The sequence below is a fragment of the Thalassobacillus devorans genome (assembly GCF_900176565.1).
GTDB lineage: Bacteria > Bacillota > Bacilli > Bacillales > Halobacillaceae > Thalassobacillus > Thalassobacillus devorans_A.
Genome location: NZ_FXEH01000005.1, coordinates 402,780 through 518,122 on the forward strand (window position 1 = coordinate 402,780; position 115,343 = coordinate 518,122).

Below are 115,343 nucleotides of genomic sequence, written 5' to 3' on the forward strand. Positions count from 1 at the left end.
CTTCCAATAAGGAATCAGCTTTTCTCTCCATTGCCATTCCAGAACATCAGAGTATTCGCCCGGCCATGGAGTGACAGGCCAGTTTGGTGTCTTATCTCCCTCTGCCCCTGCCGGTGTGCCGGAAAATGTATTGACAACCGGCACGTCAAGCAGCTTTGCCAGCTTGACCGTTTTCACAAAAATATCGTGGGACTCCTTTGCGAAATCCTCATCCGGTGATAACGGGTTGCCATGACAGCTGAATGCGCTGATCGTCAAACCGCGGGAGTGAACCTTTTCCAGATACTCTTGACGCTTATCTTCGCTTTCCAAAAGTTCATCGACATTACAATGAGCGTTGCCTGGATAGCCGCCGGTACCGATTTCGACCGCTTTCAGTCCGGACTCTCTTACATGATCCAGCATATCTTCAAAACTCATATCAGAAAATAGCACGGTAAATACGCCTAATTTCATGGTACTCTCCTCCATCCTATTAAGTTAGCTTAATACTTGAACCAGTTTCACTGCTTAAATAGATCGCTTCCATCAGTTCTGTCACTTTCAATGCCTCTTCCGGCTCGACTACCAATCGGGCATCGCCGTTACAGCTCTCGATGAAATTTTTCGCCTGAAGCACACCTGGATCTGTCTCTTCTTCCGGGACCTTGACCTTGCTGTCCCATACGGCTCCATACTTGGCCTGATAAAGCTCGAATGGATAAACATCTAGACCGCCATCAACGCCTGAAATGCTTAATGACGTTTTATCTTCCTTTATATTGGCTGCCCATGAGGTTTCGAACTGCATCGACATGCCATTTTCAAATGTGATATAGGCGGTTACATGGTCATCGACATCAAACTTTTCATGATCAAATGGACCCCAGTCGTTGACCTGGCCAGGAACTTTGCTGAGTCGGTCATAAGTTTTGCCGATTACTTCGACTGGCTTTGGATTATCAAGCAGCCAAAGTGATAAATCGAGTAAATGGCAGCCAAAATCAATCAGGCTTCCGCCACCTTGCAATTCCTTATTCGTAAATACGCCCCATCCTGGTACTTTGCGGCGGCGAAGTGCCTGGACACGGGTTACCAATGGATCACCGATCTCCCCATTGGTCACGACCTCTTTTGCCAGCCGGGCTTCCGGTGTGTACCGATAATGATAAGCAATCGATAGCAGCCGATCGTTTTTCTTTGCCGTTTCAAGCATGGCTGTTCCTTCCTCGGCTGTCATCGCCATCGGCTTTTCACACATCACATGGACCCCTGCTTCCAAAGCCGCAATAGAAATCTCAGCGTGGAACTTGTTCGGGGTACAAATCGTGACGGCATCGACATGGTCGAAGAGCTCATGGTAGTCTTCGACGACATTCGGAATGGCAAATTCTTCTGCCACTTGGCTGGCACGTTCTATATTCACATCGTGTACTGCTGTTATTTCAACTTGGTCTTGGAGTGATTGATAGGCAGGAATGTGCCGCTGTGTGGCAATCCCGCCTACTCCAATAATTCCCATTCTCAGTTTTTGCATCATTGATCACTTCGCTAACCTGGTGATTTGTTTCGTTTCTCCTGATTCCACGGCTGCAAGGATGATTTCCAACGAACGTTTACCTTCCTCGCCATCGATCAGTGGCTGCTTGTCTTCAACAATACAATCAACAAAATGATCAATCACACCGGTATTGGTTTGACCGCCTTCTTCATTAGACTGAATCTGGCCAAGTTCATACTTCACCACTTCTCCGTTCGTATATTGGACAACCAATGAATAGTCAGGATCATCTTCCAAATGCAATGTCGCCTTTTCGCCATAGACGACGGTCGAATTATCTTCGTTTGCGTTATAGGCCCAGCTCGCTGTCAACGTACCCACAACCCCGGACTCGCTTCGCAAAATACAGACCGCATTGTCATCGACAGTCACATTTTCTTTGGCATTATTTTCGACAAAACCGGCTACTTCAACGAACTCTTCCCCAAGCAGATAACGAAGGAGATCGGCTTTATGTACCCCTAAGTCTCCCATCGCACCGATGAAAGCTTCATCTTTTTTAAAGAACCAACTGTCCGCACCATCAACGCTCCAGCCTTCCGGGCCACCATGCCCAAAAGTCGTGCGGAAGCTGTAGATCTTTCCTGCTTCCCCTGCTTCAATCAGCTTGCGTGCACGCTCATGAGAAGAAACGAACCGCTGGTTGTGAGCGATCATTAATTTCTTGCCATTACGTTCCGCCGCTTCAATCATTTTCTCTGCTTCTTCACTTGATGTCGCCATCGGCTTTTCGCAAAGGACATGGCAGCCTGCCTCCAATGCTGCGATCGACACCGGTGCATGCAAGTAGTTCGGCAGACAGACACTGACTGCATCGATTTCTTCCTTTTCCAAAAGGTCTTCATAGTTCGTGTAGGATTGGGCGCCAAACGCCTCTGCTGTCACCATTGCCCGTTCTTCAACAATGTCACATACCGCGGTAATCTCTACATGTTCATTCGCTTCGAATTCAAGCAGGTGACGATTTTGTGCGATGCTTCCGCAACCGATAATTGCAATTTTCAATGTATCCATTTTTCTGCCTCCCATGATTCCTTATTTTTCAGAAATATTTTCTAACGGCTGTGCATTACCATAGACATGCTTTGGAGTTCCCTGGTTATAAGCCCACTTCACACCGTTTTGAATGACTTTTTGAACTTCTTCATTATGGTAAGTTGGATAGGTTTCATGACCGGGACGGAAATAGAAAATCTTTCCGCGTCCACGCCGGAATGTTGCCCCACTTCGGAAAACTTCTCCCCCTTCGAACCAGCTGACAAACAGAAGCTCGTCCGGTGCCGGGATATCAAAATGTTCTCCATACATCTCTTCTTTTTCCAACTCAATATACTGGCCTAACCCTTCTGTGATCGGGTGACTCGGATCCACGACCCATAACCGTTCTTTTTCATCAGCTTCACGCCATTTCAAATCACATGTTGTCCCCATCAGTTTTTTGAAAACTTTAGAAAAGTGAGCAGAATGAAGGACGACAAGTCCCATTCCATCCAGAACGCGCTGCTTCACTTTTTCTGCGATTTCGTCATTCACTTCATCATGAGCTTTGTGGCCCCACCATAACAAAACGTCGGTCTCGGCTAACACGTCATCGGTCAGTCCATGCTTTTCTTCGTCCAAAGTCGCTGTTTTCACCTGATGGCCTTCTCCCTCCAGGAGTCCAGCAATCACCCCATGGATGCCGTTTGGATAGATATCAGAAACTACCTTATTCTCCTTTTCATGACGAAACTCATTCCAAACTAAAATATTCATTGACCTCTCTCCTTTACTTACTAAGATGATATTTTATTTCTTACTTCCTGGTCATGCAGGAATCCCGCTCCACAATCACCGTTGGTACGATGACACTCTTTTTGAACATCTTGTCGCTTCCAAGCTGAGCCACGAGGCAATCCGCAGATTCATATCCAAGCTGATAGGGTTGAGTATCCACTGTTGTCAGTGGCGGATTGGCCAATCGGGAGATAATCGTATTATTAAAACTGATCACACTCATCTCTTCCGGAATTCGAATTCCTTGTTCCTGAAGAGCCTGCATAACAGTTAGCGCGTTAAAATCATCGGTAACTATCAATGCTGTAGGCGGTTCATCAACGCTAAGTAATTCTCCTACAGCTTTTTTAGCATCACCATTGTTCAGCTGGATATTTTTATAAAACCTATCGGGAATATCGATACCGTAGGCAGCCACAGCTTGTTGGAATCCAGTTAATCGGGCGGTAGTAACCTCAAAATGAGTATCCCCGCCAATATAACCAATCTTTTCATGACCGAGATTAATCAAAAATTCTGCTACTTCTTTACTTGCCTGCACATTATCATTGTCCACGTATATAATATCTTTGGCATCTGCAGTAGGTTTCCCGATCATGACAAATGGGAAATTACGTTCGCGCAAATATGGGACTACTTGATCGTCTTCCTTCGAATAAAGAACGATCACTCCGTCCACACGTTTTCCTTGAACCATCTTGATGACATCGCGATAAATCGCATCTTCCGAATCACCTGTTGTAATATTGATACTATAATCATGTTTATGACAGGAAGCGCTAATTCCTCGCAGCACATCGGAAAAGAATGGATTGTCGAATGAATGGCTGGATGAACCCTTCATCACGATTCCAATCGTCTGAGTTGATTGCTGTACAAGCATCCGTCCACTGAAATTCAAATGGTAGCCCATTTCCTCCATGACCTTCCGTACTTTCCGTTTCGTCTTCTCACTGATCCTCGGGCTGTCGGTAAGGACGCGTGATACCGTGGATGGCGCCACATTCGCCTGTTTCGCTACATCTTTGATTGTAACTGACACCTTCGATCCACTCCTGTCTATTATTTTACCGCGCCCTCAGACACCCCATTGATAATCTGTTTTTGAGCGAAAAAGTATCCAATGATGACTGGAATGATGGCAATCGTCAGACCAGCCAGAGCCAAATGCCACTGTTTTGTATACTGACCAAAGAAATAGAACATTTTCAAAGGTATCGTTGCATTTGCTTCGCTTAACACAAGAGACGGGAGCAAGTAGTCATTCCAAATCCAAATAACATTCAGTATCCCGACTGTCACCGAGATAGGTTTCAACAATGGGAAGATGATTTTCCAGAATAACTGGAAGCGATTTGCTCCATCAATGATTGCTGCTTCATCCAATGATCTCGATACACCGGTCATGGCACCATGGTATAAAAATATTGACAAGCTGCACCCGAATCCTAAATACATAAAAATCAACCCTGCGGCATTAAGCATATCTGCCTGCCCAAAAATTGAAATCAACGGGATCATTACTGATTGGAATGGGATCAGCATAGCCGCCACAAACACAAAGAATAAGAAGCCGCTGAACTTACTTTTATTTCTTGCCAGCGCATAGCCAGCCATTGATGAAAAAATGATAATAATTCCTACACTGAGTCCAGTGATCATCACGGAATTGAACAAAGATTTTAAGAAACTGAGATCAATGAACGCCTGGATGAAGTTATCGAATTCCCAGGTTTCAGGAAGGCCAAGTACTCCGCTGAAAATATCCCGTTTCGTTTTAAAGGCATTAACGATCATAAGGTAAAACGGTGCGATCCACAAAAGTCCCAAAAGGATACCGAGAATTTCGATTGAGAATAAGCTTTTCTTTTCCTTGTTTTTCATTACATCTCAACCTCTCGTTTCTTATTGTAGTAAACCTGTGTCAGCGCCACGACAGCAACAATCAAGAAGAAAATGACTGCTTTTGCCTGGGCATAGGACATTTGGTTATCGGAAAAGGCAGTCCGGACAATCTCCATCGCAACCATCTGTGTGGAATTATACGGTCCGCCGTTGGTCAGTGATAAGTTCTGGTCATAAATCTTAAATGATGTAGAAAGTGTCAGGAACATACTGATTGTGAAAGCTGGTGCCACAAGCGGGAAAGTGATATTTTTAAAGCGTTGAAAGCTGCTGGCCCCATCGATTTTAGCTGCTTCAATCAACTCTTTAGGAATATTCTCCAAGTAGGCGATATAAATGATCATAATGTAGCCTGCCATTTGCCATGACGTCAGGATGACCAATCCCCAAAAACCTGTTTCGGTAGTTGACAGCCAGCCTTTCATTCCTTCAACGCCAAGCAAATCGCCAACATCGCCAAACACACTGATAAAAATAAACTGCCAAATAAACCCTAAAATCAGACCACCTATAAGATTTGGCATGAAGAAGACAGTGCGAAGCAAGTTATTCGTCTTAATATTACGAGTAACAATCAATGCCAATGCCAGGCCAAAAAAGTTCAACAATAACACGGAAGCTACCGCAAACTTTATCGTAAACCAGATCGAATTCATAAACTCTTGTTCCTGGAACAGATTTATGTAATGTTCCAACCCGATAAACTGTGTCGCTCTTAAACCATTCCAATCGGTAAATGAATAGAACAGCCCATAAATGAATGGAATGACAACAACAATTCCTAATGCCAGGATTACAGGGGTAAGAAATAGCCAAAAAGCCGGACTGCGATTTTGCATGTGTATCTCCTCCAATAACTGAGCACGATAACCACTATTGCTATCGCTCGTGGTTTGTTGCTTCTGGTGCAGAACGGATGAATAAATGAAAACATCTCGACTATCAGGGAAATCGGTATCTGACCGATACCTGACAGAAGAGATATTTTCCAAAGTTGCCCAAAAACGAACAACCTTTATGACAGCATGATTATTTAATTACTGACGTGATTTTTCCCAATCATTACGGGCATTCTCTTCTACTTCTTCCCAAGTGATATCCCCGCTTAAATACTGCTGCATATTGACCGCCAGGCTTCCTTCTGTCCAGTTGGTTGGCGCGCCAAGGAAGACCCATCCTAATGTATTGCCTTCCGCTGCATATTCATAGATATCTTTGGAAATTGGATCAGCGATTTCCTGATCTTCATACCCTTCGTATGCCGGAATGAACTTGAACTCTTCTGTTACAAACTTTTTACCTTCCTCGGAAGTATACATCCAGTCCAGGAAGTCCTTACTTGCCTGGACAACTTCTTCTTCTGACTCTTTATTAACAGACCAGTACATTGGAACACCTACAGGAAGGCTGCCTTCATATCCTTCTACAGGAATTGGCATGATGCCTACATTATTCTCTGCCATTTCTGGATCCATCTCCTGAATAGTGTTATACACCCAGTTACCTTGCTGAATCATAGCGACTTCTCCAAGAGAGAACAATTCTTCAACCTGTTGAGAATAGTCCAGGCTCAATGTAGGTTGTACAGAATATTCGTTCTGAAGGTCTAAGAAACGTTTCATTTGATCTCCCATCGCAAATTCAACGCTGTCGGCATTATAAGCTTCCATAACATCGTGGTTGAATTCATCTGCTAAGAATGCGTTTGCTAAATGGTTTCCGATAACCCATGTTTCTTTAGCTGGTAAAGCGAATGGAGCCTGAATACCCAACTCATCTTTTTTACTTTCCAATAATTCGGTTGCTTCCACTAAATCCTCATGTGTCTTAATCTCAGCTGGGTCAATGCCTGCTTCTTCAAAGATTTGTTTATTATAAAGAATACCGTAGCCTTCCTGGTTGAATGGCAAACCAAGTGTTTCTCCATCTTTATCGACACTTGTCAGCGTGCCGTCAAGCGCTGCATTAGCAGCATCGGTATCAGAGAGATCTGCCAGGTAGTCTTCATATTGCTCCAAGTCGGAAGGTCCGCCAATGTTAAAAATGTCCGGTTCTTCACCGGAAGAGAACGACGTTTTCAATGAGGAGCCATAATCATTACCGCCTCCGACTGTTTTGACATTAATATTTACATCAGGGTTTTCTTCTTCATACTTGTCTGTCAGCTCTTCAAATTGGTTTTTGAATTCTACTTTAAATTGGAAAATATCAATGGTTACCTGATCTCCCGAATTTTCGTCTGAATTGGAAGTTGAACTGGAATCTTCACCAAAAGAACAACCAGTCAACGCAATAGTGGATGCCAATAAAGCAGAGGCTATTCCGTAAAACTTTTTCTTCTTCATACTAGACACTCCCTTTAGAATGGTTTGATTGTATGCGCTTCCACGCATCCACAAAAAAAGTCAACGAATCAGTAGATTAATAGAAACACTTGGTTTATCGCCAAGTCCTTATGGCGAAAGCCTAAGTGTTACTTATACTTTAATCCTTCAACAAAGTGAAACGTTCATAAAGTACTAGAAAAAACCAGTGCATACGTTTGCATTCTGGTATGTAAAAAAATGCAAACCATTAAAAAGACACTCAATAAAGCCATAATCGATGCATTGCGCAATTTTTGTGAATACGTTTGCATAAAATCATTAATCAAATAATATCACGCATAAAATAGAAAAACAATAGTAATTTTCAGATAAATTGTCGAATGTATTGTATAATATTGACTCAGTAAAGATGCCATACACCTTGGAGCCCTCCAAATTCTGGAGGATCCGGGGTAAGAGAGGAAAGCAGAAAAAACTCCAGCGAGCCTTTTTGGGACTCCTGGAGTTCTCTACCGGTTTTTACTGAAGTCGTGGATCTGCCAGCAGACGATCCATTTCTTCCATATGGTGTGTTTCATCGGCGATCATATCGTCAAGCTTTACGACTAGTTCCGTGAGACCAAGCTCTTCCGCTTGTTCTTTACGAATTTCATAGCGCTTGATCGTTTCTTCCTCTGATTTACGTGCTTCTTCCAGCATTTCTTTCACGTTTTCCAGCTGCTTCACTTCTGCAGGCTTCGTGGTCGGTGTCCCACCTAATGTTTTGATTTTTTCAGACAAGTACAGCGCATGTCCCTGCTCGTCACTAATTTCACCTTCAAAGAATGGTTTCAACACGGAGTAGTATAATCCATCCACTGTAGCAGCGTTGAATGTGTACATAATTGAAGCTGCATACTCATGTGCCAAGTCTTCATTCAAACCGTCAATCAGTTCTTTCATTTTTGCATCCATTAAACAACATCCTTTCTAAAATAGTTGTTTCGTTCATCCCATTATACCTATACCCGTATCGCCCTGTACTTAAACCTTTCTCTATCTATGTACCATTGTAGAGAAATGTAAAACATCAAGAAGTGAGAAACATCACAGTTAGCTAACACCTGTCCTAATTTATTCTTAACTAAAATACAAATCAAATACATGAAAATCTAACGGGTCACCCCAGGTCCTCCAAATATTGGATAACCCGGGGTTGTTTACATTTTTTGATTCTAATTGTTAGTTCTATTACGTATTAATTACATAATTATTAAATTATTCCCACATTAATTGAAACCTTTTTACGTGCAATAATTTTTATGGTAGTTTATAAAAGGGGAAAAAGCGACCCAGCCTCGAGTTCGGTCGTTTTTATAGAAAAACACCCCTGCGAGACTGGTCTCACCCACTATCCATTCCAACCCGCAACCACAAACAATTGAATACCATCACTTAACACAGGAGGGAACAAAACTATGAAATTGACAACCAAGATTCTCATCGGTCTTCTTCTCGGTGCTGCTGTAGGTCTATTTCTGCATTTTTCCGCACCGGAGTTGTTCACTACATTAGATACCTATATCTTCAGTCCGCTCGGTACCATCTTCCTTAACCTCATCAAGATGCTCGTCGTACCGATCGTATTCTTTTCAATTACTTTAGGGGTAGCATCACTCGGTGATCCAAAAAAGTTGGGTCGTATCGGTGGTAAAACAATCGCCTTTTTCCTTGCTACTACCACAGTAGCTATTACGATTGCAATCGCACTCGCGTATGCCTTCCAGCCAGGAAGCGGCGACTTCAATACAGCTGGTGCTGAGTATGAAAGCCAGGAAGCACCAACCGTAATCGAAACATTCACCAATATCATTCCGACTAATCCTATCCAGGCGATGACGGAAGCCAATATGCTTCAAATCATTGCATTTTCGATTTTTATCGGTTTCGCACTAGCCATGCTTGGCAAAAAGACAGAAAGTGTCATGAGAGTCATTGAACAGGGTAATGAAATTATGATGTTTTTAGTAAACGTCATCATGAAGTTTGCGCCTTATGGTGCGTTCGGTCTCCTTGCGTCTGCTATTGGAACAATGGGATTGGACGGTGCAAAGGCAATGGCTGCCTATATGCTCGTCGTTATTGCGGTATTATTTATCCATCTATTCGCTGTCTATGGTTCAGTGGTTTCTTTCTTAGGCAAAATGAATCCTGTATTCTTTTTCAAAAAATTCTTCCCGGCAGCAACAGTGGCCTTCAGTACATCGAGTTCCAGTGCCACCCTGCCGATTTCCATGAAAACCGCACAGGAAGAGTTGAAAGTCCCTAAGCCTGTCAGCAGTTTCGTACAGCCATTGGGAGCTACGATCAATATGGACGGAACAGCAATTATGCAAGGGGTTGCAACCATTTTTATTGCTCAAGTCTATGCAACCGACCTGGCATTCAGCCAGTTGGTTATGGTCGTAGTTGTTGCCGTACTTGCTAGTATCGGTACAGCGGGTGTTCCAGGGGTTGGATTGATCATGCTGGCAATGGTGCTTAATCAGGTCGCACTGCCGGTAGAAGGTATTGCGTTAATCCTCGGTATCGACCGTCTCCTTGACATGCTGCGTACAGCTGTCAACGTCTATGGCGATGCTGCCTGTGCAGTAGTCGTTGCAGAATCCGAGAAAAAACACGGAATACCTGAACAGCCTGCGGCTGAAGAAATTTCGTAGTACATTTAAAGGAACAGGCAGTGCGCCTGTTCCTTTTTTATGCTTTAATAACTCCCATATTTACTTACAGAAACTATAGGCGGGCGTTAAGTCAGTGTGTTATTAAGACAAGACCGATATAAGGTATAGCTTGCAATTAAGATAGTATGCCAGCCACAGACTTATATAGGTTTATATCCATTCATATAGAAAACCCTCTTGCTTTTTCGACAAAAGTTTAAGACACTATTATTAGTCTGAATTTTCCTTCTAATCCAAATAATGAACGTACTTCTTTATTATTTTTAGATAAGAAGGTACAGACTTTTGTAAACGATTACATATCAGAGGAGGAGTTTTATGTTAAAAGGAGTTACTTCTTTTTTCGACCGCCTGGTACAGCGCTATCTGCCAGACGCATTCTTATTTGCTATCATACTTACACTTGTCGTATTTTTGCTGGGAATCGGAATCACCGGAAGTTCCCCTGGTGAAATGGTGCAATACTGGGGCGATGGTTTCTGGGATCTTCTGGCGTTTGCGATGCAAATGTCACTGATTGTTGTCACTGGTTACATATTAGCCAATACACCAGTTGTAAAATTCATCTTAGCAAAAATAAGCAGGCTGGCCGACTCGCCTGGCAAAGCGATTGTGCTGGTCACCTTCGTCACCGCAATTGCCTGTCTGATTAATTACGGGTTCGGACTTGTTGTCGGTGCCTTGCTTGCTGTCCATGTTGCTAAGCGGGTACCGAATGTCGATTATCGCCTTCTGATGGCCAGCGCTTATGGCGGGTTTCTGCTTTGGCATGGTGGCTTGTCAGGGTCTATCCCCCTTACCATTGCCACAGATGACCATTTTTTAGTCGACAGTATCGGAAGCATCCCAGTTACAGAAACACTGTTCAGCGGATTGAATATCACGATTGTACTTGTATTACTGGTGTCATTGCCGCTATTGAACTTGTGGTTATTGAGAACGAGCGGGGATTTAAGTAAAAACAATCTGGACTTTTTAGAAACAGAGTCAGCCGAGGAAGAACTGGCCGCAACCTCCGTGAGCGATATGACTCCAGCGGAGCGACTGGAAAACAGTATGATCATTTCTTTATTGATTGGAATATTAGGATTAGCTTTCATCATTTTTCATTTTTTTCAAAACGGACTGGACTTGAATATTAATATAGTGAACTTCATTTTCTTGTTTCTCGGCATCATTTTTCATAAGACGCCAAGAAGATTTTTGAACAGTGTCACCGATGGCGTTAGAAATGCAGGCGGAATCATCATTCAGTTTCCTTTCTATGCGGGAATCATGGGAATGATGGTCGCTTCCGGCTTATCCGAACAAATGTCGCTGTGGTTCGTGAGTATCTCCACGGAATTCACGTTCCCGTTATTCGCATTCCTAAGTGCAGGAATCGTCAACTTCTTTGTTCCATCAGGAGGCGGCCAGTGGGCCGTACAGGCTCCAATCATGATACCTGCTTCCCTGGACCTTGGAATCGATACAGCAAAAACAGCAATGGCTGTCGCCTGGGGAGACGCCTGGACAAACATGATCCAGCCATTCTGGGCATTGCCGCTCCTTGCGATTGCAGGTCTCAAAGTAAAAGACATCATGGGTTTTTGCGTCATCATCCTGTTTTGGAGCGCCATACCTATTTCCTTAGCACTGTTATTTATTTAAACAAAAAAGACCGTCACTCTTTGGAAGTGCTCCAAAGTGACGGTCTTTCGTAATATATAGTATAAATGCTGTTGAATTCGAATGGTTTAGTTCTGCAAACGATACCCTTCAAGTTTAGCAACAATTTGTTTGATCATTTCTTCTGACGATTGAATTTCCTTTGTTTCCGTCTTTTGAATCAAGTTTTGCAGCATTTCGGTCAGTTTCCGCTGTTCTTCCAACTACTACCCCTCCCAATCTATCAAACTTCCGTTTTGTCAATAATAAGAATATACCATAGATTAGAGAAGATTTCTGTAGTTTTTTGTAAATATTTGTTTCTATTTTGGAAATAACACCCCGGAGCCCTCCTCAATCCGGAGTATGCAGGATATCATTTGGCAGCTTCTTTATAGAAGTCATAACAATCGGGACATAGTTCTTTCCAGTATGTCCTGCCGTCTGTCACTGTAACTACTTCTGACATATCCACGGATTCACGGCATCTCCAGCAGTTCGTCTGATAGTCATCCATCAGTTCCCGGAGTTCTTCCTCGCGTATTTCCTCTTTCAGATCTTCATACATTCCTATCTCTCCTCTAATTAACTTTATGGTTACATCTTACTCTCTGTGTACCTGCTTGGCGAAATATGATATTAACGTTTCTGTCAGGTTATTTCATCAGACAATTTAATTTTAGAGGGAGGAAAGAATGAAAAGTATCATTCCTTGTATAGAAAAATATTAATCTTCGACAATTTTCTATATAATGATTAACTACAGGAGGGATAATAATGACCACACGGACCAATGTCATACTAGATTGCGACCCGGGTCATGATGATGCTATTTCTATCATCCTGGCCGCTTTCAGTGAGAAGATTAATATTGAAGCGATTACCACTGTGGCAGGTAATGTGGAAGTTGAAAAGACTACCTTGAACGCCCAGCGCATATGTGACCTTTTGCAGTTAAATGACATCCCACTTGCCATGGGAGCAGAACGGCCATTAGTGAAACAAAGTGAAATCGCAGGAGAAATCCACGGAGACAGCGGATTGGACGGTCCTCATTTTCCTGACGCCCCTGTCAAAAAAGTAGAAGAGATCCATGCTGCTGATTTGATTATTGAAACGTAAAAACACCCCTGAGCCCTCCAAATTCTGGAGGACCCGGGGTGTTGGTAAGCTTTTATTTTATTGATTTACGTCTACAATGCGGCCTTCTACTTCAGGTGCAACTGTTTCCAAAGAAGTAACGTGATCAATGAACATTTCATAGTCGATGAAACCTGGTTCACTGACGCGGTTTTCTTCATAGGCTTGCGCAAATACGTCATAGCCGTCGCCGCCTTTAGCCGTGAAGGCATTGGTTGCAACGTAGTAGTTTTCATCTTCGTTCAACGGTACATAAGATTCGTCTTCCTGTTCAACTTCTACATTGACAACTCGCTCACCCGCAGGCTGGCTGCTGTCATATTCAAATTGCATACCGGCAACATGAAGGAATGCACCACTTGCCTTCGGAGCCTGGCTGACACTGTGTTCCAGTGCTTCCATAACTTCAGCACCAGTCAGGTTCATAATGGCCAGTGAGTTTCCGAACGGCATCGTCGTCAATACTTCACCGACTGTGATATCCCCCTCGTCAATGGAGGCCCGGATACCACCGCCGTTAGTTACTGCAATTGTTGTTTCCGGATTAACGGATTTTGCTTTTGCAAGCATACCATCTGCAATTAAGTTACCAAGGTTTGTCTCTTGTGTACGGACAAATTCACGTTCCCCGTTCAAGTAAACCTCAGCTTCAGCGCCAATTGATTCGTTCTTAACTGCTTCCACTTGCTCTGCATATGGCGCAAGCATTTCTTTCACTTCTGGGTCTTCTTCCAGATCACCGATGTCCACCAATTCACCTTCGTAGCTGATGACTTTACCTTTTTTATTAAATGTGACATCAAGGGTACCAAGGTTGTCGTTATATTCACCAGTCTGAACAATAACCGTTGGTTCTTCGCCTGCTTCTACAAAACGTGGCTCAGTCAGTTCACTGTGTGTATGACCGCCGACAATGATATCGATGCCATCTACTGTTTCAGCTAGAGTCAGGTCGTTATCGTAAGCTGCATTATCATCTAGACCAAGATGTGTAAGTGCGATGATTTTGTTAACACCTTTGTCTTCAAAAGCATCGACCATTTTTTCTGATTCTTCGATGTAATCTTCAAAGGTAACATCTTCCGGACTGGAAATGTCTGCTGTCTCTTCTGTTGTTAAACCGAAAATACCAACCTTTTCACCTTCCACACGCTTGATGATACCACCATAGATAATTCCGTCTTCCGCCTTATGGGTAATGACATCCTCATAGAACATACCATCGAACAAAGCATCGTCAGAGAAGTCGACGTTTGCTGCGACAAATGGGAATTCAGCATTATCTACAAAGTCAGCCAATGCCTGATGGCCTTCTTCATTAGAACCTAAATCGAACTCATGGTTACCAAAAGCCATCGCATCATAACCAAAGTAGTTCATGAACTCCAGATCTGCCTGTCCCAGGAATTCGTTAAAATAAAGCGTTCCCGAGAATACATCACCAGCACTCAACAATAGGGATTCTGGATTTTCACTACGATAGTCCTCGATAGCTGTTGCAGTCTTTGCAATATCGTCCAGGTTTCCGTGTGTATCATTCGTATGCATTAAGTTTAATTCATATTCTTTATCTTTACCTGGCTTTTTGCCTTTTCCTTTTCCAGGATGATCGTTATGACCTTTCCCCTTCTTCTCACCTACTGTTTTCTTCGGATGGATTTGAGCGACAACCGGGTCATGGTCGCTTGCCCGTCCATGCTCTTCAGAAAAGTCAGCGTTGATGTTAACGATATCCACTTTGGTGCGATGCGCCAGGTTGTTGCTGACTAAAATATGATCCAGCACCTGAGAGTTTCCTTGGTAGATATAGGTATAACGCTCTTCTTTCGGAAGCTCTTCGACCATGTTGGTCAGGATATCACCTTTCAATGTCTGAACAGGAGCAGAGAATTCAAAGTCATTCAAGTCACCTAGTACAACAACGTTCGCATTAGGATCTTCGTCCATTAGGTCTTGTACAAAACCATTCACAACTTCTGCCTGCTGCAGACGCTGCTCTTCACTTCCAAGAACAACCGGATGCTCGGATCCAAATAACGCTCCATCGCCGCCTTTTGAATTAAAGTGGTTAGCGATTACGGTAACTTTCTCACCATTGAATTCAAATTCACCGGCAAGCACTTTTCGAGAATCTTCGAAAGCTTCGTTTGTCGGATCGATACGTCCAGGGTTCAGTGTCAAACCATTATCATCAACTGCTACTGCTGTCGTCGCATCGCCAGCCGGTTTATCTGTCATGGAGACACGATCAGGGTTGTATAGGAAACCAACACGAATATTTCCGCCAGGCTGACCACCATCTACTTTATCTTGTGGAGCAATATCTGAAAACTCATAGCTTGGACCGCCAGCCGCTTCGATTGCATCAATTAGAGTCTGATAGCTTTCCGAAGCATCTACCGTACCGTCATCAGTCGGACCATTGTTATCCTGTACTTCGACTAGTCCGATAATATCCGGTGTATTCAAGTTTTCTACCATTGTTTCTGCAATACGTTCTACTTTATCTGGATCCGTTCCAGCGTGGAAGTTCTCCACATTGTATGTTGCAACCGTCAATTTTGGTTTCAGGCCTTTAAGTTCTGTGCTATCCGGCTCTGTCCCGCCATCCTGGATTTCAGGGAAATCCCCTGCCGGACGGATTTTGAAGTTGCTGAAGTCATAGCTGACCACCCCTGTGATCGGCTCTTCAAAATAATCACCAGTTTTCGCACTGATGTCAACGCCATCAACGTCTACCAGCATGCGTTCTGGATTATAGTCTACTGGAGAAATCAACAGTCCGCCAGCTTCCGTACGAAGTTGATCTTCACTTGTTTCTACCACTACTGGAAGTTCATCATATTTGATTGGACCAGTCGCAGTTGCATCGTTCAACTGGATAAGCATGCCTTCCAGGCTTTCATAAAAGTCGAGGCCATCTGTTTCCGGGTCAAAAGAAGTCATCGCATCGTCTTCAATTACTTCAGTTGGCTGGATGCGATCTTCACCAATCACGACCGGATCAGGAACTTCCACACCAGACTCTACTACATTAACCGCGGAGCCCGTGATTTGAGTAGTCAGTAAATCATTAGCATCGGAATAACCATCTTCGCGCCATTCTGTAACTTTTCCATCGGCTTCAACCAAGTCGCCGACTTCGACCCCGTGGTTGCGCTGATAGACATAAATACCTTCAGATGTTGCAATATCATCATCAGGATTCGCGCTTTGCATGTAAAAAGCATTGTTGCCATCAACTTTTGTTACGACACCTTCCACACCGGAAACCGCACTGCCTTCATAAGGAGACGTGTGGCCGGCACCTTGGATATCGTGGATTTCCACTTCATCCGCAGGCTTTAAAATCGTGTAGTCGAATGTAGCGACTTCACTCGTTTCACCGTTGTCACGGGCCGCAACCGCTTTGATTGTCGTATCTTCTGTAATTTCAATTGCTCCGTCGTAAAGCTCACTATCAGTAGTAGGCTCAGATCCATCGATAGTATAGTAGATTTCTGCGCCTTCTTCGTAAGTCTCCAATTCTACTTCTGTACCTTCAAAAACCTGGCCAGAAGCAGGACTTGCTTTTACAGAGAAAACGACATCGATGACATCGCCCTCAGAACGAGGAACCAGCTTATACTCATTAAAACTATAATCTACTACACCTTGTACTAATTCATAGGTTTCTCCAACTTCTAATAAATCCTCATCGTTAGGAGTGATGGTGAACGTACCATTTTCATCCTGCGCTGTGAAATCGCCATAACCGTTTACATCTGTGATTTCAACTTTCTCTGTAGAAACAAATTCACCTTCAATGTTCTCTCCATTTTCCGCTGAGAAGTCATCGGATGTTACGGATTGAGCATCAGGTACTCCGACTCCTTCATTTAAAACGTCTACTGTTGCTGAAGATGCTAGGATCTGCTGCATGCCATAATAAGAAGAAAATTCACCTTGTGCTTTCACTTCATCACCTGGCTGCACATTCAGACCTGGCGCACGGACAATGATTCCAGCTGTTTCGTCTTGTATGTAAAGGTTCGTCTGTCCGCCTGCTTCGAAGGCTGCAGTCGCAACTCCCTGTACTTTTACATCGGTTCCTTCTTCAGCCTGCCGTGCTTCTTCAATCGTTTGAAGTTCTACCGGTTCCGTTTCCGGCACTTCATAAGAACCAAGATAGTCAAAAGTATCCCTAGGATATGCATCCCACTCTGCACTTGCATCAAATGCATCACTTGGATCAGTATCTCCACTTGTTACATCTTCGCTTCGAACCAGAGTTGCGTCAGCCCCAAAATTATCACTGTTACCAACCTGCCCGAAAGAGTCCACTACATCATCCTGTTTTTTCAGGACAAGTGCGTCATCTCCGTTGAAATTAGTGACACTATGGGTAACGTCTGCTTTAGCTTTTAGCTCATCGCCAGCCTGGCTGTTTACAATAACTAACACTTCGCCACTGGCTAATGTTCCTTCAGGAGTAAACGTGGATTGGGTGTAATCATTCCCATTAGAATACAACTCCAACGTATACTCTGATAAATCTATGTCACTGCCTGTACCGTTATAGAGTTCGAGCGCTTTATTATTACTGCTCCCCTCTACGTATTCAGAAATAATCAAATCATCCATGTGCTCATCCGCATGTACCGGTGCGACCGGCGCTACGAAGCCGAGCAGCAATACAGCAATCAAACTCAACGCCTGAATCCGATTACTTACGACCTTTTTCATCTGCATACCCTCCATTAGTGATTTATGGTCATACGTCTAACGATTCTAGTATAAAGAAAATCTTACAAGAAGAGTATAATTATGACAATATTCTATGAAAACGGTTCCATGATACTAGGACAATGAAACCAAACAACTATTCCTTAGTGAAGCATTTGATCTATTAACTGTTTACCATTTTCTTACAGATTAACCCAACAAAAAACCCCGGTCTTCCACTGCATGAAGGACCGGGATTATGATTTAAATAGATGTTGTAACCTGCAACAAAATCGCTTTTTTAATGGGTAGGTCTATTTTACCGGTAACCGCATCGACACAAAGAATGTCATACTCTTTCCCTTTTAAATAACCAACCCAATAAGGCATATATAATATCCATGGAGTATGAACCTCGACATCAATCGACTTTCTCTGTTTTTCTTTGCTGAAGGCCTCCCAGTAGATCGCTTTGCGAGCAGCCTCTTTATTTTCGGGTTCATTTAATGGAAGGAAATTTAATCCTTCTTCTACTGGATGGAGCGGGTATTCAGCTGGGAGGATGGCGGATATTCCCGTAATCGGTTCCATAGCAAGTTTACCCTCTACTCCCCCGTTTAGTGAGGCACTCTCTAAGTGATAGGGGTAGCACCAAAACGGAAGGTAGACAAGTTCGATTGATTTTAACGAAGCTTTCTTTTGACCAAATAATTTCATCATAACACCTGAGCTGTGTTGATGAATGGCGTTTATTGCCTTGTTCTCATCTATTTCCGGCTTGATATAGGATTGTTGATTCATGGCTCCCCCACCTCTTCATTTAATTATAACGACTGTAAGAACAATAGGAACAGAAGAGCTACAACGAAGTAGCCTAACAATAGATATGGCCACTTGCTTGTTTTACGTTCTTCCTCCACTTCTTTTTCTACTGTTGCTGCAGCCTCTGAACGCGCAGCCAATGCCTTTTGAATATCAGCTTTCCGATCCTGCATCGTCAATCCACTCAATTTTTCCTGGACAGGCTTTTTACCCAATAGACTGATCGTGTAACCTACAATAACAGCAACTAACGCGCCGACAAAATTATTATATAACCAGGATATATCAAGGAATCGTTCCGTAGCCCACACAGCAATCATACCAGCTACAATCCCTGCGAACGCACCTGTTCCATTACTCCTTCTTGTGAAAATGGCAAGCAGGAATACACCAAGCAAAGCTCCGTAGAAATAAGATCCGATTTTATTTACTGCTTCAATTACCGGGCCGAGATTAGCCGCAAAAAAGGCAAAGATCGTTGCGTACACACCCCAGAATACAGAAGCCCATCGTGAAGCTTTCAAATAATGTTTCTGTGAACCATTTTTCTTAAAGAATTTACTATAAAAATCACGGACCGTAACCGCAGATAATGAGTTCAATGCTGAATCGAGACTGGACATTGCTGCTGCAAACACACCTGCAATAATCAGCCCGGAAACACCCGCAGGCAGTTCATTCACTACAAACAATGGGAACAGTTCATTCATATTCTCGACATTTGGATCCCCTGCATGCTGGTAAAATGAGAATAGCAGAATACCAACAAACAAGAAGAGAAGCATTTGTGGAATCATCAGGAACCCGCCGAGCATCAGGGAAAGTTTACTTTCCCGAACAGATTTACTCGTCAACACACGTTGAATCTGACTCTGGTCCGTTCCGAAATAGGCAACGTGAAGGAAGAAACCACCAATCACTCCAGCCCAAATGCTATACTCTACCGATAGGTCAAAGGAAAAGTCCAGTGAATTCAACATTCCTTCAGCAGAAGCTGTGGAAATAACTTCTCCCCAGCCACCTGGAACATTGGCAAAAATAACACCAATACTGATTGCAGCACCAAGCCATAGGACGAACATTTGTATCACATCTGTCCAAATAACGGCGCTGATACCACCAAGTACCGTGTAGGCAACGGAAATGACGGCCATTAAAATGATAGTAATAGTCAAATCCCAGCCTGTTACTACGGATAAGACAAGAGCCGGAGCGTATAATACTACCCCAGTCGCAAGCCCGCGAGCTACCAGAAATAACAATGAAGCTAATGTCCTGGTCTTTACATCAAATCTTTTTTCTAAGTATTCATAAGCCGTATATACTTCCGTACGGTAAAAAAACGGAACAATCGTAGCAATTAAAAATGCCATCGCTAATGGAACGTTGATAAACGTATTGATTCGTTCCAAACCACCTTCATACCCCCAGCCCGGTGCACCGATGAAGGTGATTGCACTCGCCTGTGTGGCCATCACGGATAGTCCGATTGCCCACCATGGAATGTTTCTTCCACCAAGGAAGTAATCTTTAGTTGATTTTTGCTTTTTCCCGAACGCTGCTCCCATCCAGGCAATACCTAAAATGTAAACGACCAACACGATATAGTCCAACATGGTAAAGTTACTCATTTATCGTTCCTCCCTTATACTTTTTGTAAAGTGAATCGTTTCTATAAAACGCCTGCTTGCTCTATATAAGAGTTCCTTTCCATTATTCAATGCATCATCAAGTGACATAGCACCATCAACTATCGGTAGTACCAGCTCTAAACCTTCATCTTTCACCAGTGTCAAGTCACCTTCTATTTTTCCGGTAAAAGCTATGGCTGGAATATGATTTCTTTTGGCTAGGCGTGCAATCCCAATCGGAACTTTTCCATACAGTGACTGTGTGTCTAGCTTCCCCTCCCCGGTAATTACAAAGGAAGCTGACCGAATTTCATCCTCTAAATCACTCAATCTGGCCATCATTTCGAATCCGCTTTCAAAAGAGGGTTCAAGGAAAGATAACAGACTGAATCCAAACCCTCCGGCCGCACCGCTACCCTCTTCTTCCGTAAAATCCTTTCCAATGTGGCGAATAACTTGTTGCGCGTAACGGGCCATCCCTCGCTCGAAATGATTGAGCTGGTCATTTTTAACTCCTTTTTGTGGACCGAATACGGCAACCGCTCCTTTTTCACCTAACAGCGGGTTGGTTACATCAGAGGCCACCATAAATTCCACATTTTCTAATCTCTTATCTAACTTAGTAGAATCAATGGATGCGATTTGTGATAGAGTGCCACCTGAGGCACGGATTTCTTTTCCATTATCATCAAGAAATCGAACTCCTAAGGCTTCGAGGAAACCAGTACCGGCATCAACCGTGGCGCTTCCTCCGAGTCCGAGAATAATTCGTTCAGCACCTTTTTCCAGTGCTTCCTTGACAAGCTCCCCTGTTCCGTATGTAGAGGCATTTACAGGGTCCAGCTCTTTCTCCGTCAGCAGCGGTAAGCCTGAGGCAGCAGCAGTCTCCACCACAGCTGTTTTCGATTTCGGTATCCAGCCAAATTCTGCATCTATCAGACGACCAATCGGATCATTTACCTGCTTTACCACCTTTTCTCCTTGAAGAGCGATGGTAATAGCATCTACGGTGCCTTCGCCGCCATCGGCAACCGGGATCATAGAGATATCCAACATGGGGTCGACAGCTAATATCCCTTGCTTCATTTGTTCTGCTGCTTCCACACTTGTCATCGAACCTTTAAACGAATCTGGAGCTATAATAATTTTCATGAACATCATCCTATTTATTAGTTGGCTCTAATGATACTAAACAGCCATTCCATAAACTATGGTATAGAGATTAAAAAAATTGTTTTCAAATCATCTTTTTTTGTTACAAATAACAAAAAAGAAACCCCTCATACGCATCGAAGGGCTTCCGTTTAATCAGTATTCGCCTGTAGAAAAGCTAAAGCTACTTTCAATAAAACAGCATCACTCAATTTGCGCGGATCATAACCGAGTATTTCATGTATTTTGTTAAGCCGGTATTGCAGCGTATTTTTATGAATGTAGAGCTGTTGTGATGCTTTCGAAATCGACCCATTTTCCCTGAAAAAGACGTCCAGTGTTTCCAAGTATTGTTGCTTCTTAGGAAAAAGGTCCGGTTGGAGAATCCGCTCGACAAAATCATTTCGGATCTCCTTGTCTAAATGATAGATAAAAGATTCCAATCCTAGCTGATCATAATAAAATAAACGCTTTTCGATAAAGTCAGCGCGACGCAGAGCCAAAGCAGCTTCCTCGGCAGACTTTTTCATCTCCCTGGGGGAGGTATACATACGACCAATTCCTGCAATCGAGTTGAAGTGGTGGTTAGTCTTAATGGCAGCCTGTATTTTATTTAATCGATAAGTAATTTTTTCTTTCCTTTTATGAAGAGGCAATTCTTCGTCCGTGGCAAGCAACAGGGTATATTTGGTACTTCCTGAGGGAACGGTGACATGTTCACTTTTTTCCGGAAAATGATCCTGTATGACTGACAGGATATCGCGGCGGGCACGCTGTACCTCCAATTCCCCCTTCACATTTGCATGGTGGCTTTTCAACTTTTGGTAAATCCAGTCATTGAAACCGGTCAAATCCAGAATCACAGCTACTCTTGGGAGATGAATATTGATTCCCATAATCCAGCCACGCGAGGCGAATAATTTATCATCCTCCCAATCACCGGTAATCCATTCCTCGATATACGATTGCTTGGCGCGACTTTCTAATTCAATTTGTTCTTCCAGATAGGCTTCTTTAACGAGAACTTCCGTCATTTTTTGGATAATTTCGGCTATATGTCCAACACTGCTCGGTTCACCTGTCACTCCAATAACCCCAACTACTTGATTATGTAAAAAAACAGGCAGATTGATGCCATTCTTGGTCCCCTCTAGCATAGTATCCTCTGAAATGATCACTTTTGCTTTGGAAGCAATGACATTCCTGGCCCCCTCATGAAAATCACCGATTCGCCTGTCATCAACGCTTGCGATGATTTTGCCTTCTTCATTCATAAAATTAATATTAAAATCCGTTACTTTACTCATTTCATCTACGATAGATTGCGCAACTTGGGAAGAAATAATCATTGGTTCACATCCTGATGTATTAATAGCAGTTTAAGTATATCAAAATTAGTTACTCACCTGAGATAAAATTCATCACACAGACAAGTTTATCCACCACAGGAAAAGTTTACCAACAAACGCCCTTGGTGTTTATTTTTGCAAATACATACATCTACAATCCTTTCACTGTGAAACCCCTTTCAAAGCGAATTTCAAGCGGTTATAATAGTAACCATAAGATGATCATCTTGAATATCTGTTACAATTTGCAAATTTAAATGGAATAATCCTAACCCGGGAGGATTAACCGATGGTATTAGATGAGCGAAGAGCTTCTATATTAAAACTGTTCTTTGAAACAGAATCCCCTATACCCACCAGTAGTCTCGAAAAGAAACTGGGTGTATCGCAACGTACGATCTATTACGATATCCAGCAAATTAATAATTGGCTGGAGCAACAGGGGATCGAAAGTATTAAGAGGAAGCACGGAGCTGGTTTCTACCTTACAGAAGAAGCTCGTACGAAGCTTCCTCACCAGGCACAATGGTCTGATGAATGGGGCTACCAGTATTCTCAGGAAGAACGGAGAATACTCCTAATGATTTATCTGCTTACAGCAAAAGGTCCATCCTCTATGAAGATGTTCATTGAACTGGTACATGCAAGCAGAGGAACGATCGTTAAAGATTTAAAGCAGATCAAGAAGCATTTTGCAAAGCATTCTATTCAATTAGACTATCAGCCTAACAAAGGTTATGTGATAACTGGGCAAGAGACCGCGAAACGCGAGATTCTTTCAGATTTAGTAGCAGAAGTATATGTGAAGCAGGAAGCTGAGGTGCTTAAAGAGCAGGTGCATCATTTACTTCTTTCCCATGGTGAATCTGCTGATCAGGATACTGAATTGCAGGAACGCATCAAAAATCATCTATATGAAATGGAAGAGTTGCTGCACCTGACTTTCACGGAAGAAACCGTCGAATTACTGTCGATTCAAATTCTGATCACATTAAAGCGGCTGGATACCGCTCCTTCTCTGAAGGTTGATGAAGAAGAAAAAGAAGTATTGCGAACGACCAAGGCTTTTCAAGTGGCGAAGGAAATGATCGAGAAACTGCACGCGAAAGATACTAGCAGCATTCCTGAAGATGAAATTTGTTTCATCGCCATGAACATTCTTGGTGCCAAAGTACACCGAGATGATTTTTCAAGTGATAGTGAGAAGGAGCTCGAGGGTCTTCGAAATGTAGTGAAACGCATGATCAACGATTTCCAGGCGCATGCATGTATTATTTTCGACGACCGGGAAGGGCTGGAGGATAACCTCATCGCTCATATCAAACCCACCTATTACCGCTTGAAATATGGAGTGAAAATAGCAAATGAGCTGGCAGAGTCTATCCAGGAAAATTACAGTGAACTAATCCATCTGACAAGAAAAGTGATGATCCACCTGGAGTATTTTGTTGGAGTTGAAATCCCTGAGGAAGAAATCGCCTATATCGCGCTGCATTTTGGTGGTTGGTTAAAAAGAGAGAAAAAACATGTCCCTGCTGACCACCAGGCGATCATCGTTTGTGAAAACGGTATTGGTACTTCTAATATGCTGAAATCACAATTAGAAAACTTGCTCTCGGGGATAAAAATCACGCAAACATGCTCCATGAGAGAATTCGAGTCACAAAAAGATGCACTGGATGTCGATATCATTTTTTCAACGAATTTCATAAAGGAAAAAGATATTCCAGTCATCCACGTCCCTGCGATTCTCTCCAATACAGACAAAGAATTTGTCATGCAAGAGTTGAACAAGCATCTTTCTTATCAAGGCAAACAAAGAAATAAAGCTGAAAAACTGATTGCTATCATCGAGCGTCATGCCACCATTCATGATCGCGACCGGCTTCTGCAAGATTTAGAAGGATATGCACCAAAGAATTCAAGTGCTGGAAAGGAGCGTCATTCTCCCGTGTTACAGGAACTATTGACCTCAGATACGATACAGTTTAAAGACAAAGCCTCCGATTGGATGCAAGCTATAAAAATAGCTGCCCAACCGCTGGTAGATAAAAATTTCATCCATGCCAGCTACGTGGATGCCATGATTGAAAATGTAAATGAATTTGGCCCGTATATTGTCATTGCCCCCAAAATCGCTATCCCTCACGCACGTCCTGAAGCGGGAGTTGAACGATTAGGGATGAGCTTACTCAAGCTGGAAGAACCGGTTGGTTTTTCTGAACAAGAAAAACACCAGGCGAACCTTGTCATTGTGTTAGCAGCTATTGACAATGAAACGCACCTGAAAGCTTTATCCCAGCTGACAACCATGCTGTCAGAGGATGGAAACATCGACAAAATTTTAAATTCCCAAGATAAAAATGAAATCACTGATTTAATAGAAACTTACTCACACTAAGGAGGAACTAAAAATGAAAAAAGTACTAGTAGTATGTGGTAATGGATTAGGAAGTAGTATGATCGTAGAAATGAACGTAAAGAGCATTTTGCAGGAGATGGGGAAGGAAGCAGAAGTATCTCATACGGACCTTTCAAGCGCAAAGTCTGAGCAAGCGGACCTTTACCTGGGTTCAGAAGATATCGTCGGAAGCCTCGAAGATGGACAAAAAAATGTCGTCAAATTACAAAATTTAATGGATAAAAATGAACTTCGCGAAGCACTAACCAACAACCTGTAAAACAGCACGAATCAAACATTTTGAGGAGGGAATTAACAAATGGTCGATTTAATTATGGTGGATATATTAGGTACCCCTTCCATTCTGGTCGGTCTATTCGCCCTGATCGGACTGCTTATACAGAGAAAAAACATTGCAGATGTCGTGTCAGGAACATTAAAGACCGTGATGGGTTTTGTCATCCTCGGTGCCGGTGCTAACGTACTTGTCGGCTCCCTGGAACAATTCAGCAGCATGTTCGACGAAGCCTTCAGTGTCGGAGGAGTAATCCCTAATAATGAAGCTATTGTAGCACTGGCTCAGGAAAGCTTTGGAACCGAAACAGCGATGATCATGCTGTTTGGTATGGTAGTAAATATTGTGTTAGCCCGTTTGACACCATTTAAATATATCTTCTTGACTGGCCACCATACGATGTTCATGGCTTGTATGATTGCCGTCATCTTAGTCACTGGCGGTATTACCGGACCAACGATGATCATTGTCGGATCTATCATTCTTGGTGCATTGATGGTACTGTCTCCGGCTATGCTCCAGCCATTTACCCGGAAAATTACCGGATCTGATGATTTTGCTGTCGGTCACTTCGGCTCATTCGGCTATTTCGTTTCAGCGGCTGTTGGTAAAGCCGTTGGTAAAGGATCACGTTCTACAGAAGAAATCAAAGTTCCTAAATCACTTGGGTTCTTGCGCGATACTTCGGTATCCGTTTCATTGACAATGGTTATTCTCTTCTTTGTCGTAGCAGGAGCTGCCGGTCCAGCATTCATTGAAGCAGAACTAAGCGGCGGACAAAACTTTCTAGTATTCGCCCTTATTCAAGGGATCACCTTTGCAGCCGGTGTTTACATCATCCTTGCTGGTGTCCGTATGTTACTGGCTGAAATTGTCCCGGCATTTAAAGGAATCGCAGATAAAGTCGTACCAAACGCAAAACCAGCACTAGACTGTCCGGCAGTCTTCCCATTCGCAAGTAACGCCGTGATTATCGGATTCTTAACCAGCTTTATCGCAGGACTTGTCTCCATGTTCTTATTGCCGGTATTCGGATTGAAAGTAATCGTGCCAGGCCTTGTCCCGCACTTCTTCACCGGGGCAGCAGCTGGTGTCTTCGGGAATGCTACCGGCGGCCGACGCGGGGCGATATTTGGTTCAGCGGCAAACGGTGTCCTGATCAGCTTCCTGCCAGCTCTGCTGTTACCAGTACTCGGAACACTCGGATTCGAAGGAACCACATTTGGAGACTCTGACTTCGGTGTAGTTGGAATTGTACTTGGAAACCTGATTAATTTCATCCAATCTAATATATTCTTTATCCTGGCCACGTTTGTCATTCTAGCCATCCTCTTTCTTCTCGGCTGGAAAAACAAACCCACGATCGATGGCTCGGACAAAGCAGCATAAATAAAAAGTAACACCCCGGAGCCCTCCAAAATTTGGAGGGCTCCGGGGGTGTTTTTCTTATTTATTTTTCTTTTTTATATAAATGGGGCACTCTGCTTGTAAAGATAGGTACTTCTTTCCTTACTGATTTTACCCTTTCTAAATCTAATTCTAAAGAAAGCGATTCCACTTCTTCAACAGATCCCTCGGCTAACACATCGCCCCATGGATTGATGACCATCGAGGTGCCGGCAAAATCCACACCATCATAAGAACCGATCCGGTTACTGGAGCAGACGTACATTTGGTTCTCAATGGCACGCGCCATTTGAAGGGTGCGCCAGTGATCTCTTCTTGCCAGCGGCCACTCGGCTACAATAATGAGTACTTGAGCTCCTTCTAGTGCAAGAGAGCGAATCAATTCCGGGAAGCGCAAATCATAACAAATGATCAAACCCATTTTCAGGCCATCCAGTTCAAAAACCTCTGCAGGTTTCTGCCCGCCAGCGAGGAACTTTTCCTCCTTCAGCATGGGAACGAGGTGGACTTTGTCATAGTTATAAACCTCTTCCCCATTGGAATCAATCACATAAGCAGAATTGTAGATCCCACCCTCTTTTTTGTTAGCAATAGAACCTGCGACGATGTTCACTTCATGCTGCCTCGCCAGGCCTTTGATGAATGGGATAGTCGGTTCACCGTCAACGTCTGCATATTCGTCGAGTTCCGGCAAGGTGTAAGCGGTCGTCCACATTTCCGGGAGAATGATTGTATCCGGGTTATTTTCTTCGACTTCTTTCTGTATCAACTCTTTTACTTTTATCCGGTTTGCCTCTGGATCACCTGGTACGATGTCCATTTGAATGATGGAAAACTTCATGTGGCCTTGCTCCCTTCCTACTATATGTAAATTAACTTGTTATTTCTAATTGTATCATGAAATTTTTTATTCTATTAACTAACACCCCGGAGCCCTCCAAATTTTGGAGGGCTCCGGGGTGGAATTACTGGGAATTACTTCAATTAGTTAAAACATTGTAAATATATTCCACGAAAAGGTAAGTGATATCAATGTCAGTAAGTTGATAGAGGGATCGCGTCCCTACAACATCTTCCACTTCATTTAGAATAAGCGAACCATCCGAATCAAATAAAAAGTCAATACCAATAAAATCAGCGTCTAATTTTTCAGCTATTTTATGCACTAACTTTTTCTCTTCCTGGTTCAAATCATAAAGTTCGGCGGTTCCACCTATAGAGAGATTAGCTTTGAAGTCTTGCTTATTAGTGCGAAGAACTGCAGCAATGATCTCCTCACCTAACACATATACTCGCAAGTCTTTTCCAATAACTGGAGCCAATTTCTGTACGATTAATTGCTGGTAAGAATGAAATTTAAGCAGTACATTTTGTAACTCACCTTCATTAGCAGCCAGGTGAACTTGACTGCCTCCATGACCTTCCACGCATTTTACTACAACCGGATATGGAAAGAATGTGGCGTTCTTTCCGCATTCTTTTACGTTCATGAAATAGGATTCCATCATTGGAATTCCGAAGCTTGCGAAATATTGATGGGTAATTGCTTTGTTGTTTCCGATTTCAGATACAAACGATTTATTGAATACCCGAATGCCAAGATACTCTAATTGTTTACTCAAAAAAGAATCCCGGCTTCTCATAATAACAAAGTCAGGTAACTCCACTTCTACCCCTTCATATGTAACTAAGTACCGATTACTTTTTATGCCAAGGAGAAAGTTCTCCTTAACCATTGAGGTTAAGGACATATCCAATTTCCCTGCATTTTGAATAAGGGCATTCTTAAAGAAGTGATTGCGCTTCAAATCCTTCTCATCATAAATAATCCAACCATTGTACATAAGCTCACCTTTTCTGGTCCTCTAAGATAAAGTCGATAATATATTCCGTTACATCGATCCCCGTACAGTCATAAATGTTCTTCATATGAGCATTTGAATTCACTTCACAGACAACTGGTTCACCATTTGGACCGAACAAAAGGTCTACGCCAGCAAAACTGGCTCCCACAGCCCTAGAAGCATCGATCGCCAATTGTTTTTCTGCTTCCAAAGGAGTATAGCGATGCATTTTGCCACCATTACTTACATTGGCCCTGAAATCGACTTCTGAGGTGCGCAGCATAGAAGCCACAACTTGTTCTCCAACAACATGGAGCCGGACATCTTTTCCATAGCTAGACTCAACCATTTCCTGAAAAAGGTGGGCTTTGTTTCCGATTTCTTTCACTTTCTCAATCATTTCGTCATAATCCTGGATTAGGTAGACCTGTTGGCCAAACGAACCAAATGCTTCTTTAATGATCATTGGGAACCCGATTTCATCCGCTATATACTCATAATTTTCGAATGATGACACTTTATAGAAAACCTTTGGGCCAATAATAGTTTTCGGCATAGATATACTGTTCTCAGCAAGTGCCTGATGCGTCAACGCTTTATCATCACACACCTCTATAGCCGAGGAACTGTTATAAAGTTTCAGTCCCATTTTCTCTAAATGTTTAGCCAAATAAATATCTTTATCCCAAAAAATCACGAAATCTGGCAGAGCTTTTCCCTCATACTTGCCTTTAATAAAGCTTTTGCCGTGTTCCATTGAAACAATAAGTTCATTATTCTTGATCAATTCTGTCTCCAGACCTTTTTCATGTGCAACCATATCAATCCATTTAACTAAGTTATAAAATTTTTCATGAGTAGAGTTTCCATTATAGATAATCCAACCATTCGGCTTTCCCATTATTCTTGTTCTCCTTCTATCGTTCGTACTATTGCAGCCAAGCTTTTGTAGACTTCCTGGAAACTTTCCACCCCTATTTCAGTATCTAAAACTCTCCAGTTCATTTCTATTTGAATACACGGGATGTTGCATTCCCGAGCGATGGTAGCAGAGACTGTATGCGGATAACTGGCTGGGAAGTTTTCATCTACAACAATATTTTCTATGCCGTTTTCCTTAAGGCTAGCGGTACATCTTTCAATCAAGTATGTATTATTGGAGATGTTCTTTCCATAGCCGGTGCCAAGTTCGATATCCGCTTCTCTTTTCGGCGACATAATGTGGAGGTCAATCAATAGTTCAATTTGATTTTCTTTAATAGTTTCGATGAGAGCTTCTTTATACTCACATGACTCATCAAAATTTGCATCGTCGCCATTATTTCTGGTTTTATAGATGCTGAAACAACCAAGGTGTTTATTTAACAGGAGAGCTAATACACCAGTCCTGAACTCCCCTTGTTTAACGCTTCCTTCTCTTAATTGGGGAACGCTGTGGGGAGCAGAAATTATGATAGGAGCAGTCCCGGCTTTTACCTCATAATGGGTTGTCTCAGTTAGATTTTCATTTATAAATCTTTTTTCAATTAATTTAATTTGATCAGCATTAATTAAAGTCATAAAGCAACCTCAAATATTTTAATTTTTTAAACTATATATCGGTTATGGTATCAAATTACCATGCAGTAATCCATGAAGCTAAACTATTATTGAAATATATTTTTTTAGCTTTTCACATAAAACAGCACGCCCCTTGGAAATAAAGAGGCGCGCTCACTGTTATTATGGCTTTTTTTCTTGTTTCATTGTCATTTCATAATATAAGGGTTTCTTTTATTTAACACAAAAACTTCCCTTTAAAAGTTCTTATATTAATTTTAAAAAAGAGGAGCTTACCAAATTGGGTCCTTCTTTTGTCCTTACCATCATAGAAGGGACTTCACGTGAATACTCAATTAATGAAAAGGCGCCTTCAGGCGTTTCTACTAAGGGATCAATTCTTGCAGGCGCTTTATCAAATTCATCGATAATTTTTTGAGCAGTTTTTACTGAAAGTCCCTCTTTCCATCTAATTACGATGTCTAAATCACTGGATTCATGGATAGCAGGAAGCCCGCTTGCCAGTTCAAAACCCACACTTCCTACAGGACCCCAATCTAATTGACAGGCATGTAAAACTTCTTCTACTAAGTTCAAAGAATCTATAGCCTTTAAATAAATATTTCTTCCTATTTCTGACCACCTTTTTTCTCTCGACAATTGCTCGGGGGTTATTTGTCTTGTTATCGAATCGGTGGAAATAAAGGCAGCAAATCGCTCACTTCTTGTATACCCGCGGACTCCCACAGGCACTTTTCCATTCTTAATGGGAGCCCGGCGTACAATTACGAAGGGGGCATCTTCTAAAGTGTCATGGACCCAATCAGGTATGAAAGAGTCGGTTATCAGCTGCTTTGAAGGTTCTTTCAATTCTAGTAAATCGTGAGTCTGTATTACCATAACTCTTTTAACTTTTCCCTTACTTTAATTGATGCCGTACGCCCCCCACCGACTGCCTCCGGTGATTTCAGGCGGTTAGCTATGTCACGGTTACTGTTTTTTGCATCATAGATAGCCTCATTCACTTTATCCATTACAAGGTTTATATCTTTTTGATCCGGTTGATCGAAATCCACTCCTTCAATCAGCTCATGTAATGCACCAAGTCTTGAAAATGATTGAACATCATAGGCCATGGCAGGAACTTTTTTTGTAGCTTCTTCTAATTCAGCGATGGTACGTCGTGTGATTCTCGCGGCAGATTGCTTAGACATGACATGCACATTAACACTGTCATCATTAAAAGCTAAAAGTCTATTTGCCTGCATTCCATGCGATAAAAATGCCCCTGATATAGCATTTCCAACAATCAAACTAATAACCGGGTGTCCTGCCATTCTCGCTGTTGCATAGGCATCCACTGCAGCAGCGCATGCTTGATGCAATCCAAGCAGTTCTTCTTTGTATCCATAAGCCTGGCTTGGCACATCGACGATTGCTACAATTGCCCGTTTCTCTCTGTTTTTATCTTCTTCGATAGCCTCATGGATATATTTTGCAATTATCCATCCTTGTTCTAATCCAATCTCTCCATTACGCGATCGAGGGTATTTACTATTGGAGTCAGGGACAACTGCAATAAAGCGGGTATTCACATCTCCTGTCTTCTGATCTGCACATAGGACAGATGGAATCTCACGCTGTGCAGCTTCTTTTATGCCAGTTAAAGCTTTAAACCAGGTTAATCCTCTGCCGTCCTCTCCTTCAACAGGAAGATCAGAGCTGTTCTTTCTGATGAATTTTTCCCCTTCAACAATACGGTTCCAACTTTTTCTAACATCATAAGGGTTAATATCCTCTTTCGGATCAACAGCGCTTAATAGATGACAGAATTGTTCTACCTGTCTACTTCTTGGCAGCACATTATTACCTGTTGCAAGAGCATTTTGGATCGCATCCTTAATTGAAGAAATATCATCTTCAACTAAACGTTCCGCCATTCCCGTCGCAACTCTTTGCTCCCCTCCGATCGTCTTCCAGATACGCTGTCTGTCCTGGGAATCTAATTCTTCAATTCCCGCTTCCTGTTCGATTACTTCTGGCCCATTTAGTCCGATCCGCCCCTCTTTTGTCATAATTAAGGTACTGCATAATCCAGCCGTAATAGACATTCCACCAAATGCACCTATTTTCCCTGGAATTAACCCTACTACAGGAACATAGTTTCTTAATGCCACAATAGCCGATCCTATTTCTGCAATAGAGAGAAGGCCATAGTTGGCTTCCTGAAGCCGGACTCCCCCAGTATCAAATAAAAGGACCGGAAAAACTTGATTACCATTAATATTGTCTTGTAGCGCTAGCTCCAATGCACCAGCGATTTTTGCTCCGGAGACTTCACCTATACCTCCACCTTGAAAACTGGCTTCAATGGATATGACTAATGCCTCTTGCTCGCTAATCTTTCCTTTGGCTATAACAACTCCATCATCACTTTGGGGTACAATCCCCTGGCCTTCTAGATGAGGAGATTCTATTTCAGCAAATGGATCCAGTAATTCACGAAAAGTCCCTTCGTCCAAAATAGACTTCGCTCTATTTCTTGCATCTAATTCTACTAAACTATGCTTTAATATGTTGACTGTCATGTTGGCTCACCTCCAATGCTTGAGCTAGACGTAAAGAAACAACACCTGGAGTAGCCCCGAAATCATTTATTTTGATATTGGCAGCAAAGTCATGTTGAGTAAAGAACCGACTAAGTACTGCTTCCCATGTCTTCTCAAACCCCTGGCTACCTGTTCTAATGATTATTTTCGTACGAGCTTCACTTGAAGGTTCCAGTAGAATTTCCAAGTCCCCCGATCCAACCACACCAACATGCGCCTGGCGACTTAATGTCTTACTAGCAGGGAATTCATAGGTTAATGTTTCCATTGCAAACACCCTCCGCTTAAAAAGATTAGTTAAATAGTAATTAAACGATTCCTTTCCGATATTAAAGCACTGCTATTTATAGCATCCACACTGTCGAGGAATAAAACTACTGCTAATAAATCTGCGCTGCCACCAGGAGATGCATTGTAAGAGAGAAGTGTCTTCTCAAGCTGGTCCAACCCTCTCCATCCTTCCGAAGTAGATACTCCTCCCAATTGAATGATGGTTTCTGCACTTTTTTTGGCAGATGTTAAAGCATCCATGCCACCTCTATGCAATATACAAGTATCATCAACTCTGGCAATTAAATGAATTAATGTTTCTAGCCTTGCTAAGGTTTCAGTTAGCCCTCTTTCTCTTGCCTCCCTTAATACCGGTAAAGCTACCTCTATCACATGAGGAAATCCTTGTTGTGCTTCCCCCCGAGCTCCCTGAACTCCGAAGTGTTTCTGGACATTGGATCCATTCGTGGAGGTTTGGGGAGCTTTACGATCTATAAAACACGCAATCTCTCCTGCAGAATTAGCAATCCGCCCTAGACTAGTACGCTGTGATTGACCTGCTATACTAGCCACAAGTAATCCCAACGCCCAGATAGCTCCTTTGTGTGTGTTAGTTCCTCCTGTAGCTTCAAACATCTTCTTTTCTCCATGTCGACCAATTTCAGCGATGGATTCCCGCAGGTCCTGGCTTGGCTTTTTTAAAAAAGCAGCAATGCCAATATCCCTGAATGTTGATTTTAAAGAGTTGGCAGATATGATCATCTTTTCAAAGTTCAAGTCTTCATGTGCTCCTGAATCATTCCTGTCAACCAACCCTGGCTTAGGGGTTAATTCAGCTTCTTCTATTAAAGCTTTTACCACTAATTCTGAGAGTGCCTTTCCACATGATTCCGCATCTTTCCAATGCATATCCATTCTCCTTTACCAGCTGCGAAACTTTGCAGGAGGATTATATAAACCTTCCGACCACTCAACAAGTTCTTCCACACTTTTTGCTGCTAAAAGAGATCGGTTGGCATCTGTCCGACGAATCCCTAAGTCTTCCGGTAAAGCTATAATGCCGCTTCGCCTTAATTCATCCGTTCTTTTCGGCTCATGTTTAAGTCCAACTGGAGTCACTCCAGCCACAGCTGCCACAGCTTCTCTGCGTTCTTCCATACTTGATGCTTTGTATAAATAAGCGATGCCTTCTTCCGTAACTAAATGGGTTACATCATCCCCATAGATCATAACCGGAGTAGTTGCCAGTTCAGCATTTCTTCCAACATCAATAGCATCAAGGGACTCCACAATTACAGGGGTATTGCCTGTCTGGAACGTCTCAACCACTTGTACGACTAGTTTTTTACCCCTTGCAAGCGGATCATCAGATGTCATCATATTCAGCCATGCAGGAGTGGAATGCCTTCTTCCTCTTGGGTCATGACCCATATTAGGAGCTCCCCCAAAACCAGCAAGTCTTCCTGAAGTAACTGTAGAAGAATTTCCATCTTGATCCATTTGGAGTGTGGATCCTACAAAAAGATCAACAGCATATTGACCTGCCAACTGTGATAAAGTCCTGTTCGAACGCATGCTTCCATCTTTTCCAGTGAAAAAAACATCGGGTCTTGCTCTTACATATTCCTCCATGCCGACTTCCCCTCCAAAACAATGGATGCTCTCCACCCACCCACTTTCAATTGCTGGAATTAACGTTGGATGAGGATTAGATGCCCAGTGCTTACAAATCTTACCCCGAAGCCCTAACTGCTCCCCGTAAGTAGGTAATAACAATTCAATGGCAGCAGTGTTATAGCCAATGCCATGGTTGAGTGATTGTACTTCATGCCGTTCATAAATACCGCGAATAATCATCATGGCCATCAACACTTGTAAATCTGTAATATGGCGAGGATCCCGGGTAAATAATGGTTCTAATTCATAAGGTTTGTCTGCAACTGTAACAAAATCAATCCAGGAGCCAGGAATATCTACCCTTGGCACTTCATCAACAAGTTCGTTAACTTGGGCAATAACAATTCCATCTCTGAAGGCAGTTGCTTCTACAAGTGTAGGGGTTTCTTCAGTATTAGGACCAGTATATAAGTTACCTTCTTTGTCAGCTTTATCCGCAGCAACTAAGGCGACAGATGGAATTAAGTCTACAAATAAACGGCTGTACAACTCTAAATACGTGTGAATTTCGCCCATTTTGACTTTTCCATCTTCAAGCATCTGAGCTATCCGCAAGCTTTGTGGTCCTGCATAAGCAAAATCTACTTTCTTTGCAATGCCTTTTTCAAAAATATCAAGGTGCTCCGGGCGAGAAATACTGGACATGATCATATGTAGGTCATGGATGCGGCTGGGACTTACTTTGTTTAAAGCTGCAGACAAAAACGATGCTTGTTTTTGATTATTGCCTTCCAGGGAAACACGATCTCCTGGCACAATTAAGGATTCCAACGCCTCGATTATCCGGTCTGTCGGTATCACTTTACCTGAAGAAATACCTTCTACGTTTTTTAACCTTTCAGCCTTTGCATCACGTCTTTTTGTCCACGAACGATTTGTAGAGGAAACTTGTTTTACACCAACCATGTTTTATCCTTCCTTTCTATTTATAGTGAACAGTAGATTAATAGGGTTGTTTAACACGATTAATCAGCACCTGAGCTGTATGGAATCCACTGTCATCAACTGATACGGAGCGAGCTGACGGAAAAGCATGACAACTGAGGTCAGTTAAAACCCGTCCTGGGGGAAGTTCAACAAATAATCGGGCACCAAGTTCGTAAAATAATGAAGTAGCCTGATGCCATTTGACAGAATGAGAAACACTTTGAGCAAGATCTTCTTTTATCGCTTCCGGGTCACGTAATGCTCTGGCAGTACGGTTTCCTGCAAAAGGAATTTCAGGATTACGGAACTGGATATTTTTCAAAGCGAATGTCAATTTCTCTGATACCGTATCTAATAGAGGACAATGGGAAGGAACATTTACATTCAACAGTTCCGTCTTACGTGCTCCTGCTTCTTTTGCTTTGTCGAGCACCTTTTTAATTCCTTCGATTGTCCCCGAGATGGTTATTTGATCCTTTGAATTTAGGTTGGCATAATAAACATCCTCTCCCTGTGATAAATGTTCTGCTAATATTTCGCCTAATATTTGTTCAGGCAGACCTAAAACTACCCCCATCCCGTAACCTTCCGGGTAAGATTGTTCCATCCATTCCCCCCTTTGCTTTACTACAGACACTGCATCCTGAAAGTCTAAAACACCTGCAATTACTGCTGCCCCAAAAGCTCCAACAGAGTGACCGGCAACTAAATCTGGTTTAGCCCCATTTGCTGCAAGGACCCTGGCTGATGAAACCCCTGCTATCAACAAACAAATTTGGACTGCGACAGTAGACTGCAGGTTAGTTTCTGAATCTAACGAGATAGCGCTTTCATTTAAGACTTCACTTGCTTCATCGAGAGTCTTATCAACTAACCAGTGGTCAGGCAATCTCTTAAGCATATTCACCTGTTGAGAACCCTGTCCTGGGAACAGAAATGCAACACTCATCGTTTCTCCCCCTTTCTAAAGTAGTTTGTAGATTGGTCGGCTGTCGACCGTTTTATAAGAAAAGAAGAAGAGATAAAACCTCTTCTTATAAGTAATATATAGTAAGCTTATTGAGCCCCATCATTACTTTGGAATAATCGCTTCTGGATATTAGAAATGACATCCTGATTATGTTGATTTAAAACTTCCATTGCTTCAAGGATTTGGCTTTCTTCAAGAAGCTTTACTATAATTGCATGCTCTTTAATAGACTTAGGAATATTGCCTTCTTTCGCAAAGGAAAGACTTTGTATTCTCAATAGCGGCAACTTTAAACGTGCGTACATTTTTTTAATAACATCACTTTTACTCATTTCGATCAGGCACATATGAAAAGCGTGATTCAACTCTGTATATTGACCAACATCCTTTTTTTCTTGCATCTTTTCAAGTATTTCTTTCATCTCGTTAAGGATATCTATTTCAACACCATTTTCAAGAATACGCTTCATTGCTAACGATTCCAGCATCGTGCGAATTTCAAGTAAGTCATATATTTCACTTTCTGTATAACCTTTTACAATAGCCCCTTTTCGCGGCACCCTCTCTACCAGACCCTCCACTGTTAAAGTGAAGATTGCCTCTCTTACTGGAGCACGACTAGTGCCATATTCTTCCGCATAAGTATTTTCTACTAATTTTTCACCAGGCTGAAGTTTTCCAGTGATAATTTGATTTGTAATATGTTCAGCAATATGGTTGGATAACGCATTGTTACTTAAATCTAGTGATCCCATAAGTGACCCCCCTAATTATTTGGTCGACTGTCGATTTAAATTATAACACGACGTTTAACCAACATTCAATATATTTAGAAAATTTAAAAAAGTTATTGATTTATGTTTACATCCCCTTTATAGTGAAAAATATAGTCGACAGTTGATTGCCGTCTGTTTAAATGAAAACGCTTACCTAAGGAGGGATGAAATTTTTCCATACTAAGTCGTCGTACACACCCCTTTGAAAAATAGCCAGCTAAGAACTTGCATACTTCGTTATATCTATTTTGGAATTTATGGATCAGTCGTAATCGCCATGGGTAATTTTTAAAAATAGAGAGGTGGGAGTTAGTTGGTTATTTATGGAGTTGCATTATTAGCGATATGTTTACTGGCAGGAACTTTTCTCGGAGAATTATTGGGTGTAATGGTTGGGGTTGATGCAAACGTAGGCAGAGTAGGTATTGCCATGTTAATGCTTGTTTTGTTAGTCGATTATCTGAAGCGGAATAAGAAATTGACAGTAAAATCTCAGGAAGGTGTTGCCTTCTGGAGTGCCATGTATATCCCAATTGTTATCGCGATGGCCGCAAAACAAAATGTCGTGGCAGCATTAGATGGAGGTCCTGTCGCGATTTTAGCCGGAGTTGCTGTGGTAGCTGTCAGCTGGGCAATGGTTCCACTGTTAAGCAAAATAGGAAGAGAAAAAGAAAGCGATTTAAAGCCTGAGATGATTGGAGGCGACAATCATGTTCGAGATGCTAAGTGAGGTTTTTAAAGATAACAGTCTGGTAGTGTCTTTTGCGGTAATTGGGGTTACCATGTATATTTCTTACCTCATTTCTGACAAGCTTACTAACGGGAAGTTCCATGGCTCGGCGGTTGCTATTATCGTTGGACTTGTACTAGCCTATTTCGGCGGTGTAACTACCGGGGGAGAAAACGGATTGTCAGATGTCGGGATTTTCGCAGGCATTGGAATTATGGGCGGCGGTATGCTTCGAGATTTTGCGATTGTTGCTACCGCTTTCGGTGCAAACATTGATGAAATGAAAAAAGCGGGATTACCCGGCATTATTTCTCTCCTTTTTGGAGTAGTGGTTTCATTTGTAGTAGGGGTATCCGTTGCTTTAGCATTTGGATACACAGATGCAGTCAGCTTAACCACAATAGGTGCTGGAGCCGGAACCTACATAGTTGGACCTGTTACAGGTTCTGCTCTTGGAGCAAGCTCAGCCGTTATTACACTAAGTATTGCAGCCGGGCTGGTAAAATCTATTTTGACAATGATCGGCACACCTTTCATAGCAAAGTATATCGGACTGAACAACCCTCGCTCCGCTATTGTATATGGAGGTCTTATGGGAACAACCAGCGGGGTTGCCGGTGGTTTAGCTGCCACAGACCCTAAACTGGTACCATACTGAGCTATGACAGCTACGTTTTATACGGGGATAGGATGTCTGCTTGCTCCTTCTGTTTTGTTTTTGATTACCAGAGCCATATTTGGATAAAATTAAATCCCCCGGAATACCCACTATCTGGATGTCCGGGGGTTAACTTTGTTATTCTACTTTTTACTTTAGTATCTAAATCTTCAAGTACATCCATATCAGTAGGACAGCTAGTAAAAGTGAAAGAGCTTAGAAGGAAATGTAAAGATAAGTGTGAGATAAACCGGAACTAAACATCAAAACGAAATAATACCACGTTTAGCTAAAACAACTGTCAAGCTTTCTAAAATGAAATAAATAATACCTCCAGCAGCAACCTTCTTCAAAATAATGAAGCCAATCAACACCATAACCCCAATAAATGACAACCATTCCGATTATCGTTAAATCAACTCCCATGTTAGTTCCTCCTCAAAAGCATCCATGGTATAATAAGAACGAATGTTCGTGATGTGAGGAGGGAATACAATGAATAAAAATTGGGATACTCTACCTATAAATTTTAAAGCAAGATTAACTGGGAAATTACTTGGTGATGGAGGCATAACTATACAAAGTGGCAGACAACCTAGGTTTCAATTTATTCATCGCTTAACAGACCGAGAATGGAGTTTTTATTGTTATGATAAATTGAATCCTGTTCTTCCTTTGAGTCCGCCAAAGTATAGGAAAGTAAAAGATGGCCGCCTAAAAAAAGGCTATAGCGAATCCGTCCAATGCCAATCAAGGACTTCTCCATTAATTAATTTCTTGGAAGAGAAATGGTATAAAAGTAGAAAAAAACAAATTCCTTTCGACTTAATAGAGGAGAGTATGAATAATGAATGTCTTGCATGGTGGTATCAAGATGATGGTCACTTAAAAATAGAAAGTAACCAACCTGTGAAAATAATTTTATCTACAGATAGCTTTACTGAAAAAGAAAATTTATTATTAATTGAAGTATTACATCAGAAGTTAAATCTTAAATTCTCTATGGATAAGAAAAATCGTTTAGCTTTATATGACCGCTCCTCCATTATCTATTTCCTCTACCTTGTAAATTCATATGTTAACCCATGCATGATAAGAAAAACTTGGATAAACGAACTTATTTATTATGAGCTTCCAGCAAACAGAACGACATTATACTTACCAAATAGTTATCATCCCCAGAAACCTACAATGGACATTAATCATTTATTAAATAACCTTGAAAAACTTTGGCATATTTGTGAGAAAGGGCAATTTTTTTGTGGTATTTATGAACCTTACCTGAATAAGTTCACCCTAACCCAATATCAACGATGCGATTATCAAATAGTAATATATTCCAATAATATGAGTTATTTATATAGCTTAAAGAAATACACAGGATTAACATATAGTCAACTTGCTCACCTTTGTTTATTAATAGAAAAAGGACCCCAATAAGTGAGGCCCTTTACGCGCGTTGATTTTTAACGTAAAAGTTGTAGTACTCCCTGAGGCTGTTGGTTTGCTTGCGCTAACATGGCCTGGGCAGCTTGTCCAAGAATTGAATTCTTCGTTTGGTTCATCATTTCTTTCGCCATCGTGCGAACATTTACTTTCATAAATGACCAGACTATATCTTCACCCTCTAGTATGCTAGTAGGGGTCGGGCACTTCGGATCGACAATGTTGAACCCCATTGTTTCACCTACGGATTTCATCACCATAGCTTTCGCCTTAGATGGTCTATCCTAGTCGTTGAACCTTCCCCACTCTTTCGAGACAGGAGTTTGGCTGCTGATTGCCCAATCTTTTCTTTTTTCAAGCCATCACGCTTGTCGTTTACAACTACGTTGTGGCAAAAAAAGCTCTAAGGGGTTTCCAGCAATTCACCCGATTGTAATCGCTGACCGTTACCAGCCAGGACGACTGTGCTTGTCACTGCTTAGGCAGCTAAAGCATAATCAACGTCACGGATACGTGATTCCGCAGCAGTTAGGTTTTCAGCAGAATTCTCTAAGTTATTAATTGTAAATTCCAAACGATTTTGTGTTGCGCCTAATTTTGACCTTTGTGCTGAAATATTATTTATAGCTGTATCAACTAAGCCTATATCTGTATCAAACTGACCAGTCGTACCATCTGGAGCCAATGCACTTACTCCCAAATTTGTAGAGTCTACTGCTTGAGTAATTGCGATATTAAGTGTTTGCCCTTCATTAGCTCCAATTTGAAAGTCTGAGGCAAAATTCCCATCAAGTAGTTTTTTACCATTAAACTCAGAACGCTCCGCTATCCCATCAAGTTCAGAATTCAAGCTCGCTATTTCATCTTTTATAGCTTGAAGATCTTCAGTTTCTAAAGTTCCTCCATTACCACCTTGAACTATAAGTTCTCTTTGCCTTTGAAGAATACTATGGACTTCATTTAACGCACCCTCAGCAGTTTGAATTAATGAAATGCCATCTTGTGAGTTCTTAGATGCTTGTTCTAAACCACGAATTTGCCCACGCATCTTTTCTGATATTGAAAGACCTGCTGCATCATCTCCGGCTTTATTTATACGTAAACCAGAAGATAATTTCTCCATTGATGCTTGTTGTCCCTGGTTAGCTGCACCCAATTGACGGTGCGTATTCAATGCTGCAATGTTGTGATTAATTCTCATTTCTTATTACCTCCATGTGATTTAAAATTACGAGACACGTCCATTTGCCTCGCTCTATAATAACTCTTTAAAGAGTCACTACCTAAGTTCTCCTCGGATAATTTTGTACTCCTGGGGTGCGTTGACCCGAAGGCGCAGGTAATTATCCAATTTTGCGTCTGTCTTGACTACTTCAATTTCGATTTCTTTACCGTCTTCGTCGACGATATATAATTTTTCGCCCGGTTTTCTTCCTAATGTAAGCGCCATGGCTAATCATCCTCCCTGATGATTCATTCTTTATATCGGACTTCCCTACTAGATTGTTAACATTATAGTAATTTTTTATTAAATGTATGATAGCAGTTATATAACAGGTGACAATTTCCGATATAAAGTTAGATAGTGATATATTTTCCCTAGTAATCTATTACTTAAGAACCATCTATTCCGTATGAGGGGGAGAACGATGGAACCAAGAAGTCATCCTGTCGAGCCGCAGAAAAAGAGTGATCATTTCTATCTTTCTATAATGACGAAGTTCTGGATTTCGCATGGAGTATCATTATTCTGGATGCTTTTTTCCATTTGGATTTCTTTACCATGGCTACACGATTTAGCTGACTTGTTGACCTACCCATTTGCTATCCTCATGATTGGCGGCATTGCATACATTCCTGGTTATTTGAATGCATTTCTAGTGATGAGTCTTCTATTAGATAAACAACCCACCTTTAAAAATGAATGGCCCAATCAGGCTGTAACTATTTTAATAGCCGCTTATAATGAGGAACATTCTATTCTTAACACCTTGGCATACTTGAATGGTCAGGACTACAAGGGGTATATCCACGTCATGGTAATCGATAATAATTCTAGCGACCGCACCAAAGAAAAAGTGCTAGAAACTCAACAAGAATTCAACCTCAACATTTCTTACCTTTTCGAAGCAACCCCGGGAAAATTCCATGCACTGAATTATGGACTAAAGCATGTCACCACACCCTATGTAATTACACTTGACGCAGACACGTTGATTCACCCATCAGCGGTACGTTTTTTGATGGCTCGGATGATATCCAGCCCACCGGATGTAGTATCGGTGGCTGGCAGTATGCTGGTAAGAAACAGCCGGGAATCGATTTGGACGCGTATCCAGGAGTGGGATTACTTTTTAGGAATCGCGTCAATCAAACGACTCCAGGGATTATACCAGGGAACACTGGTTGCCCAGGGCGCATTCAGCCTTTATAACACATCCGCTGTCAAGGAAGTCGGTGGCTGGCCGGATGCTATCGGGGAAGATATTGTGTTGACGTGGAGGTTGTTAAAAATGCACCATCGCGTCTTTTTCGAACCACTTGCTGTCGCCTTTACCGATGCCCCAACCGAATTCCGCCATTTTGCCCGGCAGCGCTCGAGATGGGCTCGTGGTATGATTGAGGGCTTGAAAGAAATCAAACCATGGGCGCAACCGAGGATTTATACTAAGTATTTGACCGGAGTCAACCTGGCGATGCCATATATCGATATCGTGTTTACCCTCTTCTGGATTCCCGGCCTCGTTCTTGCCTTATTCGGATATTACTGGATTGTCGGGCCAATGACGTTATTTGTTTTGCCTCTCACTATCGTAAGCTATGGCACGCTTTATTTTTACCAAAAAAATTATGTATTCAAGCAGCTCGGCTTGCGAATTCGCCGGAACTTCACGGGTTTTCTACTTTTCATCGCTGCTTATCAAATCGTTATGGCTCCTATATCTGTATGGGGATACATACAAGAGCTATTTCAACTGCGTCGGATTTGGAAATAAAAAAGATGCTGATCCATTATAAAGACCAGCAGCTTTCTTCTATATTAATATGATATCTATGCTGACATGAAGACAAGGAGATTCGTTTCATTCGATGGAATGACTCTGATAGAGTGTTCTCAAAGAATCCTCTTCTGTTGAGCAAAATGAAGAAGCCATGAAAATTGCCAAGGCTTCTAGGTTTATGAAAAAACTAAATTTGAGTGATCATCTTTCTATGAAACTGTACATATATTCCATCGCATCAGGTAAGGTTTCCTTCCATACACTCCATTCATGATCTCCGTCGACCACTCTAAACTCAACCAGATCAGGCTGATGCTCCCTTAAGTTTTGGTAAAGAACAGCGGCATGGTAAGCGATGTCGAATGTGTCGTGGTCCCCGGTATTAATATAGAGGGGAACTTTGATATCCTGTTGTTTGTAATCATCGATATACTGAGTATAATTCAGTTCTTCCCATTTTTCCGGGTCGAATTCACCGTCTTCGTTTACGTATGTGGGATGATGCATAGCTGATGAATGGGATGGCGGCTGTGGAACATAGACAGCAGGACTTAGCGCCGCTCCAGCAGCAAACATGTCAGGCCTTTTCAGAATAAAATTAACCGTCCCATATCCGCCTGCGGATAAGCCGGCAACTAAACGTCCCTCTTTATCCGCTACCGTTTTCCAGCTTTCATCGATGTGCGGTATCAAATCATCAAAAAAGGCTGTTTCAGCAGGTTCGTTATAACCATCTACCCACCAGCTTTCACTGCCTGGCATAACGATGATCGAAGGAGGTATCTCTCCTTTGGTCATCATTTGGTCCGCTGTTTCCTTGATACCTCCTGCATTTACCCAATCATACTCATTTCCACCTGAGCCGTGTAACAAATAAAGTACAGGATAAGGCTGGTCAGCGTTTTTGTACCCTTTTGGCAGATAGATATTGTAGTTATAATCCCGCTCCAATGTTTCTGAATAAAAACTTTGATGAATGATCTGGCTGTTACTGGATTTCGGTGTTGTCACTGTATCTGCTTGTGAAAATACCGGGAACAACAAAGTAAGCATTAGAATAAATGGTAAAATAATTCTTTTATGAAACATGCAGCTACCTCCTAGTTGTATTAATAAGATAATCCGTGTCCGAATTCATAAAGATCAGGGATAGTTACTGGCAGTTTACCAGTCGGATTGACTTCTCCTGTCAATACTTTGGCAAGCGCCTCAACCGAGATATCGCGGAATCCGTATGTTAACACGTTCGCGTCAACTTCAGGGAAAGCCATGATATCATACGGATTTCGCATTGAAGCGACAACAACTTCTTTCCCTGCTGCCTTCAACTCACCGACCAATTGTTGTTGAGCTGAGTTGGTATTTGCGGTATAAGCAGTAACAATAACGGTGTCTGCATCGGCTGCCTGTTCGACTGCATTAGCTATTTGGCTGGCAGAGGGACTGGTACCTGTAGCATAGGAATCAGCCGTTATCCCCCGCTCACCTAATAGATTAGCAAGCAAACCAGGACTTCCTATGGATGGCCCTGTCACGAAAACTTCACTTTCTGAATCAAGTGGCAGTACATCGTTATTTTTCACAAGGGTAATACTATCCTCTGTCATTTGATCAGCAAGCTCCAGGTTCTCTTCTAACCCGATATTTTCAATTGCCTCAGGAGATACTCCAGCCTCATGAAAAAGTCCGCGCTTGAACTTTGTCTCCAAAATTCGAAAAACTGATTCATCTACGCGTTTTTCAGAAATTTCTCCGCTCTTGACCGCTTCAATCATCGCGTCATAGGCGAGCGGAACATTCGGTGGGTTCAGCAAAATGTCTGCCCCTGCCTTGAATGCTTCGACCGGTACTCGATCTGCAGGCACAACGTTCGCTCCTGACATGCCTAGGCTGTCCGTAATGATGACACCATCAAATCCCATTTCTTCGCGAAGCAAGTTTGTCAAAATCGGTTTAGACAAAGTAGCCGGTAATCCGGAATCATCTAAAGCCGGTACAACAATATGTGCTGGCATAATTGCATCAATTCCAGCATCAATAGCAGCCTTGAACGGCTTTAAGTCTACTTCATGTAAAGTCTCTAAATCGTGATTAATGATTGGCAGTCCATAATGAGAATCAACATTGGTATCTCCGTGACCCGGGAAGTGCTTGGCTGTCGCCATCACATTCTCGTTTTGGTAACCTTCGACTTGGGCAGATCCCATGTCAGCAACCAGATCAGGATTTTCCGAATAGGAACGGACACCGATGACCGGGTTCTCAGGATTCACATTGACATCGAGCACGGGAGCAAGGTCCATATTGATACCGAGGCTCATCAGTTCCATGCCCATGATTTCTGATGATTGACGAGCATTATCCGTTGACCTGGTCGCACCGAGTGCCATGTTACCTGGGAAAACAGTAGCAGGTTCCGTCACCCGTGCTACGACTCCGCCCTCCTGGTCCGTTGCAATCATCAGTGGGATTGGCATTCGCTGGTCCATTGCGATTTCCTGTAACCCATTCGATAAAGCATTGACTTGTTCAAAGTCAATTGGGGTGCCGATATTAGCTGTCCAGTTAAAATAGATCACTCCACCAATATGGTACTTCTCAATCATTTCTTTGAAATTTTTCGCACCCCGGTTACGGCTTAAGTTCGTATCTTCGTAGTTAGGGTCTGTAGGGGTCTCTCCATAGACATGTACCATGAATAGCTGGCCGACTTTTTCTTCCAGGGTCATATGCTGAATTTTGCTTTGAATCCAGCCTTTTCTCGCTTCCTCATCATCCCAGCCCGGTTTTGTGGCATCATCCCAGGATGCATGGGCGAAACTCGGAATCAGCATAACAAATGCCATCAAAACGATAATAGATTTATAAAGTTGTCTCAAAATTAATCATTCCCTTCGATAATATGGCCGTTCTCTCCGCGATTCAGGGACAAATCTGCTACCACTGGAAGGTGATCAGATGCTAACGTGTCGATAACTTCTGCATCCCGTACTTCAATAGCTTCAGAGGCAAAAATATAATCGATACGCTTGCTGGGCGACAATGCAGAAAAGGTATAACCTGGATCATCTTCTACTACACTCCATGCATCGGTGAAGCGATCAAACAGCGGGGCCAGCTCCGCGGCTTCCGGCGTAGCGTTCATATCGCCAAGCAATACTTTTTCACCAGACTGGTTGTCAAAAATATTCAGCATATCATCGACTTGCATGATTCTTACGGTCGGATCTCCTCGGTAGTCTAAGTGGGTGGAATAGAAAGGTACGAGTGCGCCTTTAACATTGATGATGGCTTCTGCAAATCCTGGGGCAGGGGCAGGTTCTGGGGTGTCATTTTGTGTGGAAAGTCTGGTGATGTCGTGGTTGATGGCTTTTACAATTGGATACTTGCTTAATATGGCTACGCCAAATTGCCTTCGTGGGTCACCTTCAACATAAGGATCCATGTCATAAATCGGTGCGAAGAATGACTGCATGTCCAATCGCTCGGCTAAATCAGCAAGGATGTCATCATTATTGCTCCTCGCTCCCCAATGGACATCCACTTCCTGAAGCGCAATAATTTCAGCACCTGAGTCTTCGATAACTTGTGCAATCCTCTCATTATCATATACTCCATCTGAACCAATGCCGGCATGGATATTGTAGCTCATGACTCGTACATCCACTTTTTCACTGGTTGACCCGTCATTCGCAGAGCTTTTGCCAGGGGAGCCAATCAAACCAAATACCAAAATAACGAACAACACGATACGAAATGTCATCTTCATATACACTAATTTCCCTCTCCCTTCCTATTTAAATTAATTACAACTTTAGTTTAGCAACCAGTGTTATAGTGGTCTATACAACTATATACCTTAATCTATCCTCCGAAACTACTAAAACCAAACTTTTGCAAACAAGGTATATTTCTAGCTAAATAGAGAAAATAGTATTAGAGGGAGGTAGATGAAAAGGTTTACGGAGGCTTGCGTTGCACAAAGGCTATTTGTATGAAAATACACCCCAGGTCCTCCAATTTCTGGAGGACCTGGGGTGTAATGTTAAATCCGTTTATACCCAGCGGGTAGTCAGGACTTTTTTACGAGTATAGAACTCCAAGCCATCTTTCCCATTAGCATGCAAATCTCCATAGAAAGAATCTTTCCAGCCGGAAAATGGAAAGAAAGCCATTGGCGCCGGCACACCGATATTCACGCCCAGCATACCTGCATCAATGGTTTCACGGAATTGACGCACACTTCCTCCATCTCTTGTAAAGATACAAGCTCCATTAGCAAAACGTGATTGGTTAGTCAGGGCTACTGCTTCATTAAGATCTTTTACACGTGCAATAGATAGAACCGGAGCAAAGATTTCATCCTGCCAGATTTTCATCTCTGTCGTAACACCGTCAAATATGGTTGGTCCTACAAAGTATCCTTCTCTTTTGGCATCTTCATCATTACGGCCGTCACGAACGAGTTTTGCCCCTTCTTTCTCACCCGTTTCAATGTAGTTTAGGGTACGTTCCTTATGGTTTTCCCTTATGACGGGGCCGAGGAATACTCCATCATCCAAGCCGTTTCCGATCGTGATGTCATTCGCTTTGTCAGTAAGCAGCTCAATGAATTCATCAGCAACAGATTCTTCAACCGCTACAACTGAAGCTGCCATACAGCGTTCACCCGCAGATCCGAAAGCCGCATTCAGGATTTGGGTAGTGGCATTTTCGATATTGGCATCTTTCAAAACAATCGAATGATTTTTAGCTCCAGCTAAGGCCTGCACTCGCTTCAAGTTTTCTGTTCCACGCTTGTACACATACTCAGCAACAGGCTGGGAGCCTACAAATGAAATGGCCGCTACTTCTTTATGATCCAACAAACCGTTTACGACATCATGAGCGCCATGTACGATATTAAATACACCCTTTGGCAGTCCTGCTTCTTCTAAAAGTTCTGCAAGACGATTTGCTAGCAGCGGAGTACGCTCGGAAGGTTTCAATATAAACGTATTACCTGTAGCGATTGCCATCGGGAACATCCAGGCAGGAACCATCATAGGGAAGTTGAATGGTGTGATTCCTCCGACTACACCAATCGGATAGCGATAAACACCTGACTCAAGCCCTTCTGCGATCGAAGGCAGCTGCTCCCCCATCATCAAAGAGGGAGCTCCGCATGCGAATTCTACATTTTCAATTCCTCGCTGCACTTCCCCTTGAGCTTCTTTAAAGCTTTTACCATTTTCGATTGTCACGATTTCTGCCAGCTCATCCCAATGTTCAACCAGAAGTTGTTGAAATTTAAACAGGATACGCGCTCGTTTCGGCACCGGTACTTCCTTCCATTCTTGAAAAGCTTCGTCAGCTACTTTCACAGAATCTTCTACATCTTTCACAGTAGAAATAGGAACATGTGCGATTACTTCACCGGTTGCTGGATTGTATACCGGTTCGGTCTTATCAGAGTTCGCCTGCACCCATTCTCCTCCGATATAATTTTGAAGTGTTTGTACTGTTGTTTGTGTCATATAGTTCTACCTCCTATATTCAAAGTCTTATCTCACACTGCTTTCCGTTGAAAAGTCATACGCAAAGCAGACCTTATAAAGTTCTTCTATCTCTGCCTGTTCTGGTACCCTTGGGTTATTGGCTGGACTGCCGCTTATTAAGGCATCAGCAGCCATTTTATTGATAACGCTTTCAAATTGTTCTTTATCAATTCCCCAGCCGCACAAATTAGGGATCTTCAACTCGGAGCAAAGTTCTTTTACAGAAGCTACAGCTATGTCGGCTGCCCGCTCGTCGGAATACGCTTCCGCTTCTGGAGAAAAAATCCTCCCCAGATCAGCTAACCGCTCACGCGCATAATCCTTACTGTACTCCAGCACAGCTGGTAAAAGCATGGCATTCGAATATCCATGGGGAACATGAAACAATGCCCCAATCGGACGCGACATCCCGTGCACTAAACAAACCGATGAATTCGTAAAAGCAATTCCAGCTTGTAAAGCCCCCAAAGCCATCGCTTCTCTTGCGTCTATATTTTGACCATCATGAAAAGCTGTTCTGATATTTTCTGTAATCAGTTTCATCGCTGACAGTGCCATTGTATCTGTCATCGGATGAGATCGTCTTGAAATATATGCCTCTACAGCATGGCTTAGGGCATCGATTCCGGTTGCCGCTGTTACATGTTGTGGAGAAGAGATTGTGAGTAAAGGCTCGATAATGGCAGCATCGGGCATAAAAGCAGGCTGTTTGATCATCATTTTAACATCATTTATTGTATTGGTAATAACCGTCACATCGGTAGCTTCAGCTCCCGTACCAGCAGTGGTCGGGATGGCAATATGAGGAATCGGTTTTTCCTCAGCCAACTTGTTACCCCCCATATAGTCCCCGATATACCCTCCGTTGGTGGCTATGATTGAAATTGCCTTTGCGGTATCCATACAGCTGCCCCCGCCAAGAGAAATCACGACATCACAATTTTCCTTTTTAAAAATTTCAAGACCTTCCTCGACATAATCATCAATCGGTTCTGATTCTATCCCAGCATAAACGACACTATCCACCCTGGCTTTTGTTAAGTAATCACGACACTCACTTACATACCCCAGGTTCTCCATTACCTTATCGCTGATTATCAGTGCTTTGCTTCCTCTTTGGAGCGCTTCCTTTCCCACTGTTTCAAAAGCATGGCGTCCATAATTGATTGTTCCCGGCATACGAAGGACTGCATAATTCTCCATTTCACTCACACCCTTTTTAAAATATGCATTTGAAAAAATCTACCATCAACTACAAACAAAACTTACTTTTGGAGTAAGTGACATATCTAATTAGGGCAGTTTAATGACTGCTTACAGCCCGCTCCGGATCGGCTGGTCCATCATGAGTGAGGGCATCAAACATAAACTTGTAGGATAATGGATCATAGACAATACTTTGGTGATCCGCGAGGTTTAACGGGTAGTAATCCTGGATAGTGATGTTAGAGACTTGTGTGGAAGGTCCTTCAAGAAAAGCGGAACTATAAGGAATGACCACCTGATCAAATTTTGTCGTAATTACGGTATAAGACACGTTACCCGGGGTCTCATCTCCGTGATTCAGGTTTTCCAGAAATTCTGAGCCCACCAATTGCTGCTGGCAAGCTGTGCAGGAAGTGATATCAGATACATCAGAATTCAATCGCTTGAATCCTAAAATGCCATCGGTACCGTGATTGGAAGGCACAAATGCAATTAGATTATCTACATCTTCCGCTCCTCCTAGATTTTTAATATAATACCGGGGCATCATGCCGCCCTGACTATGGCCGATGATGTCGACCTGCTCAGCGCCGGTTAAATCTAGTACATGATCTACAAACTCTTTCAACTCTTGCGCGGAATCTTCAATTGGGCCTGTGGAAGCTCCCGCATGGGTAAGACCATAATTCAAGGCATAGACACAATTCCCTTTACTTGCAAGCACTGGAGACAGCTCTGCCCAATTCTGTGCACTCCGTTCGAAAGTACCTGGAACAAGGATAATCGGTTTCGGTTTGTCTTCTGAAGGCTCACATGTGGGATCATTCGCTCCTGGTGGAGGCGTTCCCTGTTCTAGTAAAAAGTCTGCGTTACTATGAGCATTTACTAGATTCGGCAAGGATATCAAGACAGCAAAGAACAACATAAAGACATACAAGGAACCTTTGTACATATCTTCTCCCCTTTCTTTTCATTCATGGTATTAAAACGCTTACAAAAGGTCAATCAAAAGTTATTTTTAAAAAATAGTAAAGCGAGCAGAGATCCAACCTGCTCGCTTTCTTACATGGATTTAACTTACTAAATCCTCGACAGAACTTTCTTCCCCGAAGCCTTAATAGCCGCTTCCGCCAGTACTATCGTAGGATCGATCGTATTGATTTCCAATGGGTGTACGTCAAAAGCTATCGATAGCTCCGTACAACCTAAAATAACAGTTTCTACACCTTGCTCTTTCAGCTCTTCAATGATTTCTTTCCATTTATCAAGGTCAAAGTTCATATTACCTTGTTTGATATACACATTAATAATTTCCATTAAATAGGCCTGATTTTCTGCAGAAGGTTTAACTACTTCTACACCATTTGCATTTAAAAAGTGATCATAGATCCCCAGATCACAGGTTTGCGTAGTTGCCAGCAATCCCACTTTCTTTTCATCCGTAAAGTTCTCGCTGAAATAACCAGCTGTTTCCTCAAGCATATTTATAAATGGAATTTTAGTATTTTTAGCAATATCTCTGTGGAAATAATGAGCTGTGTTGCATGGCATAATTATCAATTCTGCTCCCATTTCCTCAAGGCTTCGAGCAGTTTTTATTAATGCAGGAAGCGGACTCTCTCCTATCCCATTAAAGAAATCTTGCCTGCTTGGAATACCGGGGTTGTTATCGATTACGATCCTTACGTGATCCTGATCGATTTTAGCATCCGTCATCCTGACAATCTTATTGAATATATCTACTGTTGCTAATGGTCCCATACCACCGATGATACCAACGGTTTTTTCCATATTCATTTCCCTTTCCTACACTATGATCAAAGCAAAAACCGCCAAGCCTATTTAAGCTTAGCGGCAATAATCCCAACTTTATACGTTCACTTTGTGGTTCACATAATCCTCATATGTCTTAATTACCGGAGCGTTCGTTTCATTAAAAGGGAGATATTTCATTGCATGAGAAGTATTGAATAAAACCACTTCATCCTCCTTACCAATCCAGCCTTTTTCAACCAAACGAACGAAACCAGCCCAGGTTGCCGCACCTTCTGGCGATGAAGAAACTCCTTGTTTACCCATGGCAGCCTGCGCTTTAGCAATTTCATCTTTGGAGACTGATACAGCCGTACCATTGGATGCGCGAAGAATGGAAACAATCAGTTCCCCATCAGGGGGATTAGGAACGCGCATGCCGGTTGGTTTAGAAGTTACATTATCCAGCTGGGAGCTGAAGTCACTTCCACTTTCTATTGCATCAACAACCGGTGTGCAGCCAGCTTCCTGTACGCTTACAATTCGTGGCAGCTCACTTTCCAGGAATCCAAGTTCCTTCAATTGGTTCAATGCATTCCATATTCCAATAACACCAGAACCACCGCCTGTCGGATAGACGATTACATCTGGAAGTTTCCAGTTGAATTGTTCCGCTAACTCCAGCCCCATCGTCTTTTTACCTTCTGCACGGCCAGGCTCCTTGAGCGTACCAACATTATACCATCCCTGGTCTTCTTTCCCGTCTTCTATAATTTTACCGGCATTATGGATCAACCCATCTACCAAATAGGTTTCCGCACCGTATTGAATGCACTCTTCTACAATTAATCCGGGGCAGTCTTTCGGTACAAAAACGTGGGAGTCCATACCGGCATAGCTGGCATACGCAGCGAGCGCAGATGCAGCATTACCATTAGAGTTGACGGCTACTTTATTGATCCCATATTCGTTTGCAATCGATACAGCAGCAGAAAACCCTCGTGACTTGAAGCTTCCTGTCGGATTTTGTTCTTCCCTTTTCACCCACAGCTTTTTAACCGGGTATTTCTTCTCTGCTTGATTTAACCGAACAAGCGGCGTCCATCCTTCTCCCAGAGAAACAATATTCTCCACCTTTTCAATTGGAAGAAGTTCTTTATAACGCCACATCGAAGTTTCACGTTCTTTCAAATTTTCTTTAGTAAAGGTGCGACCCGCTTTTTCCAGATCATACTCTACCATCAATGTGCCCCCGCACGTACACTTATTTCCTTTTATATGAAATTCAGTTTTTTTACCACAGCTATTACAAACGAACCAAAAGTTCATTAAAATCCTCCTCCGGGTATCGGTATGTAGGTTTTGAATAAAAAAATCCAGCTGTTTTGCAGCTAGACGAAAAGGTTTAGTTACCCAAACCTTACAGTCCTTGAACATACTTTTTTAATAAATTCATACATTAAATATTTAACGATAGCGGGGGATTTTATGGCGGTTAAAGATCCCTTGTTTTGCTATTGTAATATTACAATAAGTTCTATAAAGAAGCAAAAATATATCTCTAAACAAAAGCTACATACACAAACTGCTAAATAATTACTATTTAATTAAATTCCTCAATCAAGTGTGGAATAAACATTAATATTCTATTTCTTCCTAATTTAATAAGGATATAGTTTAAAAAAACGAGCAGATATTAATCTGCTCGCTTCCTTTTTACCGTATCGTTTCTAACAACTGATAAGCCTCTTCCCTAGTCTTCACATGCAATAAATCTTCGCGGAATTTCTCATCCATCAAACGACGGGACAACATCTGCAAAATCTTCAAATGATCATCACCCTGACGTTCTTTTGGTACAGCAATCATAAAGATCAATTTCGCATCTGTTCCGTCCATGCTGTTCCAGTCGACACCATCACGCTTAATGCCAAATACGACAGCGGGCTTTTTGACAGCGGACGATTTTCCGTGTGGGATGGCGATGTTCATCCCAAGTCCTGTGCTGCTTTCCTGTTCGCGATTAATAATTGCCTGCTTGAATTCCGTTTTGGAATCAAGGACGCCTTCTGTATCCAATGTCTGAATCAATTCATCAATCACATCATCTCGTGAAGAGCCTTCCAGATCAATGTTGATCAATTCTGGCGTAGTTATATCCGTAAGCTTGTTGATTTCTTTTGGCTGTTCCTCCTGCTCTGGTTCTTTCACAGCTGGCTCTTCCGCTGGCTGCTCGGTAACTGCAGCCTCTCCCGTAGGCACTCCTGCTACTGCCACATCTTTTTTGAGGAAGTTGACGAGGAACGCGGTAACGACAACACCCACCGCGATTGCGATAAAGAACATCAACACGTTATCTACTGCACCGAGCACGGCCACAATCGGACCTCCATGAGCGACACGGTCGCCGACATTACTCATCATTGCAATAACAGAACCCGTCATCGACCCGACGATGATGCTTGGTATAACACGCAGCGGGTCTTGTGCTGCGAAAGGAATCGCGCCTTCTGTGATTCCAAATAACCCCATGGTGAACGAAGCTTTACCTGTTTCACGCTCGGACTGCTGGTATTTCTTTTTGTTGATAAAAGTCGCAAGTCCCATGCCGATCGGCGGAATAGCGATAGCGGCAGCGATCGGTCCCATGATCTCGTAGTTTCCTTCTCCAATCATGGCAGCCCCGAATAAGAAGGCAACCTTGTTAAACGGACCTCCCATATCGACCGCAATCATAGCCCCAAGAATCATTGCCAATACGATCGAACTTGTACCTTGCATGCCTTCGAGCCATGCGGTAAGTCCTTCGAATATACTTGCAACTGGAGCACCAATAACAAAAATGAACAACAACCCGACTGTCAATGACCCTAATATTGGAATAAAAATGATTGGCATGACTGGCTGGACAGCCTGTGGTACTTTAATTTTCTTAATAGCTAATACAACATAACCAGCAAGGAACCCAGCGATGATACCGCCGATGAAACCTGCTCCTGCTTCACTTCCGTAAAAGCTTCCGTCAGCGGCAATATAACCACCGATAATACCTGGCGCCAGGCCTGGCCGGTCCGCGATACTATAGGCAATAAACCCTGCTAGAATCGGCACCATGAAGGTAAACGACGCGCCACCTAACGCTTCAATCTGCTTCCAGAAAGAACCTTCCGGAATGACGAGGCCACCAGGTGTCTGCTCGCCTCCAAGCGCCAATGCCAGCGCTATCAATAGACCACCAACAACGATGAACGGAATCATGTATGATACCCCATTCATCAAATGGCGATATATAGGATTTTCTTTTTCTTTCTTTTGATTCTTCGCTTCTGCAACAGAAGCCATCCCCGCCTTGTAAACGGATACATTTCCGTCCTGAATTCGCTGGATCAACTCTTTAGGCTGGCGGATACCTTCCTGAACCCCAACGACGATCAGTTTTTTACCAATGAAGCGCTCCTTGGAAACCTCTTTGTCACTGGCAATGATGATGCCGTCTGCTTCTTCAATATCTTTATCGGTCAACGCATTTTCTACCCCAATCGAACCTTGTGTCTCAACCTTGATATCGACGCCCATTTCTTCGCCTGCTTTTTGCAAGTTTTCAGCAGCCATATACGTATGAGCGATACCCACCGGACACGCGGTTACAGCTAGTATTTTCATGTCGTTTCCCCCTCACTTATTTGTTGTAACTTTAGGATACGACATTTTTCGCCATAAAAAATAATTCATTTTTACCGGAGCTGTGGTAAAAATGAATTATTTAGAGAAGGAGGCTAGAATTTCAATAACTTCGCTAGCGTTCCTCGCTTTTATCAAATCCTGAAGAATTTCCGGTCTTTCACTTAGGCTGGAAATTGCCTGGATAAGCGGTTTGGTCATATGCTGGTCATCTTTTGCAATAGCCAAAAGAAATACAACAGACACATGTTCTGTTCCCCATTCCAGAGGTTCCTCCAATACCGCCATGGCGACGGTTGACCGGTGGACTTCTTCCGAATGAGCATGGGGAATCGCTATGCCGCCTCCAATCGACGTTGCTGAAGATCGCTCTCTTGCTATGGCACTATGGGGAAAGAGTGAAGTGACTCTTCCTTTTTCCATTAAGCCACTAGCCAGTAATTCGACAACCTTAAAACGATGCTCTGATTGGACATCCAGGTAGATGAAAGCCTCATCCAATAGCCGAACTAAGCCATCCAGCCCGTATTCGGAATGGTTTTCCTTTTCCATCGCTTGTAAAAAATCATCCAAGCGCTTTTTGTCCCGGGCTTCAAGTAGCGGAGAAATTACCAAATTTGGCACTTCTACGCCAGGCAATGATCTGGTAGAAATTACGAGGTCTACAGGCTGCTGCTTCAGTATTTCTTTTACTTGCCATTGCCCCACGCTTCCAATAATGTCAAAGCCAGTATAAGATTGTTCGAGTTTGGCCTGAAGCAAATGCGACATACCGACACCAAGGTCGCAGACAATCAGGACCTTTTTTGTTGTATTTCTTTTTTGCTGCAGGCGCTCGACCGCTGCTTGAAAATGGAGCACTAAATAAGCTGCTTCTTCCTCAGGAAAGGAAAGCTCATACGTTTCTTCTATTTCTTCCAGGGCAAGCATTACCATGCTGAACATATACGGATACTTTTTCTTTATATCGCTTAACAACGGATTTTGAATCGTAAAGCCATATTGCACCCGGCTGATCGTCGGTTCCATATGCGTATGCAGCCCATCGACCAAAGTTTGGTCCGTGGTAAAATCCACGAGTGTAAGCCTCTCCATTTTAGCGATCAACTGGCTCACGATTTCCGTTACCCCGGAGCCCTTTTCTTTTTTAGGATAGTGTACTCCTTTACTACTTACGAGGTGAAGTGCGAAATAAGTCTGCTCATTTTCCGGGAACTTCATCTTTAGTTCACGCTCGAGTCGTTTGATAAACCAAGTCGCAATTCCATATTCCTCTGTTTCTTGAACGGAGGCTTTTTCTGTATCTTTCAGTTCGATGGGAGCATGCTGGGCCGTCCGTTTAATCATGACAAGCGCGTGAATCAACAGGCTTTCATAGTCCCCTTCACTCGTCAATACAGAAAAGTGATGCTGCATATCTTTCAGGAAGTCCCTGACTATTTTCACTTCATAAGCAGGGAACAAGTTAAGAATATCTTTGTTTTTACCTGAACGTGCTGACGTGAGTTCAGGAAGACGGGCTAACGCATTTCGTTTCTGCAGCTCTCCACCCTGCACGATATGCCCCAGCCGCTGCTTGGAAATCAGCTGCAAATCAAACCGATCAAGCCAGCGGGAAATAATTTCCAAGTCTTCTTTAATAACGTTTTTATTCACAAAATAACTATCAGCCAACTGCGTCAACGTAACAGCCCGGTCGTTGACCAGTAAATGATATGTTATTTCAAGCAGGCGATCTTCTTCCGACTTCGTTTCAGACTGATACAGCCGATCAAACAGACTCGACTTCTCGTCCTGGCTGATGGAAAGGCGGACACCTAGCCCAGGTTTACGAATCAACGAAGCAGCCGGGTACTCCGTCAAAAACGCCTCCACCTCTTTCAGGTCATTACGAACCGTTTTTTCGGAGCAATTCAGTGTGCCTGCCAGCTCGTTCACCTGTTTATATTCATCTGAATGAAGAGCCAAAATGCGGACTAGTTCTTTTTGTCTGTCGTTCATATCAACCACCTGCTGCCTTCTTTGAAATCACCTTCATTCTACCCGATAGGTGCTGTATCGACAAACCACTATAAATACACAACTTATTTTTCGACAGAAACCATCTTTGTTGAAGATTAGATCAAACGTTTAATCAACAATAAGTTGTCTATCATATGAGTTTCATTGCTCATATAATTTAAATATTGACTCTATTATATTCGAATTTGTCTCTCTTTCATTCCAAATTGTCTATCATACATTGATGTGCTTCTATCAAACGTTCTTATTTGCTCACAATTGCTTCATTTGTCTCTCATTCGGCCCAAAAAGAACAGGATTAATCCCTGCTCACAAAACCTCAAATTATGCTCCCTTAACTCACAGACTTTCTTTTACAGGGTTTAGAGAATATTTCGCCATAAAGCTTCCAGCAAACGAAGCCAGTACCTGCTGGAACAACATCCCTACGATAACCGGCACAACGACAGGCGGAGCAAAATAAGTGATCGCGATAACCGCTCCCCCACTGATATTTCTCATTCCACTGTTAAAAGTAAGCGAGACAACCGAGCCCTGGTCCAGCTTCAACAGTTTTCCGGAAAAATAACCGATCAGATAGGCAGCGACAGCTAAGCTAAACACCGTAACAGCAATCAGTAGCAGCTTCGTATCTATATTTTTCAAATAAGGAGCAGCAGCCGAGCTGTTAATAGCAACTACTGCCCCGATTCCTAACTTTGTAAATGGAGCAAGGTTAGCCTCCAGTGTTAATGTAACACTTTTTTTAGCATATTGATTTACCAGCATCCCAATCAAGGAAGGGATGACAATCATCCAAAGCAGCCCCTCCATCATTTCAATGACATCCATCTCGATAGAATTCCCTACGAACACTTTCAATACAAGGGGAATAATAAACGGGGCCAGTAATGTATCTAATAGAATGATAGATAGAGTCAGCACGACATTGCCTTTATAGATGGACACCCAGATCAAGCTGGTGATTCCGGTCGGGATAACAAAAGATAGCAGCAGGCCGACTGTGGTGTTCATATCGTTTGGAAAAAGTAATAATCCTGTTCCAAGCGCAATAACCGGCATGATGATATGTAAAATAACTAAACAGACAATCAAAGACAAAGGATGGCGGAGGGCACTTTTCAAATCTTTGAAGTTGGATCCGAGGCTCCCTGAAAAAGTCATGAGTGCAAAGATCCAGGGAACAAGAAAAACAAAATGTTCCAGAGCCCCAGCAAAAAGAACACCTATTACTACGGCAGTAGGTGTCATATATGGCATGATTTTTTGTAGATAGATATTGAAAGTTTGCAGCATGATGTCCTGCTCCTTTAGGTGATAGCGCACATTATGTAAATTATTACTATCATATCATAAACAAAATTTATCACTCTATCTGAATGACTTGTTGAAAAGTATCAGCATGAATATGTTATTGCTAGTTTTTGCTGTGCTCGCAATCATGTGAGTGGCAGAGCTAATCGTGCTAGTTTACGCTTTTAAATGTGCGTCTTAATCTTATCAATAAATATTTATAATATATAAAAAAGAGCCTCGGGAAATTTCTTTCCTAAGGCTCCATAGTTTTCTTAATACTCTTTTTCCAACGCACTCACGATCTCGTCCAAAGATCGCCCCATACTGGCTTCCACCGCAGCCAGATAGGCTCCTTCCAGCACAGGCGCCTCCGCCAAATGTACATTATCCAGTTCAAGCATTTCAATTGCTATCTCGGCATTCATCTTCGCGCTGCCAAGATCATAAAAAACGACCGTTCCCTGAGCGCTATGAACATTTTCTATCGCTCCTTGGATTTTTTCGAGGCTTGTACCGATTTCGCCATCTTCCGTGCCACCGGCTGCTTCCACGGTAACCTGCCCGACGGCCTGTTCGAGGATATCTTTGACCCCGCCAGCAACTTTTTCACTGTGTGATATAATCACGATTCCTACAGTTGCCATCGTCTACGCCCCCTCTGCCAAGCTTTCGGCCAGCGCTTCAAATATATAATAGGAAGAAACTGATCCGGGATCGAGGTGCCCTTTCGACCTTTCCTTCAAGTAAGCGGCACGGCCTTTTGTCGCTACGATATCTTTTGTTGCTTCCATCGACGACTGGGCGTTATCACGGATGACACTGGCATCAAAGTCATCCGCATCTTTCATCCGCTCCACCACCGGAGACCAGACGTCAACCATCGTCTTTTCTCCTTCTTCCGCTTTGCCGCGTTGTTTGATGCCAGCTACCGCATCTTCGAACCCTTTGACAAAAGCATCATACGCTACAGTCTCTTCACCTTTCACTGCCATTGACATTTTCAAAAATGCTGTGCCGAACAACGGTCCGGAGGCACCTCCTACTTTTGACATTAATGTCATCGCTGCATCCTTCAAAACGTCAGCGACTTGTCCATAATCATTGCCATCGAGCTTCTTGACGACCTCATCGAAGCCCCGTGCCATGTTGATGCCATGGTCGCCGTCTCCGATTGCCTGGTCTAATTCAGACAAATAGTCTTTATTATCCTGTATTTTTTCATTGCTTTTCGAAATCCAATTGAGAGCTTGTTCGGCTGTGAATGTCATAAGCTTACCTCCTTTTTAAACTCGAAATGCCGGCGCATTCGATGGGCTGTCCAGCAATTCTTTCATTTCATCGTCCAAATTCAGTAAAGTCACGGAGCATCCTGCCATTTCCAAGGACGTCATGTACTCGCCAACGAACGTTTTATAGATCTTTACCCCTTTTTCTTGCAAAATTTCCTGGACCTTGCGATTGACCAGGTGCAGTTCCATTTCCGGAGTCGCTCCCAGCCCGTTCACCATCACGGCAACTTCTTCAGCTTCAGGCAAATCTTCCAGAATATGATTGGTCAGTTCAACAGCGATTTCATCAGCTGTACCAAGAGGCTTCCGTTCTGTTCCTGGCTCACCGTGGATGCCGATGCCTACTTCCATTTCGTCGTCGCCCAGCTCGAAGCTCGGATTTCCGGATGCCGGCATGACACATGGACTCAACGCAACCCCCATCGAACGCACATTAGCAATAACCTTTTCCGCTGCGTTTTTCACTTCCTCCAGTGAAGCACCTGCCTCCGCTTTAGCACCGGCAATTTTATGAACAAAAATCGTCCCGGCAACTCCACGGCGACCGTCAACATCCTCTATGGCGACATCGTCATTGACGACAACCTGTGCCACATCAATGCCCTCTGCTTCCGCAAGTTCTGCTGCCATATCAAAGTTCATGACATCTCCGGTGTAATTTTTGATGACCAATAATACCCCGGCTCCTCCATCGACTGCTTTGATTGCTTCCAACACCTGGTCTGGAGTCGGGGAGGTGAAAACTTCACCTGCCACGGCAGCATCGAGCATCCCCTCTCCTATGTATCCGGCATGGGCAGGCTCATGGCCGCTTCCTCCACCGCTTACGATACCGACTTTACCCTGAATAGGGGAATTTTTTCTTGTGACGACTGTGGTATCAGGTATCCGCTTCACTTCGTTTGGATAAGCTGCGACAAGTCCATCCAGCATTTCCGTTACGATTTGGTTCGGATCATTTATAATTTTTTTCATTTACTAACCCCTCCTATTTAATCAGGCACCTCTTGTTACCAAAAGGTGCCTGTCATTAATGGTTTACTTGAATTCGCGTGTAGCAGCTACCGCTTTTTTCCATCCGTTATATAATTCTTCCTGCCTACTCTCTTCCATTTCTCCTTCAAACGTACGATCGTTCTTCCATTGCTGCTTAATTTCGTTTTTATCTTTCCAATAGCCGACAGCAATACCGGCAAGATACGCGGAACCTAGAGCTGTGGTTTCCTGAACGACCGGGCGCTCGACTGGTACACCGAGAATGTCACTCTGGAACTGCATCAGGAAGTTGTTTTTGACAGCACCACCGTCGACGCGCAATTTCTTGAGATCAAGTTCAGAGTCTGCAATCATGGCATCCAGTACGTCTTTTGTCTGGTAGGCCAATGATTCCAGTGTGGCACGCACAAAATGCTCCTTCGAAGTACCACGGGTTAGTCCGAATACCGCTCCACGAGCATCGCTGTCCCAGTATGGTGTACCAAGTCCGACGAAAGCCGGCACAAGGTAAACGCCATCCGTAGAATCAACAGATGTAGCCATGTTTTCGGTTTCCGGAGCACTATCGATCAACTTCAGCCCGTCACGAAGCCATTGGATTGCAGAACCTGCAACGAAGATACTTCCTTCCAGCGCGTATTCGACTTTTCCATCCAGTCCCCAGGCTAATGTCGTTAACAGACCATGCTCGGACTTCACACCTTTTTCTCCTGTGTTCATCAGCATGAAGCAGCCGGTACCATACGTATTTTTCGCCATTCCTTTTTCAAAACAAGCCTGTCCAAACAATGCCGCCTGCTGATCCCCAGCAATGCCGGCAATTGGGACTTCGTGGCCGAAGAAATGATAATCGACGGTGTTTCCATAAACTTCAGAGGACTGCTTCACTTCTGGCAGCATACTTTTTGGCACACCAAGGATATCAAGCAGTTCATCGTCCCACTTCAGGTCATAGATATTGAACATTAGCGTACGAGATGCGTTGGAATAGTCGGTGATATGAACCTTGCCGCCAGTCAGTTTGTAGACGAGCCATGAATCGATCGTTCCGAACAGCAGGTCGCCATTATCCGCTTTTTCCCGTGCGCCTTCAACGTTATCCAGAATCCATTTCACTTTTGTTCCGGAAAAGTAAGGATCTAGGAGCAATCCAGTTTTGTCACGGAACAGGTCGTTATGACCTTGTTCACGAAGGTCTTTACAGATTCCTTCTGTCTGACGGGACTGCCAGACAATCGCTTTATAGACCGGCTTGCCCGTGTTTTTGTCCCACACAACAGTCGTTTCTCGCTGGTTGGTGATCCCGATCCCCGCAACCTGGCTCGGTTCAATATCTGTTTTTCTTAATACATCAGCGATACAGGCAAGCACGGAAGTCCAGATCTCGTTAGCATCATGCTCGACCCAGCCCGGTTTCGGAAAAAACTGTTCGAACTCCTTTTGCCCGGTACCTACGATCGTTCCAGCTTCATCAAATAAAATCGCCCGTGAACTTGTCGTCCCCTGATCAATTGATAAAATGTACTTCTTTTCCATATAACATCTCTCCTTTTATTAATTTACCTGTCCTATTTTCTTTTCGACACGATCAGCTGCAGTCCTTTCTTCTTTCAATTCAGACATGGCAGCTGAAACGAGAATGACAGCCATGATTGCACTTAAAACCCAGAATAATGTAGAGAATTCTCCTAAAAACATAGCCCGGTAAAATACTGCACCATATATACCGCCAATCGCCGGTCCGACGACCGGCACCCAGGCATAGCTCCAATCCGATCCACCTTTCCCTGGAATTGGCAGAAACGCGTGGGCAATACGTGGCCCAAGATCACGCGCCGGGTTGATCGCATACCCGGTTGTTCCACCGAGTGACATCCCTATTGCGACAATCAGCGCACCGACAATCATCGGATTCAATCCATCCGTAAAATCATTGGCACCAATGAACATCAGTCCCATTAACAGGACAAACGTACCGATGATTTCACTGACCAGGTTGGAAAAAGGACTGCGGACGGCTGGATCTGTCGAAAATACCGCCAGCTTGGCACCCTGATCCTCTGTTTTCCTCCAGTGAGGAAGGTAATTCAAAAATACGATAACGCCACCGATAAATGCGCCAATCATCTGAGCGGTGATATACATCGGCACCTTTTCCCAAGGAAACTCACCGACCGCAGCAAACCCTAGTGTAACCGCCGGATTGATATGCGCTCCTGAAAATTGTCCCACAGCATAGACCGCCATAGCAACGGCAAGACCCCAGGCGATCGTAATGACCACCCATCCGGAACCTTCTGCCTTCGAATTTTTTAATACAACACCAGCAACCACTCCGCCACCAAAAATTATCAGAATCATCGTACCTATCAGTTCAGCTAAAAATTCATGCATGTGGTTTACACTCCTTCTTCGTTGGATTTACAAGATAACGGGAACACAAAAAGACCCACACTCAGCACATACTTTTCCCAAGGAAAAGTACTTGCTTAGCGTGAGTCTCCGTCTCTCCGTCACTTCGTTAACTTGTTATCTATTAATCTAAACGATTATGTAAGCGGTGTCAACTTTTTAACGGAAAAGTTTCAGACTTGTAATCTTAAAATAATAAAAAAGTGGTTTAATGAAATGAAAAAAACAAATGTTAATGTAATAGCAATTCAGTGTCTCTCTTACCTTCTAAACTGTCACTCATTCCCGCCCACTATTCTAACAAACGCAGGGGGCGTCTCTCTTATTCAACAAAATATCACTAATCAGCAGGATTAATGATTGCCAGCACCTGGTGGTCTTCCCACTTGCCATTTATCCTGACATTACTTTTTGCAATACCCTCTTTATGGAACCCAGCCTTCTCTAGCACCCGGATCGATGCTATATTACGAGGCATGACGCCAGCTTCTACCCGGTGTAGTTTCAATTCATCAAAAGCGAACCTCACTATCAACTTTACCGCTTCTGTCGTGTAGCCTCTGCCGTTATGTTTTTCATCCAGAAAATAACCGAGAAAAGCAGTTTGAAGTGAGCCTCTTAACACCGAAAACAGATTGATAGTCCCGACAAGAAGGTGGTCATTATTTTTGAAAATCCCCATATAATACCCATTGCCATGCTTAATATCCTCGGCAAACTGATTTATTCGCTTCAGCTGTGTTTCTCTTGTGTAAAAATCTTCGCTCCGGTCCATCGCAAAAGCCTCGAAAAATGTACGATTTTCTGTCTGTAATTGTAATAGTGCATCGGTATCGTCTTCTGTAAAAGCTCTTATGTATATATTGGTACCCTTCATTCTCTTCCTCCTCTATTAAAACGCGATAAATTCTATTATACCATTGTAAAACGATCCCCCTTTAGCGGGCTTCGCATCAAAAAATGCCCAGGCAAGGGAGGCTCCTCACCTGGACATTTTCTTTAGGCGTGCGCTTTCTCTTTTGCAAGATCCTGAGCTACCCCGATGATCCAGTCTTCCTGACCGCCGACAGCACCCATTTCACTGATTTTTGTCAAGATATCACGAGGATCGACACCATACTCTTTACCAGCCCGTTCTGCGAATAATAGGAAGCTGGAGTAGACACCCGTGTAGCCTAACGTCAGACTCAGCCGATCGATTTGAACAGGACGGTTCATCATCGGCTTCATCACATTTTCTGCCGCGTCCATCGCTTTATATAAGTCTACCGAATGAGGGATCTCCATTTTGTTCATGACGGCAACAAGCTGTTCGGTAGCGGTGTTCCCAGCGCCTGCCCCCATACCAGCCAGACTTGTATCAATTCGATTCGCGCCTTCTTCCAAGGCAACGATGGAGTTGGCAACGCCTAGTGACAAGTTATTGTGTCCATGGAACCCGATGTCCGTACTCAAATTCTCTTTGAAAAGAGCAATCCTTCTCCGTGTGTCATCCATCGTCAGTGCCCCGGCGGAATCTACTACGTAAATTGTCCCTGCTCCGTAAGATTCCATTTTTTTAGCTTCTTCCAGTAGATCTTCAGGAGTCGACCGGTGCGACATCATCAGGAAGCCAACCGTGTCCATCCCTAAATCTACCGCTTTTTTGATATGTTGTTCCGAAACATCCGCTTCACTGCAATGCGTAGCAACCCGCACCACAGAGGCTCCCCATTCTCTTGCCCGTTCGAGGTGTTCGATTGTGCCGATACCAGGAAGGAGCAGCACGCCTACTTTTGCATTCTTAGCATTTTTTACTGCTGTAGTGATGATCTCTTCCTCAGATTCTTTTGAAAAACCATACTGGATTGAGCTTCCGCCTAACCCGTCGCCATGGGTCGCTTCAATGATATCGACGCCAGACTCATCAATCAGCTGAGTAAGTTCAGCGATTTGCTCGGTTGAATATTGGTGGGAGATGGCATGCATCCCGTCCCGCAATGTCACGTCATTAAAAACTACTTTTCTATGATTGCTCATTGTGCTGCTTCCTCCTTCGTCATATGTGCCGCCATAACTTCTCCTGTTTTCACAGCCGCTGATGTAATGATATCCAAATTGCCCGCGTACTTAGGCAGAAAATCTCCGTTTCCTTCCACTTCCACAGAGACTGTCACGACGTTCCCTTTGATGACTGGATCTGCCTTAAAACGGTACCCTTTCACATAACCCTGCACCGTTTTCAACATGGAATCCAGGGAAGCCAAAATGTCCTCCTGATAGGCATCTGCCGATTCTGCTGTTTGAACATGGATCGTGTTTCTCATCAAGATTGGCGGCTCTGCCGGATTTAATGTAATGATCGCTTTTGACTCATCGGCTCCTCCGACTTCACGCAATGCTTTTGCCGTTGTAACCGTAAATTCATCGATGTTCTGGCGCGTTCCAGGACCCGCACTTTTACTGGCGATCGATGCAACGATTTCCGCGTAATCCACCTTCACGACATCAGAAATCGCTTTCACCATTGGGATAGTGGCCTGACCGCCGCAAGTAACCATGTTGACGTTATCCAGCTCAGCAATCTCTTCTTCCTTCAAATTCACCGATGGCACCAAAAAAGGCCCTACCGCTGCCGGTGTTAAATCAACCGCTTTCATTCCTAAGTTTTTTAAAATCGGCGCATTATAGGCATGCGCTTTTGCTGAAGTAGCTTCATAGACTATTTCTGCTAATTCTGGTTCTTCTGCCAGCCCTTCAATCCCGTTATAAATCGGCTTCACCCCATGTTCCTTCGCCAGCGCCAACCCCTTAGAATTACGATCGATTCCGACCATCGCAGTAAGCTCAAGCTTATCGCTCCTTAGCAATTTGTACATGAGATCCGTGCCGATATTACCGGAGCCGATAATGGCACACTTAATTTTCTGATTGGACATAATCATCTCTCCCTATATTTGATTTCTTTCCTTCACAACAATAATGACACGCATCCTGCAGGTGTTCCGTTAACAGCTTGTTCGCCTGTGCCACATTCCCTTCAGCCAGTGATTCTACGATGCTGACATGCTGGTCGATGATCTCTTGCTGCTTGGACTCTGTCACTTCACTCGTGATGTCGATCAACGTACGGAAAACTTCCTTGAGTGAGCTCCATAGCTGAATCAGTGTATGGTTGTCCGTCAATTTCACCAGATAGCCGTGGAAGGCTAAATCCGATTCGATGTCTCTCTGTTTTTGCTCATACGACTTCTGCATCTGATCAACAAAAAGATAGAGGTTACTTTTATTCATTTCTAAAATTTCGGGATTAATCTGCTTGAGCGCATGTGTTTCCAACAGAATACGGCTATCATAAAGATTTTGAATATCAATGATGTCAAACCGCTTCACAACAGTTCTGCCATTGGAATGCTTCTCCACCAGATTCTCCGCTTCCAGCTTGGCTATCGCCTCCCTGATCGGTCCGCGACTGACTTCCAGTTGTTTAGACAAGGTCGCTTCCACCAGGTGGTCGCCTTTTTCAAAGTGTCCGAGAATTATCTGCTTACGTAAGTATTCGAGTACTCGATTGCTGATATTCTGCTTTTCAATCTTCATAAGTCTATCTCCCTGTGAATATTCTGAAAAGTTAACAGTTAACAAATCTTGTGTAAAAGTATAGAGGAGGAAAGGAGGTTAGTCAACCTTAAAAAAGGAAAAGCGGACGGGATGGGCGCATTTCCTTTACTGGTGTATGTCCTACTTGTCTCATAAACAGACTTCTATTCTCATATAAGCCTAAGGGTGTCTCACTTATTTTCGATTTTGTCTCTCATAATTTCAAAAGTGTCACTCTTCCCTTCGAGATCTTCTATCATATGCCTTCTACTGTCTCACTTACTCATAGGTTGTCTCATATAATCCACAAAAAAGCGAGCAGATCTCAGCCTGCCCGCTTTACTTTTACTTCTCTATATGTCCATGATTGTCATGCACGATCGCCACTACGCGATCGTAATCCTCTTCGGCAATATCCGCTGTCAGCACCTGCATCGGATACTTGTCTCCATCTTCTCTTGGACTGAATACACTTTTTAATATCCCAATCATTTCATGGTTGTCATCCGGCATTTCTTCCACCAGGATGTTGTCTGCACGTAATGCCTGCAACTTCGCTCGTACACCTTCCGCCTGGTCTTCATTTTGAAAATAAGCATGGATTCTTTTCATCGGCAAAATCCTCCTGTTTTTCATTTACCATTTATATTCCCCCATTTCCCCCTCGGCTAACAAATTCCATTTTCTGGAGGACCTGGGGTATAATCAACGACACCCCGGAGCCCTCCAAATTCTGGAGGACCCGGGGTAGACAGGATTTCAGTTATCAAGTTGTTGCCACGTACGCACGAGCCCGTCCACCATCCGATCAATTACTTCGTTGTCCTCGTCATACTGGCTGTGGGAGAAGGGATTCCAGCTTCTCAGAAGTCCACCGACATTAACCGCTACATCTTCGGTGACTACTTCACGATAATTTTCGTTTAATCCTCTCAGAGGATAGGACAGAATGTCGTCTTTATCGTAAAAATTCAGCCACTCGCCCTCGACACCGGCATGATGACGTGGCAAATTAGGAGCGGGTACCTGAATCGGCAAGCCGAACTCACTGAACCTGAGCGACCATAAAGCTAGCGGACTGCCCATCGTGTAAAAGTTTGCTAATGTTTCACCATTTTCCAATGGTGTGTTCTTAATCCTCCGCCATGTTCTTGTTCCGATATTCGACTGTTTCCGTTGCAGATCATACAGATAATTGCTTGCGATTACGGAGCCAAGGCTGTGGCTGATAACACAGAGCGGCGCTTCAGGCCCGGCTTTTTCTTCTAAATTACTCATAGCCTCTGCAAGCAGCTCGTGTACTTTATCGTAATTATTGTCCTCTACAGAAGACGGCTGGTAAGCAATCGCATCGGCTAAAAACTCAACCGTGAATCGCCTCAGCCGCTGGTAATCAAGGTCGGCATCTACGTGCACCCGCTCCCACAGCCGCTCCTGCTCAGATGCGAACACCTTGGACCAAAGTACCGGTTCAAAAATCAGGGCATCTTCGCCCACTTTTTCCTGAAAACGTTTAAGGATATGTTGGATAATTTCCTCCGCGAAATTATCGCTCGGTGTTCCCGCTCCATGTAAAATCATTACCGCTATTTTCTTAACCATGCCACGCCTCCTCCGAATACTTCTATTATTTGAATTTTAACCGATTTCCCATACAGAAAATAGTCATGTTAAAAAAGAACCGTCTTCGAAACAGACGATTCCTTACAAATACTGAAACACATTATACACATTAATCACCATGACAATAAAGACAGTGACCGTGAAAACGATCGTAACTACTTTTTCTGATATTCTGTATAAAAGACTGCTTCCGATAAAACCGCCAATGACCCCGCCAGCAATCATATAGCCTAGCATGGAAAGTTCCAGCTCGGTATAGCCCGATGTAAATGCCACTAATAACAATGCGGCCAGCTGCGAGAAAAAGATGATAAAGGTCGAATTGATGACCGCTTCCTTGCCATTCATCGAAAATAAAAGCGCCAAAATGGCAACATTCAAGGGGCCACCGCCTATTCCGAGAAATGCGGAAAGAAAACCAAGTGCCAGACCAGCAGCCAGAATTGCCAACGGATTTCTAATTACATAACTTTTGAAAAAATGATTCCACCTGAAATAAATGAGAATCAGCAATAAAATGAGCGCCAGCACTGTCGATTGAACGACACCGATAGTATTGTTCAAATCCAGACTGACGACAAAGTAGTTGAACACCCATTTTCCAATAATACCGCCGGCAATCGAACCAACCGCAATCAATGAGCTCACTTTTACATCAATATTCACATCAAGCTGACCTGATTTAACCAAGGACACACTCGACATCGCAAAAACGGTCGCAGCTGAAAGCACCCCGATAGTAGCCAGGTCATAATGGCCGGCAAAATCGAGCACCGGCTTAATGATAACACCGCCGCCAAGGCCGGCCATCGCTCCGACTAATGAAGAGATAAAACCAATTAAAAAATCGATAATAACGATGATGACCATCTCCATATGTTGAAGTCAAACTTAATCATATTAGAAACACTTGGCTTATCGCCAAGCATTTATGGCGAAAGCCTAAGTGTTTATTATACTTTAATCCTTTAACAAAGTTAAAATTCTTTAAAGTACTAAAAAATACCCTAGCAAGTAAATGACATTGCAAGGGCATTTGTAAGAGATTATTCTAAACCGATAAATGCTACAAACCGCTCCACCCGCTCCTGGACAGGAGCATCAAATGTGACAAATGGCCGTTCGTTCAAATACAGCAGCCCGAGTAACAGCGGAATCAATACTATATGATAGATAACAAATGGCTTTACGTGAATCTTTTTCTGCATGATATTATAAAACACCAACGGCACTGCCAAGCCAGCACTTACGCCAACCAAATTGGCGATCGCATCTAAAAACTCCGCACTTCGATTCGGCACGAAATATTGCCGGTACTCCTCCAATGTACCGACGGCCACGAGAACCATCCATGCATAAGAGAGATTTCGCTTCCCCACATGCCTACCTGAAATTAGCACCACCATCACCCCAACTAATAACGAGACAACGCTGTAAGCGAAAAAATGCATCTGCTTGTCCATTCCAAATAGCATATGTACATCCAGCCACATCCCCATCACCCTTTCTAACATCAAGGCTAACCAAAAAAGCACATGATTAGACCCTCAAGGAAGTCGTTATACCAATATCTGGAGGACCTGGGGTGTGGCCTCTCCAAAATTTAGTAAATACAGGATAATTATTTAGGAATATTTTGGCTATTGACTTGTATTTTGAGTCAATATGTTGTAATGTTCTTTTTAAAGAACATTATTTTGTTTAAAACGACATAGCATGTAGATAGGAGGTAATTAATGAACAAAAGATCCATCTTAGGATATGGAGGTTTTGTATGCCTGTTTGTTCTTTTGATTGTATGGATCAGCACAAGTAGTTCAGTAAATGCCAACACCAGTCAGGAACCCCTCATCACCGTTGTATATTCAGCACCGGATAACAAAGTCGGAGAACATGAAAGGCGTCTGGACATGCTTCTCAGCCACTTCAGCCAACAGGTTCATTTCGTAAATGTCCAGAATTTAAAAGAAAATGAACTCATCGATACGACACACCTCTTCTATTTTGGACAAATAAAAGAAAACCTCCCTGACAATACGATAGAGCTAATTAACAGATACCAGGGAGTCAAAGTAGCGATCGGTTATAACCACGAGCAATTGAATGACTTTTCGTTCGTTAAAATGAACAATACTGCGATAATCAATGAGCTATCTCTTCCTTCCTCGGAAGAATCGATTACGCTGCCAGAAAAGCATCAAATCTTTAATATTACAGGAAGCGACACCTCACACACATGGATTACTGCCGAAAGTGATGACCAGTCTTTTCCGCTGTTTATCCAAAATCAATCAAACTACTATTTTGCCGACAACAACTTATCACTTCAGGATACCATCTTACTTGGCGAAGTCCTGCATGAAATTCTTAATGTTCCTCATCAGGACGTTCATCCTGCGGCAATGCGCTTGGAAGATGTCAACCCGCTCCTTGACCCTAAGCTTTTACGGGATTCAGCTGATGTTCTGCTTAAAAGAAACATCCCATTCATGATTTCTGTAACACCTGTCTATAAGGATCCATCAACAGGGGAAAACTATTATTTATCTGAATCCCCTGGCCTGGCAAATGTATTACAAGACCTTCGAGAAGCAGGTGCTACGATTATTCTGCATGGATACACGGACCAAACAGACGTTGGCAAATCCGGTGATGGGTTTGAATTTTGGAACCCGGCTAAATCTTTATCGTCTGATCTAACAGAAAAAGGATATATACAAGCGCGTATCAAACAAGGGATCATCGAACTGCAAAAGAATGGGTTGGAAGTATATGCATTCGAAACGCCTCATTATACGATTTCCCAAGAGGGGTATGAGGCAGTAGCAGAATTTTTCGAAACTTATATCGGCCAAGTACAGCTGACGGACAACAATTGGAGAGTCATGGAAGAATCACCTTTCCTGACCAGTCCTGGTTTCATCCACGGGATGAGACTGGTGCCTGAGACATTACGATACATCCAGGATGGGGAACCGGACTCAGTTAATGAAGTAGTTGAGCGGGCGGAGCAATTATCTTTAGCAAGAGACAGTGTGATGAGCGCTTTTTATCATCCTTATTTAGGTGCCGATGGTTTAATAGATATGCTGGATAAAATCGAGACGATCTCAAATCTGGAATGGATTGATTTAGCTGCAAGCAGTAAACCTGCACCGATTTTAGCAGAAAAAAACGAAGCTATTGTTCAATCGGAAGATCCATCACAATTGAATTCCTTAAGCGTAATGGACCGTATTTCCCTCATGTATTTTCCGTGGCTGGCATTATCTTTAGGGGGTGCAGTTACAGCATTGATGATTCTAGCCTCTTACTACATGACATTGAAAGTCAAACGAGAAGAATGATAGCTTTTCACGCACATTCGTTCTTTATTAAGAACCACACTCCCGCCATCAGGAAAGGAGAAAGCTGATGATTCGATCGCTGTTTTTCTCACTGATTATATTGCTTGGGTTGCTTGCACCACCTATACTCACTTTGGCTGAAGGCAGCGAAGAACAATCTCCCCATGTCCTGGTCGTCTATTCCAATGATGAAGAGGACGTCGATGAGTATCAACGGATGCTGGATATGTTAGTCGGGCATTTCACGAAAAAGATAGAATTTGTTGCCATAGAGGACTTTAAAGAAAGAGATTTAGAGGAAACCACACATTTATTTTACCAGGGAATGGTGAAGGAAAACCTTCCCCAGCGTTTCCATGCTGCTGTAGAAAGCTTCGACGGTCCTGTAGTCGCATTAGGTTATAACTATGAACAGCTAGGAGATCGTTTTTCGTTCGCCGAACCGATCGATATAAAAAAATTCAATGAGATGTACTTAGCATCTAACCCTGAAAAGAAAATCAAAGTTTCCATCCAGCAAATATCAGCTATCGAACCAGATGAAAATTCCGAAGTGCTTGCCTGGACAAAGGGTGGTCATATCACTCACCCGCTGGTTACTAAAAACGACAATAACTATTATGTAGGAATCAGCGAGATAGACTACAATGTATCAATCATTCTAGCGGAAACGCTTCATGAAGTTTTTCAGCAGGCCCATGATCAACATTATCAGGGATATATCCGCCTCGAAGATATCCACCCGCTCGTCGATCCAAGGAAGCTGAAACAAGTGGCAGAGGTGTTAAAAGAAAAAGAGATCCCTTATATGATTGCCGTCATCCCGGTTTATGTCAATCCGGAAACGGGTGCTTATTCCCACATGTCGGACTACCCGAAGGTGCTGGAAGTATTGAAATATATGCAAAAAAATGGAGGAACTGTTGTCCAGCATGGTTATACCCACCAGTACCGGGCCACAGAAACGGGGGAAGGTTTTGAGTTTTGGGATGTACGAAATGATTCACCGATTTACAAAAGCGCAGATGACCCAAACCCTATTAAAGGACCAGCAGATTTCAAAGCTGAGGAAGACTATCAAAAATATCTGAAAGAACTTCAAGCTTTTGAAAAGAGCTATGTCGAAGAGAAAATAACAAAAGGTATCCATGAACTTAGCGGATTCGGTCTTAAGCCGCTCGCTTTTGAAGCACCTCATTACACAATGTCACAAAATGGCTACCAAACGGTTGCTAATCATTATTCAACTTATGTTGGCCAGCTTCAATTGAGTGATAAAGATTGGGAAACGATGGACTCCACCCCTTACATCACGAACCCTTCTATGCTTGATGGTATGACCTTATTGCCGGAAACATTGGGGTATGTCCAGCCGGATAATACAGAGGCCATGGACATCATCATGGCCAAAGCAGAAAAGCAGCTCATTGTCAGGGACGGCATGTTATCCGTTTTCTATCACCCGTATCTTGGCGTAGACAAATTTAAGGAACTGCTCGAACGTCTCGAGACACTTCCCGAAATTGACTGGATTGATTTAAAGGAAGAGGAAGCGATGGCCACCACATCCAAACTAACGATAACAGCGAAGGACGGAGAAATACACTCATCCAGAAACGCAATCGCTTCCATAACTGATTCGAAACTAAGCTTCACCTATTTTATTAAAAATACGATAGATAAGATTACCTGGGTGATGGTTGGAACAGGAGCACTGGCCGTAGTATTCTTTACGACTTCCACTTTCGTTTCATACAGACGCGTGGCAAAAGAAGAATGGAGGGATAAAGTTGGCTGATATCTTCCTGTATATATCGCTGTTTTTAATCTGGTTCATGCTGTTCTACCATATGTTTTTAATGCAGGGCGGCTATCTTCACATGCTCCATTATAAAAAAACGTGCGAAAAATGGCACAGACAGACAAAAGATTTTCCAACGGTGAGTGTATTGATCCCTGCCCATAATGAAGAAGTAGTCATTGAAAACACCTTAAATGCGATGCTGCGGTTGAATTATCCGAAAAACAAATTGGAAATCGTCGTCATCAATGATAATTCGAGTGATGCAACCGGTGATATTGCCGATGCTTATGCCCTTAAATACCCGGTAATCAAAGCGGTCCATACGAAACCGCCTAACGCAGGAAAAGGAAAATCGGGTGCATTGAACCATGGCTTGGCTGCTTCACAAGGCGAAGTAATTGTCGTATACGATGCCGATAATACCCCGGAGCCCGACGCAATTAAAAACCTGGCCCTCGGAATTCAAAACGATAAAAAAGCAGGAGCAATTGTTGGCAAGTTCCGGGTTACCAACGCCAACCAAAACCTTTTGACCCGCCTGATCAACATCGAAACGATCACCTTTCAATGGCTGGCCCAAGCCGGCCGCTGGTTCTGGTTCAAAATGAGTACGATACCCGGCACGAATTTCGCTATCAGGCGTTCGATTTTAGAAGAACTCGGCGGCTGGGATGAAAAGGCTTTGTCTGAAGATACGGAACTTAGCTTCCGGGTTTACAACCTCGGCTATCACATTCGCTTCTTCCCGGCAGCAATCACATGGGAACAAGAGCCTGAAACAATCAGGGTTTGGTGGAAACAGCGGACACGCTGGGCGAGAGGTAATGAGTATGTAATCCTCAAGTATCTGCTTGGGTTCCACCGGCTGAAAAGGAAAAAGATCGCTATCGATCTCACCTATTTCCTGTTCACCTATTTGTTGTTTTTCGCTGGGGTTATTATATCCCATACGATTTTTGTGCTGAACCTATTTCTCGACCTCAAGCTTTCGATCGGGCTCGTCTCTTATATTCTGTTAATACTCGGGTTTTTGTTGTTTGTAACAGAGGTCACCCTGGCGCTCAGCTTCGAAAGGAAACAGCTGACCTGGAAAAACTTCTTTGTTGTTTTGTTTATGTATTTCACCTATTCCCAGCTTTGGATCCTGCTCGTCATCTATGCCACTTATCTGGAAACGAAACGGGTTCTTTTCCGCCAGGAAGTCACCTGGTATAAAACTCAACGATTCAAAGGAAAGCAGCCGAATGAAAATCGCTCGGCATCTTGATAGGTGAGAAGGAGTTGAAAAAGACACTGATGATGCTGATTATCCTGATAGTAGCCTTCAATATTGCTTTCTTTTCCAAGGGAGCACTTGGAAGAACCAGCAACGATGATACGGTTCAGTTCATTGAAAAATGGTTGAAAAATGACGATGGTGCACTAGCAACCTATATGAAGGAAACGGTCGAGGCAGACGAAGATAAAGTTCAAGGAAGAGAAGCCTTATCAGAATCACTCGGGTTATGGATGTTATATACAGTTGAAAGTGATGACAAAGAACGGTTTGAAGAAAGCTTCCGAATACTATCGGAAGCTTTTATGTCAAAGGATGGATTCATCACGTGGAAACTTCCCGAAAACGGATCCGCCCGGGAAGACACCAACGCCTTGGTTGATGACCTACGCATCTACAAAGCGCTGGTGTCTGCCCATCGTAAATGGAAAGAACCAGAATATCAAACGACTGCCGATAAAATCGGGGCGTTTCTCGGAGACCATCTCATCTTTCAATCTGTCATGGTCGATTTTTACGACAGGTTCTATGACTATCAAACCAAGTCGATTACGCTCTCCTATTTGGATCCGGAAGCGATAGAGTTGTTAAATGAAAACGGTCATTTGACTTCTTTCAGTTATGAAAAAATACTGGGTGTGCTGCACAACATGCCGATGCATAATGGCTTTTATCCCAAGACCTACCATATAGATAAGAACCGGATGGTATATGACGAAGAAATAAACATGATCGATCAACTGCTTGTTGCCATCAATCGATCCCAACTCGGCTATGGCTCGGAAGAATTAATGGAGTTTATCAATCAGCAGTTGAGCGAAAGAGGTGTGTTGAATGGCAGATATAGTATGGAAACGAAAGAAGCAATGGTTGATTATGAATCTCCGGCTATTTATGGGTTCGTCATTCTTCAAGCCATTCATAGCGAAGAAAAGGAACTTGCAACGAAAGCCTATAAACGGATGGTCGAGTTCCGCGTCACCCGGTCTAAATACAAAGGCGCCTACTCTATCAACGAAAAACAAAACACCCATATTTTCGATAACCTTGTTCCGCTATTAGCAATTGAAAGGCTCAAAAATATCGGCTGGGTGCAAGAATAGAAACGACCAAATTCTGTTTATTACCACTTTATAGATGTAAGCAGCTATACAATTACCTGCTGGATGAATCTCTAAAGAAAGTTGGTAGATAATATGAAGAAAATAATGGTAGTGTTCGGGACCAGACCAGAAGCAATTAAGATGTGTCCCCTGGTGAAGGAACTCAAGGCCAGAGATCATTTGGAAACAGTCGTATGTGTGTCCGGGCAGCATCGGGAAATGTTAACGCAAGTATTGGAGGCATTTGATGTCATTCCTGATTATAACCTATCTATCATGAAAGACAAACAGACATTATTTGATGTAACCATAAATATCCTGGCAAAAATGAAAGCTGTCCTTGAAGATGAGAAACCTGATGTCGTTTTAGTCCATGGGGATACTTCTACTACTTTTGTAACTGCTTTAGCATGTTTTTACTTACAAATACCAGTGGGTCATGTAGAAGCAGGGCTACGGACTTATAACCTAAATTCCCCATACCCGGAAGAATTCAATCGGCAAGCCGTTGGAATTCTCGCGCAGTATCACTTCGCCCCTACAGAAATGTCCAGGGATAATTTAGTGAACGAGGGGAAGGATCCCTCATCCATCTATATTACAGGTAATACGGCTATAGATGCGTTGAAAACCACAATAAGAGATGATTACTATCATGAGCAACTGGACTGGGCTTCGGACAGCCGATTGATTATGATTACCGCTCATCGAAGGGAAAACCTTGGAGAGCCAATGGAAAATATGTTTAAAGCCATCAAGAGGATCGTCGACGAACATCCCGACATTAAAGCCATCTACCCCATCCACATGAACCCTGTTGTCAGGGAAGCAGCAAATAAAATACTTGGAAATAATGAAAGAATAAGAATCATTGAACCATTGGAAGTTTTAGATTTCCATAACTTCCTCTCCAGATCCTATTTGATACTCACCGATAGCGGCGGAATCCAGGAGGAAGCTCCAAGCTTAGGGAAACCCGTACTGGTTATGCGTGATACTACCGAGCGTCCGGAAGGTATTGCTGCTGGAACATTGAAGTTAGTGGGTATCGAGGAAGAAAACATTTATTATTACTTTAAACTTCTCCTGGAGGATGAAGAAGCCTATAGAAAAATGAGTCAAGCAAGTAATCCTTATGGTGATGGTTTTGCGAGCAAGCGTATCGTAGATATATTAGAGCCATATCCAATAGAAGTAAGTGAAAAAATTACGATGATATAATTCTATCCCCAGCTCCTCAAATATTCAGATAAAAGCTAACAAAAACACTCCGGCTCATCCATTCATTGGATGACCGGAGTGTTTCATAGAGATAAGAATATTAATAAGTTAAGAAGCTGCAGTTGCTACGTTTTCTTCTTCTTCCTCCTTAGAATCAACAACAACACAGGCACTGGCATCACCGACAACATTGACGGCTGTACGGAACATATCTAAAATACGGTCGATTGCTGCTACAAGTGCGATACCTTCTAATGGCAAATTGACCGAAGCGAGCACCATCGTCAGCATGACCAGTCCTGCTCCAGGCACACCGGCTGAACCGATAGAAGCTAACGTAGCTGTTATGACTACGATCAGAAGTTCCATAAAACTCAGGTTGACGCCGTAAAATTGAGCGACGAACATCACTGCAATTCCTTGGTAGATGGCTGCTCCGTCCATATTAATCGTCGCACCTAATGGCAAAACAAAACTGCTCGTCGTCCGAGATACCCCTAAGTTCTCCTGGGTATTTTTCATCGTCACAGGAAGTGTTCCCGCACTACTGCAGGTACTGAATCCTACCAAAGCTGCTTCGGAAATGCCTTTAAAGAACTTGATCGGATTCATATTGGCAAACGTTTTGACCGCTATCGAATAGACAATGATTGCGTGTAGAATAGAAGCGATAGCCATTGCTAAGATTATTTTCAGTAATGGAGCCAAAATGGACAGCCCATGATCACCTACTACCGGAGCAATTAAACCAAATACACCAATAGGAGCTACTTTCATGACGATCGCAGTAATCTTGTACATAACTTGAGCAAAGGATTCAAAGAAGTCATATACTGGTTTCCCTTTATCCCCCAAGCTTGTAACTGCAATACCGATAAATAAAGCAAAAAAGATAACTTGAAGAACAGATCCTTCTACAAGTGACTGGAAAGGGTTGGTCGGAACGATATTTAAAAATGTATCGACAATGCCCTCTGTTTCACCAGGTTTAACCGTTTCTCCAGAATCAACGGATACATCCAGATTCGCGCCCGGCTTAATGACAAAAGCAAAAAACAAACCAATGGAAACAGCCAGAAAGGTGGTAGTTAAATAATATATAATTGATTTACCACCCAATTTACCTAGGTTTTTCACGTTTCCAGAATTGGCTACTCCAACAATCAAGGTAGACAGAATTAATGGAATAATAATAAATTTAATCAGCCGAAGAAAAAGATCACCTAACGGTTGTACAAGATGAGTATGATTGCTGAATAATGTACCAAAGGCGATCGCCAAAATAAAGGCTGCAAAAATCTGACCGATTAAATTGCCTTTTAATAATTTCATAGATAATACCTCTTTTTCTATATAGTTTTCACCCGAGATAACCGGGCATCACAGACACACTTTGTCGTTTCACCACCTAACCGCTCATTTCCTGTCTTATTATAGCAAAAAATGGATACAAAAAGCTGATTAAATTTTAAGCTCCCATTATCTGGAGGACCTGGGGTGAAACCAGAACCATTTTGACCAAAAAGAATCCAGTTGATTAAAACAACCAACTGGATTCTTTATAATTAATTTATTGCTTTACACCTTCCGGCCAATGGAGGTCATGTTCTTCTACAGAAGTGATTTCATTCTGTTCATCTACAAATACGACTCTTGGTCGAAGTGTTTCAATTTCTTCATCTGTCATCTGAGCAAGACTTAATATGATAACGATATCCCCTGGAGAGAATAAATGAGCGGGAGGACCATTCAGACAAATTCTGCCTGAACCTTCTGGAGCAGGAATAGCATACGTTTTCCATCTCGTAGCATTTTTTAAGCTTGTGACTTGTACCATTTCATAAGGTTTAATATCGGCTTCTTTCATTAATTTTTGATCAATGGTAATACTGCCGACGTAATCCAGTTCTGCTTCTGTAACTGTTGCTCGGTGTATTTTACCTTTGCACATCAGTCGCTGCATGATAGAACTCCTCCTTTTGGTATGTATTCAGCATACCTTCATACCTAAAGTGAATCAATTTCAGCTTAGTTACAATCTATATACATATTAGGTAATAATATTACTATTTTTTAGTAGTTCCTGTTTATGGTACATATTCCAATAAGAATATTAACGTTAAAATAAGCAGAAGCTACAAAACCCCCCCTTAAAAAATTGGTTTATCAGAAATACTATAACTGGGTTGCTTTATATGAAAAATGGGAAAAGTTAAGGGATTAATTATAAAGTGGAATTCATTCCTAAAACCAGGAGGTAACTATGAGTAGAAAAACACTAGATAAAACATTAAAACCCCATTGGGTGTGGGCAATTGCATTAGGCTCATCGATCGGGTGGGGAGCATTCGTCCTGCCAGTAGAATGGATGGGGAAAGCCGGGCCGTTAGGAGTCATCATCGGATTTGCAATTGGCGCTGTCCTGATGGGACTGATTGCGGTCAGTTATGGTTTTCTCATTGAAAAATTCCCTGTTTCCGGCGGAGAGTTCGCTTATTCTTTCATCAGCATGGGGAAAACACATGCGTTTATTTGTGGCTGGTTTTTAACACTGGGGTATATATGTATCGTCGCCCTGAATGCTTCCGCATTTGCGCTTATGTTCAAGTTCGTCTTCCCTGATTTCACAATGAATTTCAAACTTTATACGATAGCAGGATGGGACGTTTACTTAATCGAGATACTCGTTGCCACGATTGCCTTAGCATTTTTCACCTATTTAAATATTAAAGGCAGCGGTTTATCTGGAAAAATGCAATTTATTTTCTGTCTGATCATGCTTGGTGGTGTCTTTATTCTTACCACGCTAGTTGGCGGCACGCCACAAGGAAGTTTTGAAAACGTCCAGCCTTTATTCAAGCCTGAGATCTCTACATTAGCAGCGATTCTATCGATCGTAGCGATCGCGCCATGGGCATATGTAGGATTTGATAACATTCCTCAGGCAGCAGAAGAATTCAATTTTTCTTCTAAAAAAGCCTTCAGTTTGATTATTTTAGCGATTTTATTCGCATTAGTTTTATACAGCATGATGATTATCGCAACTGCTATGGCTAATCCATGGGAGCAAATGGTTGATGCAGGATATATTTGGGGAACCGGAGCAGCAATCAGCGACTTGCTTGGGACTACCGGCCTCTTCTTATTGGTTCTGGCACTGAGCATGGGGATATTCACCGGATTAAATGGTTTTACTATTTCTTCAAGCCGTCTGTTATTTGCAATGTCACGTGCAAAAATTCTGCCGCCAGCTTTTTCTAAGCTTCATCCTAAGTCTGGAACTCCTTATGTGGGAATCATCTTCACAGCCATTATCGCTTCCCTTGCCCCTTGGTTCGGGCGTGAAGTATTGCTGTGGGTCGTAGATATGTCATCGATCGGTGTATCCATCGCCTATTTTTATACCAGTTATACCGCTTATACGTTTTATAAGTGGAGTACCGGGACGAAAGTCGAAAATGCGAATATCACAACCAATCCAACGAAAAAGTTCATTGCTTTATTGGGGATGATCGCCAGCATCGTCTTCATGCTGCTATTGCTACTACCGTTCTCACCTGCTTATTTAGGTATTGAATCCAGAATAGCCTTGATTATCTGGATTGCATTAGGCGGTATATTCTATTTAGCAAATAGACAAGTATTCAATAACCTTTCAAACGAGGAACTCAGCTACCTGATCCTCGGCGAAAACACCGCAAAAAAATAAGTATTACCATTATCTGGAGGACCCGGGGTGTAAACGAAAACACCCCGGGTCCTCCAGTTTTTGTATGTTAGGGGCATCAATGGGTCATTAGTTGCGTATACTTTCTTGATTGCTTTGGACTATTCATTGAAACGAAAGGAGGAGTACATAATCAGTCCAAATAAACTATAAGGAGTGATTGAATGCAACAGTGTGCCAACTGTAACGCAGAGTATCAGGGAGGAAAGTTCTGTGGAAATTGCGGCAAGCCTTTTAAAGCCCCGGCAACAGGAGTAAGTCAACCGCACAACACTATGACTTCACAAGACAGCGAGTCCCTTCCGGTTTCTGATTCAACGGCGCCAGAATACCACCCTGCCGTTACTCAACAACAAGCGCAACCTGCCGCAGGTCCTCCTGCAACAGCTGATCCTGACACTTTCCAAGGTTCATCCGGTAATTTTGTTCAATCCACCAAAGAATATCTCGAATATTTGAAAGTGGTGTGCAAAGAACCAACCAGTGCTTTTCAGGAAGGAATCGACGATAACTTCGCTAAAGCCAAAAACACGTTGTTTTTGTTCTTGATACTAGCCGGGCTTACTGTATACCTTGCCACCAAAAGTGTAACAGACCTTTTCGATCTTTTTGGATTTGGGTTTGATGTTCCATTTATGGCTGTGTTCTTCCCGGTTCTTATCACTGCTTTGATTGGGGTAATTGCAGTTAGTGTTACGATGTTTTTGTTGATAAAAATCGGGAAGCCTCAAACGCCTTCTTTTAAAGAAGTATCGGGGAGGTTTGTCACCTTTCTAACAATCCCAACTATTTTGTTGGCCATTACCTGCTTGTTTTTATTATTGGACCTCATTTCTTTGGTACCATTTCTAAATGCTCTTACCTTATTCGGCCTTGCAGCAGCAATCCCATTTACCCTTTATTCTTTGCATAACGATAAAAAACTGGGCCTGGACCCATTCATCCACACGCTGCTGACTTACCTGATCTTATTCATCCTTATGCGTGTTGCGGTTGACCATATTGTTACAAGCATGACTGAAATGTTTATGCCATTTTAAGCGAAAGGGGCCCTCAGTCGAGGGTCTTTTTGAATGCAAAAAAAAGACGCCGAAGCGTCTCTATCAATCCCGTAATGTTTCTAATATATCTATTCGTGTTATCTTATAGCTTTCTTCACTATCGATGGTGAGGTGATAAACTTTTTCGCGGTTATAATCGGTCCGGTCACCATTATGGGTGAAAATGAATTTTTCATGCATTCTCACTTTCGCACCATCTTCGCTCGTCTCTACACTAAGTGGATCATTTAAAGTAAAATTGAATTCAAAGGAGTCATCCACTTCTGTTTCAATATAGTCTTTCAACTCATGATACGCATCGCTGTCATATAATAAATAATCTTCTGCAATAGAAAAATCAACAGCATTCAAGGCATTTTCATACATGTTTCTGAAATTAATTATAAATTGGGCCGGATCCATTGCAGGCAAGACGGGAGTTGAATTGGTCTCCAATGTCGTCTCCCTTGCAGGTATGACTAATTGATAAACCCCGGAATCTCTCATGACACTTCTCGTTTCATTAAAGTCCTCTTCATAATCCATAGAAGAATACTGCACATCATTCACTTTCCATCCATTATCATAAACCAAATTATATTGTAAGGTTTGATTGTGAAAGCCCGGATCACCTGGCCCTTCCTCTGTCAAAAAGTTACTTTCAAAATAATCCATTCGAACATTTACATTGGTAAAATACTTCCCATCATACTGGGTCAGATAGCTGTCCCCAAGCTGTATTTCTTTATTTTTCACCCACAGCTGCGTCGTATAGCCTTCTGTTCCTTTCGTTTTTAAACTTTCTACAACTTTGCGGTTAAATTCACCTGTCACATGTTTAAGCGGTAAATCACCCTCGGTTTCAAATGATTCAAGATAAGAGCGATAATAATCCCCTATTGTAGTTGCTAACACACTTTCCATATCATCGGTAAATTCAAAAGTAATAGACATATTTGGTTCTTTTACTGTTAATGGGCCAGATTTCATAACTCCCCACGGAAATTCAGCTTCCACCTCTATTACAGTTGACCCACCCAAAACTACAGGACCATATGCTTCCCCTGAAAATGGGTCAAAATCAACCTTCTCTCCGTTCAACAAAAGCTTAGCTGGTGATAGCGGTATGGCATCTGTTTGAAATGTGACCGTATCGACTTCCATATTAAACCGGATATCCTCATGTGGCCGTCCCCATAGCTCCACCCGTTCCGTTGTAGTCAAATCAGCCGTATCACTTTTATAAGCAGCGTTTAATTTGGTAGATGCCTGGAAGCAGTGGTCCATATTCGTGCTGTTGCCCATCAGCCGTTGCCGTGTAAACTTCCTCTTCTCCATTCATCACCTTTGTACCTTTGTAGTCAGCGTGAAATGTAACATAAGCTGGCTTGACGGATAAACGATATTGGTCAAAAATTAACAATTTTCCATCCTGGACAACGGTAAGGAAGTACTCTTCCTCGAGCCATTCCTCCCATAATTCATCCTCTTTTCTTTTCGTTCTATCCGACTGTGCTTTTAGTTCATTCAGTAAAGACTCCGCCTTATCAGGATTTTCTTCCAGATAATTTAAAAAGGCTTTAGCATCCTCTTCCTCTACTTTTTCATCGGTATCCGTATATACCAGAAATTTTGCCAGCTCCTTCGCATCCTTCTCTTCTACTGCATTCTCATATTTTTCCACTACTTTGGCTTTCGAAGTCATATCAGCTCCAATTATGTAAGCGGTGACTAGCAGGAAGAAAACAACAATACCAACGATCGACCAAATCTTTTTCTTTTTTGGAAGCTTGCTAGTACTTTTAGAACGTATGGGTGGTTTGACAGCCTGTGCTGGGTCAGGCTCAGCTTTCAGCTCCACCGGGTGCCCACATTCTAAACAAAACTTATTGCTCGCGATCAGTTCGGCCCCACATTCTTTACAATAATTCATAAAGCCCTCCTTTGTCCTGGGAGTTTTGACAGGGATTATCCCTCAAACCATCCTATGACAAAAGAAGGTGCTTCATACTCCAATTCACCAAGATAAATTCAATACCTTACTGACTTTGAACAATAGATTTCCTTTTTCTGGAGGACCTGGGGAGAAAGCGAAAACACCCCGGGCCCTCCAAAAACTGGATGCTAAGCCTTCCCAAAATAATAAAGGACCAGCAGACGTTAAGCCTGCTGATCCTGGGAGTCCTGGTATTCCATTAGAAATTATATTATCACGGTGTCAGGACTAGCTCTTGACCTGAAAAACCATTGATACTCGTATAATGGTAGTTCCCTTCAACCCAATCCTGTAATTGATCCTGGTACCATTCACTTCTGAAGTGCCCGGACTGACCTGGGCCTACTAAATGATATCCCCCATTTGGATCATTCATATCTGTGATGAACCTCCATGAAGCTCCATGATCGACGATGCCATCTGCAGCATAACCGGCTGCCTGAACGGTCACGCGGCTTCCGTTCACCGGTTCAGGGTCTCCCGGATTGAAAAACTGCTCCAAAAATCCGATGCTCGATAAAGGATGCGTGAACGCGACAGCATGTTCCGCTCCCCATGTCCATGAACCGGGGGTTTTTCCGTGCTCCTCACTGAGTGACTGGATGGTATCCCGATAGGCTTCCGTCATTACAGATGCCCAGCCACCAGCCTCTTCTACCCAGATCGATTCTGATCCGCTTTGAGCCGCTCGCATCAACTCGTCGGTCGTCTGGCCCGTCCCATGGAAAAAGCCCATCATGTTCTCTGGTATCTGTTCATTGTATAAACGATTTTGTATTTCCTTCATCCAATGATGGTAAATCAGAGGTTGCACATAGGACTTTTCATCCTGGTAGTCCCATTCATTCATTAGGGTTAAGCCTTCTTGCTCAGCTCCCGTCAATTCCTCCTGGCTAACGTGATCGAGCATAAAAGGAAGAAATTCTTCTGCTTGTTTATTTTTTACATCCATCTGTAATTCCATAAAATCTTCTGCCGTCCAATCATCTTTTTGGGTGAGCATTTCCTCAATTCGCTCGTAACGATAAGGCTGCGCCCAATTGTGACTGATATGGTAAGGGTACGCATCATCGATGACTTTATTATTTGCGGTCGCGACAAAGCCCGCTTCCGGATTAACTGTCTTCGGCAGCTCCTCAAAAGGAATATAACCTTGCCATAAATCTTCCTTCTTCCACCCCCGCATTGGCAGCAAAGCTTTTTCGGGTTCGTCATAAATCGGAATAAGACCATTGGCCTTGTAGGCAATGGTTCCATCTTTAGAGGCAAACACGAAATTTTGAGCAGGAGCCAAAAACTTCTCCAAACCTTTTTCGAAGCTTTCCCAATCCGAAGCTTTATTGATGTCCAGCACCGCTTCAAGATCTGTGGTGGCATCCAATGCTGTCCACCGCAATGACATCACGGTATCTTTTCCGCTTTCTCCGGCAAACTCACTGATGATTGGTCCGTGTCTTGTTTCGACTACTTGATAATCCAGTGTTTCCTGGTCTTTGATTTCGATTGGTTCATCAATGACCATCGCCTCTTCCCACTCCCCCTCAAAAAGGAATTGAGCAGGATCTTCGGGGTTCCTTTTTTCTAAGTAAAGCTGTTGAACATCCGGTCCGACATTCGTAACGCCCCATGCAATGTTTTCGTTATGACCTAAGATAATACCAGGAATGCCTGCAAAGATAACTCCTGAAACATTATATTCTGGAGAGTTCAAATGCATCTGATACCAAATCGAAGGTGTCGCTAACCCTAAATGGGGGTCATCCGCTAATAATGGAAAGCCAGATGCCGTCTTCTCTCCGCTGACCACCCAGTTATTGCTGCCATTGAATTCATGAGGAATGACCGCCCCCTCTAAGCTCGAGGCAACATCGACCTGATCGGTTTCATCCAAAATCACGGAAGCTTTTTCCGGATATTTCGGAAATAGCTCATACGCCTGTTCCTCTGGAAATTCCGATAACAGATAGTAATTGAATGCTTGTCTTTCCCAGTGCCCTCCTAAATCGAATGCCATATACTTGCCAACTGTCAAGGAGTCGACAGGCGTCCATGGCTCAGGAGAAATTCCCATCAAAGCAAATTCAGGAGAGAGTCGACGTTCACCCATCGCTTCCTGAATAAAAGCATTAACGCCATCGGAATAAGCCTGCAAAATGTCTAAAGACTCATCCGAATAAGCAGCCAATGACTTCTCAGCAGCCCGCCTCAGCCCTAACGTCCGAAAGTACTGATCCTGCTTCAGCGTCGCCTCCCCGACCACTTCACTCAACCTGCCGGAAGCCTGCCTTCGGGCAAGTTCCATTTGAAACAAGCGGTCCTGCGCCTGCACGTACCCTTGCGCCATAAACAAATCATGCGCATTTTCCGCACTAATGTGAGGAACACCGTTTTCATCCCTGGTAACAGCAACAGATACGGTAAGACCTTCTACTTGGACATCTCCTTCGATCTGTGGCAAGGTTCGGTTTATGTAAACATTTATAAAAATAAGCGTACTTATTACGAAAAAAATAAGCACACCGACAATGCTCCAAGCCACCTTCTTCCATCTGTTGTTCTGTTCATGTTTCTCGACCAATAATTCCTTCGCTGTTTCCATGTGTAACCCCCTCCCCCTTGTCCTCTTATTATATACGATTTGTAATTTTCTGAAAATATTTCATATTATTTACAACTATAAAAAAAACCACCCCGGAGCCCTCCAAAAACTGGATGCTCCGGGGTGGTTTACTGGTTGTTCTTAATTAAGCTTTTTTACCTTCTCTAATGCTTCAGCAACCTGTTTGGATGCTAATATTTCTGCGTTCTTTTTACCTTCCAGCATCTTTTCCAGGCTGCGCTCAATCTGCTCACCGGCAGTTTCGATTGCTCGTTCCTTACCAGTATATTTCTCTCCTTCACTATAATCCTCTATAGCCACTTCCAAAACCAGCTCATTGATTTTTGCTGGAGTCAACTCCCCTGCAGCCGCGATATCAAGTAAGCTGTCAGCAGCTGCTTCCGCAGTAACCTCTCCTGCTAAGAAATCTTCAACCGCAAATTGGACTTTCTCACCAAAGGTAGGCTCTTCGTCTGCTTTACGTTCATCTAGTTTGATGACTATGGATGTCAACGGATCTAATGTCAGTGTATCGTCAGTCATTTCAAAGCCGGACTGCTGATCAACGGAATCCGCACCAGCTTCGTCACTATCTACAAGCACTTGACCTCCGCGGAAGTTGTAGTCTCCAAGTGTCAGGCTGCGCGCTTCATCATCGGCATTGACGAATACATAGTAGTTGCCTGTATCATCGGTTGAAATTGATTCATAGCCGATCAGCAAGTCGTTTTCCTGCATCTCAGGAAAATCGAGCAACGAAACATTTTCATCAACCAGATCCTGATCGCCTAAACGGAAGGCATCGGTAGATTTCCGCAGTTCGATCATGCCTTTCGTAAATTCACCAGTAACATGATTAACTTCATATTCTTCTTCATTGGTCGCTTTTTCCCAATCGAACATGTTGATGGCATCGGAAGAATCATAGGAGTCATGGATGAAATAGCCAAATGACTCACCATTTTCATCTTCCAGCTCATGATACTTCTGTTCAGGTACTCCTTCACCATGCCACTGTTTCGTGCGGCCAAATTCCTGACCGGCATGAAGGAACGCTGTTCCCTGGGATGTCAAAATCATCGCGTTTCCAAGTCGGACACGCTTATGAATCTCCAGGTCATTTTCCGGTATAGCCGGATCTTTTTTAATCGATTGGGCGATGACATCATATAACGGCAGGTTATCGTGTGCCGCGATATATTGAACCATGTCGCCTGGATCGTCCTGCGCTGTATTGGACGGCTGACCTTTGATATTGTTAAAAATCGTATCGATATCCCGCGCACCATCGGTAAGGAAGCGCGGCTCGCCTTCTGAACCGAAACCAGATTTCAGTTCGTTACGCATTTCATCGGAGAACACGCCTACATCATCGGTTTTATCCATCCAGTCCTGATCAGCGCCCATGCCCTCAAGAGATGGATCTGCAATATGGCCGGCAAATGTCCGCCAACCTTCCCCGATAAACAAGGCGTGCGGGTTGATTTCAGCAGCTGCGTCATAGGCATTTTGGACCGCCGGATAAGTGGCATCCCCCATCATATCAAAACGCATACCATCGATTTTGTATTCTTCGAACCAGTATTTCACGGAATCGACCATCAGCTTTTCAGCCATGGCGTGATTGGTTGCAAGGTTGTTGCCAAAGCCGCCAAGGAAGTTGCCCTGGTCATCCTGGAATGCATAGTAATCAGGAACAATGTCATTCAGTGTGCTCGTTTTAGCTGTATGCGTGTAAACCACATCAAGCACCACACCCATACCGGCGTCATGAATAGCATCGATCAGTTCTTTTGTTTCTTTCACGCGCAGTTCAGGATCGGCAGCATCCTCGGAATACGCCCCGTCTGGCGAGAAGTAACTGTGCGGGTCATAACCCCAGTTATAGGAATTACCGCCAGCAGAGTACTCCAATTCGCGCTCGTCCATATTTGTTTCATCGCCATAGTACCATGCCATAATCGGCAAAAGCTGGACGTGGGTGACACCCATAGACTTGATGTAATCGAGCTTGTCGATGAACGCCTGATAGGATCCCCATCGTGCGTTCAAATCACCTTCAATCGATGGATCGGAAGTAAAGTCACGGACATGAACTTCATAGATGACCGCATCTTCCCGTTTTTTATAGCCATCGATGTCCGCATGGCTGAAGCCTTCTGGATCGGTGCCTTCCAGGTCAACAATCGCTGCTTTTCCAACATCGTCACCGTCTGGACCAGGGTTGCCTTCAGTATCGACGGTGAAGGCTGCCATTGATTTGGCATATGGGTCCAGTACATTTTTCGTTACACCATCGTTGGTCACTTCGTACTGGTAGTAGTATCCCGCCAGGTCATCTACTCCCAGCTCCTCAGCCGTAATTTCTTTTGACCAGACGCCTTCTTCTTTCCTCAGGTCAACACGTCCGATTTCTGTGGCGGCATCTTCTTTATCAAAAAACTTCGCTACAACATTGCTTGCTTTTGGCGCCCATAGTTTCAAAATAGCGTTGCCATCCTGATACGTGGCACCAAGATCGTCGCCATCATAAGCATACAGTTCATCGATCATCCGCCAGCCGCTGTTAGCGATAACAGATCTGTCACCATACTCCACCGTTAGTGGAAGTTTTTCGATATCAAAATCTGCCTTCACTTTCACTGTCTTATCACCAGTAATTTCGGCACTTTTAGCCATTACTTCATTACCATCAGCATCTTTGATGACCAATTGTTCGAGTAAGTCTTTAGTAGAAAGTCCATCGGTCATTGTAAAGCTTAACTGGATGGTTTCTTCATTTATAACCTCAGCGGATGTAAGGCCAGTAGCTACTTCCCCATAAGGAGAAATATAGACCGTTTCATCACCTTGTCTGATCCATAGCTGATCGTACCTGTCCAGTAAGTTGAAAGTGCGATCGCCACCATCTTTACCTGCATCACCCTGAGTGACATCAAGTGGGAAGAAGCCAATTTCCTTGGCATCTTCTGTCAGCTCGATATCTACGTATGCGCCATAACGATCGGTATTTTCAAACATCACCGCATCTGTCGGCCAATCTTCAGAAGGATTCGCTACATCGCCCCAGTTCCAAAGACCGAAGTTTTCATAGTCATCGTTATCGCGATCATAGTGGATCCGGACCGTGTTCTCCGGTAAATCAACCGGCTCATACGTGTATACTTCATCGGAACCTTGCTTGATATAAATTTCGTTGATGTCTGGATTGGTGATCGTATAACCTTTGTCACCACCATCTTTACCATCATCTCCCTGGGTCACATCCATGACCAGGAATCCGATGTTTTTCGCACCTTCTGCAAGCTCAACATCAACATAGGCACCATAGTCATCGGTTCCTTCAAACATGGTAGCGCCTGTCGGCCAGTTGGCAGAAGGTTCGGCAACATCATTCCACAGCCATAGGCCATAATTTTCATAATTGCCATCGTCCCGTTTGTAGTGGATACGGATGGAATCTTCCGGTACAGGTTCAACTTCTATACCATCATCGCCCTCACCATTTCCAACCCCTGTGATCGCCCCACTGTCAACGGTCAACAGAGCCGTCCCGCCGTCCGCTTTTCCAGGGATCGTGACAGAAACTTGTCCAGCATCTGTTGCTTCATATACTTCACCGGAATAATGGTCGGTCACAGTCGTGCCACCTTCCAGTTCCAGGCTCACTTCTTTCGCTTCCTCAGCAACATTCAGTCCGACATAAACGGAGTCGTCTTCATAAGCACGCTCAAATAATAAGAATTCTTCATTATCAGAGCCGCCGACAAAGCTTCTTTCCCCTTTTGCAAAAACTTCGGACTGCTCACCACGGAAGTTCAATATTTTCGAATAGTGATCGAGAATATCATTACCTTCTACCTGATCCCAGGCAAAATCGTAGCGGTTATCATACACTGGATAGTTGTTGGCTCCCGACTGGCCAAGCTCTTCCCCATAATAAATGACCGGCTGCCCTTTTGCGGTTGCCTGCAAAGCAGCTGCAACTTTCAGCTTGCCTTCATCTCCACCTAGGGAATGCAGGAATCCATCTTCATCATGACTGCCTAAAAATTGCCCTAGTGTAGCCGTGTTGTCTATTTCCGTATTACGATCAGCCAGTTTTTCATCGGCCTCTTCCAAACTTCCATTGACAAAGTCATGGGCAATTTCTTTAAAACCGAAATCAAGAAGGGAGTCCATCATTCCGGTTTCGAGGTAGCCGTAATCATCGTTGGCACTCGCTCCCCAGGCTTCGCCGATCATCTTGTGCTCCGGCATTTTTTCTGTGATCGCATTCTTGAATGCCATCCACGTGGTATCTTCCACATGCTTCACGGTATCGACGCGGAAGTAGTCAATTGTGTTACCTTCATCAGTTGTAGCCGCATCGATCCAGTTAGTCTGCCAGTCGATAATTTGCTGGCGCACGTCCGGATCTTCGGTAATAAAATCAGGAAGTCCGGCCAGTTCACCGACAACTTCATCGGTTCCTACATCGGTGCCTTGACGGACAAGATCACTGAAGCGACTGCGATCCTCGTCGGTTGGGTAACCTTCCGGCTGTTCCGCTTCAGGAACGTTGCCATCAACTTCTTTCAAGCCATAGCCGGTATGATTCAGCACGACATCAACCATGATTTTCATATCGCGGGCATGGGCCTCATCAATCAGGTCATGGAACTCCTCCATCGTGCCAAAATGAGGGTTCAGTTCACCAAAATTGTTTGCCCAGTAGCCGTGGTAACCATAATAAGGCTGGTCGCCATCTTCGTTATACCGGACATCATATTTGATATTTTCAACAATCGGGCTGATCCAGATCGTGTTCACCCCAAGGTTGTCGAGGTAATCAAGTTTCTCCGTGATCCCTTCAAAATCTCCACCCTGGTACGTGCCACGTTTTTCGGTATCATATCCAAGGTTGTATGGATCATTATTTGATTCATCGCCATCAAAGAAGCGGTCGGTCAGCATAAAGTAAATGATCGACTCGTCCCAGTCAAAATCAGCTTCGCCGACAGACTGACGCGTTTTCACTTCCACTTCCGCTGTGCCTTCATGAGAATTGCCAAATGAATCAACAACAGTAAGTGGGATAGTTTTCGTTCCAGCGGTCACATCATCATCGACCGCAATCGTCACTTCCTGTAAGTCGGGGTCGATTTCAAGCTTGTCCGACCCCCCTAAGGCAGAAATGTCCGCAAACATTTGAGAGATTTCTGCTTCACCCTGGACGTCTACCGACAGGACCGCGTTTTGATTATAGTCGACAGCGCCAGGCTCGACTGTTCCTGACACGCTCAGGTCAGCTTTTTCAAAACTAATGGTAGAAACGCCATCTACCGTGTTATAAGGGTCCATCACCTCAGTGGTTTCTTCATCTTTTGTAACGAGATACGTATACTCATGTTCGCCATTCGGAATGTCATTGTACGTATAGACGAACCGCTCATTCTCCGGTTCATATGTCATTTCCTTTGTTTTACCGTTAACTTGCAACTCGACTTTATCGATCGTGTCCATCGCATCAGCAGCGAATAACTCTTTATCACGATAAAAGAAAGTCGCGTCGCCATTATCAATTACGGGAGCCGATCCATCCGGCACAATCCTTACTTCCTCGACACCGCTGGTTATGTATGCCTTGGTGATGGTGTCGTTCTGGCTGACCTGGATGGAGCGGTCGCCAAATTCTTTTTCCGCCGTATTCCAGTCTTCGGTACTGCGCAGGACAAAACCGAACTCTTTTGTTTCCGGTGCCACAGCAAAATTGGCTGTAGCAGTATTGCCTTTATAGGAGTCAAAATTAATCTGGTTGTCCTGTACGCCAGTATTCCAAACCCATATATTCCAATCGCCAAAATTCTGATCTTCTCTGATGTAATGGAACTGCACCGTTTTTTCTGTTGTTTCCTCTGTTGCATTCGCGTCAGAAGAATCTTCTGCGTGTACCTGTTGAACCGGTGCGATCGGCGACCATAAGCTCAACAGCATGATCAAAATCATAAAAATGGAGAAGTTACGCTGTGTATTTCTTCTCATGTAATAGTTTCCTCCCTGAATAGATTAGTAGAAACGCCCGCTTTTATGCCTCCTTTCTTCTTTACATAGTGAGCAACAAGTTGCGCAAACGCTTGCACAAAAGGTTAAATAAAAAGAATAACTTTAGTCCTAGGTATTTTAGATTGTTATGCAAGCGCTTGCATTCATAGTATAATTTTACAACAACCTTAATAGAACAGCAACCAAATCTAATAGATTTCTAAACCAAAACACCCCAGGTCCTCCAGATTCTGGAGGACCTGGGGTAAGGTACTTAAAAAAATTCTGACAACACCTTGTAAAACGCTTTCACTATGTGTATACTTTGAATCAAATCAATTATCCAAAACGTTTTGGAAAGGCTAGGAGACTACTATGGCAACAATCAAAGATATCGCAAAGCTAGCAGGAGTATCGGTTACAACTGTCTCGCGGGCATTGAATGGTTACTCCGACGTCAATGCAAATACCAGGCAAAAAATTGAACAAATTGCAAAAGAAATTGAATACAGCCCCAATGCTTTAGCCCGTAGTCTTGTTATGAAAAAAACAAAAACCATAGGATTGCTCGTCTCTGGTTTATCCCGCGAAGGGTCCAAAGACAATATTGTCTTCGACGTGCTGACGGGAATCAATGAGTATTGTGGAGAGATGGATTACGATTTGGTCCTTTTTAATACGAATTCATCCAAGCAAAAAGAAAAAACGTACACCCAGCTTTGTCGTGAGCGTCGTGTAGACGGTGTAATCGTACAAGGAATCAAGAAAGACGATCCTTATTTAATTGAAATCTTCGAAAGCGACATTCCTTGCGTATTGATTGATGTACCATTGGAAAACGAAACCACCGGTTACGTCACGACAGATAATGTGGATGGAACATTCCGAGCGGTCCAGCACTTATCAGGGTTAGGCCATATCAACATTGCTATGGTCAACGGACACGACCAGGCATTTGTCAGCCAGGAGCGGCTAAGAGGATTTGAACTTGGGATGCAAAAGCGCAACCTGCCCATCAGGAGAGAATGGATCGTAAATGGAGAATATACAGAATTAAAAGCAGAACAAGTCACACTCGAGCTATTGACCGCTTTCCCTGAAATTACTGCTATTGTGAGTGCAAGTGACTTGATGGCTTTAGGAGTTATGCGAGCAGCCAGGCAGCTGAACAGAAAGATTCCAGATGACTTATCATTAGTTGGTTATGATGATATCACGCTCGCAGCTTACGTCAGCCCCGCCCTTACCACTATCGCTCAGGATACATTCCGAATGGGCTTTACAGCTGCTGATTTGCTGGTTGGGATTCTCCAGGGTACCGAAACAAACAGGGTAAAAATCATAGATAATGAATTGAAAGTCAGACAAACTACTACAAAAATAAACTAAATTTTTTTAATGAAATTCCGAAACGTTTCGGATATTTTTTACAGCGTTTACCGAAACGTTTTGGACGGAAGGATGAGATGATGGACTATCGTGTGTTAAAAGACAATGAAGTTTTCTTTCTTACGGATAAAAATGGAGATATACCCATTAACCACCCTTATGGATTAGGGTTGTATAAAAAAGACACCCGCTTCCTGAGTGAGATGAGCCTAAAAGTCAACGGCGAAGACCCGATTCTGCTTAAATCAGAAGCTGATAATATCTATGATACCGAAATGATGTTGACGAATCCTCATATCGAAAAAGACGGCGAAGTGGAACTTTGGCGAGAATCCGTGGAAATCAAGCGACACCGCTTCATCTCCAATGATGTATTATACGAAACCTTATCCATTCGAAATTATAACCCTAAAGCCGTCAACTTTACCGTGGAACTTGCACTGGATGCTGACTTTGCAGATATGTTTATCGTCAGGGGTTTTCAGAATGGCGAAATTGGAAATGTATTAGAGCTCAAAGAAACGAACGACTCCCTGACCTTTTCTTATCTCGGAGCAGATGATGTAAAAAGAAATACACGAGTAACCTGGGAAAGCGACACGACAATCTCCGTTGAGGATGGGGCTATAAAAATCCCAGTTAGCCTCGCCCACGAAGAAATTCAGGAAGTGACATTCCACATTGTTCCAGCAGTGGCTGATGAAAAAGTACAAGTTTTAGACAGAGCTGAGGCATTTAAACAACTACAATCTACATACCAGGACTGGAACGAATCAGTAACCAAAATAAAAACCGATCATCAACCACTCCAACGTCTTGTTGATCGCGGAATCCAGGATCTTCAGGCGCTTTCCACGGATGTAGGCTTCGGCTCCTTCTTTGTCGCAGGACTGCCATGGTTCGGTGTTCCATTCGGAAGAGACAGCCTGATTGCAGCACTGCAAATGTTGCCTTTCCAGCCGGAAATTGCCCGTGGAACATTAAAGACAATGGCACATTATCAGGGAACGAAGAAAGATTCCTGGCGTGATGAAGAACCGGGAAAAATCATGCACGAGATTCGTTACGGTGAATTGGCAAACACTGGTCAGATCCCTTTCACCCCTTATTACGGGACGATTGACGCCACTCCCCTTTTCTTGATTCTACTTGTGGAATACGTCAATTGGTCGAAAGACATTGCGCTATTTGAAGAGCTGCTTCCAAATGTCAAAGCTGCCCTGACCTGGATAAATGAGTATGGCGACAGGGATGGTGACGGGTTTGTCGAGTACCACCAGGAAGCCAGTAAAGGGATCGCTAACCAGGGCTGGAAGGATTCCGCGGATTCCGTCGTCCACCGGAATGGGGACTTGGCCCAATCGCCAATAGCTTTAGCTGAAGTTCAAGGATATGTATATCAGGCACGGGTTGGTGTTGCCGAACTCTATGAATCTATTGGGCAAAAAGAAAATGCTGCTAAATTAAGAACACAAGCCGCTGACTTAAAGGAAAAATTCGAAGCAGCTTTCTGGATGGAAGACAAACAATTTTATGCGATAGCTTTAGATGAAAATAAAGACCAGGTCGGCACTGTGACTTCTAATCCTGGCCATGTCTTATTCTCTGAAATGATAGAAGATGAACGGGCGCAACGTGTGATGGACATGCTCACTTCCCCAGCTATGTTTTCAGGTTATGGGATACGCACCATGGGCGAAGGAGAAGCCGGCTATAATCCAATCAGTTACCACGATGGCAGTGTATGGCCGCATGACAATAGCATGACTCTCCTTGGCATGGGCCGCATGAAAGGGGCCGAGCATGCAAAAGTTGTGATGCAAGGGTTAGTCGATGCTTCTCATCATTTTGAATATGAACGCCTGCCGGAATTATTCTGCGGCTATAGCAAGGAAGAAGGTAAGCCAGTCCCTTACCCTGTTGCTTGTTCTCCCCAAGCCTGGGCGGCAGGTACACCTTTGACATTCATCCGGACGATACTTGGGCTTAACCCCGACTATAAGAGTAAGGAATTAGTAATCGCTCCGCACTTCTTAGACGAAATGAACGAGCTGGCTCTAGAAGAATTGCCAGTAGGACAAGGACAATTATCCTTACGTGTGAAAAGAAGTAAAGGATCTTATGAAATAGAAATATCCAGGAATACAACCGGATTACAAGTGATTTTGGAAACTAACTCAACGGTATTTAGTTAAAAAATCTGAAGGGATAGATGGATATGAAAATTAACAAAATGTTGGCGACAGTAGGAGTCACAGGAATGTTATTGGGTGGTGTATTAGCAGGCTGCAGCAGCGATTCTTCCAGTGGTAGCGGAGGCGATGGAGACAAAACGGTCGTAGAACTCGCAGGATGGGGCGCTTCTCCAGAAGAAAAAGAGCTTTTACAACAGACATTGGAGGCATTTGAAGAAGAGCATCCGAATATTGAAGTGAAGCACGAAGTTGTATCTGACCAATATATGGATGTAATGAAAACCCGTCTGGTAGGTGGAGAAGCAGCAGATGTATTTTACCTTGACGCATCCGAAGCTCCTGGCTTAATTGATACTGGCGTATTGGAACCATTAAATGATTACGTTACAGATGACTTTGATTTGGAAGATTTCCAGGAACCATTATTAAATGCGTTTAAATCCGACGGAACTTACTACGGATTCCCAAAGGACTTCTCTACGCTCTCCTTATTTTATAACAAAGAAGCCTTTGAAGAAGCTGGCTTAGAAGGACCGCCAGAAACATGGGAAGAGCTGCAGGAGTATGCAGAGAAACTTACCGTCGATGAAGATGGAGATGGCCAGCCAGAGCGATTCGGGCTTGGGATTTCACAGGAGCTGGCACGTCAATTTTATAAATTCCAGCCACATGGCGGACAGGTTACTGATAGTGAAGGAAAAGCAGCTTTCGCTGGAGACAATGCCATCGCAGCATTACAGCCCGTTGTCGACATGTATACCGATGAAAAAACTGCAGGTCTGCCTTCTGATGTAGGTACAGACTGGGGCGGAGATATGTTTGGACAAGGAAAAGCAGCAATGGTCATTGAAGGAAACTGGACCATTCCATTTCTGGAAAATAACTTTCAACAGCTTGAATTCACGACAACGGAACTACCGACCATTAATGGAGAAAAAGCGACCGCTGCCTTTACGGTTGCGTATGTTATGAACAAAGAATCTGAAGTTAAAGATGCGTCTTGGGAACTCATCTCTTACCTTACTGGAAAAGATGGTATGGAGATCTGGACAAGCAAAGGTTTTGCTCTCCCAACACGTCAATCTGTTGCTGAAGAACTAGGTTACGCTGATGATCCACTACGAGGTTCATTCATCGAAGGCTCCGCTTATGCCCAGCCATGGCAAGCTGGAAAGAACCTGCCTACAATCATGAATAACTTTGATAACCAATTCAGCAGTGCATTACTTGGTGAACAAAGTCTTGAGGAAGCTTTAAAGAAAGCCCAGGAAACTGCCAACAAAGAAATCGGGTCAGCTAACTAAAGGATAAGGAGGCGAGTTTCGTCTCCTTTATCTTTAAGAAAGAGGTGTCAATATGGAGCCAGCAAGAAAAGTGGATCACTCGGATGATAGAAAAAAGGCGCAGTCAAAAGGCATAAACCGCGGAAATAAGACTAAAAAACGGATGACTAAATCATTCAAAGAAGGATTTTCCGGCTATATATTTATGAGCCCGACAATTTTCACCATTGGTGTGTTTGTCGTCATCCCGATATTATACGCTCTTTACTTATCATTTAATGATGTTCAGCTCCTCGGTGGGATCGGGTATGAATTTATCGGTTTAGAAAACTATACACGAACCATAGATGATGAACGTGCCATTATCGCGCTTAAAAACACAGCGGAATATGTACTGATCGTGGTTCCAATCCAAACGATATTAGCGTTACTTTTAGCTGCAGCTCTTAATTCCAATATACGGGGGAAAAATGCCTTCCGTATTATATTCTTTTTGCCAACGGTTACATCTTCAGCGGTATTAACGATTATTTTCATGTGGATGTACAACCCGGATGGCCTGATCAACAACTTTCTAAAGTTTTTAAGTCTACCAACTTATAACTGGCTAGCCGACCCAAACATTGCCTTGAAGTCAATCATGATTATGAACATATGGGCGACAGCACCATTCTTCATGGTCATTTACCTAGCAGCCATGCAGGATATATCGGATTCAGTCTATGAAGCAGCAACCATTGATGGAGCAAACTGGTGGCAGAAGTTCATTTATATCACCGTACCGATTTTGAAACCAGTCACATTCTTTGTAGTGGTCATGGGCCTCATCGGCACATTCCAGCTGTTCGACCAATCTTATATTTTCTCAGGCGGCTCGGGAGGACCGAACAATTCTACCTTGACGATTGTTCTCCTTATTTACCAATATGCCTTTAAATCGCTCGATATGGGATATGCTTCAGCATTAGCAGTGGGACTCGCCATTATCATCATGGTCGTTACGCTCATTCAAAAGAAATTCTTCGGCGAAGAGAAGCTTCATGATTAAGGAGGACTTACGATGAAAAAGAGCATATTTTCCAAAACATTTGTCTATACCGTACTCATCACTTATGCTGTCATCACGTTCATCCCATTTTTATGGGCGATTCTTTCCTCCTTCAAGCCATTAGAGGAAATCGTATCAGGAATCACCTTTTTACCTGAAAACTTCACATTAAATAACTACATCCAAATATTTTCAAAAGAGCCGTTATTCTTACGGTGGATGTTCAATAGTGTATTTATAACCACCTGTATGGTCATTTTAAATCTCATTTTTAATTCGATGGCAGGTTATGCATTAGCCCGGATTAAGTTTGCCGGCCGGAACTTCTGGTTTATGTTAATTCTGGTCGTTTTGATGATTCCTTTTCAAGTCACCTTGATTCCAAGCTATCTGATTCTTAAAATGTTTGGCTGGCTGAATACCTATCAAGGGCTGATCATCCCTGGCATGGTCAATGCGACATTCATTTTCATGATGCGTCAGTTCTTCCTCAACTTCCCGAAAGAACTGGAAGAGGCTGCACAAATGGATGGCCTTAGCCGTCTGGGGACGTTCTTCCGAATCGTAATGCCCTTAGCAAAACCAGCCCTGGCTGCTCAGGCTGTCTTCATTTTTATGGCATCGTGGAATGATTTCATGCGACCGCTGATTATCATGTCTGATGAAGCCATGTTCACACTGACATTAGGATTGAACACATTTAAAGGACAGTACATCAGCTTCTGGAACTTAATCATGGCCGCTTCTACCGTCATGACGATACCATCACTGCTTATCTACGCCTTTTTCAACCGTTACTTCATAAAAGGCGTCACCTTCACAGGCGGAAAATAACCAAAAAACCTTACTCACCCCAGGTCCTCCAGATTCTGGAGGACCTGGGGTAGGATAAGATTCACTTTAATTAAAAGCACTAGAATAAGAACGTGTGTTCTGTTATAATGATATACGAACCGTCCATTCAAGTTGACCTCCCAGCTACTTGAGATGGATATCTACTTATTCCCAAAAGGAACATGCAGCTTCCTTTTGGGATTTTTTTAATCCCGTCCAGAGTTATATCAATCATCAATCGCTATTTTATCGCCTGCTCCCCCCTGGCGGAGCTTACCTACATAAATAGAGACGTAAACAATTAGAAGTTTACGTCTCTTATTAGCAGCTACTAATGCTTTATGCATTGATTTAAGATAAGGTTAATCGATCGATTCAATATATGTTTTTAACACATGAACTCCCTGCACGATATCATTCAAAGAAGACCATTCTTCTGGATTATGACTGATTCCGTTTTTACTGTTCACAAACAACATAGCTACAGGAAGATGATGCCCGACAATAAGGGCGTCATGCCCTGCTCCACTTGGAAGCTCCACCGGCTTAATATCGTGCTTTTCCAATGCCTCGCTTAGAAGCTGCTTCCTTTCTTCATCAATAGGAACCGGAGTTACTTCTAGGTTTTGTTTGTGGTTGACGTTTACACCGAAACCATCAGCTATCCGTTCTGCTTCTTGGATGATCCTGCGCGTAAGTTCATTCCTTGTGTCTGCATAGATATCGCGGATATCAACAATCATGGAAACTTTGCCCGGGATCACGTTAGCTCCATTCGGATAGACGTGAAGCTTTCCGACAGTAGCAACAGCGGAGTCACTCACTTGTCCAGGCAAGTGATGGATGGTGCGGACAAAGTCACCTGATGCGACTAAAGCGTCCTGCCTTTCTGTCATTGGCGTGTTCCCTGCGTGACCGGCACTTCCAATGAAATCAACTTCCAGCCAGGCTGGACCTGCAATACCTGATACGATGCCAACGGGCAAGTTTTGTTCTTCTAATTTTGCTCCTTGTTCTATGTGTATTTCTACATAAGTTTTAATACCACTTAAATCCCGGGCTGCTTCAGCGAAGCTTTCCTCCGACAGACCAATATCTTCCATGACTTTTGCGAAAGAATTATCATCCTGATCGGTAAAGCTTTTTTGCACTTCCATATCAACTTCTCCTGCCATGGCCCGGCTTCCGGTCAGCCCGCTATTAAAGCGTGCTCCTTCTTCATCGGAAAAGATGGCGATTTCATAGGAATGGTTCGGCTGGTAACCTATTTCCTTCCATGCTTCTACCACCTCAAGTGCAGAAAGCACCCCGAGCGGGCTATCGAAATGCCCGCCATTCGGGACACTGTCTACATGGCCGCCACTCATAATCGCAGGTTTAGAAGGGTCCTTCCCTTCTAAACGTCCAAACACATTTCCTGCTCCATCTTCCGATATGCTCAGGCCTGCTTCTTCCATCCAGCTTTTCACAAGATCCTTCACTTGTTTTTCTTCCTTAGAAAAACCAATGCGCCTGCTTCCGCCGTCTTCTGTCAGCCCAATTTTCGAAATAGCATGGAACGGCTTGGCTAATCTTTCTCCATTGATGCCGTCATGCGTATGATTTTCATCATAATCCCTGATTAATCTACCATATAAATTCCATTCTTCTTCCATGTTATCACCTTTCTGTCAAATCTTTATAAATATTGCCATCTTTTATGACCATCACGATCCGGTCACTGTCTTCAAGTGCGCGAATTTCTGATAAAGGATCGACGTCGGTCAAAATGATGTCTGCCAGTTTTCCTTCTTCTACTGTTCCAACTTTATCTTCCCATCCCAGGCACTCAGCAGCTGTTTTTGTCGTAGCGACCAATGCTTCCATCGGAGACATACCGATGTCACACATCAGCCCGAGTTCCCTGAGGTTGGTACCATGAGGCATCACCCCGGCGTCTGTTCCCATGGCAATTTTCACTCCTGCCTGATATGCTTTCGCGATACTCTCTTTATGCGCTTCGATGACTTCTTTTGATTTTTCAACGGCATAAGGAGCCATCCGGTCATTTTCTTTGCTGGACTCCAGAACGGACACAGGCGCAAGCAGGGTTGGCACTAGAAATGTCTCGTTTTCCAGCATCAGTTCAATCGCTTCATCATCGATATAGATGCCGTGTTCAATGGAATAGATACCGGCCCGGATTGCATTTTTGATCCCTTCCGCTCCCTGAGCATGAGCCATCACCTTTACCCCTTTACGGAACTGCGCTTCTTCCACCATGACCTCCAGTTCCTCCTGGGAAAATTGCGTGAACTCAGGATGATCCGTCGGACTTGAGACTCCACCTGTCGCATGGACTTTGATGACGTCCGCCCCGGCACGAAGCATTTGACGGACCGTCTTTCTGACTTCTTCTCTTCCGTCACAGATGGCGTACGGCATGCCAGGATAAGTTTGCATCGTCGTATCGAATCCGGAACGGTTCCAGTTGTCACCGTGACCGCCCGTGGTTGTGATGGGGTTGATGCTCACTTGCATGCGCGGCCCTTCTACGACTCCATCTTCCACTGCTTTTTTCATACCTAGATCAGAAAAGCCGGCATCGCGAACCGACGTGATTCCAACATCGAGTGTTCGTTTCATAAAGTGGACACTTTCTTAAAAACGGTAAGAAAACGGTGTAAGAATCGTGTCCTGGATGCTTTTTAATTCCATCGCCATATGAACATGGGTATCAATCAGACCAGGCAAGATATATTTTCCTTCTGCATCGATGATGTTGGCACCCTCCGGCGCTTGGACATCCTCCACTGCTCCCACCTGTTCAATTTTGTTTCCATTAATTAATACCGCCGCTTTTTGTACCGGCTCGTTCCCTTTCCCATTTATCAACGTTCCGTTTGTTATCAATGTGTAAGCCATAGTATCTCTCTCCCTTTTTTATAGTGTTCCGATTAAAATACTTGCGATGACAATCGAGCCTATCGTGACCGAAGTGAACCCGCCGATCAGCATCGGTGCCACGAGTTCATCCATGATCCGTTTTTGCTCCGCTTCATTACGTCCAATACTTCTGCTCACTTCTTCGACAATCAGGTAATCACCAGGAAAACCGTATAGCGCTGTCAAAACGACAGGAATGGATTTCGTCGGTTTCCATTTGAAAATTTTTCCTCCAATGATGGCCCCGATAATCAGACCAGTCGTACCGATGACAATAATGATGATGACAGGCAATAAAGCCGATACGACCTGATTCCAGGTGATGCCTACCAGGGAGTTGATAACGACAATGATTAGTGCCACCATGGCAAGACCTGTACTATTCGATTTATCAAGAGCACGGTCTGGATAAAAGCGAAAAGCAGAGCCCGCTACACCAATGGCCAATGACCAAAGGCTATAGTTGATGCCAGTGACACTGCCAAGCCAGGTTGCCAGAGCACCCCCAATGAATAACAGGAATAGGATGATAAAATGACTTTGCATGAAGCGAGCTGGTATAATCAGCTTTTTATCTGGGTCAGCTGCCATTGGACTGCCCGACTGTTCTGTTGTTGCAGCTGCCTCATCGGCCAGGCTGTCACGAATGCTTAGCGCGTATTTACTTAATAAAATCGAAGTAAGCGGCATGCCGACAAGATTTTGCAAAGCGAAAACCACTACCGGTATGGCAGCAATGGAGGTGTACCCTGCTGCTGTCAAACCCTCTGAAGTCACGATGTAAGCGATGATCCCACCTGTAAGCGGACCAGCACCAGCTACAGCCGTACTATAATCGAAAAACAGGGTAATAATAGAAAGCATCGTCACTACAGAAATAACTAATCCTATAACGGTAATGAGGACTGCCTGGTATTGTTTCTTGATCACCGGTAACGGGATTAATGTACCCAGATGCACAATCAGCACCGGAACAAGTACACTTCCGGCAGCAACGAATGTAGATGCTTCAATGAATGATTCAGGTAAAATCCCTGTCTGAAGCAATACGAAAGTTGTAGCTACGACCACCAATAAGGTAGGTATCTTTGCTCTCGTAGATAACGAAAGTAATTCCCCTAATGCGATGATGGCAACAAGTATCAAAACGATGTAAATGGGTTGCATAACTTCACGTCCTCTTCCAAGTAATAGTCAAAATTATAAGATAATTCTAAATGATAAAAAATATGGGTAACCGACAAATATAATGGTTGATTTTTGTCGGTTACCCACAATCCCGTTCTATTCATCCAAATATTCCAGAATACTTAACCCCAGCTGAAGTTCAAAAGCTTTCTTACCATTTAATTTTTCCACACCTAATTGATCATAAATGGTTTTCAAACGATATTTGATCGTATTGACGTGGACATATAGCTCTTTGGCACTCTGGGTCATACTCTGGTTCGTATCTAAATAAGTTTTCAGGGTTTGCAGCAGTTCTGTTTCGTTTATGTTATCGTACCTTCTAATTTCTCCCAGCACCTCATTGGTATAATCCCGCAATTCTTTTCGGTCCATCTTCAAAAAAAGACGGTAAGGTCCAAGCTGCTGATAGTTCAGCATTTGTTTTTCCTTATACGTGGATTGTAAAAAATCGATGCAGCGCTTGGCATCATGATAGGAAAGGTGCACGTGCTTCAATTTCTCTACCACCTGACCGAATCCCACATTATTAGTGAGCTCCAACTGCTCTTCTCCAAGCTTAATGATGGTTTTAAAAAGTTTTTCAAGCTGTTGATAAACCTGGTTTTCATCTAAGCCTGCCGAGACTGTGAACATCATCGTCACTTCCAGATTTCGATCATACACTAGAGTTTTATAAGGCAAACGGGAAACTTCCCGATAAATGATTCGCATCAATTGCTGTTTCTTATCAGAAATTTTTTCAAAAGCAAGTAATGGATGCTTGATATAGAGCTGGGCTACAACATAATGATGCTGATCCAGCTCCGGGAAATTGATTTTAGCCAGGTTGATCGAAGATAAATCATCATAAGGATCATGAATCAGCCGCTCTAAAATGGAACCTGAATAACTGAAATCCTCTGCAACCAGACGTTCCTGGCGATCAATTTCCATCGCAAACACTGTAACAGCCTGCTCAATTGCGAAACGGTCAAGAGGATCAAGGTTGGTACCCTCCGCCACCAGTATGGTAAGCAAGCCAAACGAACGGACCTCTGTGTGTATCGGAAAATTATAGACGGTATACCCCTTACCTTCGAGGAATATTTGCTGGGAGGTCGGTTCTCCTTGGGATAGAGATGAATCCAGTAATGTAGTGAAACTGGTCCTTAAATTTTTTGCTAAAGAAAAAACACGTGGTTCTGAAACAGCCAGGTTTTCCAATAGCTCATTAAATACCATCACCGGTTTTTCAATCAGGTTGGAAAGGGAGGCAGTGATGTCTTTCAGTCCGCCTTTGGGCAAGGAAACTCTGGAGAGCTCTTCATGAATCCGTTTGGTCCGTTCATTTTGTGAAAACAGGGTAGCATTCTCAATAGCAATGGTCGCCTGACCGGCAAAAGTTTCAAGCAACTCTAAATCGGATTCATCAAAATGTATATCTTCTTCGTAAATATCAACGGTCAACACGCCGATACAATCACCATTTGAAATCAACGGGACACAAATAGCGCTGACAGGGTATTCCATTCTCCCTAACGATCTCGCATATGTCTCCTCTGTTTCTGAAGAAATATTGGACATCCCGTAAGCTGTATCAGCAAGTGAAGAAAAGATTTTACCTTCCTTTGATAAAAATGTCCGTCCGCTCATCCCCTCACCGGGGTGTAGCTGAATTTCTTTCATATATTCCATATCAAAACCGATGGCACTTTTAGCATAAAGCATGTCCGATTGTTCATCATAAAGGAACAATACACTTGCATTAGCCCCGCCAATAACATTAAGTACCTCTCGGATCAACTGCTCCAATACGGCGGAAAGATCACGTGTAGAATTCAACACCCGGACAGAATTGATTAAACTCATCAGCTTCTTTTCACTTTTCATAAGGAATCCTCCTTTCCCTTGTCCAACATTATTACCGGTAAGCATACGCTATCCTGCCTCGTGAGTAAAGTATATTCCAGCAACTTAGAACACCCCGGGTCCTCCATATTTTGGAGGGATCCGGGGTGTTCTTGGTTCTACCCCAGGTCCTCCAGATTCTGGAGGACCTGGGGTAGCTCATTTTATTTTTCGATTTTTGTTTTTCTGCTTTTCCGTACTGCAACGATAAGGATAGTTACCAATACAACAAACGTGACTAACGGTATCCCATAAACAACCGTCAAAAAGCTGAACTGAGTCCTCTCCGGCGGCTCCAAATCCGCGGTAAATTCATCGGAACCATTACGTATTTCCTCTGTCGGCAGGGCATAGACATTGCTGTCCTGACTGCCTACAATCAACGTATCATTCATAATGATCGGACCAGAGGGCGCCAGGGTGCCGCCGAGTTTCTTTCGTCCTATTTCATCCCCTGTTCCGGCATCGAGCGCATGAACGAAGCCTTTGGCGTTGGTAAAGTAGACAACTCCTTCATCCGCTACCGGCGGAGCCTTCATCGTGGTGTTTTGAAAGTCCCAGAGCCGCTCACCTGTCTTTAAATCATAAGCGTAAAACTTCTTCGTGATCGGACTCCCTACATATACCTTACCTTCATATATCATAGGTGCGCCTGATTTATTATTTTTGACCATCTCGCCGTATCCTAGGCTTTCTTTCCACAGGACTTCGCCGGTATCCGTATCCATCGCATAGATGACATGTTCCGGGTGTTCTTTCCGGTCTCCAGTGATAGACTTGCCCATTTCTTTATAAGCTTCAAGCAACCCATACTGTTCATACACTTCTTTAAGCGACAATTGCTTATGCTCTTCCAGCGATGTAGTGACTACAATATCATCCTCAATCGCAGGCGGGACGTCATCCAGACCGGCAAAAGCTTTCGGCATTTCCGTCTGCCATGCCACTTCATCACTGGCTAAATCGATTGAAGCAAAGGTATAAGGCTGGGGATGCCCGCTCCCAACAAATAACTTCCCTTCATAAAAATTAGGAGAAGACATACTGACAACATGGCCCAGGTCTATCTCGTCGACGACATCCCCTGACTCCGCTTCCATTTTATACACCTGCCTGTCACCCGTTGCGGCATAAACAAATCCATCATTATACACAGGAGTCGGCATGACTTCGCCTCCAGTGCTTGTCTGCCACTTTGTTTCACCTGTTTCTGCATCAACTGCCATCACGCCGCTTTCATCTGTACCCCGGAGGCCGTTCCCCTGGAAGAAACGATTGCCATACCCGACATATACCGTGCCATCATGGTAAATCATTTCGGAATGGATCCAGTTTGGCGCCTGGTTTTGCCATAGCTGCTCGCCTGTCTCGATGTCAAAAGCATACATATCTCCAGTATTATGGTTACCAACAAACATCCGGTTCCCAGCCACAACCGGTGTCGAGCGAATTTCATCGCCTGTCTGGAAGGTACTTGCCTCAAGAGCCTCCACTCCTTCCTGTTTATAGACAGGGTTATTACCATCATTCATCCGGTATTCGAGCCACTCCTCCGGCCCAAAAGCCGCTTCTGTCACAGAAGGAGCAATTAATAAGTATAAAATAAACAAAATACCAGTCCATTCACTTTTCTGCCCTTTCACAATAGAACGCTCCCCTCCAAAAAATATCAATTCAATTACCTATTATCATACCCTTGAGACGGTCACGTTAATACAAAACAACCAAGTAACTAAAAATGCATAAAAGTGTCTAGGAATATAGTTATTTTGATTGGTTGGGGTAGTTAGTTTTAGAATTTACAATATATAGTAGAAAGGAATTTCCAAGAATCTTGCCAGATTTTCGTTTCCTATCAAAAACTCTTCTATTACTCTTGCCCAAAGCCAAGTAACTAAATGTCCATCCGCAAACCTCGTAGAGTTTCCACAGTCCCTCATCACGATTATTTCATTGTTGCCAACTCTTTTATCTCAACTCGTTGCATCTTTCAGACCAGCACCTGGAGAGAAGATAAAAGGTTCACATAATAGATTATCAAAAAGGAGGATGCCATTCATATGACACCTGTTAACAGCTGGAAGAAGATGTTGTGGCTTTGTTCGATTGCATTGGTATGTATACCTTTGCTTATTGGGGTAAAACAGGCAAACGCTGAGAGCAGTGATGACCTTAACATCAACCCTACACCTCAAGAAATCAACAACACCGGTAATGCCTTTCCGCTTACCCCTAAAGTTGGAATCGTGATTGGCGAAGAAACGGATAAACATGCAGTCAAGGAAGTAGAAAAAGCGCTTAAGAAAGCGGAGGTTAAAGAGATCATCCGTCTGGAACCTGGTGATAAAGTGAACACACCGGTTACGATCTGGATCGGCGGACCTGAAGAAAACCAGGATTCTGTAGAGGTGTTGGATAATCTCGATGTAGAAGGACCTGCATCCATAACAGATGAAGGTTATGTCCTGGTGGCAAAAGAAACCGATAAGAAACAGATTGTCTTGGCCGGAAAAGGTAAGACGGGTACCTATTATGCTGCATAAACTTTTAAACAGCTCATCCAGGAGAGTAACGGCAGAGATTTGATTCCAGAAATAGAAATACGTGACTGGCCCGAGATGCCAATTCGCGGCTCTATCGAAGGATTTTACGGGCCCCCATGGACTCATGAAGATCGATTAAACCAGATCGAATTTTACGGCGAAAATAAAATGAATCTATATATCTATGCGCCGAAAGATGATCCCTACCACAGGGAAGACTGGCGGGAACCTTATCCGGCACAAGAATTAACAGCACTTAAGGAATTGATCGATAGATCCAAGGAAAACCATGTGAATTTCACATTCTCCCTATCCCCGGGTCAAACGATTTGCTATTCAGGAGATCAAGACTTTGACTTGTTGACTGAAAAAATGGAGGCCGTATGGGACCTGGGCGTTCGCTCCTACGCTATCTTTTTGGATGATATCAGTCAGCAGCTGCATTGTGAACAAGACAAGGAGAACTTCGGTGATGATGCCGACCCGGTTGCAGCAGCACACGCTTACCTGTTGAATCGCTTCAATGAAGAGTTCATTCAAACGCACGAAGGGGCTGAGCGTTTAATTACCGTTCCAACTGAATACTCCGGGAATGGTACCACCTCTTACCGTGAACGATTTGCTGAAACACTTAATGAAGACACGATCGTTATGTGGACAGGTCCTAAAGTTGTCTCCGAAGAAATCACATCGGAAGGAGCCGATAAAGTTTACGATATCTTCCAGCACGACTTACTCTTATGGGACAATTATCCGGTCAATGATTTTGACCGTAATAGTTTATACCTTGGACCACTCGTGAACAGAGATGCCGACCTGACGGAAAACGGGGTAATCGGTTTAACGACAAACCCCATGAACGAAGCAGAAGCATCCAAGATACCGATATATACGATTGCCGATTATAGCTGGAATCCGTCCGATTATAACCCTGAAAATTCCTGGGAACGCAGTATCCAATCCTTTGGCGGAGATGCATCCGAACTTGTTCGGTCATTTGCAGAAAACTCCTATTCTTCGCCGCTTTCTAGCAAAGAATCGCTAACATTGACACCTTTGATAGAGAATTTCTGGGAAGCCTATGTATCAAATGAAGACACGGAACAGGCAGCGGAAGAATTAATCCAAGAGTTTGTACATCTACAGCAAGTGCCAGAGCAATTAAACCAGGAGATGGATAATGAAAAGTTTTTAACAGAAATCGAACCTTACCTTGAAAAACTAGAGTATTATGGCGAAGCTGGTGAAGTTGCCGTTAAGCATCTCATGGCCAAGAAGAACAACCAAGAAGAGAAAACTGAAGAATATAAAGAAAAGCTGATTACTATATTCAACCAGTCTGAGCAAATTCCGCAAAAAATGGGCCAGGGAGTAATCAAACCATTCTTAGTTCAAAGTGTTTTAGGTCTACCTTCGTTACAAGTAACTATCCAACCTTCGATAGATACCTTCTGGGAAGCCTATGAGTCCGATGATGCGACACAAGCAGCCGAAGAATTAATCATGAAATTTGAACATTTACAGCAAATCCCTGACGATGTAAGAAAGCAAGTGGATAACGAAGAATTCCTGAATGCTATCGAGGATTACTTGACGAATCTAAGCGTGTATGGAGAAGCTGGTCAACTGGCTGTTCATTATTTAATGGCACAGAAACATGGCGAATCAGAAGAAGCAAACGAATATGAAGAACAGCTGTATCCACTGATGATGGAAGCCTATCAGATGCCACAAAAAATCGGGCAGCAAGTCATGAAACCTTTCCTGATCGACAGCATGTGGCATGACCTGAATGTCATCGATTATCGTATGTTGGATGGAGTCAATAAAGGCCGAGGAGCAGGAGAATTAATTCAATATACTCCAGAACAAGGGGAACGCACCGGAACAAATCAATGGGGTTATGAGGTAACGGTGGTTGATGGAAAAGTCGTCCGAAGAGGCGGAAACAATTCGATCATCCCTGATAATGGTTATGTGCTTAGTATTCATGCCAATGACTGGCTAAGAGACAATGCCACGATCGGCTCCACCATTCAGATTGAAGATGGTGTAGTTCTAGTTATAGAACCCTAAAAAAATTACATTCAACTGTCCTCCGTCCCATTCACTTGGAGCGGGGGATTTTTTGATCGAGTCCCCCATCGTGCCCTCTAAAAGATTCCGATTAAAAATCGAAATAGACGGTATTTAAAGTTTCAATATTTCAAATAGTCAGATCCCATTGCGGTTCCTATAGAACTTTGGTTTAATAAAATCAATCCTTAATGTCAGCGCTTACATTTAAAAATGAAAGGGGAAAAGCAATGGAAGAAAGGAAGCAATTAAAAAAGACGTTAAAACCACATTGGGTTTGGGCCATAGCCTTTGGCTCTGCTGTAGGCTGGGGTGCTTTTGTTTTACCGGGCGATTGGATGGCTGCTGCAGGACCACTTGGTGTTATTCTCGGTTTTAGTATTGGAGCTTTATTGATGATTATCATCGCGGTCAGCTACGGGCAACTAATTCAAAAATTGCCGGTTTCTGGTGGAGAATTCGCCTATGCATACTTTGGGTTTGGCCGTTATCATGCCTCCTTTTGTGGATGGTTTCTTACCCTCGGGTATATGTGTATTGTTGCATTGAATGCATCAGCGCTTGCTCTCTTAATTAAGTTTGTCCTTCCAGGTGTAGCCATGCAAGGGTTAATGTATAATATCGCTGGCTGGGACGTATATTTCGGAGAAGTGTTAGTCGCCTGTATCGCGCTGATTACATTTGCCTACTTGAACATAAGAGGCACCAGTATCTCCGGCTTTATGCAATTTATCTTCTGCCTGACTTTAATTGCAGGCTTGAGCTTATTAGTCATTGCTATGATTCTTCATCCTTCCAGTTCCTTTTCCAATGTTCAGCCTCTATTCAACCCTGAGATTGGTGCTGTATCAGCCGTTATTGCCATCATAGCCATTTCTCCCTGGGCATATGTCGGATTTGATAATATTCCACAAGCAGCGGAGGAGTTTAACTTTTCTCCTCAGAAAGCGTTCAAGCTGATTGTAATTGCACTTCTCTGCGCTGCAGCAACATATTCATTGACGATTATTGCGACAGCTGTCGCTATGCCTTGGCAATCACTTATTGCTCAGGAGACGGTTTGGGGGACTGGACTTGTGGTAGAAAATGCTTACGGAACCATTGGAGTCCTCCTACTATCGATTTCATTAGCAATGGGGATTTTCACCGGATTAAATGGCTTTTATGTAGCGACAAGCCGATTATTATTCGCGATGGGAAGAGCAGAGATTCTTCCTCGGATATTCGCTAAATTACATCCGAAGTATGAAACCCCTTTTGTAGGTATCATATTCACCTGCTTAATTACTTTATCCGCTCCCTTCTTTGGCCGGCAGGCACTGTTATGGGTAGTAGACATGTCAGCTATCGGCGTAACGATCGCTTATTTTTACTGTTGCGCAGTAGCCTATCGCCTTTTCAGCTGGACAAGTACTGCTGATGCAGACGTAATCGTATCACCTGCCAAAAAAGCTATGACGCTTTTAGGTCTCATAAGCAGTACCGGCTTCTTCCTGTTACTTGTAGTACCAGGTTCTCCTGGGTTTCTAGGCACTCCTTCATGGATTGCACTCTTTATCTGGATTGCTATAGGATTCGTTTTCTTCATGATGAAACGAAAAGATTTTGCGCGTATTCCTAAAGAGAAGCTGGATTATAACATTTTCGGAAAAACGCTGGAAAGTGAAAGTATTTCTTCCAATACAACAAAAAAAGAAGCTTGACTAATGGCCCAAACGGAATACGTTTAATAGAAAGAAGGTGTTTTGCATGAAAATGCAAGACACCTTTTCCTATTTCATTGATTCGCTTATAATGCTTGTTAAGATGGGAGGCGGGGCACTTTGAAAATATTTAGCAAAGACTTGATTTTACTTATTATCGGCTCTTTTATTTTTGCGATTGGTATTAATTATTTTGCCATTCCTAACAAACTATCAGAAGGAGGTATTATAGGGATAACGATCGTTACCTATTACTTGTTTGGCTGGTCTCCTGGAATAACGAACTTTGTCTTAAATACTTCTCTAGTCGCGATAGGGTATAAGTACTTTACAAAACGAATGACCCTTTTAACAATAATCTCTATTATATTCACCTCTGTTTTCCTCCATATCACCACTGGTTGGGGCGATCAGCTAAATGGAGACACTCTATTAGCGGCTTTATTTGCCGGTCTGGCAGTAGGAATGGGAATTGGTTTAATATTTAAAGCTGGGGGAACATCAGGTGGCACCACCATTCTTGCACGCTTACTCAACCAATGGCTGGGGTGGAGTGTCGGTAGCGCCATGCTGATTATTGATATTGCTGTTATCGTCGGTTCTTCCTTTGTTATCGGTAAAGAAAAAGCCATGTATACGCTGATTGCTGTATATGTAGGGGCGAAAGTTATTGATGCTATCGTAGAAGGCACGGAAGAACGCAGCGCAGTCATGATAATCTCAGATAAAAATGAAGAGATCCTTCAGGTAGTCATGGACAAAATGTCCCGAGGCGTCACGGTTCTGGAAGCAAGGGGCGGCTACAGCCAGGCAGATAAGAATGTATTATATATTGTCATTAATAAGAGAGAAATCGTACAACTTAAAAAACTGGTGGAAGATATCGACCCGGATACGTACATTACACTGCATCGCGTTCAGGAAATTTTCAGAAGAGGTTATAAAGGATAATTAAAAACAAATAAATTCGTTAAGGCGGTGTGTTGCCGAGTTAGTCACAATACCCTTGAGTTTGGGAGGTATATGGCAGGGCAAGGACACAATATAGTACCGTTAGGGTTGAATAGCTTCCGGTAAGTCAATAAAGCCCACGGTATTTCTTTTTGAGCTAAAAAAAGCTGGCATATCGCCAGCTTTTTACTTTAATGGTTATTTATTTCCCCAGCTTTCTACATCCAGATGCTTATATTTCTGAAGGTGTCGCGTCGGCATCTTCAGTGCATCTTTACGGAACGGCGGTGCTAATTGCGTGCCATCTACCTGGATATCAATGACGGCCGGCTTTCTGGATTTAATGGCTTCGGCAACTACCGGACCAACGTCCTCCGGCTTGTCGACCCGATAGCCTTGAGCTCCCATGGACCTGGCCACTTCTGCAAAATCCGGTGCATCGATATCGGCACCGACGAAACGGTTATTATAATAATCCACCTGGTTCTTTTTCTCGGCACACCAGGCACCATTATTAAACACACAGGCGACTACTGGAATATTTTGTTCCACTGCCGTGCTTACTTCATGTAAGCTCATACCCCAGGCTCCGTCTCCGATAATCGCAACCGCCGGGCTATCCGGGTCGGCCAGCTGTGCTCCAAGGGCTGCCGGATAAGCAAAGCCGGTATTTCCAAATGTCAGGGCAGCAATGTGTTTGCGCGGCTGATTAAATTTCAAATAGGCATTAGCGGTAGAGGACACATTCCCGATGTCTGTAGAAATCATCGTACCCTCCGGTACTGCCCTGGTTAGCTCTAAAAGTGCCCGGCGAGGGTTGATCGGATTGCCGTCTTCCATAGCAAGGTCTACAAGTTCTTCTTCCCACTTTTCTTTTTCAGTTGCAACCTCGCTCATTCGTTCGCCGTTACGCGTTCTGCCTGGTGTTTCCCGCTTCAGTCGCTCTGCAATTTCTTTACTGGCCGCTTTGGCATCCCCGATGATACCGACTTCCACCGGGTGGGTACGGGCAATGTTTCTAGGATTGATATCGACCTGTATGATTTTTGCCTGCTTAGGAAAATAATCAATATCATAGCATGGCAAGGTTCCAAAAACGGAGAGCCTGGTGCCAACCGCTAACACGACATCCGCTTTTTGCAAAGTACGCATCGCTGCCTTGGACCCCATGTACCCTATCGGACCTACCGCCAACGGATGCTCATCTGGAAAAGCATCATTGTGCATGTAGGAGACAGCTACAGGAGCAGTCAAGTGTTCGGCTATCGCTTTGACATCATCAATGCCATCTGCATCTACCGCTCCTCTCCCGGAAATGATAACCGGATATTCTGCTTCTTTTAATAAATCCACCGCTTTACTGAGCGACGCCGGGTCGCCTGCTCCTCGGGCATCGGTCCGATACTGATGCGGCTCAAGAATTTCGTCTTCCAGCTCCCCGTAAAAGTAATCTCTTGGAATATCAAACAATACTGGCCCTCTTTCAGCATAGGCAATACGGAAGGCTGTACGTAGATTATCCGCTACTCTACTAACATGAGTGACCTGGACGGTCTCTTTCGTAATACTTTCGAATACAGATACTTGATTACATTCCTGGAATCCATCCCACCCGATTGTAGGTGTCCCGGCTGACGGGGAAATGACAACCATCGGCGTATGGGCCTGGTTTGCAGCAGCTACCGAAGTAACCATATTGGTGATACCAGGACCATTCTGCCCCACCACTACCCCTGCAACACCGGATACACGAGTGTAGGCATCGGCCATGTGGGCTGCTGTCTGTTCATGGCGGACAGGAAGGAAGTTGATTCCTGCAGTTGGAAACAAATCCAGCATATCCATAAAGGCAGATCCTAATATTCCATATACCTCTTTTACTCCTTCCGCTACCAGTGTTTCGACAATTGCTTCACTCGGCGTCATTTTCACTTTCTGTCCTTTGGCTTGTTTAGCTTGTGATTCTACTTTTGCCATTTAAAATTCCTCCCAATTCAATTAATTTATGATCATTCTTTTTTGCTGGCTCATCGGATAACTTCCCCGCCAATCCTTCCAATGTGGCAAGGAATACGTCGGTCGTGGCTTTCAAGACAGCTTCCTGATGATAGACAATATAGAAGTTTCTTTTGAAGGTAATTTCTTCGATAGTAATCAACTGCAACAGGCCAAACTGCAACTCCTTCTTAATTGCACTTTTAGATAGTATGGAAAGACCTAGACCCGCTTCCACGGCAGCTATTACAGCTTCGTTACTCCCTAACTCGAACTCTATCTTCAGTTGCTCCGGATTGATGTTGTTGGCTTGCAGATATTCGTTCATGACAGTTCTAGTCCCGGACCCCCTTTCCCTCAATACCAGAGGAAGGGAAGCTATTTCAGAAAGCATGATCCCTTTCGTTTCTTCCGCAAAATAATCAGGTGGAGCGACTAATACTAGCTCATCTTCCATAAAAGGCTGAATATAGAGATTGGGATCTTCCATCGGTGCTTCAATCAAACCGATATCCAATACGTGATCTTT

The 115,343-nt window shown here is 43.3% G+C and carries 94 protein-coding genes and 1 pseudogene (2 of these 95 cut by a window edge); 26 read left to right on the plus strand and 69 right to left on the minus strand.

Annotated features, from left to right (window positions below; genetic code table 11):
• The 9 genes from B9Y67_RS06835 to B9Y67_RS06875 all read right to left on the minus strand — a co-directional run.
• Window positions 1-456 carry the 5' portion of a sugar phosphate isomerase/epimerase family protein gene (locus tag B9Y67_RS06835; protein WP_085506007.1) on the minus strand. 513 nt of this gene lie to the left of the window's left edge, so 456 of the gene's 969 nt are visible here — the first part of the coding sequence; it begins with the start codon at window positions 454-456; its stop codon lies off the left edge, out of view.
• 19 nt (window positions 457-475) lie between these two features.
• Window positions 476-1,516, minus strand: coding sequence for a Gfo/Idh/MocA family protein (locus tag B9Y67_RS06840; RefSeq protein WP_085506715.1), 1,041 nt, complete (start codon window positions 1,514-1,516; stop codon window positions 476-478).
• A 6-nt stretch (window positions 1,517-1,522) separates the two neighbouring features.
• Complete coding sequence (locus B9Y67_RS06845; RefSeq protein ID WP_085506008.1) at window positions 1,523-2,554, minus strand: Gfo/Idh/MocA family protein; 1,032 nt, start codon at window positions 2,552-2,554, stop codon at window positions 1,523-1,525.
• Window positions 2,555-2,575: 21 nt separating this feature from the next.
• Window positions 2,576-3,295, minus strand: coding sequence for a ThuA domain-containing protein (locus B9Y67_RS06850; protein WP_085506009.1), 720 nt, complete (start codon window positions 3,293-3,295; stop codon window positions 2,576-2,578).
• A 40-nt stretch (window positions 3,296-3,335) separates the two neighbouring features.
• Complete coding sequence (locus B9Y67_RS06855) at window positions 3,336-4,358, minus strand: LacI family DNA-binding transcriptional regulator (RefSeq protein ID WP_085506010.1); 1,023 nt, start codon at window positions 4,356-4,358, stop codon at window positions 3,336-3,338.
• A gap of 20 nt (window positions 4,359-4,378) precedes the next feature.
• Window positions 4,379-5,200 (minus strand): carbohydrate ABC transporter permease, encoded by an 822-nt coding sequence (locus B9Y67_RS06860; protein ID WP_085506011.1) that lies wholly within the window; start codon window positions 5,198-5,200, stop codon window positions 4,379-4,381.
• On the minus strand, window positions 5,200-6,060 hold the full coding sequence (locus B9Y67_RS06865) for a carbohydrate ABC transporter permease (RefSeq protein WP_085506012.1): 861 nt from the start codon (window positions 6,058-6,060) through the stop codon (window positions 5,200-5,202). Before B9Y67_RS06865 ends, B9Y67_RS06860 begins: the two co-directional genes overlap by 1 nt.
• A gap of 198 nt (window positions 6,061-6,258) precedes the next feature.
• Window positions 6,259-7,566, minus strand: a complete 1,308-nt coding sequence (locus B9Y67_RS06870; RefSeq protein ID WP_085506013.1) for an ABC transporter substrate-binding protein — start codon at window positions 7,564-7,566, stop codon at window positions 6,259-6,261.
• 501 nt (window positions 7,567-8,067) lie between these two features.
• On the minus strand, window positions 8,068-8,502 hold the full coding sequence (locus B9Y67_RS06875) for a ferritin-like domain-containing protein (RefSeq protein WP_085506014.1): 435 nt from the start codon (window positions 8,500-8,502) through the stop codon (window positions 8,068-8,070).
• A gap of 503 nt (window positions 8,503-9,005) precedes the next feature.
• On the opposite strand from B9Y67_RS06875, the gene B9Y67_RS06880 reads away from it, so the two are divergent.
• Both B9Y67_RS06880 and B9Y67_RS06885 read left to right on the plus strand, forming a co-directional pair.
• On the plus strand, window positions 9,006-10,247 hold the full coding sequence (locus B9Y67_RS06880) for a dicarboxylate/amino acid:cation symporter (protein WP_085506015.1): 1,242 nt from the start codon (window positions 9,006-9,008) through the stop codon (window positions 10,245-10,247).
• Window positions 10,248-10,586: 339 nt separating this feature from the next.
• The gene (locus B9Y67_RS06885; protein ID WP_085506016.1) at window positions 10,587-11,918 is read left to right on the plus strand and encodes a short-chain fatty acid transporter; all 1,332 of its coding nucleotides are present in this window, start codon (window positions 10,587-10,589) and stop codon (window positions 11,916-11,918) included.
• A gap of 86 nt (window positions 11,919-12,004) precedes the next feature.
• Here the strand turns inward: B9Y67_RS06885 and B9Y67_RS20960 are convergent, their stop codons facing one another.
• Window positions 12,005-12,139, minus strand: a complete 135-nt coding sequence (locus B9Y67_RS20960) for a hypothetical protein (RefSeq protein WP_254901734.1) — start codon at window positions 12,137-12,139, stop codon at window positions 12,005-12,007.
• A 152-nt stretch (window positions 12,140-12,291) separates the two neighbouring features.
• Window positions 12,292-12,483 (minus strand): hypothetical protein, encoded by a 192-nt coding sequence (locus B9Y67_RS06890; RefSeq protein ID WP_085506017.1) that lies wholly within the window; start codon window positions 12,481-12,483, stop codon window positions 12,292-12,294.
• 209 nt (window positions 12,484-12,692) lie between these two features.
• On the opposite strand from B9Y67_RS06890, the gene B9Y67_RS06895 reads away from it, so the two are divergent.
• Window positions 12,693-13,037: a nucleoside hydrolase gene (locus B9Y67_RS06895; protein ID WP_085506018.1), complete on the plus strand. Its 345-nt coding sequence runs from the start codon at window positions 12,693-12,695 to the stop codon at window positions 13,035-13,037.
• Window positions 13,038-13,094: 57 nt separating this feature from the next.
• Here B9Y67_RS06895 and B9Y67_RS06905 read toward each other — a convergent pair whose 3' ends face one another.
• The 5 genes from B9Y67_RS06905 to B9Y67_RS06925 form a co-directional block, all read right to left on the minus strand.
• Complete coding sequence (locus B9Y67_RS06905; protein ID WP_254901735.1) at window positions 13,095-17,780, minus strand: 5'-nucleotidase C-terminal domain-containing protein; 4,686 nt, start codon at window positions 17,778-17,780, stop codon at window positions 13,095-13,097.
• A 243-nt stretch (window positions 17,781-18,023) separates the two neighbouring features.
• Window positions 18,024-18,560 (minus strand): hypothetical protein, encoded by a 537-nt coding sequence (locus tag B9Y67_RS06910; RefSeq protein WP_085506019.1) that lies wholly within the window; start codon window positions 18,558-18,560, stop codon window positions 18,024-18,026.
• Between the two features lie 23 nt (window positions 18,561-18,583).
• Window positions 18,584-20,212: a sodium:solute symporter family protein gene (locus B9Y67_RS06915; protein WP_085506020.1), complete on the minus strand. Its 1,629-nt coding sequence runs from the start codon at window positions 20,210-20,212 to the stop codon at window positions 18,584-18,586.
• The gene (locus B9Y67_RS06920; RefSeq protein WP_254901736.1) at window positions 20,213-21,364 is read right to left on the minus strand and encodes a glycerate kinase; all 1,152 of its coding nucleotides are present in this window, start codon (window positions 21,362-21,364) and stop codon (window positions 20,213-20,215) included.
• Between the two features lie 152 nt (window positions 21,365-21,516).
• Window positions 21,517-22,713, minus strand: coding sequence for a CdaR family transcriptional regulator (locus tag B9Y67_RS06925; RefSeq protein ID WP_085506022.1), 1,197 nt, complete (start codon window positions 22,711-22,713; stop codon window positions 21,517-21,519).
• Window positions 22,714-23,002: 289 nt separating this feature from the next.
• On the opposite strand from B9Y67_RS06925, the gene B9Y67_RS06930 reads away from it, so the two are divergent.
• The 3 genes from B9Y67_RS06930 to B9Y67_RS06940 are packed head-to-tail and all read left to right on the plus strand — an operon-like array spanning window position 23,003 to window position 26,798.
• Window positions 23,003-25,114 (plus strand): BglG family transcription antiterminator, encoded by a 2,112-nt coding sequence (locus B9Y67_RS06930; RefSeq protein WP_085506023.1) that lies wholly within the window; start codon window positions 23,003-23,005, stop codon window positions 25,112-25,114.
• 13 nt (window positions 25,115-25,127) lie between these two features.
• Entirely contained in the window at window positions 25,128-25,394 is a 267-nt protein-coding gene (locus tag B9Y67_RS06935) for a PTS sugar transporter subunit IIB (RefSeq protein WP_085506024.1), read from the plus strand.
• A gap of 39 nt (window positions 25,395-25,433) precedes the next feature.
• Window positions 25,434-26,798: a PTS ascorbate transporter subunit IIC gene (locus tag B9Y67_RS06940; RefSeq protein WP_085506025.1), complete on the plus strand. Its 1,365-nt coding sequence runs from the start codon at window positions 25,434-25,436 to the stop codon at window positions 26,796-26,798.
• A gap of 61 nt (window positions 26,799-26,859) precedes the next feature.
• Here the strand turns inward: B9Y67_RS06940 and B9Y67_RS06945 are convergent, their stop codons facing one another.
• From B9Y67_RS06945 to B9Y67_RS06995, 11 genes are all read right to left on the minus strand, one after another.
• A complete protein-coding gene (locus B9Y67_RS06945) occupies window positions 26,860-27,657 on the minus strand; it encodes a carbon-nitrogen family hydrolase (protein ID WP_085506026.1) in 798 nt (265 codons plus the stop codon).
• Between the two features lie 139 nt (window positions 27,658-27,796).
• Window positions 27,797-28,660 (minus strand): ATP-grasp domain-containing protein, encoded by an 864-nt coding sequence (locus B9Y67_RS06950; RefSeq protein ID WP_085506027.1) that lies wholly within the window; start codon window positions 28,658-28,660, stop codon window positions 27,797-27,799.
• A 4-nt stretch (window positions 28,661-28,664) separates the two neighbouring features.
• Window positions 28,665-29,561, minus strand: coding sequence for a RimK family alpha-L-glutamate ligase (locus B9Y67_RS06955; RefSeq protein WP_085506028.1), 897 nt, complete (start codon window positions 29,559-29,561; stop codon window positions 28,665-28,667).
• Complete coding sequence (locus tag B9Y67_RS06960) at window positions 29,561-30,220, minus strand: hypothetical protein (RefSeq protein ID WP_085506029.1); 660 nt, start codon at window positions 30,218-30,220, stop codon at window positions 29,561-29,563. The genes B9Y67_RS06955 and B9Y67_RS06960 overlap by 1 nt, the downstream gene beginning before the upstream one ends.
• A gap of 246 nt (window positions 30,221-30,466) precedes the next feature.
• Window positions 30,467-31,099, minus strand: coding sequence for a malonate decarboxylase holo-ACP synthase (locus tag B9Y67_RS06965; protein WP_085506030.1), 633 nt, complete (start codon window positions 31,097-31,099; stop codon window positions 30,467-30,469).
• The gene (gene mdcD / locus B9Y67_RS06970; protein ID WP_085506031.1) at window positions 31,093-32,787 is read right to left on the minus strand and encodes a biotin-independent malonate decarboxylase subunit beta; all 1,695 of its coding nucleotides are present in this window, start codon (window positions 32,785-32,787) and stop codon (window positions 31,093-31,095) included. Before mdcD ends, B9Y67_RS06965 begins: the two co-directional genes overlap by 7 nt.
• On the minus strand, window positions 32,762-33,076 hold the full coding sequence (locus B9Y67_RS06975) for a malonate decarboxylase subunit delta (protein ID WP_085506032.1): 315 nt from the start codon (window positions 33,074-33,076) through the stop codon (window positions 32,762-32,764). Before B9Y67_RS06975 ends, mdcD begins: the two co-directional genes overlap by 26 nt.
• 29 nt (window positions 33,077-33,105) lie before the next feature.
• Window positions 33,106-33,987 (minus strand): triphosphoribosyl-dephospho-CoA synthase, encoded by an 882-nt coding sequence (locus B9Y67_RS06980; protein ID WP_085506033.1) that lies wholly within the window; start codon window positions 33,985-33,987, stop codon window positions 33,106-33,108.
• Window positions 33,988-33,999: 12 nt separating this feature from the next.
• On the minus strand, window positions 34,000-35,661 hold the full coding sequence (mdcA, locus tag B9Y67_RS06985; RefSeq protein ID WP_085506034.1) for a malonate decarboxylase subunit alpha: 1,662 nt from the start codon (window positions 35,659-35,661) through the stop codon (window positions 34,000-34,002).
• Window positions 35,662-35,698: 37 nt separating this feature from the next.
• Window positions 35,699-36,631 (minus strand): malonate decarboxylase subunit epsilon, encoded by a 933-nt coding sequence (mdcH, locus tag B9Y67_RS06990; RefSeq protein WP_085506035.1) that lies wholly within the window; start codon window positions 36,629-36,631, stop codon window positions 35,699-35,701.
• A 107-nt stretch (window positions 36,632-36,738) separates the two neighbouring features.
• The gene (locus tag B9Y67_RS06995) at window positions 36,739-37,407 is read right to left on the minus strand and encodes a GntR family transcriptional regulator (RefSeq protein ID WP_085506036.1); all 669 of its coding nucleotides are present in this window, start codon (window positions 37,405-37,407) and stop codon (window positions 36,739-36,741) included.
• Between the two features lie 334 nt (window positions 37,408-37,741).
• Here B9Y67_RS06995 and madL point away from each other — a divergent pair, with 334 nt between their 5' ends.
• Window positions 37,742-38,158: a malonate transporter subunit MadL gene (gene madL, locus B9Y67_RS07000; RefSeq protein WP_085506037.1), complete on the plus strand. Its 417-nt coding sequence runs from the start codon at window positions 37,742-37,744 to the stop codon at window positions 38,156-38,158.
• A pseudogene (madM, locus tag B9Y67_RS07005) lies at window positions 38,139-38,903 on the plus strand (malonate transporter subunit MadM). Before madL ends, madM begins: the two are co-directional and overlap by 20 nt.
• A gap of 198 nt (window positions 38,904-39,101) precedes the next feature.
• Here madM and B9Y67_RS20635 read toward each other — a convergent pair.
• Window positions 39,102-39,242: a hypothetical protein gene (locus B9Y67_RS20635; RefSeq protein WP_176223927.1), complete on the minus strand. Its 141-nt coding sequence runs from the start codon at window positions 39,240-39,242 to the stop codon at window positions 39,102-39,104.
• A 69-nt stretch (window positions 39,243-39,311) separates the two neighbouring features.
• Between B9Y67_RS20635 and B9Y67_RS07010 the strand changes: the two genes are divergently transcribed.
• Window positions 39,312-40,256 (plus strand): hypothetical protein, encoded by a 945-nt coding sequence (locus B9Y67_RS07010; protein WP_085506038.1) that lies wholly within the window; start codon window positions 39,312-39,314, stop codon window positions 40,254-40,256.
• Window positions 40,257-40,282: 26 nt separating this feature from the next.
• Here B9Y67_RS07010 and B9Y67_RS21200 read toward each other — a convergent pair whose 3' ends face one another.
• From B9Y67_RS21200 to B9Y67_RS07025, 3 genes are all read right to left on the minus strand, one after another.
• The gene (locus B9Y67_RS21200) at window positions 40,283-40,516 is read right to left on the minus strand and encodes a flagellin (protein ID WP_441007550.1); all 234 of its coding nucleotides are present in this window, start codon (window positions 40,514-40,516) and stop codon (window positions 40,283-40,285) included.
• 224 nt (window positions 40,517-40,740) lie between these two features.
• Window positions 40,741-41,463 (minus strand): flagellin N-terminal helical domain-containing protein, encoded by a 723-nt coding sequence (locus B9Y67_RS07020; RefSeq protein WP_085506039.1) that lies wholly within the window; start codon window positions 41,461-41,463, stop codon window positions 40,741-40,743.
• Window positions 41,464-41,541: 78 nt separating this feature from the next.
• Entirely contained in the window at window positions 41,542-41,712 is a 171-nt protein-coding gene (locus B9Y67_RS07025) for a carbon storage regulator (protein ID WP_085506040.1), read from the minus strand.
• A gap of 199 nt (window positions 41,713-41,911) precedes the next feature.
• On the opposite strand from B9Y67_RS07025, the gene B9Y67_RS07030 reads away from it, so the two are divergent.
• Window positions 41,912-43,258, plus strand: coding sequence for a glycosyltransferase family 2 protein (locus tag B9Y67_RS07030; protein WP_085506041.1), 1,347 nt, complete (start codon window positions 41,912-41,914; stop codon window positions 43,256-43,258).
• Window positions 43,259-43,465: 207 nt separating this feature from the next.
• On the opposite strand, the gene B9Y67_RS07035 is transcribed toward B9Y67_RS07030, so the two are convergent.
• The 24 genes from B9Y67_RS07035 to B9Y67_RS07150 form a co-directional block, all read right to left on the minus strand.
• Window positions 43,466-44,353 (minus strand): alpha/beta hydrolase, encoded by an 888-nt coding sequence (locus tag B9Y67_RS07035; protein WP_085506042.1) that lies wholly within the window; start codon window positions 44,351-44,353, stop codon window positions 43,466-43,468.
• Window positions 44,354-44,373: 20 nt separating this feature from the next.
• The gene (locus tag B9Y67_RS07040) at window positions 44,374-46,143 is read right to left on the minus strand and encodes a glycoside hydrolase family 3 protein (protein ID WP_369668744.1); all 1,770 of its coding nucleotides are present in this window, start codon (window positions 46,141-46,143) and stop codon (window positions 44,374-44,376) included.
• A gap of 2 nt (window positions 46,144-46,145) precedes the next feature.
• Window positions 46,146-47,033: an endonuclease/exonuclease/phosphatase family protein gene (locus B9Y67_RS07045; RefSeq protein WP_085506719.1), complete on the minus strand. Its 888-nt coding sequence runs from the start codon at window positions 47,031-47,033 to the stop codon at window positions 46,146-46,148.
• A gap of 286 nt (window positions 47,034-47,319) precedes the next feature.
• Entirely contained in the window at window positions 47,320-48,780 is a 1,461-nt protein-coding gene (locus B9Y67_RS07050) for a CoA-acylating methylmalonate-semialdehyde dehydrogenase (RefSeq protein ID WP_085506043.1), read from the minus strand.
• Window positions 48,781-48,807: 27 nt separating this feature from the next.
• Window positions 48,808-50,004 carry an iron-containing alcohol dehydrogenase gene (locus tag B9Y67_RS07055; RefSeq protein WP_085506044.1) on the minus strand — a complete coding sequence of 399 codons (1,197 nt, stop codon included), beginning with the start codon at window positions 50,002-50,004 and terminating at the stop codon, window positions 48,808-48,810.
• A 100-nt stretch (window positions 50,005-50,104) separates the two neighbouring features.
• A complete protein-coding gene (locus B9Y67_RS07060; RefSeq protein ID WP_085506045.1) occupies window positions 50,105-50,959 on the minus strand; it encodes an alpha/beta fold hydrolase in 855 nt (284 codons plus the stop codon).
• A gap of 128 nt (window positions 50,960-51,087) precedes the next feature.
• Entirely contained in the window at window positions 51,088-51,798 is a 711-nt protein-coding gene (locus tag B9Y67_RS07065) for a cysteate racemase (protein ID WP_085506720.1), read from the minus strand.
• 78 nt (window positions 51,799-51,876) lie between these two features.
• On the minus strand, window positions 51,877-53,088 hold the full coding sequence (locus B9Y67_RS07070) for a threonine synthase (protein ID WP_085506046.1): 1,212 nt from the start codon (window positions 53,086-53,088) through the stop codon (window positions 51,877-51,879).
• Window positions 53,089-53,475: 387 nt separating this feature from the next.
• Window positions 53,476-55,422: a PTS fructose transporter subunit IIABC gene (locus B9Y67_RS07075; protein WP_085506047.1), complete on the minus strand. Its 1,947-nt coding sequence runs from the start codon at window positions 55,420-55,422 to the stop codon at window positions 53,476-53,478.
• A gap of 96 nt (window positions 55,423-55,518) precedes the next feature.
• Window positions 55,519-57,441, minus strand: a complete 1,923-nt coding sequence (locus tag B9Y67_RS07080) for a BglG family transcription antiterminator (RefSeq protein ID WP_085506048.1) — start codon at window positions 57,439-57,441, stop codon at window positions 55,519-55,521.
• Window positions 57,442-57,801: 360 nt separating this feature from the next.
• Complete coding sequence (locus B9Y67_RS07085; protein WP_085506049.1) at window positions 57,802-58,758, minus strand: bile acid:sodium symporter family protein; 957 nt, start codon at window positions 58,756-58,758, stop codon at window positions 57,802-57,804.
• A gap of 272 nt (window positions 58,759-59,030) precedes the next feature.
• Window positions 59,031-59,402 carry a dihydroxyacetone kinase phosphoryl donor subunit DhaM gene (gene dhaM, locus B9Y67_RS07090; protein ID WP_085506050.1) on the minus strand — a complete coding sequence of 124 codons (372 nt, stop codon included), beginning with the start codon at window positions 59,400-59,402 and terminating at the stop codon, window positions 59,031-59,033.
• A gap of 3 nt (window positions 59,403-59,405) precedes the next feature.
• On the minus strand, window positions 59,406-60,026 hold the full coding sequence (gene dhaL, locus B9Y67_RS07095) for a dihydroxyacetone kinase subunit DhaL (RefSeq protein ID WP_085506051.1): 621 nt from the start codon (window positions 60,024-60,026) through the stop codon (window positions 59,406-59,408).
• 15 nt (window positions 60,027-60,041) lie between these two features.
• Window positions 60,042-61,022, minus strand: a complete 981-nt coding sequence (dhaK, locus tag B9Y67_RS07100; protein ID WP_085506052.1) for a dihydroxyacetone kinase subunit DhaK — start codon at window positions 61,020-61,022, stop codon at window positions 60,042-60,044.
• Window positions 61,023-61,085: 63 nt separating this feature from the next.
• Window positions 61,086-62,579, minus strand: coding sequence for a glycerol kinase GlpK (gene glpK, locus B9Y67_RS07105; protein ID WP_085506053.1), 1,494 nt, complete (start codon window positions 62,577-62,579; stop codon window positions 61,086-61,088).
• Window positions 62,580-62,597: 18 nt separating this feature from the next.
• Entirely contained in the window at window positions 62,598-63,437 is an 840-nt protein-coding gene (locus B9Y67_RS07110) for an MIP/aquaporin family protein (RefSeq protein WP_085506054.1), read from the minus strand.
• Between the two features lie 358 nt (window positions 63,438-63,795).
• The gene (locus tag B9Y67_RS07115) at window positions 63,796-64,332 is read right to left on the minus strand and encodes a GNAT family N-acetyltransferase (protein ID WP_085506055.1); all 537 of its coding nucleotides are present in this window, start codon (window positions 64,330-64,332) and stop codon (window positions 63,796-63,798) included.
• A 122-nt stretch (window positions 64,333-64,454) separates the two neighbouring features.
• Window positions 64,455-65,474 carry a 4-hydroxy-2-oxovalerate aldolase gene (dmpG, locus tag B9Y67_RS07120; protein WP_085506056.1) on the minus strand — a complete coding sequence of 340 codons (1,020 nt, stop codon included), beginning with the start codon at window positions 65,472-65,474 and terminating at the stop codon, window positions 64,455-64,457.
• Entirely contained in the window at window positions 65,471-66,373 is a 903-nt protein-coding gene (locus tag B9Y67_RS07125) for an acetaldehyde dehydrogenase (acetylating) (RefSeq protein ID WP_085506057.1), read from the minus strand. The genes dmpG and B9Y67_RS07125 overlap by 4 nt, the downstream gene beginning before the upstream one ends.
• On the minus strand, window positions 66,354-67,034 hold the full coding sequence (locus B9Y67_RS07130; RefSeq protein WP_085506058.1) for a GntR family transcriptional regulator: 681 nt from the start codon (window positions 67,032-67,034) through the stop codon (window positions 66,354-66,356). The genes B9Y67_RS07125 and B9Y67_RS07130 overlap by 20 nt, the downstream gene beginning before the upstream one ends.
• A 345-nt stretch (window positions 67,035-67,379) precedes the next feature.
• Window positions 67,380-67,646 (minus strand): hypothetical protein, encoded by a 267-nt coding sequence (locus B9Y67_RS07135; protein ID WP_085506059.1) that lies wholly within the window; start codon window positions 67,644-67,646, stop codon window positions 67,380-67,382.
• 147 nt (window positions 67,647-67,793) lie between these two features.
• Window positions 67,794-68,636 (minus strand): chemotaxis protein, encoded by an 843-nt coding sequence (locus B9Y67_RS07140; RefSeq protein WP_085506060.1) that lies wholly within the window; start codon window positions 68,634-68,636, stop codon window positions 67,794-67,796.
• A gap of 102 nt (window positions 68,637-68,738) precedes the next feature.
• Window positions 68,739-69,533 (minus strand): sulfite exporter TauE/SafE family protein, encoded by a 795-nt coding sequence (locus B9Y67_RS07145; RefSeq protein ID WP_254901737.1) that lies wholly within the window; start codon window positions 69,531-69,533, stop codon window positions 68,739-68,741.
• A 170-nt stretch (window positions 69,534-69,703) separates the two neighbouring features.
• Window positions 69,704-70,192 (minus strand): VanZ family protein, encoded by a 489-nt coding sequence (locus tag B9Y67_RS07150; RefSeq protein WP_139823749.1) that lies wholly within the window; start codon window positions 70,190-70,192, stop codon window positions 69,704-69,706.
• A 201-nt stretch (window positions 70,193-70,393) separates the two neighbouring features.
• On the opposite strand from B9Y67_RS07150, the gene B9Y67_RS07155 reads away from it, so the two are divergent.
• The 5 genes from B9Y67_RS07155 to wecB all read left to right on the plus strand — a co-directional run bounded on the left by B9Y67_RS07155 (window position 70,394) and on the right by wecB (window position 77,408).
• Window positions 70,394-72,004, plus strand: a complete 1,611-nt coding sequence (locus B9Y67_RS07155; protein WP_085506062.1) for a DUF2334 domain-containing protein — start codon at window positions 70,394-70,396, stop codon at window positions 72,002-72,004.
• 67 nt (window positions 72,005-72,071) lie between these two features.
• Window positions 72,072-73,802, plus strand: a complete 1,731-nt coding sequence (locus B9Y67_RS07160) for a DUF2334 domain-containing protein (protein ID WP_085506063.1) — start codon at window positions 72,072-72,074, stop codon at window positions 73,800-73,802.
• Entirely contained in the window at window positions 73,795-75,075 is a 1,281-nt protein-coding gene (locus B9Y67_RS07165) for a glycosyltransferase family 2 protein (protein ID WP_085506064.1), read from the plus strand. Before B9Y67_RS07160 ends, B9Y67_RS07165 begins: the two co-directional genes overlap by 8 nt.
• On the plus strand, window positions 75,072-76,187 hold the full coding sequence (locus B9Y67_RS07170) for a glycosyl hydrolase family 8 (RefSeq protein WP_176223928.1): 1,116 nt from the start codon (window positions 75,072-75,074) through the stop codon (window positions 76,185-76,187). The genes B9Y67_RS07165 and B9Y67_RS07170 overlap by 4 nt, the downstream gene beginning before the upstream one ends.
• A gap of 93 nt (window positions 76,188-76,280) precedes the next feature.
• Window positions 76,281-77,408, plus strand: a complete 1,128-nt coding sequence (gene wecB, locus B9Y67_RS07175; RefSeq protein WP_085506066.1) for a non-hydrolyzing UDP-N-acetylglucosamine 2-epimerase — start codon at window positions 76,281-76,283, stop codon at window positions 77,406-77,408.
• 108 nt (window positions 77,409-77,516) lie between these two features.
• Here wecB and B9Y67_RS07180 read toward each other — a convergent pair whose 3' ends face one another.
• Entirely contained in the window at window positions 77,517-78,740 is a 1,224-nt protein-coding gene (locus tag B9Y67_RS07180) for a dicarboxylate/amino acid:cation symporter (protein ID WP_085506067.1), read from the minus strand.
• A 238-nt stretch (window positions 78,741-78,978) separates the two neighbouring features.
• On the minus strand, window positions 78,979-79,371 hold the full coding sequence (gene panD / locus B9Y67_RS07185) for an aspartate 1-decarboxylase (protein WP_085506068.1): 393 nt from the start codon (window positions 79,369-79,371) through the stop codon (window positions 78,979-78,981).
• A gap of 300 nt (window positions 79,372-79,671) precedes the next feature.
• On the opposite strand from panD, the gene B9Y67_RS07190 reads away from it, so the two are divergent.
• Window positions 79,672-81,117 carry an APC family permease gene (locus B9Y67_RS07190; protein ID WP_085506069.1) on the plus strand — a complete coding sequence of 482 codons (1,446 nt, stop codon included), beginning with the start codon at window positions 79,672-79,674 and terminating at the stop codon, window positions 81,115-81,117.
• 182 nt (window positions 81,118-81,299) lie between these two features.
• On the plus strand, window positions 81,300-82,175 hold the full coding sequence (locus tag B9Y67_RS07195) for a zinc ribbon domain-containing protein (RefSeq protein WP_085506070.1): 876 nt from the start codon (window positions 81,300-81,302) through the stop codon (window positions 82,173-82,175).
• Between the two features lie 63 nt (window positions 82,176-82,238).
• Here the strand turns inward: B9Y67_RS07195 and B9Y67_RS07200 are convergent, their stop codons facing one another.
• The 4 genes from B9Y67_RS07200 to B9Y67_RS07215 all read right to left on the minus strand — a co-directional run bounded on the left by B9Y67_RS07200 (window position 82,239) and on the right by B9Y67_RS07215 (window position 92,794).
• A complete protein-coding gene (locus B9Y67_RS07200) occupies window positions 82,239-83,480 on the minus strand; it encodes a TcaA NTF2-like domain-containing protein (protein ID WP_085506071.1) in 1,242 nt (413 codons plus the stop codon).
• The gene (locus B9Y67_RS07205) at window positions 83,416-84,108 is read right to left on the minus strand and encodes a TcaA second domain-containing protein (protein WP_085506072.1); all 693 of its coding nucleotides are present in this window, start codon (window positions 84,106-84,108) and stop codon (window positions 83,416-83,418) included. The genes B9Y67_RS07200 and B9Y67_RS07205 overlap by 65 nt, the downstream gene beginning before the upstream one ends.
• Window positions 84,109-84,385: 277 nt before the next feature.
• Window positions 84,386-86,770 carry a penicillin acylase family protein gene (locus B9Y67_RS07210; protein WP_085506073.1) on the minus strand — a complete coding sequence of 795 codons (2,385 nt, stop codon included), beginning with the start codon at window positions 86,768-86,770 and terminating at the stop codon, window positions 84,386-84,388.
• A gap of 141 nt (window positions 86,771-86,911) precedes the next feature.
• Window positions 86,912-92,794, minus strand: coding sequence for a pullulanase (locus tag B9Y67_RS07215; protein ID WP_085506074.1), 5,883 nt, complete (start codon window positions 92,792-92,794; stop codon window positions 86,912-86,914).
• Window positions 92,795-93,169: 375 nt separating this feature from the next.
• Between B9Y67_RS07215 and B9Y67_RS07220 the strand changes: the two genes are divergently transcribed.
• From B9Y67_RS07220 to B9Y67_RS07240, 5 genes are all read left to right on the plus strand, one after another.
• Complete coding sequence (locus B9Y67_RS07220) at window positions 93,170-94,183, plus strand: LacI family DNA-binding transcriptional regulator (protein ID WP_085506075.1); 1,014 nt, start codon at window positions 93,170-93,172, stop codon at window positions 94,181-94,183.
• An 80-nt stretch (window positions 94,184-94,263) separates the two neighbouring features.
• Window positions 94,264-96,378 (plus strand): amylo-alpha-1,6-glucosidase, encoded by a 2,115-nt coding sequence (locus B9Y67_RS07225; RefSeq protein ID WP_085506076.1) that lies wholly within the window; start codon window positions 94,264-94,266, stop codon window positions 96,376-96,378.
• A 23-nt stretch (window positions 96,379-96,401) separates the two neighbouring features.
• Complete coding sequence (locus B9Y67_RS07230; RefSeq protein ID WP_085506722.1) at window positions 96,402-97,682, plus strand: ABC transporter substrate-binding protein; 1,281 nt, start codon at window positions 96,402-96,404, stop codon at window positions 97,680-97,682.
• Between the two features lie 142 nt (window positions 97,683-97,824).
• Complete coding sequence (locus B9Y67_RS07235; RefSeq protein WP_085506723.1) at window positions 97,825-98,709, plus strand: carbohydrate ABC transporter permease; 885 nt, start codon at window positions 97,825-97,827, stop codon at window positions 98,707-98,709.
• A gap of 12 nt (window positions 98,710-98,721) precedes the next feature.
• Entirely contained in the window at window positions 98,722-99,543 is an 822-nt protein-coding gene (locus tag B9Y67_RS07240) for a carbohydrate ABC transporter permease (RefSeq protein WP_085506077.1), read from the plus strand.
• A 362-nt stretch (window positions 99,544-99,905) separates the two neighbouring features.
• On the opposite strand, the gene B9Y67_RS07245 is transcribed toward B9Y67_RS07240, so the two are convergent.
• The 6 genes from B9Y67_RS07245 to B9Y67_RS07265 all read right to left on the minus strand — a co-directional run bounded on the left by B9Y67_RS07245 (window position 99,906) and on the right by B9Y67_RS07265 (window position 107,189).
• On the minus strand, window positions 99,906-101,198 hold the full coding sequence (locus B9Y67_RS07245; protein WP_085506078.1) for a M20 family metallo-hydrolase: 1,293 nt from the start codon (window positions 101,196-101,198) through the stop codon (window positions 99,906-99,908).
• Window positions 101,199-101,202: 4 nt separating this feature from the next.
• On the minus strand, window positions 101,203-102,168 hold the full coding sequence (locus tag B9Y67_RS07250; protein WP_369668745.1) for a metal-dependent hydrolase family protein: 966 nt from the start codon (window positions 102,166-102,168) through the stop codon (window positions 101,203-101,205).
• Window positions 102,169-102,183: 15 nt separating this feature from the next.
• Complete coding sequence (locus B9Y67_RS21130; RefSeq protein ID WP_369668746.1) at window positions 102,184-102,447, minus strand: amidohydrolase family protein; 264 nt, start codon at window positions 102,445-102,447, stop codon at window positions 102,184-102,186.
• Window positions 102,448-102,465: 18 nt separating this feature from the next.
• Window positions 102,466-103,635 carry a hypothetical protein gene (locus tag B9Y67_RS07255; protein WP_085506079.1) on the minus strand — a complete coding sequence of 390 codons (1,170 nt, stop codon included), beginning with the start codon at window positions 103,633-103,635 and terminating at the stop codon, window positions 102,466-102,468.
• Window positions 103,636-103,752: 117 nt separating this feature from the next.
• Window positions 103,753-105,528 (minus strand): helix-turn-helix domain-containing protein, encoded by a 1,776-nt coding sequence (locus B9Y67_RS07260; RefSeq protein WP_176223929.1) that lies wholly within the window; start codon window positions 105,526-105,528, stop codon window positions 103,753-103,755.
• 182 nt (window positions 105,529-105,710) lie between these two features.
• Entirely contained in the window at window positions 105,711-107,189 is a 1,479-nt protein-coding gene (locus tag B9Y67_RS07265) for an outer membrane protein assembly factor BamB family protein (RefSeq protein WP_085506081.1), read from the minus strand.
• Window positions 107,190-107,606: 417 nt separating this feature from the next.
• Here B9Y67_RS07265 and B9Y67_RS20970 point away from each other — a divergent pair, with 417 nt between their 5' ends.
• From B9Y67_RS20970 to B9Y67_RS07280, 4 genes are all read left to right on the plus strand, one after another.
• On the plus strand, window positions 107,607-108,089 hold the full coding sequence (locus tag B9Y67_RS20970; RefSeq protein WP_254901738.1) for a glycoside hydrolase family 20 zincin-like fold domain-containing protein: 483 nt from the start codon (window positions 107,607-107,609) through the stop codon (window positions 108,087-108,089).
• 39 nt (window positions 108,090-108,128) lie between these two features.
• A complete protein-coding gene (locus B9Y67_RS07270; protein WP_254901739.1) occupies window positions 108,129-110,165 on the plus strand; it encodes a protein O-GlcNAcase in 2,037 nt (678 codons plus the stop codon).
• Window positions 110,166-110,395: 230 nt separating this feature from the next.
• A complete protein-coding gene (locus B9Y67_RS07275; protein ID WP_085506082.1) occupies window positions 110,396-111,868 on the plus strand; it encodes an APC family permease in 1,473 nt (490 codons plus the stop codon).
• Window positions 111,869-111,988: 120 nt separating this feature from the next.
• Window positions 111,989-112,819: a YitT family protein gene (locus tag B9Y67_RS07280; RefSeq protein ID WP_176223930.1), complete on the plus strand. Its 831-nt coding sequence runs from the start codon at window positions 111,989-111,991 to the stop codon at window positions 112,817-112,819.
• Window positions 112,820-113,017: 198 nt separating this feature from the next.
• Here B9Y67_RS07280 and xsc read toward each other — a convergent pair whose 3' ends face one another.
• Both xsc and B9Y67_RS07290 read right to left on the minus strand, forming a co-directional pair.
• Window positions 113,018-114,796 (minus strand): sulfoacetaldehyde acetyltransferase, encoded by a 1,779-nt coding sequence (xsc, locus tag B9Y67_RS07285; RefSeq protein WP_085506083.1) that lies wholly within the window; start codon window positions 114,794-114,796, stop codon window positions 113,018-113,020.
• On the minus strand, window positions 114,771-115,343 hold the 3' portion of the coding sequence (locus B9Y67_RS07290) for a selenium metabolism-associated LysR family transcriptional regulator (RefSeq protein WP_085506084.1). It continues 408 nt past the right edge of the window; the window shows 573 of its 981 coding nt (coding positions 409-981); its start codon lies off the right edge, out of view; its stop codon occupies window positions 114,771-114,773. The genes xsc and B9Y67_RS07290 overlap by 26 nt, the downstream gene beginning before the upstream one ends.

Coding starts and splice junctions, on each gene's coding strand:
- B9Y67_RS06840 (WP_085506715.1), bottom strand. CDS start 1,516: ATGCAAAAACTGAGAATGGGAATTATTGGAGTAGGCGGGATTGCCACA.
- B9Y67_RS06845 (WP_085506008.1), bottom strand. CDS start 2,554: ATGGATACATTGAAAATTGCAATTATCGGTTGCGGAAGCATCGCACAA.
- B9Y67_RS06850 (WP_085506009.1), bottom strand. CDS start 3,295: ATGAATATTTTAGTTTGGAATGAGTTTCGTCATGAAAAGGAGAATAAG.
- B9Y67_RS06860 (WP_085506011.1), bottom strand. CDS start 5,200: ATGAAAAACAAGGAAAAGAAAAGCTTATTCTCAATCGAAATTCTCGGT.
- B9Y67_RS06865 (WP_085506012.1), bottom strand. CDS start 6,060: ATGCAAAATCGCAGTCCGGCTTTTTGGCTATTTCTTACCCCTGTAATC.
- B9Y67_RS06870 (WP_085506013.1), bottom strand. CDS start 7,566: ATGAAGAAGAAAAAGTTTTACGGAATAGCCTCTGCTTTATTGGCATCC.
- B9Y67_RS06875 (WP_085506014.1), bottom strand. CDS start 8,502: ATGGATGCAAAAATGAAAGAACTGATTGACGGTTTGAATGAAGACTTG.
- B9Y67_RS06880 (WP_085506015.1), top strand. CDS start 9,006: ATGAAATTGACAACCAAGATTCTCATCGGTCTTCTTCTCGGTGCTGCT.
- B9Y67_RS06885 (WP_085506016.1), top strand. CDS start 10,587: ATGTTAAAAGGAGTTACTTCTTTTTTCGACCGCCTGGTACAGCGCTAT.
- B9Y67_RS06890 (WP_085506017.1), bottom strand. CDS start 12,483: ATGTATGAAGATCTGAAAGAGGAAATACGCGAGGAAGAACTCCGGGAA.
- B9Y67_RS06895 (WP_085506018.1), top strand. CDS start 12,693: ATGACCACACGGACCAATGTCATACTAGATTGCGACCCGGGTCATGAT.
- B9Y67_RS06905 (WP_254901735.1), bottom strand. CDS start 17,780: ATGAAAAAGGTCGTAAGTAATCGGATTCAGGCGTTGAGTTTGATTGCT.
- B9Y67_RS06910 (WP_085506019.1), bottom strand. CDS start 18,560: ATGAATCAACAATCCTATATCAAGCCGGAAATAGATGAGAACAAGGCA.
- B9Y67_RS06915 (WP_085506020.1), bottom strand. CDS start 20,212: ATGAGTAACTTTACCATGTTGGACTATATCGTGTTGGTCGTTTACATT.
- B9Y67_RS06920 (WP_254901736.1), bottom strand. CDS start 21,364: ATGAAAATTATTATAGCTCCAGATTCGTTTAAAGGTTCGATGACAAGT.
- B9Y67_RS06925 (WP_085506022.1), bottom strand. CDS start 22,713: ATGATTATTTCTTCCCAAGTTGCGCAATCTATCGTAGATGAAATGAGT.
- B9Y67_RS06930 (WP_085506023.1), top strand. CDS start 23,003: ATGGTATTAGATGAGCGAAGAGCTTCTATATTAAAACTGTTCTTTGAA.
- B9Y67_RS06935 (WP_085506024.1), top strand. CDS start 25,128: ATGAAAAAAGTACTAGTAGTATGTGGTAATGGATTAGGAAGTAGTATG.
- B9Y67_RS06940 (WP_085506025.1), top strand. CDS start 25,434: ATGGTCGATTTAATTATGGTGGATATATTAGGTACCCCTTCCATTCTG.
- B9Y67_RS06945 (WP_085506026.1), bottom strand. CDS start 27,657: ATGAAGTTTTCCATCATTCAAATGGACATCGTACCAGGTGATCCAGAG.
- B9Y67_RS06950 (WP_085506027.1), bottom strand. CDS start 28,660: ATGTACAATGGTTGGATTATTTATGATGAGAAGGATTTGAAGCGCAAT.
- B9Y67_RS06955 (WP_085506028.1), bottom strand. CDS start 29,561: ATGGGAAAGCCGAATGGTTGGATTATCTATAATGGAAACTCTACTCAT.
- B9Y67_RS06960 (WP_085506029.1), bottom strand. CDS start 30,220: ATGACTTTAATTAATGCTGATCAAATTAAATTAATTGAAAAAAGATTT.
- B9Y67_RS06965 (WP_085506030.1), bottom strand. CDS start 31,099: ATGGTAATACAGACTCACGATTTACTAGAATTGAAAGAACCTTCAAAG.
- mdcD (WP_085506031.1), bottom strand. CDS start 32,787: ATGACAGTCAACATATTAAAGCATAGTTTAGTAGAATTAGATGCAAGA.
- B9Y67_RS06975 (WP_085506032.1), bottom strand. CDS start 33,076: ATGGAAACATTAACCTATGAATTCCCTGCTAGTAAGACATTAAGTCGC.
- B9Y67_RS06980 (WP_085506033.1), bottom strand. CDS start 33,987: ATGCATTGGAAAGATGCGGAATCATGTGGAAAGGCACTCTCAGAATTA.
- mdcA (WP_085506034.1), bottom strand. CDS start 35,661: ATGGTTGGTGTAAAACAAGTTTCCTCTACAAATCGTTCGTGGACAAAA.
- mdcH (WP_085506035.1), bottom strand. CDS start 36,631: ATGAGTGTTGCATTTCTGTTCCCAGGACAGGGTTCTCAACAGGTGAAT.
- B9Y67_RS06995 (WP_085506036.1), bottom strand. CDS start 37,407: ATGGGATCACTAGATTTAAGTAACAATGCGTTATCCAACCATATTGCT.
- B9Y67_RS20635 (WP_176223927.1), bottom strand. CDS start 39,242: ATGGGAGTTGATTTAACGATAATCGGAATGGTTGTCATTTATTGGGGT.
- B9Y67_RS07010 (WP_085506038.1), top strand. CDS start 39,312: ATGAATAAAAATTGGGATACTCTACCTATAAATTTTAAAGCAAGATTA.
- B9Y67_RS21200 (WP_441007550.1), bottom strand. CDS start 40,516: ATGAAATCCGTAGGTGAAACAATGGGGTTCAACATTGTCGATCCGAAG.
- B9Y67_RS07020 (WP_085506039.1), bottom strand. CDS start 41,463: ATGAGAATTAATCACAACATTGCAGCATTGAATACGCACCGTCAATTG.
- B9Y67_RS07025 (WP_085506040.1), bottom strand. CDS start 41,712: ATGGCGCTTACATTAGGAAGAAAACCGGGCGAAAAATTATATATCGTC.
- B9Y67_RS07030 (WP_085506041.1), top strand. CDS start 41,912: ATGGAACCAAGAAGTCATCCTGTCGAGCCGCAGAAAAAGAGTGATCAT.
- B9Y67_RS07035 (WP_085506042.1), bottom strand. CDS start 44,353: ATGTTTCATAAAAGAATTATTTTACCATTTATTCTAATGCTTACTTTG.
- B9Y67_RS07045 (WP_085506719.1), bottom strand. CDS start 47,033: ATGAAGATGACATTTCGTATCGTGTTGTTCGTTATTTTGGTATTTGGT.
- B9Y67_RS07050 (WP_085506043.1), bottom strand. CDS start 48,780: ATGACACAAACAACAGTACAAACACTTCAAAATTATATCGGAGGAGAA.
- B9Y67_RS07055 (WP_085506044.1), bottom strand. CDS start 50,004: ATGGAGAATTATGCAGTCCTTCGTATGCCGGGAACAATCAATTATGGA.
- B9Y67_RS07060 (WP_085506045.1), bottom strand. CDS start 50,959: ATGTACAAAGGTTCCTTGTATGTCTTTATGTTGTTCTTTGCTGTCTTG.
- B9Y67_RS07065 (WP_085506720.1), bottom strand. CDS start 51,798: ATGGAAAAAACCGTTGGTATCATCGGTGGTATGGGACCATTAGCAACA.
- B9Y67_RS07070 (WP_085506046.1), bottom strand. CDS start 53,088: ATGAACTTTTGGTTCGTTTGTAATAGCTGTGGTAAAAAAACTGAATTT.
- B9Y67_RS07075 (WP_085506047.1), bottom strand. CDS start 55,422: ATGAAAATACTAGCTGTAACCGCGTGTCCGGTGGGTATCGCTCATACG.
- B9Y67_RS07080 (WP_085506048.1), bottom strand. CDS start 57,441: ATGAACGACAGACAAAAAGAACTAGTCCGCATTTTGGCTCTTCATTCA.
- B9Y67_RS07085 (WP_085506049.1), bottom strand. CDS start 58,758: ATGCTGCAAACTTTCAATATCTATCTACAAAAAATCATGCCATATATG.
- dhaM (WP_085506050.1), bottom strand. CDS start 59,402: ATGGCAACTGTAGGAATCGTGATTATATCACACAGTGAAAAAGTTGCT.
- dhaL (WP_085506051.1), bottom strand. CDS start 60,026: ATGACATTCACAGCCGAACAAGCTCTCAATTGGATTTCGAAAAGCAAT.
- dhaK (WP_085506052.1), bottom strand. CDS start 61,022: ATGAAAAAAATTATAAATGATCCGAACCAAATCGTAACGGAAATGCTG.
- glpK (WP_085506053.1), bottom strand. CDS start 62,579: ATGGAAAAGAAGTACATTTTATCAATTGATCAGGGGACGACAAGTTCA.
- B9Y67_RS07110 (WP_085506054.1), bottom strand. CDS start 63,437: ATGCATGAATTTTTAGCTGAACTGATAGGTACGATGATTCTGATAATT.
- B9Y67_RS07115 (WP_085506055.1), bottom strand. CDS start 64,332: ATGAAGGGTACCAATATATACATAAGAGCTTTTACAGAAGACGATACC.
- dmpG (WP_085506056.1), bottom strand. CDS start 65,474: ATGAGCAATCATAGAAAAGTAGTTTTTAATGACGTGACATTGCGGGAC.
- B9Y67_RS07125 (WP_085506057.1), bottom strand. CDS start 66,373: ATGTCCAATCAGAAAATTAAGTGTGCCATTATCGGCTCCGGTAATATC.
- B9Y67_RS07130 (WP_085506058.1), bottom strand. CDS start 67,034: ATGAAGATTGAAAAGCAGAATATCAGCAATCGAGTACTCGAATACTTA.
- B9Y67_RS07135 (WP_085506059.1), bottom strand. CDS start 67,646: ATGAAAAGAATCCATGCTTATTTTCAAAATGAAGACCAGGCGGAAGGT.
- B9Y67_RS07140 (WP_085506060.1), bottom strand. CDS start 68,636: ATGGTTAAGAAAATAGCGGTAATGATTTTACATGGAGCGGGAACACCG.
- B9Y67_RS07145 (WP_254901737.1), bottom strand. CDS start 69,533: ATGGAGATGGTCATCATCGTTATTATCGATTTTTTAATTGGTTTTATC.
- B9Y67_RS07155 (WP_085506062.1), top strand. CDS start 70,394: ATGAACAAAAGATCCATCTTAGGATATGGAGGTTTTGTATGCCTGTTT.
- B9Y67_RS07160 (WP_085506063.1), top strand. CDS start 72,072: ATGATTCGATCGCTGTTTTTCTCACTGATTATATTGCTTGGGTTGCTT.
- wecB (WP_085506066.1), top strand. CDS start 76,281: ATGAAGAAAATAATGGTAGTGTTCGGGACCAGACCAGAAGCAATTAAG.
- B9Y67_RS07180 (WP_085506067.1), bottom strand. CDS start 78,740: ATGAAATTATTAAAAGGCAATTTAATCGGTCAGATTTTTGCAGCCTTT.
- panD (WP_085506068.1), bottom strand. CDS start 79,371: ATGCAGCGACTGATGTGCAAAGGTAAAATACACCGAGCAACAGTTACA.
- B9Y67_RS07190 (WP_085506069.1), top strand. CDS start 79,672: ATGAGTAGAAAAACACTAGATAAAACATTAAAACCCCATTGGGTGTGG.
- B9Y67_RS07195 (WP_085506070.1), top strand. CDS start 81,300: ATGCAACAGTGTGCCAACTGTAACGCAGAGTATCAGGGAGGAAAGTTC.
- B9Y67_RS07200 (WP_085506071.1), bottom strand. CDS start 83,480: ATGGGCAACAGCACGAATATGGACCACTGCTTCCAGGCATCTACCAAA.
- B9Y67_RS07205 (WP_085506072.1), bottom strand. CDS start 84,108: ATGAATTATTGTAAAGAATGTGGGGCCGAACTGATCGCGAGCAATAAG.
- B9Y67_RS07210 (WP_085506073.1), bottom strand. CDS start 86,770: ATGGAAACAGCGAAGGAATTATTGGTCGAGAAACATGAACAGAACAAC.
- B9Y67_RS07215 (WP_085506074.1), bottom strand. CDS start 92,794: ATGAGAAGAAATACACAGCGTAACTTCTCCATTTTTATGATTTTGATC.
- B9Y67_RS07220 (WP_085506075.1), top strand. CDS start 93,170: ATGGCAACAATCAAAGATATCGCAAAGCTAGCAGGAGTATCGGTTACA.
- B9Y67_RS07225 (WP_085506076.1), top strand. CDS start 94,264: ATGGACTATCGTGTGTTAAAAGACAATGAAGTTTTCTTTCTTACGGAT.
- B9Y67_RS07230 (WP_085506722.1), top strand. CDS start 96,402: ATGAAAATTAACAAAATGTTGGCGACAGTAGGAGTCACAGGAATGTTA.
- B9Y67_RS07235 (WP_085506723.1), top strand. CDS start 97,825: ATGACTAAATCATTCAAAGAAGGATTTTCCGGCTATATATTTATGAGC.
- B9Y67_RS07240 (WP_085506077.1), top strand. CDS start 98,722: ATGAAAAAGAGCATATTTTCCAAAACATTTGTCTATACCGTACTCATC.
- B9Y67_RS07245 (WP_085506078.1), bottom strand. CDS start 101,198: ATGGAAGAAGAATGGAATTTATATGGTAGATTAATCAGGGATTATGAT.
- B9Y67_RS07250 (WP_369668745.1), bottom strand. CDS start 102,168: ATGAAACGAACACTCGATGTTGGAATCACGTCGGTTCGCGATGCCGGC.
- B9Y67_RS21130 (WP_369668746.1), bottom strand. CDS start 102,447: ATGGCTTACACATTGATAACAAACGGAACGTTGATAAATGGGAAAGGG.
- B9Y67_RS07255 (WP_085506079.1), bottom strand. CDS start 103,635: ATGCAACCCATTTACATCGTTTTGATACTTGTTGCCATCATCGCATTA.
- B9Y67_RS07260 (WP_176223929.1), bottom strand. CDS start 105,528: ATGAAAAGTGAAAAGAAGCTGATGAGTTTAATCAATTCTGTCCGGGTG.
- B9Y67_RS20970 (WP_254901738.1), top strand. CDS start 107,607: ATGACACCTGTTAACAGCTGGAAGAAGATGTTGTGGCTTTGTTCGATT.
- B9Y67_RS07275 (WP_085506082.1), top strand. CDS start 110,396: ATGGAAGAAAGGAAGCAATTAAAAAAGACGTTAAAACCACATTGGGTT.
- xsc (WP_085506083.1), bottom strand. CDS start 114,796: ATGGCAAAAGTAGAATCACAAGCTAAACAAGCCAAAGGACAGAAAGTG.